93 protein-coding genes and 1 other RNA gene (1 of these 94 running past the window's edge) are annotated in these 115343 nt (G+C 63.4%); 34 read left to right on the top strand and 60 right to left on the bottom strand.

All coding sequences use genetic code 11. From position 1 onward, the window contains the following. The 8 genes in view from IRZ56_RS04960 to tagH are tightly spaced (at most 49 nt apart) and all read right to left on the bottom strand, a layout consistent with a single transcriptional unit that may run on beyond the window. Window positions 1–1244, bottom strand: partial view of a serine/threonine-protein kinase gene (locus IRZ56_RS04960; RefSeq protein ID WP_196143906.1) — the start only. 1744 nt of this gene lie to the left of the window's left edge; the window shows 1244 of its 2988 coding nt (coding positions 1–1244); the start codon lies at window positions 1242–1244; its stop codon lies off the left edge, out of view. 7 nt (window positions 1245–1251) lie between these two features. Continuing rightward, window positions 1252–1971: a PP2C family protein-serine/threonine phosphatase gene (locus IRZ56_RS04955; protein WP_196143905.1), complete on the bottom strand. Its 720-nt coding sequence runs from the start codon at window positions 1969–1971 to the stop codon at window positions 1252–1254. After that, on the bottom strand, window positions 1971–2630 hold the full coding sequence (gene tagF / locus IRZ56_RS04950) for a type VI secretion system-associated protein TagF (protein WP_196143904.1): 660 nt from the start codon (window positions 2628–2630) through the stop codon (window positions 1971–1973). The genes IRZ56_RS04955 and tagF overlap by 1 nt, the downstream gene beginning before the upstream one ends. Then, the gene (gene tssM, locus IRZ56_RS04945; protein ID WP_196143903.1) at window positions 2627–6133 is read right to left on the bottom strand and encodes a type VI secretion system membrane subunit TssM; all 3507 of its coding nucleotides are present in this window, start codon (window positions 6131–6133) and stop codon (window positions 2627–2629) included. Before tssM ends, tagF begins: the two co-directional genes overlap by 4 nt. Beyond that, entirely contained in the window at window positions 6130–7449 is a 1320-nt protein-coding gene (locus tag IRZ56_RS04940; RefSeq protein WP_196143902.1) for a DotU family type VI secretion system protein, read from the bottom strand. The genes tssM and IRZ56_RS04940 overlap by 4 nt, the downstream gene beginning before the upstream one ends. A 6-nt stretch (window positions 7450–7455) precedes the next feature. Then, complete coding sequence (tssK, locus tag IRZ56_RS04935) at window positions 7456–8790, bottom strand: type VI secretion system baseplate subunit TssK (protein WP_196143901.1); 1335 nt, start codon at window positions 8788–8790, stop codon at window positions 7456–7458. 15 nt (window positions 8791–8805) lie between these two features. Beyond that, window positions 8806–9303, bottom strand: a complete 498-nt coding sequence (gene tssJ / locus IRZ56_RS04930; protein ID WP_196143900.1) for a type VI secretion system lipoprotein TssJ — start codon at window positions 9301–9303, stop codon at window positions 8806–8808. A 49-nt stretch (window positions 9304–9352) separates the two neighbouring features. Next, window positions 9353–10711 carry a type VI secretion system-associated FHA domain protein TagH gene (gene tagH, locus IRZ56_RS04925; RefSeq protein ID WP_196143899.1) on the bottom strand — a complete coding sequence of 453 codons (1359 nt, stop codon included), beginning with the start codon at window positions 10709–10711 and terminating at the stop codon, window positions 9353–9355. A 395-nt stretch (window positions 10712–11106) separates the two neighbouring features. On the opposite strand from tagH, the gene tssA reads away from it, so the two are divergent. From tssA to IRZ56_RS04840, 17 genes are all read left to right on the top strand, one after another. Then, entirely contained in the window at window positions 11107–12141 is a 1035-nt protein-coding gene (gene tssA / locus IRZ56_RS04920; RefSeq protein WP_196143898.1) for a type VI secretion system protein TssA, read from the top strand. A gap of 72 nt (window positions 12142–12213) precedes the next feature. Beyond that, a complete protein-coding gene (gene tssB / locus IRZ56_RS04915) occupies window positions 12214–12729 on the top strand; it encodes a type VI secretion system contractile sheath small subunit (protein WP_196143897.1) in 516 nt (171 codons plus the stop codon). 10 nt (window positions 12730–12739) lie between these two features. Next, window positions 12740–14233 (top strand): type VI secretion system contractile sheath large subunit, encoded by a 1494-nt coding sequence (gene tssC / locus IRZ56_RS04910; RefSeq protein ID WP_196143896.1) that lies wholly within the window; start codon window positions 12740–12742, stop codon window positions 14231–14233. 86 nt (window positions 14234–14319) lie between these two features. Then, entirely contained in the window at window positions 14320–14808 is a 489-nt protein-coding gene (locus tag IRZ56_RS04905; RefSeq protein ID WP_196143895.1) for an Hcp family type VI secretion system effector, read from the top strand. A gap of 70 nt (window positions 14809–14878) precedes the next feature. Continuing rightward, window positions 14879–15319 carry a type VI secretion system amidase effector protein Tae4 gene (locus tag IRZ56_RS04900; protein WP_196143894.1) on the top strand — a complete coding sequence of 147 codons (441 nt, stop codon included), beginning with the start codon at window positions 14879–14881 and terminating at the stop codon, window positions 15317–15319. Between the two features lie 23 nt (window positions 15320–15342). Further along, entirely contained in the window at window positions 15343–15756 is a 414-nt protein-coding gene (locus tag IRZ56_RS04895) for a hypothetical protein (RefSeq protein WP_196143893.1), read from the top strand. Beyond that, complete coding sequence (gene tssE / locus IRZ56_RS04890) at window positions 15750–16265, top strand: type VI secretion system baseplate subunit TssE (protein WP_196143892.1); 516 nt, start codon at window positions 15750–15752, stop codon at window positions 16263–16265. The genes IRZ56_RS04895 and tssE overlap by 7 nt, the downstream gene beginning before the upstream one ends. Next, the gene (gene tssF, locus IRZ56_RS04885; RefSeq protein WP_196143891.1) at window positions 16262–18124 is read left to right on the top strand and encodes a type VI secretion system baseplate subunit TssF; all 1863 of its coding nucleotides are present in this window, start codon (window positions 16262–16264) and stop codon (window positions 18122–18124) included. Before tssE ends, tssF begins: the two co-directional genes overlap by 4 nt. Continuing rightward, window positions 18088–19137, top strand: coding sequence for a type VI secretion system baseplate subunit TssG (gene tssG, locus IRZ56_RS04880; protein WP_196144011.1), 1050 nt, complete (start codon window positions 18088–18090; stop codon window positions 19135–19137). Before tssF ends, tssG begins: the two co-directional genes overlap by 37 nt. Next, entirely contained in the window at window positions 19130–21805 is a 2676-nt protein-coding gene (tssH, locus tag IRZ56_RS04875; protein ID WP_196143890.1) for a type VI secretion system ATPase TssH, read from the top strand. Before tssG ends, tssH begins: the two co-directional genes overlap by 8 nt. A 23-nt stretch (window positions 21806–21828) precedes the next feature. After that, window positions 21829–23763 (top strand): type VI secretion system tip protein TssI/VgrG, encoded by a 1935-nt coding sequence (tssI, locus tag IRZ56_RS04870; protein ID WP_196143889.1) that lies wholly within the window; start codon window positions 21829–21831, stop codon window positions 23761–23763. A gap of 15 nt (window positions 23764–23778) precedes the next feature. Continuing rightward, a complete protein-coding gene (locus IRZ56_RS04865; RefSeq protein WP_196143888.1) occupies window positions 23779–24213 on the top strand; it encodes a DcrB-related protein in 435 nt (144 codons plus the stop codon). Window positions 24214–24226: 13 nt separating this feature from the next. After that, on the top strand, window positions 24227–28600 hold the full coding sequence (locus IRZ56_RS04860; RefSeq protein ID WP_196143887.1) for an RHS repeat-associated core domain-containing protein: 4374 nt from the start codon (window positions 24227–24229) through the stop codon (window positions 28598–28600). Beyond that, the gene (locus IRZ56_RS04855) at window positions 28597–29739 is read left to right on the top strand and encodes an ankyrin repeat domain-containing protein (protein WP_196143886.1); all 1143 of its coding nucleotides are present in this window, start codon (window positions 28597–28599) and stop codon (window positions 29737–29739) included. The genes IRZ56_RS04860 and IRZ56_RS04855 overlap by 4 nt, the downstream gene beginning before the upstream one ends. Window positions 29740–29799: 60 nt before the next feature. Continuing rightward, window positions 29800–30150 carry a hypothetical protein gene (locus IRZ56_RS04850; protein WP_196143885.1) on the top strand — a complete coding sequence of 117 codons (351 nt, stop codon included), beginning with the start codon at window positions 29800–29802 and terminating at the stop codon, window positions 30148–30150. Window positions 30151–30617: 467 nt separating this feature from the next. Beyond that, the gene (locus IRZ56_RS04845) at window positions 30618–32003 is read left to right on the top strand and encodes a flavin-containing monooxygenase (protein ID WP_196143884.1); all 1386 of its coding nucleotides are present in this window, start codon (window positions 30618–30620) and stop codon (window positions 32001–32003) included. 224 nt (window positions 32004–32227) lie between these two features. Beyond that, window positions 32228–33892 (top strand): FMN-binding glutamate synthase family protein, encoded by a 1665-nt coding sequence (locus IRZ56_RS04840; RefSeq protein WP_196143883.1) that lies wholly within the window; start codon window positions 32228–32230, stop codon window positions 33890–33892. 144 nt (window positions 33893–34036) lie between these two features. Here IRZ56_RS04840 and IRZ56_RS04835 read toward each other — a convergent pair whose 3' ends face one another. After that, window positions 34037–35344: an OprD family porin gene (locus tag IRZ56_RS04835; protein ID WP_196143882.1), complete on the bottom strand. Its 1308-nt coding sequence runs from the start codon at window positions 35342–35344 to the stop codon at window positions 34037–34039. 512 nt (window positions 35345–35856) lie between these two features. On the opposite strand from IRZ56_RS04835, the gene IRZ56_RS04830 reads away from it, so the two are divergent. Further along, window positions 35857–37947: a TonB-dependent receptor gene (locus tag IRZ56_RS04830; protein WP_196143881.1), complete on the top strand. Its 2091-nt coding sequence runs from the start codon at window positions 35857–35859 to the stop codon at window positions 37945–37947. 529 nt (window positions 37948–38476) lie between these two features. Here IRZ56_RS04830 and IRZ56_RS04825 read toward each other — a convergent pair. The 8 genes from IRZ56_RS04825 to IRZ56_RS04790 all read right to left on the bottom strand — a co-directional run bounded on the left by IRZ56_RS04825 (window position 38477) and on the right by IRZ56_RS04790 (window position 48094). Beyond that, a complete protein-coding gene (locus IRZ56_RS04825; protein WP_196143880.1) occupies window positions 38477–39466 on the bottom strand; it encodes a sulfate/molybdate ABC transporter ATP-binding protein in 990 nt (329 codons plus the stop codon). A 3-nt stretch (window positions 39467–39469) separates the two neighbouring features. Further along, window positions 39470–40342, bottom strand: coding sequence for a sulfate ABC transporter permease subunit CysW (gene cysW, locus IRZ56_RS04820; RefSeq protein ID WP_196143879.1), 873 nt, complete (start codon window positions 40340–40342; stop codon window positions 39470–39472). A 14-nt stretch (window positions 40343–40356) separates the two neighbouring features. Continuing rightward, on the bottom strand, window positions 40357–41175 hold the full coding sequence (gene cysT, locus IRZ56_RS04815; RefSeq protein WP_196143878.1) for a sulfate ABC transporter permease subunit CysT: 819 nt from the start codon (window positions 41173–41175) through the stop codon (window positions 40357–40359). A 187-nt stretch (window positions 41176–41362) separates the two neighbouring features. After that, the gene (locus IRZ56_RS04810) at window positions 41363–42370 is read right to left on the bottom strand and encodes a sulfate ABC transporter substrate-binding protein (protein WP_196143877.1); all 1008 of its coding nucleotides are present in this window, start codon (window positions 42368–42370) and stop codon (window positions 41363–41365) included. 48 nt (window positions 42371–42418) lie between these two features. Beyond that, entirely contained in the window at window positions 42419–42601 is a 183-nt protein-coding gene (gene oscA, locus IRZ56_RS04805; RefSeq protein WP_070092048.1) for a sulfur starvation response protein OscA, read from the bottom strand. Between the two features lie 293 nt (window positions 42602–42894). Next, window positions 42895–45945, bottom strand: coding sequence for an efflux RND transporter permease subunit (locus IRZ56_RS04800; protein ID WP_196143876.1), 3051 nt, complete (start codon window positions 45943–45945; stop codon window positions 42895–42897). Then, window positions 45942–47009: an efflux RND transporter periplasmic adaptor subunit gene (locus tag IRZ56_RS04795; protein ID WP_196143875.1), complete on the bottom strand. Its 1068-nt coding sequence runs from the start codon at window positions 47007–47009 to the stop codon at window positions 45942–45944. The genes IRZ56_RS04800 and IRZ56_RS04795 overlap by 4 nt, the downstream gene beginning before the upstream one ends. Beyond that, window positions 47006–48094, bottom strand: coding sequence for an efflux RND transporter periplasmic adaptor subunit (locus IRZ56_RS04790; RefSeq protein WP_196143874.1), 1089 nt, complete (start codon window positions 48092–48094; stop codon window positions 47006–47008). Before IRZ56_RS04790 ends, IRZ56_RS04795 begins: the two co-directional genes overlap by 4 nt. A 147-nt stretch (window positions 48095–48241) precedes the next feature. On the opposite strand from IRZ56_RS04790, the gene IRZ56_RS04785 reads away from it, so the two are divergent. Then, window positions 48242–49402 (top strand): AAA family ATPase, encoded by a 1161-nt coding sequence (locus tag IRZ56_RS04785; RefSeq protein WP_196143873.1) that lies wholly within the window; start codon window positions 48242–48244, stop codon window positions 49400–49402. 80 nt (window positions 49403–49482) lie between these two features. On the opposite strand, the gene IRZ56_RS04780 is transcribed toward IRZ56_RS04785, so the two are convergent. From IRZ56_RS04780 to IRZ56_RS04750, 7 genes are all read right to left on the bottom strand, one after another. Further along, window positions 49483–50376 (bottom strand): ABC transporter permease subunit, encoded by an 894-nt coding sequence (locus IRZ56_RS04780; protein WP_196143872.1) that lies wholly within the window; start codon window positions 50374–50376, stop codon window positions 49483–49485. Then, the gene (locus IRZ56_RS04775) at window positions 50373–51293 is read right to left on the bottom strand and encodes an ABC transporter permease subunit (RefSeq protein ID WP_196143871.1); all 921 of its coding nucleotides are present in this window, start codon (window positions 51291–51293) and stop codon (window positions 50373–50375) included. The genes IRZ56_RS04780 and IRZ56_RS04775 overlap by 4 nt, the downstream gene beginning before the upstream one ends. Then, window positions 51290–52432, bottom strand: coding sequence for an ABC transporter ATP-binding protein (locus IRZ56_RS04770; RefSeq protein ID WP_196143870.1), 1143 nt, complete (start codon window positions 52430–52432; stop codon window positions 51290–51292). Before IRZ56_RS04770 ends, IRZ56_RS04775 begins: the two co-directional genes overlap by 4 nt. A 72-nt stretch (window positions 52433–52504) precedes the next feature. Beyond that, window positions 52505–53599, bottom strand: a complete 1095-nt coding sequence (locus tag IRZ56_RS04765) for a polyamine ABC transporter substrate-binding protein (protein ID WP_196143869.1) — start codon at window positions 53597–53599, stop codon at window positions 52505–52507. A gap of 162 nt (window positions 53600–53761) precedes the next feature. Then, entirely contained in the window at window positions 53762–54859 is a 1098-nt protein-coding gene (locus IRZ56_RS04760) for a polyamine ABC transporter substrate-binding protein (RefSeq protein ID WP_196143868.1), read from the bottom strand. Between the two features lie 169 nt (window positions 54860–55028). Then, window positions 55029–56390: an aspartate aminotransferase family protein gene (locus tag IRZ56_RS04755; protein WP_196143867.1), complete on the bottom strand. Its 1362-nt coding sequence runs from the start codon at window positions 56388–56390 to the stop codon at window positions 55029–55031. A 48-nt stretch (window positions 56391–56438) separates the two neighbouring features. Then, window positions 56439–57797 (bottom strand): glutamine synthetase family protein, encoded by a 1359-nt coding sequence (locus IRZ56_RS04750; RefSeq protein ID WP_084856531.1) that lies wholly within the window; start codon window positions 57795–57797, stop codon window positions 56439–56441. Between the two features lie 667 nt (window positions 57798–58464). On the opposite strand from IRZ56_RS04750, the gene IRZ56_RS04745 reads away from it, so the two are divergent. After that, entirely contained in the window at window positions 58465–59841 is a 1377-nt protein-coding gene (locus tag IRZ56_RS04745; RefSeq protein ID WP_196143866.1) for a glutamine synthetase family protein, read from the top strand. 149 nt (window positions 59842–59990) lie between these two features. Here IRZ56_RS04745 and argA read toward each other — a convergent pair whose 3' ends face one another. Then, window positions 59991–61289: an amino-acid N-acetyltransferase gene (argA, locus tag IRZ56_RS04740; RefSeq protein WP_196143865.1), complete on the bottom strand. Its 1299-nt coding sequence runs from the start codon at window positions 61287–61289 to the stop codon at window positions 59991–59993. Between the two features lie 127 nt (window positions 61290–61416). Next, window positions 61417–62559: an acetylornithine deacetylase gene (gene argE / locus IRZ56_RS04735; RefSeq protein ID WP_196143864.1), complete on the bottom strand. Its 1143-nt coding sequence runs from the start codon at window positions 62557–62559 to the stop codon at window positions 61417–61419. Window positions 62560–62781: 222 nt separating this feature from the next. Here argE and IRZ56_RS04730 point away from each other — a divergent pair, with 222 nt between their 5' ends. Continuing rightward, window positions 62782–64161: an inorganic triphosphatase gene (locus IRZ56_RS04730; RefSeq protein ID WP_196143863.1), complete on the top strand. Its 1380-nt coding sequence runs from the start codon at window positions 62782–62784 to the stop codon at window positions 64159–64161. 90 nt (window positions 64162–64251) lie between these two features. Here the strand turns inward: IRZ56_RS04730 and IRZ56_RS04725 are convergent, their stop codons facing one another. Continuing rightward, complete coding sequence (locus IRZ56_RS04725) at window positions 64252–64719, bottom strand: Lrp/AsnC family transcriptional regulator (RefSeq protein ID WP_196143862.1); 468 nt, start codon at window positions 64717–64719, stop codon at window positions 64252–64254. Between the two features lie 303 nt (window positions 64720–65022). Between IRZ56_RS04725 and IRZ56_RS04720 the strand changes: the two genes are divergently transcribed. Both IRZ56_RS04720 and IRZ56_RS04715 read left to right on the top strand, forming a co-directional pair. Continuing rightward, on the top strand, window positions 65023–66705 hold the full coding sequence (locus tag IRZ56_RS04720; RefSeq protein WP_196143861.1) for a GspE/PulE family protein: 1683 nt from the start codon (window positions 65023–65025) through the stop codon (window positions 66703–66705). Window positions 66706–66796: 91 nt separating this feature from the next. Then, complete coding sequence (locus IRZ56_RS04715) at window positions 66797–67117, top strand: DUF2388 domain-containing protein (protein ID WP_196143860.1); 321 nt, start codon at window positions 66797–66799, stop codon at window positions 67115–67117. Window positions 67118–67274: 157 nt separating this feature from the next. Here IRZ56_RS04715 and gcvP read toward each other — a convergent pair whose 3' ends face one another. From gcvP to IRZ56_RS04665, 10 genes are all read right to left on the bottom strand, one after another. Beyond that, window positions 67275–70148, bottom strand: coding sequence for an aminomethyl-transferring glycine dehydrogenase (gcvP, locus tag IRZ56_RS04710; RefSeq protein WP_196143859.1), 2874 nt, complete (start codon window positions 70146–70148; stop codon window positions 67275–67277). Window positions 70149–70319: 171 nt separating this feature from the next. After that, window positions 70320–70703 carry a glycine cleavage system protein GcvH gene (gene gcvH, locus IRZ56_RS04705; protein WP_196143858.1) on the bottom strand — a complete coding sequence of 128 codons (384 nt, stop codon included), beginning with the start codon at window positions 70701–70703 and terminating at the stop codon, window positions 70320–70322. A 48-nt stretch (window positions 70704–70751) separates the two neighbouring features. After that, window positions 70752–71834, bottom strand: coding sequence for a glycine cleavage system aminomethyltransferase GcvT (gcvT, locus tag IRZ56_RS04700; protein WP_196143857.1), 1083 nt, complete (start codon window positions 71832–71834; stop codon window positions 70752–70754). Between the two features lie 125 nt (window positions 71835–71959). Continuing rightward, complete coding sequence (locus IRZ56_RS04695) at window positions 71960–73612, bottom strand: ABC transporter permease (RefSeq protein ID WP_419183248.1); 1653 nt, start codon at window positions 73610–73612, stop codon at window positions 71960–71962. A 102-nt stretch (window positions 73613–73714) separates the two neighbouring features. Beyond that, window positions 73715–74716: an extracellular solute-binding protein gene (locus IRZ56_RS04690; protein ID WP_196143855.1), complete on the bottom strand. Its 1002-nt coding sequence runs from the start codon at window positions 74714–74716 to the stop codon at window positions 73715–73717. A gap of 183 nt (window positions 74717–74899) precedes the next feature. After that, window positions 74900–76117: a 2-octaprenyl-3-methyl-6-methoxy-1,4-benzoquinol hydroxylase gene (locus tag IRZ56_RS04685; protein WP_196144010.1), complete on the bottom strand. Its 1218-nt coding sequence runs from the start codon at window positions 76115–76117 to the stop codon at window positions 74900–74902. 9 nt (window positions 76118–76126) lie between these two features. Then, window positions 76127–76609, bottom strand: a complete 483-nt coding sequence (locus IRZ56_RS04680; RefSeq protein ID WP_196143854.1) for a DUF4442 domain-containing protein — start codon at window positions 76607–76609, stop codon at window positions 76127–76129. Then, a complete protein-coding gene (ubiH, locus tag IRZ56_RS04675; RefSeq protein WP_196143853.1) occupies window positions 76606–77805 on the bottom strand; it encodes a 2-octaprenyl-6-methoxyphenyl hydroxylase in 1200 nt (399 codons plus the stop codon). Before ubiH ends, IRZ56_RS04680 begins: the two co-directional genes overlap by 4 nt. Beyond that, entirely contained in the window at window positions 77802–79136 is a 1335-nt protein-coding gene (gene pepP, locus IRZ56_RS04670) for a Xaa-Pro aminopeptidase (RefSeq protein ID WP_196143852.1), read from the bottom strand. Before pepP ends, ubiH begins: the two co-directional genes overlap by 4 nt. A 22-nt stretch (window positions 79137–79158) precedes the next feature. Further along, window positions 79159–79713, bottom strand: a complete 555-nt coding sequence (locus IRZ56_RS04665) for a YecA family protein (RefSeq protein WP_196143851.1) — start codon at window positions 79711–79713, stop codon at window positions 79159–79161. A gap of 153 nt (window positions 79714–79866) precedes the next feature. On the opposite strand from IRZ56_RS04665, the gene IRZ56_RS04660 reads away from it, so the two are divergent. The 4 genes from IRZ56_RS04660 to IRZ56_RS04645 all read left to right on the top strand — a co-directional run bounded on the left by IRZ56_RS04660 (window position 79867) and on the right by IRZ56_RS04645 (window position 81278). Continuing rightward, window positions 79867–80076, top strand: coding sequence for a TIGR02449 family protein (locus tag IRZ56_RS04660; protein ID WP_084856565.1), 210 nt, complete (start codon window positions 79867–79869; stop codon window positions 80074–80076). Beyond that, window positions 80073–80390, top strand: a complete 318-nt coding sequence (locus tag IRZ56_RS04655) for a cell division protein ZapA (protein ID WP_043212146.1) — start codon at window positions 80073–80075, stop codon at window positions 80388–80390. The genes IRZ56_RS04660 and IRZ56_RS04655 overlap by 4 nt, the downstream gene beginning before the upstream one ends. Before the next feature lie 17 nt (window positions 80391–80407). After that, a non-coding RNA gene (gene ssrS, locus IRZ56_RS04650) (6S RNA) lies at window positions 80408–80587 on the top strand. Between the two features lie 82 nt (window positions 80588–80669). Then, window positions 80670–81278 carry a 5-formyltetrahydrofolate cyclo-ligase gene (locus tag IRZ56_RS04645; RefSeq protein ID WP_196144009.1) on the top strand — a complete coding sequence of 203 codons (609 nt, stop codon included), beginning with the start codon at window positions 80670–80672 and terminating at the stop codon, window positions 81276–81278. A gap of 18 nt (window positions 81279–81296) precedes the next feature. On the opposite strand, the gene IRZ56_RS04640 is transcribed toward IRZ56_RS04645, so the two are convergent. Continuing rightward, entirely contained in the window at window positions 81297–81443 is a 147-nt protein-coding gene (locus tag IRZ56_RS04640; RefSeq protein WP_196143850.1) for a hypothetical protein, read from the bottom strand. Between the two features lie 179 nt (window positions 81444–81622). Here IRZ56_RS04640 and IRZ56_RS04635 point away from each other — a divergent pair, with 179 nt between their 5' ends. After that, window positions 81623–82075: an EVE domain-containing protein gene (locus IRZ56_RS04635; RefSeq protein ID WP_196143849.1), complete on the top strand. Its 453-nt coding sequence runs from the start codon at window positions 81623–81625 to the stop codon at window positions 82073–82075. 86 nt (window positions 82076–82161) lie between these two features. On the opposite strand, the gene IRZ56_RS04630 is transcribed toward IRZ56_RS04635, so the two are convergent. After that, on the bottom strand, window positions 82162–82566 hold the full coding sequence (locus IRZ56_RS04630) for a flagellar basal body-associated protein FliL (RefSeq protein WP_196143848.1): 405 nt from the start codon (window positions 82564–82566) through the stop codon (window positions 82162–82164). A 157-nt stretch (window positions 82567–82723) separates the two neighbouring features. Between IRZ56_RS04630 and IRZ56_RS04625 the strand changes: the two genes are divergently transcribed. After that, window positions 82724–83701, top strand: a complete 978-nt coding sequence (locus tag IRZ56_RS04625) for an NADPH:quinone oxidoreductase family protein (RefSeq protein WP_196143847.1) — start codon at window positions 82724–82726, stop codon at window positions 83699–83701. A 62-nt stretch (window positions 83702–83763) separates the two neighbouring features. Here the strand turns inward: IRZ56_RS04625 and IRZ56_RS04620 are convergent, their stop codons facing one another. The 5 genes from IRZ56_RS04620 to trxA all read right to left on the bottom strand — a co-directional run bounded on the left by IRZ56_RS04620 (window position 83764) and on the right by trxA (window position 89247). Beyond that, window positions 83764–84414, bottom strand: a complete 651-nt coding sequence (locus tag IRZ56_RS04620) for a gamma-glutamylcyclotransferase (protein WP_196143846.1) — start codon at window positions 84412–84414, stop codon at window positions 83764–83766. Between the two features lie 276 nt (window positions 84415–84690). Next, window positions 84691–85659, bottom strand: coding sequence for a CDP-6-deoxy-delta-3,4-glucoseen reductase (locus IRZ56_RS04615; RefSeq protein ID WP_196143845.1), 969 nt, complete (start codon window positions 85657–85659; stop codon window positions 84691–84693). Continuing rightward, entirely contained in the window at window positions 85659–87125 is a 1467-nt protein-coding gene (ubiD, locus tag IRZ56_RS04610) for a 4-hydroxy-3-polyprenylbenzoate decarboxylase (protein WP_196143844.1), read from the bottom strand. Before ubiD ends, IRZ56_RS04615 begins: the two co-directional genes overlap by 1 nt. A gap of 208 nt (window positions 87126–87333) precedes the next feature. Further along, window positions 87334–88593, bottom strand: a complete 1260-nt coding sequence (rho, locus tag IRZ56_RS04605; protein WP_043212134.1) for a transcription termination factor Rho — start codon at window positions 88591–88593, stop codon at window positions 87334–87336. Between the two features lie 327 nt (window positions 88594–88920). Further along, window positions 88921–89247, bottom strand: a complete 327-nt coding sequence (trxA, locus tag IRZ56_RS04600; RefSeq protein ID WP_012274768.1) for a thioredoxin TrxA — start codon at window positions 89245–89247, stop codon at window positions 88921–88923. A gap of 247 nt (window positions 89248–89494) precedes the next feature. On the opposite strand from trxA, the gene ppx reads away from it, so the two are divergent. After that, on the top strand, window positions 89495–90997 hold the full coding sequence (gene ppx, locus IRZ56_RS04595) for an exopolyphosphatase (protein ID WP_196144008.1): 1503 nt from the start codon (window positions 89495–89497) through the stop codon (window positions 90995–90997). Between the two features lie 124 nt (window positions 90998–91121). Here ppx and ppk1 read toward each other — a convergent pair whose 3' ends face one another. After that, the gene (gene ppk1 / locus IRZ56_RS04590) at window positions 91122–93353 is read right to left on the bottom strand and encodes a polyphosphate kinase 1 (RefSeq protein WP_196143843.1); all 2232 of its coding nucleotides are present in this window, start codon (window positions 93351–93353) and stop codon (window positions 91122–91124) included. 423 nt (window positions 93354–93776) lie between these two features. On the opposite strand from ppk1, the gene IRZ56_RS04585 reads away from it, so the two are divergent. Continuing rightward, window positions 93777–94400 (top strand): DedA family protein, encoded by a 624-nt coding sequence (locus tag IRZ56_RS04585; protein WP_196143842.1) that lies wholly within the window; start codon window positions 93777–93779, stop codon window positions 94398–94400. 154 nt (window positions 94401–94554) lie between these two features. After that, window positions 94555–95223: an isoprenoid biosynthesis glyoxalase ElbB gene (elbB, locus tag IRZ56_RS04580; RefSeq protein WP_196143841.1), complete on the top strand. Its 669-nt coding sequence runs from the start codon at window positions 94555–94557 to the stop codon at window positions 95221–95223. A gap of 125 nt (window positions 95224–95348) precedes the next feature. Here the strand turns inward: elbB and IRZ56_RS04575 are convergent, their stop codons facing one another. From IRZ56_RS04575 to IRZ56_RS04540, 8 genes are all read right to left on the bottom strand, one after another. Beyond that, window positions 95349–95801, bottom strand: a complete 453-nt coding sequence (locus IRZ56_RS04575; RefSeq protein WP_196143840.1) for a YaiI/YqxD family protein — start codon at window positions 95799–95801, stop codon at window positions 95349–95351. Between the two features lie 140 nt (window positions 95802–95941). Continuing rightward, window positions 95942–97885, bottom strand: coding sequence for a cytochrome c/FTR1 family iron permease (locus IRZ56_RS04570; protein WP_196143839.1), 1944 nt, complete (start codon window positions 97883–97885; stop codon window positions 95942–95944). 197 nt (window positions 97886–98082) lie between these two features. Continuing rightward, the gene (locus IRZ56_RS04565) at window positions 98083–99504 is read right to left on the bottom strand and encodes an efflux transporter outer membrane subunit (RefSeq protein ID WP_196143838.1); all 1422 of its coding nucleotides are present in this window, start codon (window positions 99502–99504) and stop codon (window positions 98083–98085) included. Continuing rightward, a complete protein-coding gene (locus IRZ56_RS04560; protein WP_196143837.1) occupies window positions 99501–100376 on the bottom strand; it encodes an HlyD family secretion protein in 876 nt (291 codons plus the stop codon). The genes IRZ56_RS04565 and IRZ56_RS04560 overlap by 4 nt, the downstream gene beginning before the upstream one ends. Further along, window positions 100373–100585 (bottom strand): DUF1656 domain-containing protein, encoded by a 213-nt coding sequence (locus tag IRZ56_RS04555; RefSeq protein WP_196143836.1) that lies wholly within the window; start codon window positions 100583–100585, stop codon window positions 100373–100375. Before IRZ56_RS04555 ends, IRZ56_RS04560 begins: the two co-directional genes overlap by 4 nt. Then, the gene (locus tag IRZ56_RS04550) at window positions 100582–102669 is read right to left on the bottom strand and encodes an FUSC family protein (RefSeq protein ID WP_196143835.1); all 2088 of its coding nucleotides are present in this window, start codon (window positions 102667–102669) and stop codon (window positions 100582–100584) included. The genes IRZ56_RS04555 and IRZ56_RS04550 overlap by 4 nt, the downstream gene beginning before the upstream one ends. Continuing rightward, window positions 102666–103109, bottom strand: coding sequence for a MarR family winged helix-turn-helix transcriptional regulator (locus tag IRZ56_RS04545; protein WP_196143834.1), 444 nt, complete (start codon window positions 103107–103109; stop codon window positions 102666–102668). Before IRZ56_RS04545 ends, IRZ56_RS04550 begins: the two co-directional genes overlap by 4 nt. Before the next feature lie 165 nt (window positions 103110–103274). Beyond that, a complete protein-coding gene (locus IRZ56_RS04540; protein WP_196143833.1) occupies window positions 103275–104087 on the bottom strand; it encodes a tetratricopeptide repeat protein in 813 nt (270 codons plus the stop codon). A 208-nt stretch (window positions 104088–104295) separates the two neighbouring features. Here IRZ56_RS04540 and IRZ56_RS04535 point away from each other — a divergent pair, with 208 nt between their 5' ends. Further along, on the top strand, window positions 104296–104853 hold the full coding sequence (locus tag IRZ56_RS04535; protein WP_196143832.1) for a WYL domain-containing protein: 558 nt from the start codon (window positions 104296–104298) through the stop codon (window positions 104851–104853). Between the two features lie 181 nt (window positions 104854–105034). On the opposite strand, the gene IRZ56_RS04530 is transcribed toward IRZ56_RS04535, so the two are convergent. The 7 genes from IRZ56_RS04530 to IRZ56_RS04500 form a co-directional block, all read right to left on the bottom strand. Continuing rightward, window positions 105035–105898 carry an ABC transporter permease gene (locus IRZ56_RS04530; RefSeq protein ID WP_196143831.1) on the bottom strand — a complete coding sequence of 288 codons (864 nt, stop codon included), beginning with the start codon at window positions 105896–105898 and terminating at the stop codon, window positions 105035–105037. 14 nt (window positions 105899–105912) lie between these two features. Next, window positions 105913–106776: an ABC transporter ATP-binding protein gene (locus tag IRZ56_RS04525; protein ID WP_196143830.1), complete on the bottom strand. Its 864-nt coding sequence runs from the start codon at window positions 106774–106776 to the stop codon at window positions 105913–105915. A 6-nt stretch (window positions 106777–106782) separates the two neighbouring features. Then, on the bottom strand, window positions 106783–107802 hold the full coding sequence (locus IRZ56_RS04520) for an ABC transporter substrate-binding protein (RefSeq protein WP_196143829.1): 1020 nt from the start codon (window positions 107800–107802) through the stop codon (window positions 106783–106785). Window positions 107803–107820: 18 nt separating this feature from the next. Next, the gene (locus IRZ56_RS04515; protein WP_196143828.1) at window positions 107821–108720 is read right to left on the bottom strand and encodes a TauD/TfdA dioxygenase family protein; all 900 of its coding nucleotides are present in this window, start codon (window positions 108718–108720) and stop codon (window positions 107821–107823) included. 274 nt (window positions 108721–108994) lie between these two features. Further along, the gene (locus tag IRZ56_RS04510; RefSeq protein WP_196143827.1) at window positions 108995–110350 is read right to left on the bottom strand and encodes an HlyD family type I secretion periplasmic adaptor subunit; all 1356 of its coding nucleotides are present in this window, start codon (window positions 110348–110350) and stop codon (window positions 108995–108997) included. Window positions 110351–110357: 7 nt separating this feature from the next. Then, a complete protein-coding gene (locus IRZ56_RS04505) occupies window positions 110358–112514 on the bottom strand; it encodes a type I secretion system permease/ATPase (protein ID WP_196143826.1) in 2157 nt (718 codons plus the stop codon). Between the two features lie 45 nt (window positions 112515–112559). After that, a complete protein-coding gene (locus IRZ56_RS04500) occupies window positions 112560–113897 on the bottom strand; it encodes a TolC family outer membrane protein (protein WP_196143825.1) in 1338 nt (445 codons plus the stop codon). Between the two features lie 344 nt (window positions 113898–114241). Here IRZ56_RS04500 and IRZ56_RS04495 point away from each other — a divergent pair. After that, window positions 114242–115343: retention module-containing protein (locus IRZ56_RS04495; protein ID WP_196143824.1), on the top strand; the 1102-nt coding region annotated here is incomplete at its 3' end.

Below are 115343 nucleotides of genomic sequence, written 5' to 3'. Positions count from 1 at the left end.
AGGCTGTCGTGCGCCTTACCACCGGGCGCATCGAACAGACGTGCACCTGGTTTGCTGAGTACGCGCTGGAACAAGGTCTTCTTGCCGGGCATCAGCAAGGGGCGTTGATCATCGACGACTACAGCCGCAGGGGTGCCAGCCTGGGAGGCGTCCGACACAGGCTGCTGCGCCACCGGGGCATCAGGCACGGGGGCGTCACCACCGTGTAGCCACCAGTAACCCGCGCCGCCCAGGCCAACGGCTGCCGCGATAGCCACCGCGAGCAAGGCCACGGCGGGTTTCTTTTTCGGTGTGGCGACAACCGGCGCAGGGGATGGCGTCGGCTGTCGATGCGAAGGTGGCGTTTGCGGGATCTCGATGGAAACCGGGGTCAGCCCTCCGAGGTCACGTCCACCCTTGTCGGCCATGGGGCCAGGCGAAAGCGGGCGAACCAACGTACTGTCGGCATCCTGTGCCGGCAGACGATCGAGGGCGGCGAGCAGCGCCGCAGCATCGGCAAAACGCTCGCCAGGGTCCTTGGCCAGCAGCCCGCGCAGGATATCCTGATAGCGGCCATGTTCGATGGGCAGCTCCGGCAATGGCTCGGTGAGGTGGGCCAAGGCCGTGGACAGCGCATCGTTACCACTGTAGGGCAGCTTGCCGACAAGAATCTCGTAGAGCACCACACCAAGCGCGTAAAGGTCGGCACGGCCATCGATCTCCAGGCCACGGGCTTGCTCCGGGCTCATGTAGCTGGGCGTACCCACGGCAAAACCAGCCTGCGTGAACTGGGTGCGGTCATCCAATGACTTGGCGATGCCGAAGTCCGAAAGCACTGCGGTGCCATCGGCGCGGAACAGGATGTTGGCAGGCTTGACGTCGCGGTGCACCAAGCCTTGGGCATGGGCATAGCCCAGCGCCTGGGCGATCTGGCGGACGTACAGCAGCCCTTGCTCCGGTGCCAGGCCGGCGGCGATGCGCTCCTTGAGCGTGCCGCTGGGCAGGTACTCCATGGCCATGTAGTACAACTCGCCGACATTGCCGATGTCGTGGATGGTGGCGATGTGCGGGTGCGACAGCCGAGCCAGGGTGCGCCCTTCACGCAGGAACCGCTCGCAAAAGGTAGGGTCGGCAGCCAGGCTCGCAGCCATCACCTTGAGTGCTACCTTGCGCTCCAGGGAACGCTGGGTCGCCAGGTACACACTGGCCATGGCGCCCTGGCCAAGCTCGCTATCGATATCGAATCCTGGGATGTGCATGTCCATGATGTCTTCAGCTCACCTTCACGACCACGGCGGTGATGTTGTCTGGAGCGCCCCGGGTCAGGCCGAGATGCACCAGGCTGCGTACCACCTGGTAGGGATCGGCGTGGCCGAGCACATCGGCGATCTCGTGATCCTCGGCGGTCTTGTTCAGCCCATCGCTGCACAACAGGTAGGTATCGCCGCGCTGCACGTGCAACGTGACAGCCTGCAACTCGAGTTGGTCTTGAACACCGATGGCGCGGGTGACGATGTTGCCTCGCGGATGCACGCGGGCCTCGGCCTCGCTGAGCAGGCCGCTGTCCTGCAGTTCCTGGACATAGCTATGGTCGTGGGACAGGCGCTCGATACGCCCTTCGCGCAAGCGGTACAGGCGGCTGTCGCCGGCCCATAGCCCAATGGCCTGCTGGTCCCGTGCGGCCAGCACCACTACGGTGCTACCCATCATCGCCACACCGCGCCGCGTGGTCTCGTCACGGACTGCCCGGTTGACCCGATCAAGGGTATCGCGCACCACTTGAACGCATTGCTCTAGCGCCTCGACCTGTCGTATCTGTCTCAGGCTGTCGACCGCCAGGCTGCTGACATAGTCGCCGGCCGCATGCCCACCCATACCGTCAGCCACTGCCCACAAGCCATCGGCCGTCAGTTCCAGGCAGGCGTCTTCGTTGATCTTGCGCACCATGCCGACATGGCTGTAACTGGCCGCGGTGTAATGCATGGCGGTCATCAAGAGTATGCCTCGCTACCCAGGAGAAACCCGGCGAAATCCTCACTGCGGGGAAGCCCCACACAGCGCATCAGTCCGGGAGCGATACGTTCCGAACCCCTGCCCCACCACAAACTCATGCCTTCGCAGGCACATTCGGCCAGGGCCAAGGCACGCCCTTGCGGCGTAGTCGCATCCAACCGCTGCAGGCCGCCGACCGTCAGCCGGGCCGGCGCAGCCTGCGGGAGTGGCCAGGCGTCGCGAAACGGCTGCAAAGCCGCTTCGAAGTCCTCAAGCACTGCACCTGGCTCAAGCGTCGCCAATAATGCTGTTTCCACCTGCTCGAACCACTCCTCGCCTCCGGCCACTGCCGTCGCCAACGGCTGGCCAGGCTCCAGCACCTGGGCCACCGTCAATGGAAAATACCGCCCGACCCGGTCGATGCTCGGCATCAGCACCCCGACTGCCGCTTGCGGTCCACATAGCCCTGGCGCCAACGCAAAGCGCCACAACGGGCTGACCAGGTAGGCCTCGAGCCAACTGTCGCCCAAATGCTGCTGGCTGGACTGGAGCCCCGCCGCCAGCCATTGGTCCCAGGGCTGGATGAAACTCTGCGGCAAGGCGCGACTGACGAAGTCACCGCGGCTTGCCAGCTTTCCGTAAAACCCCACGTCGTTCACAGATGCTCCGGCAGGCTGAAACCGCTGACCACTCGGCTGCGGAACGGGTTGAAGGCGCTGCTGGCACGCAGCTCGTAGGAGACACTCACACCGTCCACACGCAGGCGCAAGCTGAAGCGCTCGGGTGTGCTCCCGGCCACCAGGTCGGACTGGTCGAGCAAGCGGAACCAGGCCCATGGCCCTTCGAGCGTCAGCCCGGAACGACCGGTAGGCGATGGCGGTGAAATCGACAGGCGTACCACACCGATGCTGTTCGGGTTCGGCCACTGCAAGGCCACCGGGCGGCTCGGACCATGGTCGTAGCTGACCTGTTGGCCATCCAGGTCGAGCAGGAACTGGGTAATGGATGCATCCATCGCCACCGGCTTGAGCTCGAAGCGTACGCCGGGTTGCAAGCCGCTGGTGTTGCGGAAGAATGCATCACGGATGGTCGCCGCACGCTGGAAGGTGTACAGCACGTTGGCATTGATCCCCAGCTTCTGCGCCGCACCCGGCTGCCAGCTCCAAGGCGTGCTGGACATGTTGACGTATGGCTGCAGGTACTTGCGGAAGTAGTTGTCCATCACCCCGCCAACGCCGAAGAACTGACCGAAATCTTCCAGAGTGGCATCCCGCGCACTACCAGCGACCATCGGGTAGCGACCACTGAGCGACTGGCGGTAGACCTTGACGACCTCACTGGTCCAGGCTGCGTTGAGCTGGTTGCGTACGCCACCCATGACGATATTGTTGGTCGAGCCGACCACCGAACCCACCAGACCCTGCACCACTTTGGGCTGGCGTGCGGCAGCGAGCGATACACGCTGAGCGGCGGCCTGGACCTGGTTCTTTGCCTCTCCCAGCAACGAATCGCCGCTGGCGCCCACCATGGCGCTCACCTGCACGTAGAGGGCATTGAGGTCGGTAAGCAAGCCATCGATGGCGGCCGGCTGGCCCTCGCCGGTTTCCACCAGCGCGGCGAGTTCGGCGAAGTGCGCCGTTACCGGGTCGACCTCGCGAGCCGCCAGGCTGTCGCTGCTCGGTGGCGCATCGCCAAGCAGACCGTCGAGGCGCTGGCGCAACTGGTCGACGCCAGCCTGCTCGACCTTGCCCTGGACTTTGTCGAGGGTAGTGGGCTGCTGCAGGTTGGTTTCCTTCGCCACCGCCTGGAGCAGTTTCTTCATCGGCGAAGTCGCCCCAGACAGTACGCGCAACACATCGGCGGCCTGGCCGACGCTGGTGATCGGCACGAAATCAAGGTCGGCCAGCAGCGCATCCCAATTACGGATGTAGTCCTGGTAATACAGTTGCAGGACGTCATCGGCCAAGCGCTTGGCATCCCCCGACTCACCCGGTTCGCGACCGAGCACCCAGCGCTCTTCGGCCAAGGTCGCGCTGTGAGCGACGCTGGCGGCGAGGAAGGCCTTACGGTAACCCTCGACAGTGAAGATACCCGGCAGCGTGTCGTTCAACGGTTTGCCGCTCTTGAGCCGGAACACCAATGCCGCATCACGGCCAGCCCCATCGCTGATACGGAAATCGTCGACCCCGGCCGGCAACTTCTGGCGCTTGACCCGATCGTAGACACGCTGGGCCACCGGCAGCTGCTGCAACTGGCGGCGGGTGTCGTCTATCAGGCGCTGGTCGAGGCGCGCGTTGGGCGGGCGCTTTTCGAACAGTGCCGCCAGGTGTTGCTCCAGTGACTGACGCAGGTCCGGGGCCATGTCGCGCGGCAGGTGACGCTCCCAGTCGAGGGAGATCCAGGCGGTAATGAAGTCCGGGTCGTAGTGTTCGCCATCGGCCAACATCAGGTACGCCTTCAGCCCTTCGTAGAGGTAATCGGAAGGACCGCCCGCATACAGTTGCTCTTCGATGCGGGTAACCAGCCGCGGAGCGAAAATGGCGATCAGCAGCTTGCGATACACACTGCTCGCCTCACCGTCGAGCATATCGCCCTGGTACAACCCCAGGCCCTCGGCCCAACCAGGCGGGTCGTCGGTCAGGCGGCGTACGGCATTGAGTAGCGGCAGTACATCGACCACGTTGCGCTGGGCCGGGCTCAGCTCCTGCACACTCCTGCCCAAAGGCTTGAGGCGGCTGTCGACTTCGGCGATGTACTGCTGGTTGGCCCGGTAGCTCAGCGTCCATAGCGTGCCGACCACCAGCACCAGGGCTACGCTCAGGGCCAGAGCGCCACGGGTGATCCATTTGCGCCGCTTTTCGACTTTCGGATTGTTGCCCACCAGCCCCCGCTCGACGAAGGCCACGGCGCTGAACAGTTTCTCGATGAAGTAGCTACGACCGGTGCCGTTCTGCCGTGCCAGGTGCGCACGGTCCAGGCCCATGCTCTGGGCCATGCTGCCGATCAATCGGTCGATCGGGCTGCCTTCCTGGGTACCACTGGTGAAGTACACACCTCGCAGCAGCGCGCGCTCTTCGAAGGCATTGGGTCTGAAAACGCCATCGAGGAAGGTCTTGAGGTTACCGCGCAACGCGGCGAACTGCTGGACGAAGCCGTAGACCAGATCTCGTCGCGCCGGGTCGCGCTCTTGCTGCAGACGCTCGACCAGACGCTGGTTGAGGCGTTGTTCGAGCAGGCCGAACTCGTTGATGAACTGTGCCAGCGGGCCGTCGCCCTGCTGCCCATCATCCAACGGGAAGGTCATGCCCCACACCTGCGCGCGCTCTTCCTTGCTCAGGTTGTCGAAGAACTCCATGAAACCCGGCACCAGGTCGAGCTTGGTCAGCATCAGATAGATCGGAAAACGTACGCCCAGGTGGGTGTACAGCTCTTGTATCCGTGTGCGGATCGCCACCGCATGGGCAGCACGCTCGGCATCGCTGCCCAGCAGCAGGTCCGAAAGGCTGATGGCGATGAACGCGCCGTCGATCGGGCGGCGCGGGCGTTGGGTCTTGAGCAGGTCGAGAAAGCCCAGCCAGGCCGACTTGTCGACCTGTGCGTGGCTGTCTTGGGTGGTGTAGCGTCCGGCCGTATCGAGCAACACGGCCTGGTCGGTGAACCACCAATCGCAGTTACGCGTACCACCAACCCCGCGTACGGCGCCCTCGCCCATCTGCGCGGCAAGCGGGAAATGCAGGCCTGAGTTGACCAGCGCGGTGGTCTTTCCCGAGCCGGGAGGGCCGATGATCACATACCAAGGCAACTCGTACAGGTTGCGCCGCTCATCCCCGCCCAGACGTGCCTTCTTCAGCAACACCAGGGCTTCGTCCATGCGCTTGCGCAGGGTTTCCAACTCTTCGGCGGTGGCCACGCTGGCAGGGTCCGGCGCGGTTTCGACAGCCAGGCCTTCCATCACTTTGGCCGCCTGCCGGCGAGCCTGGACGATGCGCCATACCCGATAGGCAGCCCATGCCACGAACAACAGGATGATCAGCGCCCAACGCGTTGCGGCGGGTGCCAGAACGTCAAGCAACGGGCCAACGAACCAGATGATCAGGCCCAGGGCGATCAGGCCCAGCAGCGGGATCACCCAGCGAATGACAAAATTGAAAAACGCCTTCACTCGACGCCCTCCGCCAGAACGGTGATCTCAACCCGACGATTCTTCGCCCGGCCCTGCGCGCTGTCGTTCGACGCCAGCGGCTCTGTGTCGCTCAGCCCCTGCGCAGTGAAGCGCTCGGGCTGACCGGTGCGAGCGGCGAGGATGCCCTTGACCTCTTCGGCGCGAGCCTGTGACAGCGCCCAGTTGGAAGGGAAGCGAAGGGTGGCTATGCGCTGATTGTCGCTGTGGCCCGTGACCTTCACGTTGCCCTTCACCTTTGCCACGGCCTCGGCGATGCGCAACATCAGCGGCTGGAAGTCGCTCTTGATGCTGGCGCTGGCAGAGGCGAACAGTTCATCGCCGCGGATGGTCACCACCGAGCGGTCCACTGCATCCTCGACGGCGACCCGACCAGCCCTGATGTCCTCGGCCAGAAAGCGCGCCAGGCGCGGTCGCTCAACCGGCTTTGGTTGCACGACTGGCCGGTCCATGGCCTGCACCGGAATCTCCCCCAAGGCATGGATGCCACGAAAGACCGGCTCGGCATCGGCAGCCAGCTTCAGGCGCAAGCCGAACAACACCAGCAGCAGGAGCGCCAGCGCCACCGCCAGGCCGACCCAAGGCGGTACAAACTGCGCCAGCCGGTCACGGGCCACGGTGACTCCGCGCCAATGCGGCGACAGCTCACGCTCGATATCGCCCCGCGCACTGCGAATGGTCGCGGCTGTGCGTTCGCGCAGCGCATCGAGCTGGGCGCGACCACCGTTCATGACCCGGTAGCGGCCTTCGAAACCGAGGCTGATGCACAGGTACAGCAGCTCCAGCAGGTTCAGCCGTTCACGCGGGCTCTGCAGGCAATGTTCCATGAGCTGGAACACCTTCTCGCCGCCCCACGCTTCGTTGTGCACAGTGATCAACAGGCTCTGCTTGCCCCAGTCGCTGCTGCTACCCCAGGGGGTGCTGAGCACCGCTTCGTCGAGCGCGGTGCACAATGCGTAGCGGGCCAGCAACACTTCGTTGCGTGGCACGCCACCGGCTTCGGCACGCTCCTCGAACTGGCGCAGGTAGGCCAAAAGTTGCGCACGCAGGCTGGCCGGAGCCGGATGGGCGATGGTATTGCGCAGGCGAGTGAGCAGCGCGAGCAGCGGGCCGGCCGCCTGTTCCAGCGGATTGAGGCCTTCGCCCTGGCCCGGGGCCAGGGGTTCGGCGGGCACATTCAGCGGCGCGAATGAAGGCTGGAGCGGCTCTTGAGCCGGTGTGCCCTGTTGTGGCCCGCGGCCACCGGGGCGCGGCATGAACTGAGTGCGGTCGTTGGCCAGCGGGTCGTCCGGTTGCATCGCGGCTTATCCTCGAATGGCCCAGAAGGCCAGGTTAAGGCCGGGAAACTCGCCGGCGATGTAGAAGGCGAAGCCACCGGAATGCTGCAGCTGTTTCCAATGTTCGCTACCTCGGTCGAGTTCGAAATAGGTGGAACCGGCATGGAACGGGATCTGCCGAGGGGCGACCGGCAACGGCAGCAGACCGATGCCCGGCAATTGCAGGTTGACCAAATCGCGGATGTGCTCCACCGAGCCAATCTTGCTCTGCTGTCCGAAGCGGCTGCGCAGTGTCTCGCTGGGTACGTCGGCGCGCACCACCAGCACGAAGCTGGCGCTGTCCAGCAGGCTGCGGTCGGCCAGCATGCCGACGTGGATGCCGTAAGCCTTTTCGACGATAGGAATGGCCACCGCCTTGCTGTCGATCAGCATCGACAAGGCTTCGCGCAGCGCAGCCATCACCGGCGTGAACGTCGCGGCCAGGTCATCGTGCTGGTACACCGGAAAGCTCTCCGGACGCCGGCCATACCGGGTGAAGGTGGCAAACTCACCCGCCAAGGCCACCAATTCGCTGTACAGACGCTCTGGATGCAGTGGCGAGAGCTGGTTCAGGTGCTCGATCAGCGGCTGGGCGCGGTTGACCAGCTGCAGCAGCATGAAATCGGCGATTTCCGAGGCGCCACCGTTGGCCGACGCCACCACACGCCCCGCCAAGGCCTCTGCGCGTTGGTGCAACAGCCCCAGGAGCTCGCCACGAAACCCGGACAACGCGCCGTTGCCGCTGACGTCGAGCAGTGGCGGAATGTAGCTGTCGTCCAATACCAACGCACGGTCGGCACGCTTCTCGCGGATACGCACCACACCCAATGCGGCGTAGTCGCCCAGGCCATCCTCGGCGCGCAGCAGGCGCAGGGCACGACTACCCAGAGCCAGCGGCGCACGGTTCTCGAACGGGGCGTTGTCGTCACGCACTTCGCTGATACGGCTGATATAGCGCGCACCGTCGAGCCTCTCACCCTCATCGACGGTGTCCCGTGCGCCGGCACGCTTGAGCGGCAAGCAGAGATAGACCACTGCGTCGCGAACGTCGTCGGGAACGTCCAGTGGCGCTGGTGGCAGGTCGTCGCGAGGAATATCGAACGGCGTGCCATCAGGCAACAGGCCACGGGCACTGATGATCGCCAGCTTGCCCTGGGCCAGCAGCCCCTGGTCGATCAACAGCTCCGAGAACCCCCAGGCAGCGGCGCTGAGCGGACGGCTGCGGGCATCGACGAAATTCTCAAGGTAGCGGTCGTGCTGCTGGAAGTGTTGGGTCGTGATGAACATCCCTTCCGACCAGACCACGCGATTGTTCCAAGACATGGGTTCTCCGATTGCCTAGCGGGCAGTCTCAGGTTGAGGGATGGCCACGGCGCTGCGCACGGCACGCACATCGAGGCTGATCTGATAGTCGTTGGGCGGCACCGGCAGCACACTGCGCCATTGGGCCTGGTCGATCTCGCGATAGCCGACCACCAGGCCGACCTGTCGCGTGGCGGGGCTCAACGGGCGGGTGATACGCAGCTGTTCGCCGGGCTGGAGCAGAACCTCGTCCAGGTCGACCAGGTCCGCAGCCAGCGTTGCCTGGGCCCGCTCAGCCAGGGCGAAGTAATCGGCGCGAACGAACGCAGCGCTGTTCTTCAGCTCGTAGATGCGCACTCGCACGGGGGCGGGCGTGCCAGTAGCGCCCGGGTTGAGCCCGGCCGCAGCACTGAAATAAAGGGTAATGCCCGGCGCTACTGCGGCGCCGATCGCCGCAGGTTCGACCGGCACGCCCTTGCTGCAGGCACTGAGCAGCACGATGGCCAGGGCTGCGATCAGTCTTGTTGCACTCATCCTCGTCCTCATGACGTATTGGTATTCTTCCTGTGCTCCGGGCCGTACCTCAGGAGCGTCGCAGGCGGCTGCTGTGAGCCTCGTAGGCGCGGCTGAACTCTCGGCCGAACAAGTCCTGGAAGTCGTCCTCGGCCTCCCTGGACATCTGCCCGTAGAGCTCGGTGAACTGCTGCCAGCAATGGGCCTGACGCGAGCCGCCGAACAGCTTCGCCAGGCCGGCGGCGGGTGCCAGACGCTCTTCCAGCCGTCCGGGCTCAAAACGCGACAACAGGTGCTTGATGGCGGCTTCGACGCCCGCCATCACCGCCAGCTGGTGCGCACGCAAGTCATCGAAACTGTCGCGAACCGCCTGGTCCGGAGCCATGAACGCCTGGCTGTTATGGCGTAGCAGCAACAGCAACGCTTCGTCAGCGTTGGGAGCGAATTTCAGCGGGTTGTTCTGCACCGGGGCGATGGTGGTTTGCTGCATGCGGAACTCGCCCTTCAAGCTACTGCGCGCGCGCAGCACGTCGACCAGGCCTTCGATCATCAGACGGTAGCTGCGGCCGATGGCTTCCATCTGGGCCACGACATCCGCGCCATCGATACGCAGGTGTTCGATACTGGCGCCTCGCAAGAACGCCTGCAGCAACGCATCGTTGCCTGGGGCCTGAGAGGGCCCGGGTTCCAGTGTCGCTGGCGGCACTGCGGGTTTCACGGTCGCGGGCGGCACAACGGCGGGCTCGGCGGCCAGCACCGCCTCTGGCACGGCCTGGGACACAGGCGCCGGGGTACTGTCCAACAGGTGCCAGTCGGCCGGAATCGCTCCCGGCGCAACCGGCGCCTGAGCCGGTTCAGGCGGCACTATCGGGGCAGGCGGGCGAAAATCATGCTGTTGAGCGGGGACATGGTCCGGCTGGCTGACAGGCGGGACACTGGAAGGCCCCAGGAAATCGAACAGATCAGGCAAGGTGTCATGGCTCGAGGCCCCCTGCAGGAAAGCCGCTGGCGCGCCGCAGATAGGTGCTGCAGGCATCGCAGCCTGATTGGCCATCAACGCCTCGAAACTCTGCGCTTCGGCCTGGCCAGCAATGGGTACCGACAGTCCCGAATCAATCCTCGCCTGGATTTCATAATCGCCAATTCGAATAACTTCGCCATCCATCAGCGGTTCACTGTTTCCACGACGCAAACGCACACCGGCATGCACTAACTCAACGCCATTGGTGCTGTTGTCGGTCAAGTAATAACGGCCATCCTTGAACTGTATGACACAGTGCTTCGAGGAAACCAGGCGCTCCGGATCGGGAAGTACCCAATCATTATCTGCCGCGCGACCTACAGTGATGGCACCGGTCTCCAGTAACTTCTCCGGGCATTGCCCCGGGGTAATCTTATGGTAACTGGTGATGGTCAGGCAAAGTGCCATCATGCCTCCTTGCGTATAACTGAAACTCTTATCCATTCATTTGAGTGAATGAACAAGCCCGACCCGATGGCCCGGCAAAGCCCCTTAAATACTGGGCAAAACACCGCCAACCCTAATCCGGAAGGTCGTATTAAACCTTACCGGCAATACACTTTCATATTGATCGACCAATGGTAACCATAGCTTGCCAAGTCGATCACAAGTGTCCATTCACGGCGCGTAGCTTACCTTGACATCATTTTGGAAATAAACCATAAATGCGCATCTTGAAAATCCCAAAGTGATATCACATCGATATCAGGCACATATTCAACGCTACGTTTGTGCGCTAGTTCACAAAAACAACTTTGCGCCAATGAAGCCCCGCCAAGGGCCGATATGGAGATCGAATCCTGGTGAACTCGCCGCTGCTGCTCGCTGCTGTTTCCGCAGACTTTCCCTGCGGCGACGACCTCGAATACGACCCCGATTTCCTGCAATTGGAGCGTGATGCCCAAGGCCGTCCCGAGCGCGTCATGGGCGATGCCGTACAGGCAGCCGAGCCCCCCCAGTGGCGCGACATCGAACAGGCTTGCACCACCCTGCTGCAACGCAGCAAAGACCTGCGCATCACCCATTTCCTCGTCCAGGCGAACCTGGCCTTGCACGGCTTGCCAGGCCTGGCCGCGAGCCTCGAGCTGATCCGCGACCTGCTGGGCGAATACTGGCTGCACCTGCACCCTCAACTGGATGCCGCCGACGACAACGACCCGACCGTACGCGTAAACGCCCTGGCTGGCCTTACCTGCGACACCAACATCGCCCTGCTGCGCGACACCGTGCTGGTACGCTCGCGCGCCTTCGGCCCGGTCACCCTCCGGGCGGCATTGCATGCCGCAGGTATCCAGCACTTCGCCAGCGAGCAATTGAGTGTCGAGGAGTTGGCTGCGGCCCTGCGAGATGTCGAGCCGGAACAGCTGGCGCAATGCCGTCAGGCCTTGCAGCTGGCACGCGAGGCCCTGGACACCATCGAGCACCGGGTCAACGACCAGGTCGGTTCGGCCAGTGGCGTCGACCTGTCGGCCCTCCGGCAGCCCCTGCGCCAGGCCCTGCAAGTGTTGATCGACTATGGCCCGGAGGGTACCGAACCGGCCGTTGCCGTCGACGACACCCACCCCGAAGTCAGCGCCAACGACGACCAACGGCCCGCGCCGGCTGCCCAACCGCGTGCCACCACTCGTTCCGACGAAGTGAACAGCCGCGACGACGTGCTGCAAAGCCTCGATCGCCTGCTCCAGTACTACGCTCGCCACGAACCGTCCAGCCCCCTGCCGGTGCTACTGCGCAGGGCGAAGCACCTGGTCAACGCCGATTTCGCGACCATCGTCCGTGACCTGATCCCCGATGGCTTGTCGCAATTCGAGAACCTGCGCGGCCCCGAAGGCGACTGACGCCGTTCGGGGCGCATAACACCGACGCCCGCAACAAACAGAGCCGCCGCATCGGCGACCAGGAGGAACAACGTGGCGAAAGACAGCTCCCAGAAATTTATCGCGCGCAACCGTGCGCCGCGGGTACAGATCGAATATGACGTCGAACTGTACGGCGCCGAGAAGAAGGTCCAGCTGCCCTTCGTCATGGGCGTGCTCTCCGACCTCGCCGGCAAACCCGCCGAGCCGCTGCCAGCGGTGGCCGACCGCAAATTCCTGGAGATCGATGTCGACAATTTCGACTCGCGCCTGAAGGCCATGAAGCCACGGGTGGCCTTCAATGTGCCCAACGAGCTGACCGGCGAAGGCAACCTGAGCCTGGACATCACCTTCGAGAGCATGGACGACTTCAGCCCCGCTGCCGTGGCACGCAAGGTCGACGCCCTCAACCAACTGCTCGAGGCCCGCACCCAGCTGGCCAACTTGCTGACCTACATGGACGGCAAGACCGGCGCCGAAGACATCATCCTGAAAGCCATCAAGGACCCAGCCCTGCTCCAGGCCCTGGCCAGTGCGCCTAAACCTGCCAACACCGAGCCGAGCGCCTGAGGAGACGGCCATGAACGATCCATTACGCGATACCCAGTCCCCATCGGTCGCCACGCAGGATGCGAGCGAATTCGCCAATCTGCTGCTGCAGGAATTCAAACCCAAGACCGAGCGAGCCAAGGAAGCCGTCGAGAGCGCCGTGCGTACCCTCGCCGAACAGGCCCTGGCGCAGACCAACCTGGTTTCCAACGATGCCATCGGCTCTATCGAACAGATCATTGCCGCCATCGACGCCAAGCTCACCGCCCAGGTCAACCAGATCATCCACCACGACGATTTCCAACAGCTGGAAAGCGCCTGGCGTGGCCTGCACTATCTGGTCAACAACACCGAGAGCGACGAGCAGCTGAAGATCCGCGTGCTCAACATTTCCAAGAATGACCTGCACAAGACCCTGAAGAAGTTCAAGGGCACCGCCTGGGACCAGAGCCCAGTATTCAAGAAACTCTATGAAGAGGAATACGGCCAGTTCGGCGGCGAGCCTTATGGTTGCCTGGTAGGTGATTACTACTTCGACCAATCGCCGCCCGATGTGGAGCTGCTGGGCGAGATGTCCAAGGTCTGCGCTTCCATGCACGCGCCATTCATTGCGGCCGCCTCGCCTACCGTGATGGGCATGGGTTCCTGGCAGGAGCTGTCCAACCCACGCGACCTGACCAAGATCTTCACCACCCCGGAATATGCCGGCTGGCGCTCGCTGCGCGAATCGGAAGACTCGCGCTACATCGGCCTGACCATGCCGCGCTTCCTGGCACGCTTGCCCTACGGGGCCAAGACCGACCCGGTAGAAGCCTTCGCTTTCGAAGAAGACACCGACGGCGCCGACAGCAGCAAATACACCTGGGCCAACGCCGCCTACGCCATGGCAGTGAACATCAACCGTTCGTTCAAGCACTACGGCTGGTGCTCGCGCATCCGCGGCGTGGAGTCTGGCGGTGAAGTGCAGGGCCTGCCGGCGCACACCTTCCCCACCGACGACGGTGGCGTGGACATGAAGTGCCCGACCGAAATCGCCATTTCCGACCGTCGCGAGGCGGAACTTGCGAAAAACGGTTTCATGCCGCTGCTGCACAAGAAGAACACCGACTTCGCCGCGTTCATCGGCGCCCAGTCACTGCAGAAGCCGGCCGAGTACGATGACCCGGACGCCACCGCCAACGCTAACCTGGCCGCACGCCTGCCGTACCTGTTCGCCACCTGTCGCTTCGCCCACTACCTCAAGTGCATCGTTCGCGACAAGATCGGCTCGTTCAAGGAAAAGGACGAGATGCAGCGTTGGCTGCAAGACTGGATCCTCAACTACGTCGACGGCGACCCAGCGCACTCCACCGAGACCACCAAGGCCCAGCATCCACTGGCAGCTGCCGAAGTGGTGGTCGAGGAGGTCGAAGGCAACCCGGGTTACTACAACTCGCGCTTCTACCTGCGCCCGCACTACCAGCTCGAAGGGCTGACCGTGTCGCTGCGCCTGGTGTCGAAGCTGCCTTCGGCCAAAGGGGCCTGACCATCGCGGAGCAGCCCCCTCCCAGGGTGGGGCTGCCCCTGCGATTAGCACCGAACCGCTAACCGACGCGAAATCCCGAGGACATCATGGCTGTAGATATTTTCATCAAGATCGGCGACATCAAGGGCGAGTCCCAGGACAAGGCCCACAAGGACGAAATCGACGTGCTCAACTGGAGCTGGGGCATGTCCCAGTCCGGCAACATGCACATGGGCAGCGGCGGCGGCTCCGGCAAGGTCAACATCCAGGACCTGTCCATCACCAAGTACATCGACAAGTCCAGCCCCAACCTGATGGCCCACTGCTCCAGCGGCAAGCACATCGACAAGGTCAAGCTGACGGTGCGCAAGGCCGGTGGCGAGAGCCAGGTCGAATACCTGATCATCAACCTCGAGGAGGTGATCATCAGTTCGCTGAGCACCGGTGGCTCGGGCAGCGATGACCGCCTGACCGAAAACGTGACACTGAACTTCGCCAAGGTCACCGTCGACTATCAGCCGCAGAAAGCCGACGGCACCAAGGAAGGCGGCCCGATCAAGTACGGCTGGAACATTCGCTCCAACGTCAAGATCTGACCGACCGCGCCCGCGCTGCTTTGGCTGGCGCGGGCGCCCTTCCCTCACCTCACCCGCTTACGGTGAACCCATGGCCAAGCCCTCTTTCATCAACCTGTGGAATGCCTACCCGACCGACTCCTCGCCTTGCGATGGCGGCTGGGATAACCAGTGCGCCATTCGCATGAGCATCGCGCTCAATGGCGAACATACCATCAAGGTGAACGCAGGCACCTACAGCGAACCGCGCTGTGCCCATGGCCATGCCCGGGGGGCGGAGTCGCTGGCCAACTGGCTGTGGAAGCACCATCTCGGCGCGCCGCTGCAACTGAGCGGCAGCGCGAGCGATCGCCTCAAGCTGAGCGAGAAGCGCGGCATCATTTTCTTCAAGGACTGCTTCGCCCGTGCCGGGCAAGCATTCGACAACCGCACCGGCGATCATATCGACCTGTGGGATAGAGGCCGGGTCACCGGCTATTTCGCCGATCAGGCACATCGTTCCAAGGCCGTCTGGTTCTGGGAGCTGAAATGAAACCTGCATGCAGAACCCTGCCGATGCTCCTGCTCGCATTCGCCTTGAATGCGTGTGCCCAGACGCCCGCTACCTCGCCGGGTGCAGCGCCTGAGGTCACCCTTGCCGGGCATACCCTTGCGCTGGTGGATCACGAAGGCCGCTGCGCGCTGCGCAAGGCCGATGCTTCGTTGCTGCAACTGGAGATGCCCTGGCCCTGCCAGCTCAGCCCGGAGCGAGACGGCGGCAAGCCACGCGTTGAGCACTTCAATGGTGCGCAGATCATCATTGTCAGCCATGTGCAGCCAGACCCGTCGCAACCTGGCCGTTGCCATAGCCAGTACCAGGCTGTTCGCCAGATCGGCACGCGCCTGGAACCCTCCATCCTGGCCCGTGGCGCCAGTTGCTCGAACGGCCCAGTGGATCAGAAAAACTTCGTGGGGCTGTTCGAGTGGTAGCCGAGATCGCCGCCCGCGACCGCCTGCAGCCTTCGCTGCTGGATCGCCTGACCGACGATGACCCGGGCAACCCGCAGGAAGCCCCGGACAAACGCGTGCTCAGCCTGCATCAGCTCAAGGCTTCGGTATTGCGCGACCTGGCCTGGCTGCTCAATACCACCTCGCTGCTCGACACCGGTAGCACGCTGAATACCGCTGCCGGCGCGTCGGTCGTCAATTACGGCCTGCCCGCCCTGGCCGGCAACAGCGCCTCGAACATCGACCTCATGGCGTTGGAGCGCATCATTCACCAGGCCATCGCCACCTACGAGCCGCGCATCCTTGCCCACACGCTGAAGGTTCGCGCCCAGGCTGCGCCCGGCGAAATGAACGCCAACGCCCTGAGCTTCGAGATCGAAGGTGACCTGTGGGCCCAGCCGGCCGCCTTGCCCCTGCTGCTGCAGACCGAAGTGGACCTGGAGTCCGGCCATGTGCGCGTGGCTCCCGCCGAGCGTCGGAGGCGCGTATGAACCCGCGCCTGCTCGAACTGTACAACCAGGAGCTGCAGCACATCCGCGAAAGCGCGGCGGAGTTCGCCAAGGAATATCCAAAGATCGCCGGGCGCCTGACACTCTCGGGAATCGACTGTGCCGATCCTTACGTCGAGCGTCTGCTGGAAGGTTTTGCGTATCTCACCGCGCGAGTCCAGCTCAAGCTCGACGCCGAATATCCGACCTTCACCAACAACCTGCTGGAAATCGCCTACCCGCACTATCTGGCACCGACCCCGTCGATGACCGTGGTCCAGTTGCAGACCGACCCCGACGAGGGCTCGCTCGCTACCGGTTTCCAACTGCCCAGGGACAGCGTGCTACGCGCCAATCTGGGCCGCAACTCGCAGACACCGTGCGAATTCCGCACCACCCAAGACGTGACCCTGTGGCCCCTGCAGGTCACCCGCGCGGAATACTTCGGCAACCCTGGCGCGGTGCTCGGACGCCTGGCCGCCAGCGAGCCGAAAGCGCGCGCCGGCCTGCGCCTGACGCTACGCAGCGGCGCCGAAGTGCCCTTTTCCAGCTTGCCGCTGACGCACCTGCCGCTTTATCTCAATGGCGCCGATGAAACCCCGTTCCGCCTCTACGAACAGTTGCTGGGCAGTGCCTGCGCCGTGTTCGTGCGCCAACCGGGAGCCGACTGGGTGGAGCGTATCGCGGTCGAGCAGGCGCTGCTCCCGTGCGGGTTCGACGACTGCGAAGCAGCGCTGCCAGTGGTGCCACAGGCGTTCCAAGGCTATCGCCTGCTACAGGAATACTTCGCTCTGCCGCAGCGCTTCCTGTTCGTCGACTTCGCTGGCCTGGAGCGGGCGGTAAAGCGATGCAACGGCCAGGAGCTGGAGCTGCTGGTGCTGTTCGAGCGCTTCGACCCGTCACTGGAAAGCAGCGTCGGTGCGGCACAGTTCGTGCCCTTCTGCACGCCGGCGATCAATTTGTTTCCACGTCGGGTCGACCGTATCCACCTCACCGATCGTGTCAACGAACACCACGTGATCGCCGATCGCACCCGTCCCACCGACTTCGAGATCCATTCGCTGCAGCAGGTCACCGGCCACGGTACCGGGCCCGACCAGGCATTCCTGCCGTTCTATGCGGTACGCGATCCGTCGCGCTATGGTCGCGACCAGGCCTACTACATCGTGCGTCGCGAACCGCGCGTGCTGTCGAGCGAGCAACGGCGCAACGGCACGCGCTCGAGCTACATGGGCAGCGAGACGTTCGTCAGCCTGGTCGACGGCCAGCAGGCCCCCTACAGCCATGATCTGCGCCAGCTGGGTATCAGCGCTTTGTGCAGCAACCGCGACCTGCCGCTGTTCATGAACGTCGGTGACGGGCGCAGCGACTTCAGCCTGGCCGACAGCGCCCCGGTAGGTGCCGTACGCTGTCTGGTCAGCCCCAGCCGCCCCAAGCCCAGCCATGCCCACGACAACCGCGCCTGGCGCCTGATCAGCCAATTGTCGCTGAACTACCTGTCGCTGGCCGAGCAAGGCCAAGGCGCCGCTGCCTTGCGCGAGCTGCTGCGCCTGTATGGTGACAACCAGGACAGTGCCCTGCATCTGCAGATCGATGGCCTGCGCGAGGTCAGCAGCAAACCCTGCACCCGCCGCCTTCCGATGCCGGGGCCAATCGTCTTCGGCCGCGGCCTGGAGATCACCTTGGAATTCGACGAGAATGCGTTCCGTGGTACCGGAGTGTTCCTGCTGGGGGCGGTGTTCGAGCGTTTCCTGACGCGCTACGTATCGATCAACAGTTTCACCGAAACCGTGCTCCGCACCAGCGACCGTGGCGAGATCATGCGCTGGAAGGCCAAGCCCGGGCGCAGGCCAACCCTGTGAAAACGCTAGAGGCCATGCAGGCCGAGCCTTGGGCGTTCGACTTCTTCCAGGCGCTGCGTCGTCTCGAAACGGAAAACCCCGAGCTGCCGCGCTTCGGACACTCGCTGCGCCTGGCCGACGAACCGGTGCGCCTGGGCCAGCGCCTGGATTGCGGCTTCGCCCCCGCCACACTCGCCTCGGTGACACCAGCAGCAGAAGGCCCGGCGCGCCTGGAGCAGTTCTTCTTCGGCCTGGGTGGCCCCAACGGCCCACTGCCGCTGCACCTGACCGAATACATGCGCGAACGCCTGCGCAACCATGCCGACCCGACCAGCAAGCGCTTCCTCGATATCTTCCACCACCGCCTGCTGAGCTTGTTCTACCGCGCGTGGGCCGAAGCTCGCCCAACCGTCAGCCATGACCGCCCTAGCGATGACTACTGGGCCGCGCGCCTGGCCGCGCTAAGTGGCCGAGGTCAACCGGCGCTGCAGGGGCAGGGGCCATTGCCCGATACCGCCAAGTTGCACTGGTCCGGCCACCTGGCGGCGCAGACCCGCTATCCGGACGGGCTGTGCAGCATCCTGGCGAGCTACTTCGGCGTGCCGGTGAAGCTGGAGGAGTATGTCGGCCAATGGCTGGAACTGCCCGAACGCAGCCAACTTGGCGTACGCGCCCATCGCCTGGGCGTAGACCTGTGCCTGGGCCGCTACGTCTGGGACCGCCAGCACAAGTTCCGCTTGTGCCTCGGCCCGCTCACCCTCGACCAGTACCACGCGCTGCTCCCCGGTGGGCACGCGTTCGTCGAGCTGGCCGCATGGATCTGCGAATACCTGGGCCAGGAGCTGGACTGGGAGCTCAACCTCATCCTGGCGCAGGGCCAAGTGCCCGCGCTGCAACTCAATGCTGGCCAACGCCTGGGGTTCGATACCTGGCTCGGCCGCCCATCGCACGATGCAAGCGACCTGAAGCTTGCTCGGTACTACGCCGAGCAGTCGGTCACATCACCAGTCACAAGGAGTCAGGAACATGGGTGAAATCAGCCGCGCCGCGCTATTTGGCAAACTCAACAGCGTCGCCTACAAGGCCATCGAGGCTGCCACTGTCTTCTGCAAACTGCGTGGCAACCCATACGTGGAGCTGGCGCATTGGCTGCATCAATTGCTGCAACTGCAGGACTGCGACCTGCACCGCATCATCCCTCAGTTCAATGTGGAGCCCGCACGCCTGGCCCGCGACCTGACCGATGCACTGGACCGCCTACCGCGCGGCTCGACCTCGATCACCGACCTGTCTTCGCAGGTCGAAGAAGCCGTGGAGCGCGGCTGGGTGTATGGCAGCCTGATGTTCGGCGAAAGCCAGGTGCGTACCGGTTACCTGCTGGTGGGTATCCTCAAGACGCCAAGCTTACGCAACGCCCTGCTGGGCCTGTCGGGCGAGTTCGGCAAGCTCAAGATCGAGGCACTGAGCGAACGCTTCGACGAATACGTCGGCGATTCACCGGAGAACAGCCTGGCCGCCAGCGACGGTTTCAGCGCCGGTGCTCCGGGTGAAGCCAGCGCTGCCGTGGCGCCGGCAGCGATGGGCAAGCAGGAGGCGCTCAAGCGCTTCACCGTCGATCTTACCGAGCAGGCCCGCAGCGGCAAGCTCGATCCTATCGTCGGCCGTGACGAAGAAATTCGGCAGTTGGTCGATATCCTCATGCGTCGTCGGCAGAACAACCCGATCCTCACTGGCGAAGCTGGGGTGGGCAAGACCGCCGTGGTCGAAGGCTTTGCCCTGCGCATCGTTGCCGGCGACGTACCACCGGCACTGAAAGACGTCGAGCTACGCAGCCTGGACGTCGGCCTGCTGCAGGCGGGCGCGAGCATGAAGGGCGAGTTCGAACAGCGCCTGCGCCAGGTGATCGAAGACGTGCAGGCCTCGACCAAACCGATCATCCTGTTCATCGACGAAGCCCACACCCTGGTTGGGGCGGGTGGCGCCGCCGGCACCGGCGATGCCGCCAACCTGCTCAAGCCGGCATTGGCACGCGGCAGCCTGCGGACCGTGGCGGCAACCACCTGGGCCGAGTACAAGAAGCACATCGAGAAAGATCCCGCCCTGACCCGCCGCTTCCAGGTGGTGCAGGTGGACGAACCGAGTGAAGCCAAGGCCTTGCTGATGATGCGCGGCGTGGCCTCGACCATGGAGAAGCACCATCAGGTGCAGATCCTCGATGAGGCGCTCGAAGCCGCGGTCAAGCTCTCCCACCGCTATATTCCGGCGCGCCAGTTGCCAGACAAGTCGGTGAGCCTGCTGGACACCGCCTGTGCACGCGTAGCCATCAGCCTGCACGCCGTGCCAGCCGAGGTGGATGACAGCCGCCGGCGCATCGAGGCGCTGGAAGTCGAATTGCAGATCATCGCCCGTGAAGCGGCCATCGGTGTAGTCACCGAACAGCGTCGAGCCCAGGCCGACGCCCTGCTGACCGAGGAGCGCGAACGGTTGGTCCAGCTGGAAGGCCGTTGGGCCGAAGAGAAAGCCTTGGTGGACGAGCTGCTGGCCACCCGCGCGCAACTGCGCGAGCAAGTGGGCGTGGTCGACCAGGACGTGGACGCGCAAGGCAGCCACGAACTGCGTGAGCACCTCATCGACCTGCAACAGCGCCTCACCGCCCTGCAAGGCGAAAGTCCGCTCATCCTGCCAACGGTGGACTATCAGGCCGTGGCCTCGGTGGTTGCGGACTGGACCGGCATCCCGGTCGGGCGCATGGCACGCAACGAGATCGAGACCGTGCTCAACCTCGACTCGCACCTGGCCAAACGCATCATCGGCCAGGACCATGCACTGAAGATGATCGCCAAGCGCATCCAGACCTCCCGTGCAGGCCTGGACAACCCGAACAAACCCATCGGCGTGTTCATGCTCGCCGGCACCTCCGGGGTGGGCAAGACCGAGACTGCACTGGCTCTCGCCGAGGCCATGTACGGCGGCGAGCAGAACCTGATCACCATCAACATGAGTGAATTCCAGGAAGCCCACACCGTCTCCACGCTCAAGGGTGCGCCACCTGGCTATGTCGGTTATGGCGAGGGCGGCGTGCTGACCGAGGCGGTGCGTCGCCGCCCCTACAGCGTGGTGCTGCTGGACGAGGTGGAAAAAGCCCACCCCGACGTTCACGAGATTTTCTTCCAGGTGTTCGACAAAGGCGTGATGGAGGACGGCGAAGGGCGTCAGATCGACTTCCGCAACACTCTGATCCTGCTCACCACCAACGCCGGTACCGAGCTGATCGCGGGCCTCTGTAAAGACGCCAATGCCCTGCCCGATCCCGAGTCGGTGGCGACCTCGCTGCGCAAGCCGTTGCTGGAGATCTTCCCGCCGGCGTTGCTCGGGCGATTGGTGACCATCCCCTACTACCCGCTCAGCGATGTCATGCTCAAGGCCATCACCCGTCTGCAACTGGAGCGCATCCGCAAACGCGTGGAAGGCACGCACAAGGTGGGCTTCGCCTACGACGACGGGGTGGTCGACCTTATCGTCTCACGCTGCACCGAAACCGAAAGCGGTGGCCGCATGATCGACGCCATCCTGACCAACGGCCTGCTGCCGGACATGAGCCGTGAGTTCCTCACCCGCATGCTCGAAGGCAAGCCGCTGGCCAGCGTCAGTATCAGCCGCCGCGACAATGACCTGCATTATGACTTCGGCGCTGCCAGCTGACGGCGGCCCCTACAGGATCACCCATGCTGTTCACGCAACTCACGCGCCTGGCGCAGATCAACAGCCCCCTGGGGCCGGACGTGCTGATCCTCAGCGAGATGGGCGGCAGCGAGGAGCTTGGCCGCCTGTTCGACTATGAACTGCAACTGATCAGCGACGACCCAGCCATCGACCTCAACCAGTTGCTTGGCAAGCCGATGAGCCTGTCATTGCAGGTGAACGTCGCCAGCTATCGGTATTTCCATGGCATCGTTGCGCGTTGCAGCCAATCGGTCGACCGGGGCCAGTTCGCCAGCTACCGGGTGACGCTGCGTCCGTGGCTATGGCTACTGACGCGCACGAGCGATTGTCGGATTTTCCAGCACCTGAGTGCCCCCCAGATCATCAAGCAGGTATTTCGCGACCTGGGCTTCTCCGACTTCGAAGATGCCTTGAGCCGTACCTACCGGGAGCGTGAGTACTGCGTGCAGTACCGCGAGACCAGCTTCGACTTCGTCAGCCGACTGATGGAAGAAGAAGGCATCTACTATTTCTTCCGTCACGAACAGGACCGCCACGTGCTGGTGTTGGCCGATGCCTACGGCGCGCACCAGAAGTCGCCTGGCTATGAATCGGTGCCGTTCTATCCGCCGGACGGCCAGCACCGCGAACGCGACCACATCAACGACTGGTACCTGGCGCAGGAAGTCCAACCCGGCTCCCTGGAGCTCAACGACTACGATTTCCAACGCCCCAGCGCCCGCATCGACGTGCGTTCGGCCATGCCGCGCCCCCACCAGGCCGGTGACTATCCGCTGTATGACTACCCGGGCGCCTATGAACAGGCGCAGGACGGCGAACACTATGCCCGCACGCGCCTGGAGTCACTGCAAAGCCTGCACGAGCGAATCGAACTGAAGGGCAACGCCAGAGGCCTGGGCAGCGGACACCTGTTCGACCTCACCGGCTTCACCCGCCAGGACCAGAACCGCGAATACCTGATCGTTGCCGCTCGCTACTACGTGGTCCAGGAGCGTCTGGAGAGTGGCGCAGGCAATGGCTCGGCGCAGTTCGAGAGCAACCTGAGCTGCATCGACGCACAGCAGGCCTACCGCCCGGTGGCCAGCTCCCTGAGGCCGATCGTCAAGGGCCCGCAGACCGCCGTGGTGGTGGGCCCAGCCGGCGAGGAGATATGGACCGACCAATACGGCCGGGTCAAGGTACATTTCCATTGGGACCGCCATGACCAGTCCAACGAGAACAGCTCTTGCTGGATTCGCGTTTCCCAGGCGACGGCGGGCAAGAACTGGGGCTCGATCCAGGTGCCACGCATCGGCCAGGAAGTGATCGTCAGCTTCCTCGAGGGCGACCCCGACCGCCCGATCATTACCGGACGGGTATACAACGCCGAGCAGGCCGTACCCTACGACCTGCCCGCCGGTGCCACCCAAAGCGGCATGAAGAGCCGCTCCAGCAAAGGCGGCAGCCCGGCCAACTTCAACGAGATCCGCATGGAGGACAAGAAAGGTGCCGAACAGTTGTACCTGCATGCGGAGCGCAACATGGATACCGTGGTCGAGCAGAACGAGACCTTGTCGGTTGGAGCCAATCGTACCCAGACCGTCGGCATGCTCGAGACCATCACCATCGGCCAGGACCGCATCCGCGCCGTGCGCCGCGACGACATGCTGCTGGTAGGTGCGAGCAAGACCGACAGCGTCAGCACCAGCTACCTGATCGAGGCTGGCGAAAACCTGCGCCTGGTCTGCGGCAAGAGCGTGATCGAGCTCAACGCCAGCGGTCAGATCAACCTCAGTTGCGTGCAGTTCAGTTTCCACGCCAGCAAGGATGCAGAAATCAACACCGACGGCACCCTGGACTTGAATGTCGGCAGCGGCGCGCAGACCGCGCCCAACGATCAGGGCGTGAAATCGGCCATCGATGGCTCGGTGAAGGCGATCTTCTCCGACGGAAAGTAACGAGATACCTATCCCATGAACTACCGCGTCAACGAGTTTCGTTTTGCCCTGCCCGATGCGACGGTGCAAGACACGAGCATCAACATCCTGCGCTTCGAGGCGCTGGGCACCTCGCTGATCGTCAGCCGCAGTGTGCTCGCCGAAGACGAGACGTTGCAGAGCAATTTCGATGGCCAACTGCAGCGTCTGCAACAACAGGTCAAGGACCTACGTTTCCAACCGGCACGGGCCGTGCGCGTCGGTGCAGCCCAGGACATCGATGCCATCGAGCTGAGCAGCCAGTTCAACAAGGGCCAGGACAAGGTCTACCAGTATCAGTTGGCCCTGGTACTGCCCGGCACGCGCAAGATGTTCGCGCTGAGCTACGTCAAACCGCAACCGCTGGGTGATGCCGAGGCTGCGCACTGGACGCTGCTCAAGCAATCGCTCGACTTCGACAATCTCGGCTGACAACACACTATTTATGTCCGATGCACTCTGGGCCGCCCGCGAAGGCGACGCACTCATGCACACCTCGATGCTCGCCGATATCGTCGGCGGCGTGCTCGAGGTAGCCGCCAACGTCGCCATCGGCGCTCTAGCCACTGCAGCGGTGGCCGCGGCCCTGGGCATCACCGTGGTTACCGGGGGCCTGGGCTGCTTCGTGCTGGGCGCGGTGGTCGGCCTGGTGGTCGGCGTGGTCATGGCCAAGACCGGAGCGGATACGGGGCTCAGTCGATTATGCGAGGGCATCGGCAATGCGCTGTTCCCACCGACGGTGCAGGCGAACATCGCCACCGGCTCCAAGGATACCCGCACCAACGGTAAACCTTCTGCTCGCGCCGCCGGGGTAGTGCTCGCCCCTCCAGCGCCAATGGAGGGCGGCGCCGAAGGCACGCCGACCGAAGAGCCAGAAGAAACCTTCCTGGACATGGCCAAGGGTTTCTTCTCGCAAATGTGGCGCCCTACCGTCGCCACCCCGGCACCGAATACCGCTCCGGCGGACGATGACAAGGTCATCTGCAGCAAGCACCCACCGATGCCACCTCAATTCCTCGCCGAAGGCTCCAGCAAGGTGATGATCAACGGCCACCCCGCGTGCCGAAGTGGCGACCGCAGCACGTGCGACGCTGTGATTGTCGATGCTGGATTGATTTCGGACAACGTGCGCATCGGGGGCGAGCCGATCGTCGTACGTGAGATCCGCAGCGGCAAGACGCCAGGGATCGGGTTGGCTATCACGGCGCTGATGATGCTACGGGGACGGGGCGGCAAATTCACCAGCAAATTCGGCTGCATGCTGTTGGGTGGGATTACCAATCTGGTGACCGCTCAGGTCACCAGCGCCCTGACATCGGCCCTGGTAGGGTCACCCAACCCTGTGCATACGCCCACCGGGGCAAAGATCCTCAATGGCCCCGAAGATCTGGATTTCGATATTCCCGCACTGATCCCGTTGCACTGGCAGCGTTACTACAACAGCCATAGCGAGCGCCGGGATGGTCTACTAGGCCAGGGCTGGAGTGTCGAGTACGAAGTGTACATCGATATCCAGACACACCCCGAAGGTGGTGAGCGCCTGCTGTTCATCGATGAGCAGGCACGCTGCATCGACATGGGGAACATTCCTCCCGGCGAAGCAGCGTACAGCGCTGGTGAAGGGTTAAGTGTGCGCCGAGATCGCAATGGCGAAGTGCTTATAGAGGATCGTGATGGCCGTTATCGCCTGTTCCAACCGACGCCCGAGTCTCCGGAGCGCCTGCGCTTAGGGCAGGTGGGGGACCGCAACGATAACCGCGTGTACCTCGATTACGACGACCTGGGGCGTCTGCACGGATTGCGTGACACTTTCGGTCTGGTAGACCTGGAGCTGCACTACAGCGCACGGTGGCCAACGCGACTCGCTCATGTCGAACGACGCTACGCAGATGGCAGCAGCGAGCGGCTCGTCAGCTATGGTTACGACGATGCTGGCTCACTGGCCGAAGTCCGCGCAGCGAATGACCAGACGACAAGACATTTTGTCTATGATGCCGAACGGCACATGGTCGAACATCGATTGCCGACCGGCCTACGCTGCTTTTATGAATGGACCCGCAGTGAGGATGGCTGGCGCGTGGCTCGCTATTGGAGCGACGCGGGCGACGAATATCGCTTCGACTATGACATTGCAGCAGGCCAGACCCGCGTCACTGATGGCCTAGGAAGAGTCAGCACGCGTCGGTGGAACAGCCAGTACCAAGTCACCCGCTTCACCGATGCACTGGGCTTGACCTGGCACTTCGATTGGAACGATGAACGCCAGTTGCTTAATGCCACCGACCCGGCGGATGGACAATGGCACTTCGACTATGACGAATCCGGCAATCTGATGCAGGTCCGCGACCCTCTGGGTCGCAGCGAGTCGACCCAATGGCTGGAGCACTGGGCGCTGCCTAGGCAACGGACCGACCGCGCCGGCAATACCTGGCATTACCGCTACGACCAGCGCGGCAACTGCATTTGCCGCACCGACCCACTCGGCCACAGCACGCACATACGCTATGACGGACAGGGTCGCGCCACCGAAATCACCGACGCCAATGGCAAGACCAGGCAACTGAGATGGAACGACCTGGGACGCCTCACCATGCTGATCGACTGCTCGGGGTACCCGTCCCGCCTGGAGTATGATCACCGAGGCCATCTGGTCTGCTCGATCGATGCCCTAGGTGAGCGAACCGAGTACCGACGCGATATCCAGGGTCGCCTGCTGGAAGTGGTCTACCCCGACGGACGACGCGAACAGCTGGAATACGATGGAGCTGGCCTGCTTCTGCGCCATACCGACCCCGGCGGTCACAGCCAGCGCTACCAATATGACCGACGAGGCCTGTTGCTCCGCCATGTGGACGCCTTGGGGCGGGCTGTCGAACATCGCTACGACCCTTACGGTCGATTGCTTGTGCTGCTCAATGAGAACGGTGAGCACTACCGTTTCGACTGGGATGCAGGCGACCGGCTGGTCCAGCGTCACGACTTGGATGGCAGCTCCCGACGCTATCAATACGATGCCCTCGATGGGCTACTGCAGCTGGATCAACTGCCAGCGCCCCATGGCGATGGCCTGGCACTGGTGCCCGAACATCCGCCTGCAGCCATCAGCCATCGGTACGAACGTGACGCCGGAGGCCGACTGCTCGCGAAGATTACCAGCGATGGACGCACCGATTACCGGTACGACAAGCGCGACCTTCTGCTCCAAGCCTGCTTCACCGATGCCCAAGGCAATCGTGACCCGCTCACGTTCACTTACGACGCCCTGGGTAGAATCGTCACCGAGAGCAGCTCTGCAGGTACGTTGCAGCATGAGTACGATGAATTGGGTAATCGTTTGCGCACGGTGCTACCCGATGGTCGGGTCCTGAATCAGCTTTACTATGGCAGCGGCCACCTTCACCAAATCAATCTTGACGGTACGCTGATCAGCGATTTCGAACGCGACCGCCTGCACCGTGAAGTCCACAGGACCCAGGGCACCCTGGAAACCCGTAGCGAATATGACCGTAACGGCCGGCTGCGCGCACGTTCGAGCAGGGTACGCGGCGCCGCAATACACATGCCCGCCCCCGTGCAACAACGTTTCGAGTATGACCTGCAGGACAGTCTTCAAAGTCGCCTCGACCAGATGCCTGGGACACAACTGCAACAGTGGCTGCTACACGACGCCACTCAACGGGTGGTGGCGTGCCAGTCGTCCGATGGCAACGACGAGCGCTTTGCCTATGACCCGGCAGGCAACCTGCTCGATGGCATGTCAGGCGGCCTGGTACGCCATAATCGTGTGCTGACCTATCAAGACAAACGTTATCGCTACGATGCCTTTGGCCGGCTGGTCGAAAAGCGCAGCGCACGACGAGGCGTACAACAACTGCGCTATGACGCCGAACAACGTCTGGTCGAGGTGCGGAGCCGGCAAGGCGGCCATGAGCGTGTGGTACGCATGCGCTATGACCCGCTGGGGCGGCGGGTGGAAAAAAGTCAATACGATGCGTACGGCCGATTGCTCATGCAAACCCTGTTCAGCTGGGACGGCTACCGGCTGCTAGGAGAGCAACGACATGGCTTGGAAAGCGTATACCTGTATATGGGCGATAGTTTTGAACCGCTGGCCCGAATTGATGGCAACGGCGCGCATCAACAGGTGCGCTATTTCCACAACGACCTCAGCGGCCTACCTGCGCGCCTCACGGCCAGCACTGGCGAGGTGATCTGGAAAGCGCGCTATCAGGTGTGGGGCAACACCGTGGAGGAAGTTCGGGAAGCGCCCATGGTCGAGGAGCAGAACCTGCGTTTCCAAGGCCAGTATCTGGATCGGGAAACAGGTCTGCACTACAACCTGTTCCGCTATTTCGACCCGGATATCGGACGCTTCACCCAACCCGACCCGATCGGCCTGGCGGGCGGCTTGAATCTCTATCGCTACGCCCCAAACCCCGCCACCTGGATCGACCCTCATGGCCTGGCAGTGTGCAGGTTGAGCAAGGAGGACCGTGACAATATGGGCCCTAAGCCCGCCGGCATGGTCAATCCACACCGCCATCATGTGGTACGTGAGTCGGCGCCAGGTAATTGGAAACCGGAAAACCGGGCCTACATCCTTGGTGCGCAAAAAATCATGAAAGACTTTGGCATCGACATCAACACCGACCCGCGCAACTTCACGTGGGCAAGGAATGGTGGTCGAACCCATACCGTCGCCGCTGCCAAGGAAGTATTCACTCGTTTGAACGAGGTGAAACACCTCGGTCTGAAAGAAGTCGAACGCGTGCTTGCAGAGCTGCGCCAGGAATTCACACAGGAACTAGTCGGCCGATGAACGATTCACAAGCCCGTTATGCAGCGCACGAAGCACTGCTCAACCAACTCTACAAATCCGTGGAAGCAGGGGCGCTCGAGGATGTCCGCCAGGTCGCCGATGCTCATCCCGAACTGCTGTCGCTGACACGCTTCGGCAACCCCGACGCCGAAGGTTTGCTGCATATAGCCGCTCGCTTTGGCCAGGATGCAGTATGCGCCTTGCTAATCGAGCGAGGTCTGGAACTGGACTGTCCAGCCCGTCGACATGGACGCGCAACCCCTCTGGAGCTCGCTGCCGGCGGTGGTCATGCCAGCACCTGCCAGTATCTGCTCGATGTCGGTGCTCAGGTAGAAGGGCAACCCGACAGCATTTGTGGGCCGCTGCTGGCTGCAACGATTGCAGGTCACCCTGCAATCGTCGAACTGCTGCTGCGCCACGGTGCTGCCGTCAACCGGCTGCATCGCGTGGGCAACTACAGCGCCGTGGATGCCGCCCTTGCCTGGAAACATGAGCAAATCGCCGGGCTGCTGCGGGCCCATGGCGGCAAGAGCATCCATGACATCCGCAACGACGAAGTGCCCGAAGGTGGTAACTCAATCCTCAACTTCGTGCACGACACTGTAGGTCGTGTCCTGCCACAGGTTTTCAGCCCAAGCGCCGAAGACCCTCGCGCCAGCCTGCATATCAGCCTTGTAGACGGCAAGAACGAGTTCAAGTTGCTGTTCACGGTCGGCCTGTTCCAGGCTGCGCCAATGACGGAATTGTTCATCTGCCTTCCCGGGGACTGGGCACTACCTCACATCGATGGAGACCCGAACGATCCGTGGCGCTTCCCGGTACGGGTACTGTCACGTTTATCCCACCGGACCTTCGGGCAAGGGCCGTTGCTCGAGGGGGCATTGATTCTGCGTGAAGACGACGCATTCTCCGATCTGCCATGGCCGGCACAGGTAGATGCACTGCTGGTGGTAGACAAATCCTGGAGTCAAAGCGACAGCGATGACGCTATTCCAGAGAGCGAGAAGGTCCACTTGTTGACCCTGGCACCGGTGAAGTTCACTCGCAAAGGCGCTCCAACGGGTGAGGCGCTGGTAACGCTCGTCGAACGCAAGCGCAAGGCCAGCTGGAAAGCCCTGGCTCTGAGCGCTCCGGATTGAGACGGCGCGCTCGCCCGGAAAAATGACTCACGTCACCGATTTCAAGTACAAGGACCAATGATGAACTTCACCTTTCGCACCAGTACCACGCAGAAGGCGCATTGGGAGGCGTGCGAGAAGCGCCATGTTCCCTATATCGAGATCAGTGACGTCAATGAGCGCTACCAGAACATCTTCTACGACGTGACCAATCTTCCAGGCGATCTGGAACAGATTTCCGAAGACGTGAAGAAGCTCTACAGCGCCTACATCGAGTTCTGCCTGATTCCCCGCAGCGACGTTGAATACCTGTTCGACCAGTATTATTTCTTCAACCTGGCCGTGAAATCCGAGCATGCCCAGGGCCTGGCCCAGCAGTTGTTCGTCTATTTGTGCGAAAAAATCGGTATCCCGTCGAACCCGCCCTCCTAGGCAAATGGATGTACGCCAAACCACCCAATCCGGGTGATCGCGGTGTTCTATGCAGCAGGCCGAGGACACGCTCTACCCACGGCCCTACGAAGACAAACCTTGAAATGCTTTCCATCGATGCGCTATAGCTAAAAAGGCATCCATAAAGAAAAGAGGCATTACAAGCCCCCATGCACGAGATCACACGTATCTATCGGTCCCATGGCCCGCTTGCCGGTTTGCTCGGCAAGGCCACCGGGCCCTTCCCTGCCGTTGTCCGCTCCACCCTCGGCTGTTCTCCACTTTCGACACTGTTCCACACTTTGTCGATCCCGCCTCGGGACATGCTGCTGGCGCACAAACGCAAGCGTCCCGTGCCTCCGCCTTCCTGCTGACACCTGAAGCCTTCGCCCATCCACAGCCCTAGGCCCATTGCCGTTCGGGGTTGGGGAGGTCTTGCCTTTGATTTGTGTTAACAGGACATCTTCATGACTATTCGTGTCGCCATCATCGGCGCCGGCCCGTCTGGCCTGGCGCAACTGCGTGCTTTCCAATCCGCCCATGCCAAGGGCGAGCCCATGCCCGACATCGTCTGTTTCGAGAAACAGGCCGACTGGGGCGGCATGTGGAACTACACCTGGCGTACCGGGCTGGACGAGCATGGCGAGCCGGTTCACGGCAGCATGTATCGCTACCTCTGGTCGAACGGGCCGAAGGAGTGCCTGGAGTTCGCCGACTACAGCTTCGACGAGCATTTCGGCCGGCCCATTTCGTCCTACCCGCCTCGCGAGGTGCTCTGGGACTACATCCAGGGACGGGTGAAGAAAGCCGATGTGCGCCAGTACATCCGCTTCAACACCGTGGTCAAGGCGGTGCGCTTCGATGCTGAGCGCCGCACCTTCACCGTCACCGCCCACGACTATGCCGCCGGCCAGGGCATCGAGCAGGAATTCGATTATGTGGTCGTGGCCAGCGGGCATTTCTCGACGCCGAACGTGCCGTCGTTCCCGGGCTTCGAGCGTTTTTCCGGGCGCATCCTGCATGCCCATGACTTCCGCGATGCGCTGGAATTCGCCGGCAAGGACGTGCTGATCGTCGGCAGCAGCTACTCGGCCGAGGACATCGGCTCGCAGTGCTACAAGTACGGCGCACGTTCGATCACCAGCGCCTACCGCACCCAGCCCATGGGCTACCAATGGCCAAAAGGCTGGGAAGAGCGCCCGCAACTGCAACGCGTCGAGGGTGATGTGGCGCACTTCGCCGACGGTTCCAGCAAGCGAGTGGACGCGATCATCCTGTGCACCGGCTACCAGCACCACTTCCCGTTCCTGCCCGACGAGCTGACCTTGCGGACCAGCAATCGCCTGTGGCCGCTGGGCCTCTACCAGGGCGTAGTGTGGGAGGCCAACCCGCAGCTGATGTACCTGGGCATGCAGGACCTTTGGTACAGCTTCAACCTGTTCGACGCCCAGGCCTGGTTCGCCCGCGACGTGATGCTCGGCCGCATTCGCCTGCCCGACCAGGCCGGCATGCAAGCCGACAGCGCGCGCTGGCGCGCCGAAGAGGAGGCCTTGGAAACCACTGCATCGATGTATGAATTCCAGGGCCGGCATATCCAGCACCTGATCAGCCAGACCGACTACCCGAGCTTCGACATCGATGCCGTCAACCGTATCTTCCTCAAATGGAAGAACGACAAGAAGCACGACATCATGGGCTACCGCGACCGCTCCTACCGTTCGGTGATGACCGGCACCGCCGCCGTGCCCCATCACACGCGCTGGCTGCAGGCGCTGGACGACTCACTGGAGGAATACCTGCGCGAGACCGCCGAGCCGGGTGACGTGCGCGCTCTCAGGCAGGACAAGGGCTGAACCCAACCCGACTGTTGCAGGGCAACGAGGTACCGCGCTTCATTGCCCCTGCAACACCTTGAGCGCAGCCTCGGCCAGGAGCCCCTAACGGTTTTTTGTTCGGGGTGGTTCTTCATAAAGCGGTCTGCTTCACAGCCAGGTAACAGTCTTTTACCGAAACCCCTGGTTTTCCCCGCGTGGCCTTTGCCTATCCTAGATCGGGTCATCCCGTCAGCGATGGATCCATGAAACACGCATTCTCCACCCGTTACGCCTGCCTGGCCGCCTGCCTGCTGTTCACGTTCGCCAGCTTCCCATTTCTTGCCCGGCACGTCTGGGTCTGGCCATTCACGCTGGTGACCGCCCTGCTCAGCCTGGTCGGTCTCAACGACATGCGCCAGAGCCACCACGCAGTGCGGCGCAATTACCCGATCCTGGGCCATATTCGCTACCTGATCGAGACCATCCGCCCAGAGATCCGCCAGTACCTGATCGAGGGCGATGACGACAAGCTGCCCTTCTCCCGCTCCCAGCGCTCGCTGGTGTATGCCCGGGCCAAGAATGAAAGCGCCGAAAAGGCCTTCGGTACGCTCAACGATGCCTACAAGCCTGGCTTCGAATTCATCAGCCACTCGATGCTACCGGTGGCAACGCCGGACCCGGCCTCGTTTCGCATCGCCATCGGCGGGCCGCAGTGCCAGCTGCCGTATTCGGCATCGATTTTCAACATCTCGGCGATGAGCTTCGGCGCCCTCAGCGCCAACGCCATCGAGGCCTTGAACAAGGGCGCACGCCTGGGCCGGTTCGCCCATGACACCGGCGAGGGCAGCATCAGCCCTTACCACCGCGAGCATGGCGCAGATCTGATCTGGGAGATCGGCAGCGGCTACTTCGGCTGCCGTACCGAAGAGGGGCGCTTCGACCCGGCGCGCTTCGCCGAGCAGGCGCGCGATCCGCAGGTGAAGATGATCGAGATCAAGCTCAGTCAGGGCGCCAAACCGGGCCATGGCGGCATCTTGCCGGGGCACAAGGTCAGCCCGGAAATCGCCGCCACCCGAGGCGTTCGAGTCGGAGAGGATTGCATTTCGCCTGCCGCTCACAGCGCCTTCCGCACCCCGGTTGAGCTGTTGCAGTTCGTGGGTCGCCTGCGCGAACTGTCCGGCGGCAAGCCGGTGGGCTTCAAATTCTGTCTGGGCCATCCCTGGGAATTCATGGGTATCGCCAAGGCCATGCTGGCCACCGGTATCACCCCGGATTTCATCGTGGTCGATGGCAAGGAGGGCGGCACGGGCGCAGCGCCCAGAGAGTTCAGCGACAACATGGGCGTGCCGATGCGCGAAGGGCTGATGTTCGTGCACAACACCCTGGTGGGCCTGAACCTGCGCGACCGCATTCGCATCGGTGCGGCGGGCAAGATCGTCAGTGCCTTTGACATCGCCAGCGTGCTGGCCATCGGCGCGGACTGGGTCAATTCGGCCCGCGGCTTCATGTTCGCCATCGGCTGCATCCAGTCGCAGAGCTGCCACACCAACAAGTGCCCGACCGGGGTTGCCACCCAGGACCCACTGCGCCAGCGCGCACTGGTGGTGCCGGAGAAGGCCGAGCGGGTCGCGAGCTTTCATCGCAACACCTTGCATGCGCTGGCCGAGATGCTTGCGGCGGCGGGCCTCGAGCATCCGTCGGAGCTCAAGCCCAAGCACCTGGCGCGACGTATCAGCCCCAGCCAGATCAGCCTGTTTTCGGAGCTGCATCAGTTTCTCAAGCCCGGCGAGTTGCTCAGCGGCTCGATCGAGAGCGAGTTCTATGGGCGGATGTGGCGGATGGCGCGCAGTGACAGTTTTGCGCCGCAAACGGTAGAGGCGATGCCGATGGCGGCGGTGATACGCCGTAAGGAAACGACTCCAGCATAAGGAGCGCTGCGCGTCCCAATCGTGGGGCAAGCCCGCTCTCACAAGTACTGCGCAGCTCTCAGGTTCGGCGCTGCTGTCCCGCGATTGGGAACTTGAAAAGAAAAGCCCCGGACGAACCGGGGCTTTCGAGAGACGCGATCAGGATCAGAAGATGCTGATCGGGTACTCGACGAATACGCGTACTTCGTTGCCGTCGTCGTTGTAGCCGTTCTGGCGGACTGCGGTATTGGTGCGTACGAAGGAGCTACGCAGCTTGACCGACAGGTCCTTGGCCGGGCCTTCTTGGACGACGTAACGGATCTGGTTGAAGATCTCGCGTTCCTTGCCCTCACCGAAGCCCTGCGGGTTGGCCGCGTTGCGGGTGTTGATGTTGTCACCCACTACATAGGCGACCTTGTAGGTCAGGCCTGGGATACCGAAGGCACCGAAGTCCAGACCGTAGCCCAACTGCCAGGAGCGTTCGTCCTCGGCGTTGAAGTCGGACCAGTAGGAGTTGGCCAGGTAGATGGTCGAACCACCGTCGCCCACGCCACCACGGTTCTGGTACCAGCCGTAGTTGTAGCCGGTGTCACCGGTGCTGCGCTGGTGCGCCAAGGTGATCGAGTGCGGGCCGAAGGCGTAGGTGGCTGCCAGGCTCCAGATGGTGTTGGAGTCGCCGTTCAGGCCGGCGGCACGCACGTACTTGTTGTCGATGTCCGACTTGTAGCCGTTGAAGTCCAGGGTCAGGGACTGGTCGGCCGCGATCGGGAAGACGTAGTTCAGGCCCAGGTAGTGCTTCTTCATGACATCTTCGTTGTCGGCGGTGTACAGCGCCGCGGTGAAGTTGTCGGTGAACTTGTAGCTACCGCCGAACACGTTGATCGACTTCAGGCCACCGCTGTCACGGCCCTCGGCGCTCTTGCGCGCTTCCTGGGTGAAGCGACCGGCGTTCAGCTCCAGGCCTTTGATCTCCTTGGAGGTAATCAGGGTGCCGGTGAAGCTCTCTGGCAGCAGGCGGGCGTCGTCGTATTGCAGCACGGGCAGGGCCGGCATCTGGTCACCGTACTTGAGCACGGTGTTGGAAACACGGAACTTCACTGCCGCGCCGCCACGGGCGAGGTTGTGCGGGGAGTTGGCCGGTGCAGTGTCGCTCGGCTTGAAGAAGTCGACACCAGCACCACCGTTGTGGCCCTTGCCGCCGTCCAGGCGGATGGCGTACAGGCCGAAGGCATCGACGCCCACGCCCACGGTGCCCTGGGTGAAGCCGGAATTGAAGGTGCCGATGAAGGCCTGGCCCCACTCGATCTGGTCGTCGGTGCTATGCTTCTTGTCGCGGTTGATGTAAGCGTTGCGCAGAAGGACGTTAGCGTGGCTGTCCTCGATAAAGCCCTTGCTTTCGGCCTGCTCGTTGGCCTGGGCCTGGGTCGCGGCGATCATCGCCAGTGCGACCAGGCTGATCCTGGTTTTCAACATCTTGTTTTCCTTATTTCTTAATCAAAAACGCTCTGCACTATGACGCCAGGAACCAACGCCCCTTCGTAGGTTCGACGCTATGCGGATCCAGACTGAAAGGCCCGCCATGGTCGGGAGCGGGCCTTGTTCAGAAGCATGGCCAAGTCATGGCCAGCAGGCGTTGGACGAATCCTAGCCGCCCCTGCTTCGGAATGTCAAAAAGTCGTGAAATGCAGGTCGTTATAACCAAATTCTCTGGTTCATCCAGGGTATTTTCAGACATATCCCGGCCAGCTTGAGAAATTTCCTCTAGTAGATCGGCTTTCCGGTGAAACAGGCTCCCTTGCTGCGGTCTGCATGCCCACTTGGCGCTTATTCATCCGAGAAATGGCGGCCCAGAGCGACGGCAACGGTGTTTTTTACAAACTGAAACATATGTAAAGACAAGCGCTGACAAATATCTGTGCAATCGCTAATAACTCCCATTAACATCCGCATCCTTTTTTCACCTACCTTAGTTTGCGGATGTACCCATGCCTGTTCCTTGTCGTCTCTCACGCTTGACCCTGGGCCTGTCGCTGATTTGCAGCGCGGGCCTGGCCAGCGCTGCCACCACTTTCTTGCCAGAACTGTCGGTCACCGCCGACAGCGAACGGGAAGAGGACAATCCACGGGTACGCGAAGTCAGTACCGCCACACGCACCTCGACCCCGGTACGCTACGTGCCCCAGGCGATCGACACGGTGAAGGCCCGCAACAGCCTGGACTACGGCCACTACAGCCTGGGCAAGGCGCTCGAAGGCATCCCCAACGTCAGCAGCGGCGCCGACACCCGCTTCGACAGCCTGCGCATCCGCGGCTTCGACGCCAGCAACGACTTCTACCTGGACGGTGTGCGCGACGACAGCCAGTACACCCGCGACCTGCATAACATCGAACGGGTCGAGGTGCTCAAGGGCCCCGCTGCGGTGCTCTATGGCCGTGGCAGCCAGGGCGGTATCGTCAACCGGGTGAGCAAGGCGCCGGAGCATGGCCGCCGCTCCAGCGTCGAAGCCCAGGCCGGCAGCGAAGACCTGCGTAGCCTGTACGCCGACCTTAACGCCGACCCGACCGACACCATCAGCCTGCGCCTGAACCTGGGTAATCAGGACAACAACAGTTTCCGCGACGGCATCGACGGCAGCCGCCAGCTGTTCGCACCGTCCATGAGCTGGCAACTGACCCCTGAGCTGAACTGGTTGGTGCAATACGAGTACAGCCGCTATAACCGCACACCTGACCGGGGCATCCCAGGTAACCCGCTGACCGGCCGGCCCGCCGATGTCAGCCGCCATACCACCTACGGCGATACCCAGCGCGACTACATCGACGACCGCGCACAGACCCTGCGCTCGCGGCTGAACTATGAGCTCAACGATCAATGGCAGCTGCGCCACACGCTGAGCCTGTTCACCCTGGAAAGCGACTTCGACAACACCTACCAGACCGCCTATAACCCCGCCACCGGCCTGGTCAGCCGCCAGCGCTGGCAGCAGGATCTGAGCACCCGCAACCTGTTCAACACCGTGGAGCTGGAAGGCCGCGTGCAAACCTACGGGCTCGAGCACACGTTGCTGGTCGGCCTGGAGATAGGTGAGCAGCGACGCAATTCGCTGTTGCACTCGGGTGGCAGCAGCGTGCCCTCGGTGCCGCTGTCCGGTGCGACACGCGCGCATCAGCACAACGGCGCGATGAAGGTTTCCAGCGACAACCACACCGAAGTGCAGAGCGCCGGCCTGTACCTGCAGGACCAGATCCGCCTGAACGATCAATGGCAACTGCTCGCCGGCGTGCGCTTCGACCGCTTCGAAGTCCAGACCACCAGCAAGCTGAAGAACCTCACCGAAAAGCAGGAGAGCACCAGCACCAGCCCTCGCCTGGGCGTGGTCTATTCACCCTGGCGCGACCATTCCTTCTATGCCTCCTGGAGCAAGACCTTCTCGCCGGTGGGCGGCGGGCTGATCGGCATAACACCTGGTGCGCCCGGCAACGGCAACGATGCAGGCCCGGAGCTGACCCGGCAGAAGGAGATCGGGGTCAAGAGCGACTGGCTGGACGAGCGCCTGAGCACCACCCTGGCCATCTATGAACTGGAACTGTACAACCGGCGTACCCGCGACCCGAACAACCCGGACCTGATCCAGCTCAGCGGCCTGCAGCGTTCGCGCGGTATCGAGCTGACCGCCATGGGCAACCTCGTCGGCAACTGGTATGTACGCGGTGGCATCGGCTTGCAGGATGCGATCATCGCCAAGGACAACAACGGCCAGCAAGGCAACCGCATCAACGATGTGGCCAAGCGCAACGCCAGCCTGTTCGTTACCTGGAAGCCCGAGCTTGGCTGGTACGCCGAGACCGGCCTGACCCTGGTGGGCGAACGCTATGCCGACAACCAGAACACCGTCCTGCTGCCAGGGTATGGCCGCTGGGATGCCCTGGCCGGCTACCGCACCCGTGACTGGGACGTGCGGGCGGCCCTGAGCAACATCACCGACAAGACCTACTACAGTTCGGCGACCAGTGCCGGGCAGATCCAGTTCGGTGATCCACGCAGCCTGGTGGTGACCGGGACCTACGCGTTCTAATGATGACCTTTGGGGGCGCTGCGCGCCCCATCGCGGGGCAAGCCCGCTCCCAGGGAGGTGCGTTGTTCTCTGCGCGACAGCGCAGCCCGAAGGGCTGGGTGGTCTCCTACAGGATCACGTAGGCCCCAAGATTGGTGGAGGCCTGCGGGCTTATCCCGCGATGGGGCCTCGCTTTCTCAATGCCAAACCGCGATCAAGGCCTCGAGCTCGGCCTCGCTGAGCAGCCCCTGTGGATATCGCCCACCCAACAGCCGCCTCGGATCGTCCACCTCAGCCCGAGTGTTTCCATGCTGCCTCAACCATTGCGCCAGGCGCCGGAACGACTCGTGATCCATCGTCGGACGAGAAACAGCTGCATTGTTCATGTCCACATGCTCTCCTGGGGCCGGTGAGCGCCTAAGGTACTGGGCTTTTGTTACAGAAAGGCATCGCCCTATCTCTCTGAAATCCATGAAAAAACGAAATAAAAAAAGGCCACCCCCTGCCAAGGAAAGTGGCCCTGAAACGCTTGCCTGCGGTCGGTCGCGGCTTAGATATTCGGCACCTTCTGCCAGACCTTCGGGCGGAAGAACAACGTCTCCCCGCGCGCCAGCCCGCTCAGGCTGTCGTGGTCCTTCACCACCTCCGCTTCGATCAACTCGCTCTGGCCCGGCACCTTCAAGGTAACGCGCGTGGTCGCGCCAAGCGGCCGGATGTCGCGCACCTCAGCGGCCTGGTGACCCTCGGTCTCGTGCCGCGACAGCGACACCTCGTGGGGGCGGAACAGCACATGCTGGCCTTCGCTCAGGCTCAGGCGGTTGGAATCGCCCAGGAAGTGGTAGACGAAATCGTTGGCCGGATTTTCATACACCTCGCCCGGCGAGCCGATCTGCTCGATCACACCCTTGTTCATCACCACGATGCGGTCGGCCACTTCCATGGCCTCCTCTTGGTCATGGGTCACGAACACCGAGGTGAGGTTGATGTCCTCATGCAGGCGCGCCAGCCAACGGCGCAGTTCCTTGCGCACCTTGGCATCCAGGGCACCGAACGGCTCGTCGAGCAGCAGCACCTTCGGCTCCACTGCCAGGGCGCGGGCCAAGGCGATACGCTGGCGCTGGCCACCGGAGAGCTGTTCGGGGTAGCGGTCGGCAAGCCAGTCGAGCTGAACCATGTTCAACAGCTCATGGACCTTCTCGGCGATGCGGCTCTCGCTCGGGCGCTCGCCCTTGGGCTTCATGCGCAGGCCGAAGGCGACGTTGTCGAACACGCTCATGTGGCGGAACAAGGCATAGTGCTGGAACACGAACCCAACGTTGCGATCACGCACATCGTGGCCGGACACATCCTCGCCGTGGAATACGATGCTGCCCTGGTCCGGCGTCTCGAGGCCGGCGATGATCCGCAGCAGGGTGGTCTTGCCGCAGCCGGAAGGCCCGAGCAGAGCCACCAACTCGCCGCTGTTGATATCCAGGTTGATGTTGTCCAGGGCCTGGAAGGCGTTGAAGCGCTTACTGACGTTACGAACTTCGATCGACATGAATTATTCCTCCGCTGCGCCGTGGCGCAGGCGGTTAATACGGTTCTCGCTCCACTGCTTGAGCAGCAGGATGAAGAGCGCCAGGATCAGCAGCAGGCTGGCCACGCTGAAGGCCGCGACATGGTTGTACTCGTTGTAGAGGATCTCCACGTGCAACGGCAGGGTGTTGGTAACGCCGCGAATATGCCCGGACACCACCGACACCGCGCCGAACTCGCCCATCGCCCGCGCGGTGCACAGCACCACGCCGTAGATCAGGCCCCACTTGATGTTCGGCAGGGTCACATGCCAGAACATCTGCCAGCCATTGGCGCCCAGCAGTCGTGCGGCTTCCTCTTCCTGGGTGCCCTGCTCCTGCATCAGCGGGATCAATTCGCGAGCGACGAAGGGCACGGTGACGAAGATGGTCGCCAGGACGATGCCCGGCAGGGCGAAGACGATCTGGATATCGTGGTCCTGCAGCCACGGGCCGAACAGGCCCTGGGCGCCGAACATCAGCACATAGACCAAGCCGGCGATCACCGGCGAGACCGAGAACGGCAGGTCGATCAGGGTGACCAGGATGCTCTTGCCACGGAAGTTGTACTTGCTCACGCACCAGGCCGCGCTGACGCCGAACACCAGGTTCAGCGGCACCGAGATGGCCACGGCGAGCAAGGTGAGCTTCAGGGCCGAAAGGGCGTCAGGCTCGAAGATCGCCTCGAAGAAGGTGCCGAAGCCGTTCTTCAACGCCTGGGACACCACGATGAACAGCGGCAGCAGCAGGAACAGCACGAACACCAGCCAGGCCAGGCCGATCAATAGGCGACGCGAGGTGGCGCTGCCCCTGCGGGCAGCGTTGGCCGCAGCGGCGGCGCCAAGGGATGAACTGGACATCTACCGGGCCTCCTTCAAGGGGTTTCGATACGGCGCTGCAGCAGGTTGATCAGCAGCAGCAGGATGAAGGAAACCACCAGCATCAGCACGCCGATGGCAGTGGCGCCGGTGTAGTCGTACTGGTCCAGCTTGACCATGATCAAGAGCGGCAGGATCTCGGTCTTCATCGGCATGTTGCCGGCGATGAAGATCACCGAACCGTACTCGCCCACGCCACGGGCAAACGCCAGGGCGAAGCCGGTCAGCCAAGCCGGCAGCAGCGCCGGCGCCAGCACGTGGCGGAACACCTGCAACGGCTTGGCGCCCAGGCAGGCCGCGGCCTCTTCGACTTCCCGCGGGATATCGGCCAGTACCGGCTGCACCGTGCGCACCACGAACGGCAGCGTGACGAAGGTCAGCGCCAGGGTGATGCCCAGCGGGGTGTAGGCGATCTTGAAGCCCAGGTCGGTGGCGAACTGCCCCACCCAGCCGGCCGGTGCGTACAGCGCCGTCAGGGCAATACCCGCCACAGCCGTGGGCAGGGCGAACGGCAGGTCGATCATCGCATCGATGACCTTGCGTCCCGGGAAGTCGTAGCGCACCAACACCCAGGCCAGCAGGGTGCCGATCACACCATTGATGAGCGCGGCGAACAGCGCGGTGCCGAAGCTCAGCTTCAACGCCGCGAGTACTCGCGGTGCGCTGACCACGGCCCAGAACTGGTCCCAGGTCAGCTGCGCGGCGTGTACGAACATGGCAGCCAGCGGTATGAGCACAATCAGGCTGAGGTACACCAAGGTGTAGCCCAGTGTCAGCCCGAAGCCGGGTATGACGGGGGAAATACGACGTGACATAAAGGTCCCTGGTTGAACGCACGAAGCCCGCGCGCGCGCGCGGGGTGGGGCTGGTTTCTTAATCGTGGGGCTGCTTTGCAGCCCATCGCTGGCAAGCCAGCTCCCACTGGCCTGAGAGCCGCGCTATTCGTGTGGGAGCCGGCTTGCCGGCGATGGGCCGCAAAGCGGCCCCGCTTTTCCTTGGCGATCACTGTGCCTGATAGATCTGGTCGAAGACACCGCCGTCGTTGAAGAACTTGGGTTGTGCAGTCTTCCAGCCACCGAAGTCCTTGTCGATGGTCACCAGCTCCAGTTTCGGGAATTGCTTGCCGAACTCGGCCGCAACTTTCTCGTCACGCGGACGGTAGAAGTTCTCGGCGGCGATCTTCTGGCCCGCCGGGCTGTACAGGTGCTTCAAGTACTCGGTGGCGATGTCGATGTTGCCCTTCTTCTCGGCGTTCTTGTCCACCACCGCCACCGGCGGCTCGGCGAGGATCGACAGGGAGGGCACGACGATCTCGAACTTGTCGCTGCCGCCGTCTTCCTTCAATGCCAGGAAGGCCTCGTTCTCCCAGGCCAACAGTACATCGCCCTGGCCATTGTTGACGAAGGTGATGGTCGAGCCCCGGGCACCGGTATCGAGCACCGGCACATGCTTGAACAGCGCCTGCACGTATTCCTTGGCCTTGTCCTCGCTGCCGCCGGTCTTCAGGCCATAGGCCCAGGCCGCCAGGAAGTTCCAGCGTGCACCGCCGGAGGTCTTGGGGTTTGGAGTGATGACGGAGACATCCGGCTTGATCAAGTCGCCCCAGTCTTTGATGCCCTTGGGGTTGCCCTTGCGCACCAGGAACACGATGGTCGAGGTGTAGGGGGTGCTGGCATCCGGCAGGCGGCTTTGCCAGTCGGCAGGCAGGCTCTTGCCGAGCTTGGCCACCTCGTCGATGTCACCCGCCAGGGCCAGGGTCACCACATCGGCACGCAGGCCATCGATCACTGCCCGCGCCTGCTTGCCCGAGCCCCCGTGGGACTGCTGGATCTTCACCTTGTCGTCTGGGTGCGTGGCCTGCCAGTGCTTGATGAACTCGGCGTTGTACTGCTGGTAAAGCTCGCGGGTCGGGTCGTAGGACACGTTCAACAGTTCGTAGTCCTTGGCGATCGCGGAACCGGCAAAAACGGCACTGGCCAGGGCGGCAAGCGCATAACGGCGGATGGACATGGTGAAGCTCCCGATTGGCATTTTTTCTAGTTTGTAGGTGATGCGCGATCAGCCGGACTTGTTGCCGGGCTGCTGCAGGCGGAACTTCTCCTTGCGCTCGATCTGCACGACCTGGGCGTTGTGCACGGTGATCTCTACCGCGCCGAAGCGCAGGTCACGCAGGGCGCTCTGGATCTCACGCAGAATGGTGGCTTCGTCCTGGCCGTCGATGCTACGCACGGATGCACTCATGCTCGTTCTCCTTGTCAATGAAGTGCCGGGCAGAGGAAGGGGATTGCGCCTGGCTTGAGGGCAATCTTAGAGAGCGGCATTTATTCTGAAAAATACTGTTTAAGAATTTTTATATAACTATTTTAAAATTCTACGCCGCCCCTTCTGTAGGAGCGGCCTTGTGCCGCGATGGGGCGCGAAGCGGCCCTGAATCCAGCTTGCGCAAGATGCCTGATGAACCGCATTGCTTGATTCAAGGGCCGCTTCGCGCCCCATCGCGGCACAAGGCCGCTCCTACAGGGCGCGTGTTTTGGTCAGGCTTCTTCCGGCTCGCGGATCTTGTACCAGGCCACGTACAGCGCCGGCAGGAACAGCAGCGTCAGCAGCGTTGCACTGATGATGCCGCCGATCATGGCGTAGGCCATCGGCCCCCAGAACACTTCCCGGGCGATCGGGATCATGCCCAGGCTGGCGGCGGCGGCGGTGAGCAGGATCGGCCGACGCCGGTGGTTGGTGGCCTCCACCACCGCATCCCAGGGCGAAAGGCCCTGTTCGCGGAACTCGTCGATCTGGGTGACCAGGATCACCGAGTTGCGGATGATGATGCCGGCCAGGGCGAGGATGCCGAGGATCGCCACGAAGCCCATGGGCGTACCGGTCGGCACCAGGGCCAGGACCACACCGATCAGTCCCAGCGGCGCCACGCTGACCACCAGGAACAGCTTCTGCACGCTGTGCAGCTGGATCATCAGGAACGTCGCCATCAGGAACAGCATCAAGGGGATCACCTTAGCGATCGGCCCTTGGGCCTTGCTGCTCTCCTCCACCGTGCCGCCGGTGGCCACTTCATAGCCGACCGGCAGTTGGCTGGCGAACTCGTCGATCTTTGGCTTGAGCTGGGCGACTAGGTCGGTGGGCTGGATGTCGCCGTTGACCGAGGCCTTGATGGTGATGGTCGGCTTGCGATCGCGACGCCACACCAACGGCTGCTCCAGTTCATAGCGCACCGTGGCGAACGCCAGCAACGGGATCGATGTGCCGTTGGGGGTGAGGATCTGCAGGTTCTGCAAGGTGTCGGGCGAGCCACGCTCGCTGTCTTCGGCACGCGCAACCACATTGACCAGATAGATGTTGTCGTTGACCTGGGTGACCGGCACACCGGTGACGATGCTGTTCATCACGTTGGCCACATCCTCGGACGACAGCCCCAGCTGGCGCGCCTTGTCCTGGGCGATCTCGACCCGCAGCACTTTGCCGGGCTCGTTCCAGTCGTAGATCATCTCGCCGATATGCTCGTTGGCATCGAGCAGGGTCGCAAGCTCGATGGCATGCCGGCGCACCTGGTCGATGTCCTTGCCGCTGACCCGGTACTGGATCGGCCGGCCTACCGGCGGGCCCATTTCCAGCGACTGGACGTTGGTGCCGATGCCGACGAAGTCCTTGCGCAAGCGCTCCTGCAGGCGCGCCATGAGCTCACCACGTTCCTCGAAGCCCTTGCTGACGATCACGAACTGTGCGTAGTAGGGATTTTGCAACTGTTGGTCCAGAGGCAGGTAGAAGCGGATCGCGCCCTGGCCGATGTAGGTGCTCCAGCGCTCGATGGTCGGGTCACCCTTGAGCGTCGCCTCGAAGCGGTCGACCACCTTGCGGGTTTCCTCGATCGAGGCATTCTGCGGCAGGTTGAGGTCAACGAGGATCTCCGGGCGGTCCGAGGATGGGAAGAACTGGTTCTGCACGAAGCGCATGCAGACCACCGACAGCACGAATAACACGATGGTGCCGATCACGGTCAGCCAGCGGTTGCGCATGCACCACAACAGGCCGTGCTCGAACGCCCGGCCCACGCGCCCGGGCTCGGCTTCATGGGCCTTGAGTTTGTTGCTGTTGAGGATATGCACGCCCAGCACCGGGGCGAAGAACACCGCCACCACCCAGGACACCAACAACGCCACCGCGATCACTGCGAACAAGGTATAGGTGTATTCGCCAGCGGAACTGGCGTTGAGCCCGATCGGCACGAAGCCGGCCACGGTCACCAGGGTCCCGGTCAGCATAGGGAAGGCGGTCGAGGTATAGGCGAAGGTCGCTGCCTGCTCCTTGCTTTCGCCCATCTCCAGGCGCGTGACCATCACTTCCACGGTGATCATCGCGTCATCCACCAGCAGGCCCAGGGCGATGATCAACGCACCGAGGGAGATCCGCTGCATGGTGATACCGCTGTACTCCATGAACACGAAGACCATGGCCAGCACCAGCGGAATGGAGCAGGCCACCACCAGGCCCGCGCGCACGCCAAGGCTGACGAAACTCACCGCCAGCACGATCACCACCGCCTCGAACAGGGCACTGGTGAAGCCGCCGACCGCCTGCTTGACCACCACCGCCTGGTCCGACACGGTATGCACGCCGATCCCCACCGGCAAGTCGTTGATCACGCGGTCCATGCGCGCCTTGAGCCGCTGGCCGAACACCTGGATATTACCGCCAGCCTTCATGCCGATGGCCAGGCCGATCGCGTCCTGCCCGTTGTAGCGGAACATCGGCGACGGCGGGTCGACATAACCGCGCTCGATGTCGGCGATATCGGCCAAACGGAAGAAACGATCGTTGATCCGCAGGTTGACGGTCTCCAGGTCCTTTTCCGAGGAGAACTGCCCGGTTGTACGCACGGAGATGCGCTCGGGGCCGGCTTCGATGACCCCGGCCGGCGTCACGGCGTTCTGCGATTGCAGGGCCTGCATGACCTGGCGCTGATCGATCCCCAGCGCCGCCAGCTTGCGGGTCGAGAAGTTCAGGTAGAGCACTTCGTCCTGGGTGCCGACCATCTCGATCTTGCCAATGTTGGGCACATCACGGACTTCGGCCCGAGCCTGCTCCACGTAGTCGCGCAACTGGCGCATGGTCAGGCCGTCGGCGGTAAAGGCATAGATCGAGCCGAACACGTCGCCGAACTCGTCGTTGAAGCCCGGCCCCTGGATACCCGACGGAAACTGGCCGCGGATGTCCTGGATCTTCTTGCGCACCTGGTACCAGATCTGTGGGATGTCCTTGCCCTTGGTGGTATCCCGCAAGTTGACATAGACCGTGGATTCGCCCGGGCGGGTATAGCTCTTGGTGTAGTCGAGGGAGTCGAGCTCCTCGAGCTTCTTCTCGATGCGGTCGGTGACCTGGTACAGCATTTCGTCCTGGGTGGCGCCGGGCCAGCGGGTCTGGATGACCATGGTCTTGATGGTGAAGGACGGGTCTTCTTCTCGCCCGAGGTTGAAGTACGAGAAGATCCCCATCAGCAGCCCGACGAACATCAGGTACCAGACGAAGGATTGATGCCTGAGTGCCCATTCGGACAGGTTGAAGCTTCCTTTCATTGCGCGTCCTCGTCGAATGCGACCTTCTGCCCTGGCTTGAGGCTGTTGACGCCAGCGGTGACCACACGCTCGCCCGGTTGCACGCCAGAAGCCAGGACGATGCTGCTGGCGGTGCGCTCGATCAGGGTGACGTCACGGGTCGCCACGGTCTTCTGTTGCGGGTCGATCACCCATACCTGAGGCTTGCCGGCGCCTTCGAACAGGGCACTGAGCGGCAGCTCGCTGCGCGGCGACACGGCGGAGGTCAACGTCACGCTGATCGCCGTGCCCAGATGGAAGGCATCCGGGGTGCTGGCCAGCGTCAGCCGCGCACGCCGGGTGCGGGTAGTGGCATCGGCCTGGGGCTCGAGCTCGCGCAGGGTGGCGGTGGTGTTGATGGCAGGGTCCAGTTGCGAGGCGACGGTGAAGGTCAATGCCTTGCTGAGCTGCTCGGCGAGGGTGATCGGCAGGTCGATCACCGCTTCCTTGACGTCCGGCCGCGCCAGGGTGACCACGGCCTGGCCGGCGCTGACCGTCTGCCCGGCCTCGGCCTGCCAGGCGGTGACCACGGCGGCGTGGTCGGTGCGCAAGGTGCTGTAGTCGAGCTGGTCGCGGGCCTGGCCGACCGCCGAGCGGGCCTGTTCCAGAGCAGCACCGGTGGTCTTCAGGTCGGTCTGGGCGATGTCCAGCTGAGCCTGGGCACCCACGCCCCGGTCATAGAGTTGCTGTTGCCGACGCGCGTTGGCCTGGGCGTTGATCCACTGCGCCTCGACCTTGGCCAGATCGCCTTCGGCGGCACGCAGCTGGTTCTGCTGGTCGGTCGGGTCGAGGGTGGCCAAGGTGTCGCCGGGCTGCACCTGGGCACCTACATCGACCCAGCGACGCGCGATGCGCCCCGATACCCGAAAGCCCAGGGTGCTCTCGAAGCGTGCCTGGATGCTGCCGGCGAACCGGCCCAGCTGTGAGTGCACCTGCGGCTCGACCACCACGGACAGTACCGGGCGCACCGGCACGGGGGCTTCTTCATCACCGCTGCACGCAGCCAGCGTAACACCGGCGCACAGCACCAGCAGCAAGCGTTTCATGGTGCGGCTCCTCCATCCTTGGCATCGACTTTCTCCACCTGCATACCCGGATGCAGCAACTGGCCGCCACTGACGACGACGGTTTCGCCACTCTTGAGGCCCTCGGCGACGACGATCTTGCCCGTGAGATAACGCGAAACCTGGACCTTGCGCAGGTCGACCTTGTCGCCCTCGCCCACCACCCATACCGCCGGCTCGTGCAACGCCTTGGTCAAGGCCGACCAGGGCAGTTCGATGCTCGGCCGGCCCTGGGCGTTGGCCGTTGCCGTCACCGGCGAGCCCAACTGCATGCCCGGCGGCACGTTGCGCAAGGCCACCTTGACCTGCACCGTGCCGCTCTGGGCGGACACCGTCGGGGTGATTTCACGCACACGGCCTTCGGCCTTGACCTGGGGGTTGTCCAGCAGGCTCACCGTCACGCCTTCGTCGCTGGGAGGTGCCACCAACAGAGACTCGTAGACATTGAACACCGCATCACGGTCGCCATCACGGGCCAGGCTGAAGATCGGCATGGTCGCCTGCACCACCTGGCCGACTTCGGCCTGGCGCGCGGTGATCACCCCATCGGCTTCGGACACCAGGGCCGTATAGCTCAGTTGCTCGCGGGCATTGGCCAGCTGCGCCTGGGCGGCCTTGAGCGCACTCTGGCTGCTGCGCAGGGCCGCTTCGGCGGAGTCGTACTCGCTCTGGCTGGTATAGCCCTTGGGCAGCAGCTTCTGCTGGCGGACGAAGGCGGCACTGGCCTGTGTCACCCGGGCCTGCTCGGCGAACACCTCGGCCTTGGCCGAGTCGACAGTGTTCTGCAGGTCCTTGGGGTCCAGGCGCGCCAACACCTGGTTGGCCTTGACGTGGTCACCCACATCGACGCTGCGGGAGATGATCTTGCCGCCCACGCGGAACGACAGGTCGGTCTGGACCCGCGCCTGCACATCACCGGTGAGGGTCACCCGGGCGGCGAAATCGGTGGGTTGTACCTGCAGCACGCCGACCCTGGGCAACTCGGCGGTGGATTCTTCCTTGCCACAGCCTGACAGCATGGACAGCAGCCCCAGGCAAACGACCATCAGCGGACGCGTTACCGTCATGCAGTCTCCTTGCTCGTGCCAAATGGATTTGAGGGACGCCAGTGAAGCGTAGATCAGGCTTTCACAACTGGCACTGATGTGGATCCATCAAAACATTCATCGACGGGATCGGGGATACTGGCCACTCTCCGGAAGCAGGAAACTCGCATGCTCACTACCCTGGCCATTGCCAACTACCGCTCGATCAACCAGTTGATCATGCCCCTGGGGCGGTTGAACGTGATCACCGGTGCCAATGGCAGCGGCAAGTCCAACCTCTACAAGGCGTTACGCCTGCTGGCGGAGACCGCGCGCGGCGGCGTGGTCAATGCGCTGGCAGCCGAGGGCGGGCTGGACTCGACCTTCTGGGCAGGCCCTGAAAAGATCAGCCGACGCATGCTCAAGGGCGAGGTCCCCGTGGAAGGTGGGCCACGCCAGCATGTGCGCCGTCTGAAAATGGGCTTCGCCGACCAGGATTTCGGCTATGCCATCGGCTTCGGGCTGCCAGAACCAAGTCGCTCGAAGTTCGCCCTCGATCCCCAGATCAAGCACGAAGCGATCTGGGCAGGAGCCCTATGCCGCCCAGCCAGCCTGCTGGTGGAGCGCAGCGGCGCGATGTGCCGCGCTCGCGAAGGACGCCAATGGCAGGTCATGAGCCAGCACATGACCGAATTCGACAGCCTGTTCGATCAGGTGGGCAGCCTGCAGGGCTCGCCTGAAGTCCTGCTCTTGCGCGAGCGGATCCGCAGCTGGCGATTCTACGACCATTTTCGTACCGACGCGGATGCCCCTGCCCGTCACTCACGCCTGGGCACCCGCACCCCGGTGTTGCATCACGACGGGAGAGACCTGGCCGCAGCGTTGCAAACCATCAAGGAAATTGGCGATTTCGACGCACTGCAAACGGCGATCAACGATGCCTTCCCCGGTTCGAAAATCGACATCGATGCCACCCCCGGCGGTCTGTTCAGCCTGCGCTTTCACCAGGCCGGGCTGCTGCGCCCGCTGAGCGCCGCGGAACTGTCCGACGGTACCCTGCGCTACCTGTTGCTGGTGGCCGCGCTGCTCACACCGCGCCCGCCCAGCATGATGGTGCTGAACGAGCCGGAAACCAGTCTGCACCCGGACCTTTTGCCCGCCCTGGCACGCCTGATCCGGCAAGCGGCACAGCATTGCCAGGTATGGGTGGTGTCGCATGCCCCGCGGTTGGTGGCGGCGCTTGAGGAAGACGAGGCGTGCAATTCGATTCGCCTGGAGAAAGAACTGGGGCAGACAGCGATGGTCGGGCAAGGAATGCTCGATGAGCCGGCCTGGTACTGGCCGGATTGAATCATCGCGGGGCAAGCAGACGCTGTAGCTGTGAAGCGGGCTTGCCCCGCGAAAGGGCCGCAACGCGGCCCCAGGGTGAATCAGGCGGACGCCGCGACCTGGGTCGGGCGCTGGACCTGGGAGGACTGGACATTCGCCATGGCCCCTTCCTCGATCGCCTGCTGGATCGCGCGGCGGCGGCGCTCTTCGGCGCGGCGGCTGAAGTACCAGATCAGGAAGGTCATCAGCGACACCGACAGCAGGATCAGGCTGGCCACGGCGTTGATCTCCGGCTTCACGCCCAAACGCACGGCGGAGAACACCTCCATCGGCAAGGTGGTCGAGCCCGGGCCGGACACGAAGCTGGCCAGCACCAGGTCGTCCAGCGACAGGGCGAAGGACATCATGCCGCCCGCCGCCAGCGACGGCGCGATCATCGGGATGGTGATCAGGAAGAACACCTTCCACGGCTTGGCGCCCAGGTCCATGGCAGCCTCTTCGATGGACAGGTCCAGCTCACGCAGGCGCGCCGACACCACCACCGCCACATAGGCGGCACAGAAGGTGGTATGGGCGATCCAGATGGTGACGATGCCGCGCTCCTGCGGCCAGCCGATCATCTGCGCCATGGCCACGAACAGCAGCAGCAGCGACAGACCGGTGATCACCTCAGGCATCACCAGCGGCGCGGTGACCAGGCCACCGAACAGCGTGCGGCCCTTGAAGCGGGTCACCCGGGTCAGCACGAAGGCCGCCAGGGTGCCCAGCGCCACGGCAGCGACCGCGGTATAGCAGGCGATCTCCAGCGAGCGCATCACCGAACCCATCAGCTGGGCGTTGTCGAGCAGACCGACGTACCACTTCACCGACCAGCCGCCCCATACCGTCACCAGCTTCGAGGCGTTGAACGAATAGATCACCAGGATCAGCATCGGCAGGTAGATGAACAGCAAGCCGAGCACCAGCATCAGCTTGGAGAAACTGAAGCGCTTCATGCCCTGCCCTCCATTTCTTTCGCCTGGCTGCGGTTGAACAGCAGGATGGGTACGATCAGGATCGCCAGCATCACCACTGCCAGGGCGGATGCCACCGGCCAGTCACGGTTGTTGAAGAATTCCTGCCACAGCACCTTGCCGATCATCAGGGTTTCCGGGCCGCCGAGCAGTTCCGGGATCACGAACTCACCCACCACCGGGATGAACACCAGCATGCAGCCAGCGATGATGCCGTTCTTCGACAGTGGCACGGTGATCTTCCAGAAGCTGTTGAACGTACTCGAGCCCAGGTCGCTGGCCGCCTCGAGCAGGCTCGGGTCGTGCTTGACCAGGTTGGCGTACAGCGGAAGGATCATGAACGGCAGGTACGAATAGACCACGCCGATGTAGACCGCCAGGTTGGTATTGAGGATCTGCAGGGGCTGGTCGATCAGGCCGGTCCACAACAGGAAGCCATTGAGCAGGCCGTTGTTGCTGAGGATCCCCATCCATGCGTAGACGCGGATCAGGATCGCGGTCCAGGTCGGCATCATGATCAGCAGCAGCAGGACGGTTTGCGTCTCCTTGCGTGCATTGGCGATGGCATAGGCCATCGGGTAGCCGATCAGCAGGCACAGCAGGGTACTGAAGAAAGCCATCTTCAGCGAGCCGAGGTAAGCCGAGATGTACAGCTCGTCCTCGGTCAACAGGCCGTAGTTGGCCATGTTGAGTACCAGCTGGAGCTTGTCCTCGACGTAGCTGTAGATTTCCGTGTAGGGCGGGATCGCCACGTCGGCTTCGGCGAAGCTGATCTTCAGCACGATGAAGAACGGCAGCATGAAGAACAGGAACAGCCAGATGAACGGGACGCCGATCACCAGATGGCGGCCCTCCGGCTTCACCTTGTTGAATGCTCGCTTGAGCTTGCGGATGTTCATGAGCGCAGTACCACGCCGCTGTCGTCTTCCCACCACACGTACACGTCGTCGCCCCAGGTCGGGCGAGTGCCCTGGCGCTCGGCGTTGGCGACGAACGACTGCACGACCTTGCCGCTGGGCAACTCGACGTAGAACACCGAATGGCCGCCCAGGTACGCGATGTCGTGGACCTTGCCGCGCGACCAGTTGTGCTCGAAGTCTGGCTGCTGGGTCGTGACCAGCATTTTTTCAGGGCGCAGTGCGTAGGTGATGTGCTTGTCCTCGACCGAGGTCGAAACACCATGGCCGACGTAGATCTTGCGCTCGAGCTCGGGCGAGGCGATCAGCGCATGGCCTTCGGCGTCATCGATCACCTCTGCCTCGAACAGGTTGACGTTGCCGATGAACTCGCACACCAAGCGGCTGGTCGGGGTCTCGTAGATGTCTACCGGCGAGCCGATCTGGGCGATCCAGCCCAGGTGCATGATGGCGATGCGCTGGGCCATGGTCATGGCTTCTTCCTGGTCGTGGGTCACCATCACGCAGGTCACGCCCACGCGCTCGATGATCTCCACCAGTTCCAGTTGCATCTGCGAACGCAGCTTCTTGTCCAGGGCACCCATCGGCTCATCGAGCAGCAGCAGCTTGGGGCGCTTGGCCAGGGAGCGAGCCAGGGCCACGCGCTGACGCTGGCCGCCAGAGAGCTGGTGCGGCTTGCGCTTGGCGTACTGGGTCATGTGCACCAGCTTGAGCATCTCGGCCACGCGGGCCTCGATCTCGGCCTTGGGCATCTTGTCCTGCTGCAGGCCGAAGGCGATGTTCTGCGCCACGGTCATGTGCGGGAACAGCGCATAGGACTGGAACATCATGTTGATCGGCCGCTCGTAGGGCGGCATGTCGGTGATGTCGACGCCATCGAGGAAGATCCGCCCTTCGGTCGGGCGCTCGAAGCCAGCCAGCATGCGCAGCAAGGTCGATTTGCCGGAACCGGAGCCACCGAGCAAGGCGAAGATCTCACCTTTGCGGATTTCCAGGGACACATCGTCCACGGCTACCGTTTCGTCGAATTTTTTCGTGACCCGGTCGATCTTGACCAGCACCTGCTTGGGTTGCTGGCCACCCTCGAGGGCTTTTTTATAGGCACCGGAGGCAACTGCCATGAGTGAAACTCCCAACAAGATTTTTATGCCCGCACGCCTGGCTTTCGCAGCCGGCGTGGCGGGTCTGGATAGTTACTTGCCCGACTTGACCTTGGTCCAGCTGCGGGTCATCAGACGTTGCACCTTGGGTGGCAACTCGGCATTGACGAACATCTTGTCCAGCACTTCCTGCGGTGGGTAAACCGCGGCGTCGGTCCTCACGGCCTGGTCCATCAGGTCACCAGCCTTGGGGTTCGGGTTGGCATAACCGACATAATCGCTGACCTGGGCGATGACCTCAGGTTTCAGCAGATAGTTGATGAAGGCGTGGGCCTCCTTGACGTTGTTGGCGTCCTTGGGGATCGCCAGCACGTCGAACCAGAGGTTGCCGCCTTCCTTGGGAATGGCGTAGGCCAGCTTCACGCCCTTGCCGGCTTCTTCGGCACGGGCCTTGGCCTGGAACACATCGCCCGAGAAACCTGCCGCGACGCAGATGTCGCCGTTGGCCAGGTCGGTGATGTACTTGGACGAGTGGAAGTAGGTCACGTACGGGCGTACCGCCAGCAGCTTCTGCTCGGCCTTGGCATAATCCTTGGGGTTGCTGCTGTTGGGGTCCAGGCCCATGTAGTTGAGCACCGCCGGCAGCATTTCGTCGGCCGAGTCGAGGAAGGCCACACCACACTTGGAGAGCTTCTTCATGTTCTCAGGCTCGAACAGCACGGCCCAGGAGTCGATGGTGTCGGTGCCCAACGCGGCCTTGACCTTCTCGACGTTGTAGCCGATGCCATTGGTACCCCACAGATAGGGCACGGCGTACTGGTTGCCCGGATCGTTCTTCTCGAGGCGCTTCATCAGCGCAGGATCCAGGTTGGAATAATTGGGCAGCAGGCTGCGGTCGAGCTTCTGGAAAGCGCCCGCCTTGATCTGCTTGCCGAGGAAATGGTTGGACGGCACCACCACGTCATAGCCGGTGCGTCCGGCCAGCAGCTTGCCTTCCAGGGTTTCGTTGGAATCGAAGACGTCGTACTTGGCCTCGATACCGGTTTCCTTGTGGAAATCGGCAAGGGTCGTCGGCCCGATGTAGTCCGACCAGTTATAGATATGCACCGTCGGCGCTGCTTGGACGCCGAATGCCAGCGTCAGACCCGCTCCAGCCATCATGGCCTTGCGAAATAAGGAAATAGACAAGTGGGTGGTCCTCACGATCAGTGCCTCCAGGTGCCGGCGTGACGCCGCCGTACACGCAAAACCGGCGCGCAACTTACCTTCGCTGCATCGATGCCGCAAACTAATTTGCCTTGCAGGCCTTCTGGGCCGGGAAACCCCGGCCCAGAAGGCTTCGAGACGGGCTTACTTGCCCGACTTGATCTTGGTCCAGCTGCGGGTGATCAAGCGCTGCGCGCTGGCTTCAGGTGCAGCGATCGCATACAGCTGCTTCTTCACTTCAGCAGGCGGATAGATGCTCGGGTCGCTGGTGATTTCCTTGTCCACGTACTGGGTGGCGGCCTTGTTGCCGTTCGGGAAGCGCACGGCGTTGGTGATCTCGGCCATGATTTCCGGCTGCATCAGGAAGTCCATGAACTTGTACGCGGCATCCTTGTGCTCGGCATCTTTAGGGATGGCGACCATGTCGTAGAACGTACCGGCACCTTCTTTCGGAATGATGTAGTCCACTTTGACCTTGTCGCCGGCTTCGTGAGCGCGGGCCTTGGACTGCTCCAGGTCGCCCGAGTAACCGACGGCCACGCAGATGTTGCCGTTGGCCATGTCGCCGATGTACTTGGACGAGTGGAAGTAGGTGATCGAAGGACGAATGCTCAGGAACAGCTCCTCGGCCTTCTTCAGGTCGTCTTTCTTGGTGCTGTTGCTCGGTAAGCCCAGGTAGTGCAGCGCAGCCGGAATCATCTCGGTCGGCGCGTCGAGGAAGCTCACGCCACAGCTTTTGAGCTTGGCGATGTTCTCGGGCTTGAACACCACATCCCAGGAATCGATCTTGTCCACGCCCAGCGCAGCCTTGACCTTCTCCGGGTTGTAGCCGATGCCGATGGAGCCCCACATGTATGGGAAGGCATGCTTGTTGCCCGGGTCGCTGGCATCGCCCACGGCCTTGAGCAGGTCTTCGTCCAGGTTCTTCCAGTTCGGCAACTTGGAACGGTCCAGTTCCTCGTAGACGCCTGCCTTGATCTGCTTGGCCAGGAAGTTGTTGGACGGCACGACCACGTCATAACCCGACTTGCCCGCCAGCAACTTGGCTTCCAAGGTTTCGTTGCTGTCGAACACGTCGTACTTGACCTTGATGCCGCTTTGTTTCTCGAACTTGGCGATGGTGTCCGGCGCGATATAGTCCGACCAGTTATAGACGTTCAATACCTTGTCTTCAGCCTGAACAGCGGTTGCCATGGCACCCAACAGGGCCGTGGCCAGCAACGTCTTGCCCATTTTCTTCATGCGAAATGCTCCAGAATTTATTATCAAGCCATCTGTTCAGCAGCCAAGATCCCACGGTACAGCGCTGGGCGACTGAAACAGTCGCTAGTCTGGCAAGTTACAAGGCGCTGTTTCAAGGAAAGCAGGGCCTTGTAACCGCTTAATGTCACGCTGCCAGCCTAGCAGACCGTTACTTGATCGCCTCATAAGTCAAATCCAGGCACTTGCGTGCCTTTTCCACCAGCTCGTCAATCTCTTCACGGCTGATTACCAAGGGCGGTGCGATGATCATGGTGTCGCCCACCGCACGCATCACCAGGCCGTTTTCGAAGCAATGTTGGCGGCAGATCATGCCAACGCCCTTGCCCTCGAAGCGGCTGCGGGTGGCCTTGTCCTTGACCAGCTCGATCGCGCCGAGCAGGCCCAGGCCGCGGACCTCGCCCACCAGCGGGTGGTCCAGAAGCTCGCGCAAACGCATTTGCAAATAAGGTGCCGTGCCTGCCTTGGCACGCTCGATGATCTTCTCATCACGCAGGATGCGCAGGTTTTCCAGGCCCACGGCAGCCGCGACCGGGTGGCCGGAGTAGGTGAAGCCGTGGTTGAAGTCCCCGCCCTCGGCGAGCACCTTGGCCACTTCGTCACGAACGATCACACCGCCCATGGGGATGTAACCGGAGGTCAGGCCCTTGGCGATGGTCATCAGGTCGGGTTCGAGGCCGTAGTAGTCGGAGCCGAACCATTCGCCGGTGCGGCCGAAACCACAGATCACTTCATCGGCGACGAACAGGATGTCGTACTTGGCGAGGATCTCCTTGACCTTGGGCCAGTAGGTTTCAGGCGGGATGATCACCCCACCGGCCCCCTGGATCGGCTCGGCGATGAAGGCGGCGACGTTGTCCTCGCCGACTTCCAGGATCTTCTTCTCCAACTGCTCGGCGGCCCAGACGCCGAATTCGTCCGGGGTCATGTCGCCCCCCTCGCCGAACCAGTAAGGCTGCGGGATATGCACGATGCCAGGGATCGGCAGGCCGCCCTGCTCGTGCATGCCGCTCATGCCGCCCAGGCTTGCGCCGGCGACGGTGGAGCCGTGGTAGCCGTTGATACGGCCGATGAGGGTCTGCTTGCCGGGCTTGCCCTTGAGCGCCCAGTAATGGCGGACCATGCGCAGCACGGTGTCGTTGCCTTCGGAGCCGGAGCCGGTGAAGAACACATGGGTCATGCCCTTGGGCGCCACGTCGGTGATCGCCTTGGCCAGCTCCAGCGCTGGCGGGTGGGCGGTCTGGAAGAACAGGTTGTAGTACGGCAGCTCGCGCATCTGTTTTTCCGCCGCCTGCACCAGCTCCTCGCGACCATAGCCGACCGCTACGCACCAAAGGCCCGCCATGCCGTCGAGGATCTTGTGCCCCTCGCTGTCCCACAAATGCACGCCCTGGGCCTTGGTGATGATGCGCGGCCCTTTTTCCTTCAGCTGCTTGTAATCGCTGAAAGGTGCAAGGTGGTGCTCACCGCTCAAGGTTTGCCATTCACGGGTTTGCGGGTTGTTGACGCTCATGGGCTTCTCCGTTATCCGACAGCCGCGCTCCAGCGGCCCCAGGGTTGATCAGACGGCAAACAGCAGGAACTCACGTTCCCAGGAGCTGATTACCCGTTTGAAGTTCTCGTGTTCGGCACGCTTGGTGGCGACGTAGCCGGTGATGAATTTCTTGCCCAGGTACTGGTCCAGGGCACGGCAGTTCTCCATGCGTTCCAGGGCATCCTCGATGGTCAGCGGCAGACGCAGGTTGCGGCGCTCATAGCCGCGGCCCTGGACCGGCGCGCTGGCACCGATCCCCTCGACCATGCCGATGTAGCCGCACAAGAGGCTCGCAGCGATGGCCAGGTAGGGGTTGGCATCAGCGCCTGGCAGGCGGTTCTCCACACGGCGGTTCTGTGGGCCGGCATCCGGCACGCGCAGGCCTACGGTGCGGTTCTCCTCGCCCCACTCGACGTTCACCGGTGCCGAGGTGTCCGGCAGGAAACGGCGGAACGAGTTGACGTTGGGGGCGAACAGCGGCAACGCCTCGGGGATGAACTTCTGCAACCCACCGATGTGGTGCAGGAACAGCTCGCTCATGCTGCCGTCATCGTTGGAAAAGATGTTCTTGCCGGTGGCCACGTCGATCACGCTCTGGTGCAGGTGCATGGCGCTGCCCGGCTCGCCGGTCATGGGCTTGGCCATGAAGGTGGCGGCCACGTTGTGCTTGAGCGCCGCCTCGCGCATGGTGCGCTTGAACACCAGGATCTGGTCGGCCAGGTGCAAGGCGCTGCCGTGACGGAAGTTAATCTCCATCTGCGCCGTGCCGTCCTCGTGGATCAATGTGTCCAGGTCCAGCTGCTGCAGTTCGCACCAGTCGTAGACGTCTTCGAACAGCGGGTCGAATTCGTTGGCGGCCTCGATGGAGAATGACTGGCGACCGGTTTCCGGGCGGCCGGAGCGGCCTACCGGCGGCTGCAACGGAAAGTCCGGGTCTTCGCTGCGCTTGGTCAGGTAGAACTCCATTTCCGGCGCGACGATCGGCTGCCAGCCTTTGTCGGCATACAGCTTGAGGACCTTCTTGAGCACGTTGCGCGGCGACAGCTCGACCGGGTTGCCCTTCTTGTCATAGGTGTCGTGGATCACCTGGGCGGTCGGCTCGATGGCCCAAGGCACGAGAAACACCGCGTTCTCGTCGGGGCGGCAGATCATGTCGATATCGGCCGGGTCGAGCAATTCGTAATAGATGTCGTCGTCGACATAGTCGCCGGTCACCGTCTGCAGCAGCACGCTCTCGGGCAGACGCATGCCTTTTTCGGCGATGAACTTGTTGGTCGGCGAAATCTTGCCGCGGGTGATGCCGGTCAGGTCGCTGATCAGGCATTCCACTTCGGTGATCTTGTGCTCTTTCAACCAATCGGTGAGCTGGTCGAGGTTGTTACTCATAAATACCTCAGGAGGTAATGTGGCCCGGCTGATGAAGGTCGGGCGCCGCTGACGCCTGGCGTCGATCAAGGCGGGCGCTGCCTGGCTGCAAGTGCCTGGACAGACCCGCGCCTTGATTCTGGATGCAGTGCTTGGCTAAAGCAAAAGCGCATGCACGGGACGGCAGCGGATACACTCGAAACAAGCGTGTCCGTGAAGCGAATGAAGGGCAGAAAAGCGAAAAGTCGTGCAGGAAACTGCTACGAAAGGAGGATGATCCGAGCCAGCCGTCAATTATTGCGAGCAGCGCACGCGCAACGGCTCCAAGGCGGGCCATGCCCTCGCGACGAATGCTGGGGGGACCTGACAGCGCGGCGCAGGCAGCACTTTCAGGTCGCGGCAAGCGGACCATATGACCCTCGTATTATTGTGTTCTGGGTTGTGGCCGAGCTTAGCCTTGTTCATTTTTTTACACAACACCTCCGTAAAAAATAAAACACGCTCAGCGCGAGATAGCCCTTTGCGCCCAAAATAGCGGATAATGATTCGCCCCCAGATGCAGCATTTCTGCCGTCGCTGTGCCATTTAGGGGCATCATGGGGTTGGCTTGACTTCGCCAGGTCTTTCGGATTGACTGGGCTTGCAAGCCCCCCTTGATTGATATTTTTAACAACAAAGGTGTTGCATCATGTCGGTACCCCCGCGTGCCGTTCAGCTTAACGAAGCGAACGCGTTCCTTAAGGAACATCCTGAGGTTCTCTACGTTGACCTTCTGATTGCAGATATGAATGGTGTGGTGCGCGGCAAGCGCATCGAGCGCACCAGCCTCCACAAGGTTTACGAGAAAGGCATCAACTTGCCCGCCTCCCTCTTCGCCCTGGATATCAACGGTTCCACCGTCGAAAGCACCGGGCTCGGCCTGGACATCGGCGATGCCGACCGCATCTGCTACCCGATTCCTGGCACCCTCTCCAACGAACCCTGGCAGAAGCGCCCTACCGCACAGTTGCTGATGACCATGCACGAGCTGGAAGGCGAGCCGTTCTTCGCCGACCCACGCGAGGTCCTGCGCCAGGTGGTAAGCAAGTTCACCGAGATGGGCCTGACCATCTGCGCGGCGTTCGAGCTGGAGTTCTACCTGATCGACCAGGAAAACGTGAACGGCCGTCCGCAGCCGCCCCGTTCGCCGATTTCCGGCAAGCGCCCACAGTCGACCCAGGTGTACCTGATCGACGACCTGGACGAATACGCCGACTGCCTGCAGGACATCCTCGAAGGCGCCAAGGAGCAAGGCATCCCTGCCGACGCCATCGTCAAGGAAAGTGCCCCGGCGCAGTTCGAGGTCAACCTGCACCATGTCGCCGACCCGCTCAAGGCCTGTGACTATGCGGTGCTGCTCAAGCGCCTGATCAAGAACATCGCCTACGACCATGAAATGGACACCACTTTCATGGCCAAGCCCTACCCGGGCCAGGCTGGCAACGGCCTGCATGTGCATATCTCCGTGCTGGACAAAGATGGCAACAACATCTTCACCAGCGAGGATCCCGAGCAGAACGCCGCGCTACGTCACGCTGTCGGCGGTGTGCTCGAGACCCTGCCCGCGTCCATGGCTTTCCTCTGCCCGAACGTCAACTCGTACCGCCGCTTCGGTGCGCAGTTCTATGTGCCGAACGCACCGAGCTGGGGCCTGGACAACCGCACCGTGGCCCTGCGCGTGCCTACCGGCTCGCCGGATGCCGTGCGCATCGAGCACCGCGTGGCCGGTGCCGACGCCAACCCGTACCTGATGATGGCTGCCGTGCTGGCCGGCGTGCACCATGGTCTGACCAACAAGGTCGAGCCGGGCGAGCCGATCGAAGGCAACTCGTACGAACAACTGGAGCAGAGCCTGCCGAACAACCTGCGCGATGCACTGCGCGAGCTGGACGACAGCGAGATCCTGAACAAGTACATCGATCCGAAGTACATCGACATCTTCGTCGCGTGCAAGGAGAGCGAGCTGGAGGAGTTCGAGCATTCGATCTCCGACCTCGAGTACAACTGGTACCTGCACACCGTGTAATGAAAACGCCGCCCTCAGGGGCGGCGTTTTTCATTGAATCACGGGTTGCCTGTACCGGCCCTATCGCCGGCAAGCCGGCTCCCACTTATCCCGCGCCGCACCTGTGGGAGCCGGCTTGCCGGCGATAGGGCCGTTGCAGGTAACGACTATTACAACGGTTTCTCGAAAATCTTCGAATTACGCTGGTAGTTGTACAGCGAAGCCCTTGCCGCCGGTAGGCGCTCAACGCCGCTGGGGGCAAAGCCGCGTTCGCGGAACCAGTGCGCGGTACGGGTCGTCAGCACGAACAGGGTATTGAGCCCCTGCTGCCGCGCCCGGCTCTCGATACGTTCGAGCAACTCGTCGCCGCGGCCACCATGGCGATACTCCGGGTTCACCGCCAGGCAAGCCAGCTCCCCCGCCTCCGAATCGGCGATCGGGTACAGCGCTGCGCAGGCGATGATCATGCCTTCGCGCTCGACCACGCTGAACTGTTCGATCTCACGCTCCAGCACCTCGCGCGAACGCCGCACCAGGATGCCCTGCTCTTCCAGCGGGCTGATCAGCTCCAGCAAGCCGCCGACATCGTCGATGGTCGCCTCGCGCACGACCTCGAACTGCTCCTGGGACACCAGCGTGCCGCCACCCTCGCGGGTGAACAGCTCGGTCAGCAACGCGCCGTCCTCGGCATAGCTGACGATATGGCTACGCGCCACGCCGCCCTTGCAGGCCTCGGCGGCGGCATCGAGCAGCTCGGCCTGGTAGTCGCTGCCCAAGCGCAGCAGGTGCGGTGCAACCTGCTGCGGCCGCAGTTCGCGCACCAGCTTGCCGTTTTCATCCAAAAGGCCCGGTGCGGCGCCGAACAGCAGCAGCTTGTCGGCCCCCAGCTCGATGGCAGCGCGGGTAGCCACGTCTTCGCAGGCCAGGTTGAAGATTTCGCCAGTGGGCGAGTAGCCCAAGGGCGAAAGCAACACGATTGAGCGCTCGTCCAACAGGCGGTTGATCCCCTTGCGGTCGATACGCCGCACCTCGCCGGTGTGGTGGTAGTCAACGCCTTCGAGCACGCCGATCGGGCGAGCGGTCACCAAGTTGCCGGACGCCACCCGCAGCCGCGAGCCTTGCATCGGCGAAGCGGCGATGTCCATGGACAACCGCGCCTCGATGGCCAGGCGCAAGGCACCGACGGCATCGATCACGCAATCGAGGGTCGCCGCATCGGTGATGCGCATGCCGCGATGATAGTGCGGCGTCAATCCGCGGGCGGCCAGGCGGCTTTCGATCTGCGGGCGCGAGCCATGCACCAGCACCAGCCGCACACCCAGGCTGTGCAACAGCACCAGGTCATGGACGATGTTGCCGAAATTGGGGTGGTCCACGCCATCGCCGGGGAGCATGACCACGAAGGTGCAATCGCGATGGGCATTGATATAGGGGGACGCATGGCGTAGCCAGTTGACGTATTCGGGCATGACAGGGCCTGTGGATAAGTGAACGGAGAACGGCGAAACAAACGGCGGCGTTCAAAATCATCGTCGGAACAGGCTTGCGGTCACGCGCGGTCTCCTCTAGGCAAGGACGAATCAGGTCGAAGAACGTTTAGCTCAGGCAATAGTGCCGGATCAGGTCACGCAATAGACGCACGGTAGGCTCGATTCGTGACATTTCAAGGTATTCGCCCGGTTGGTGCGCACAGGCAATGTCGCCTGGGCCGAGCACGATGGTCTGGCAACCCAGTTGCTGAAGATAAGGCGCTTCGGTGCCAAAGGCCACCGCTTCGGCACGATGCCCGGTAAGCCGCTCGGCCAGGTGCACCAGCTCGGTATCGGCCGGCTGCTCGAAGGGCGGTACCTCCGGGAACAGCGGCGCGTAGTCGATGCGCACTTCCAGGCGCTCGGCCAGCGGTACCAGCTTCTCACGGATGGCCGCACGCAACTGCTCGACGTCCATGCCCGGCAAGGGGCGCAGGTCGAACTCCAGGGCGCACTGGCCGCAGATACGGTTGGGGTTGTCGCCACCATGGATGCAACCGAAGTTCAAGGTCGGGGTCGGCACGCTGAACTGCGGGTTGCGGTAGGCCTGTTGCCATTGCTGGCGCAAACCCATCAGTTCGCCCATCACCGCGTGCATGGCCTCCAGGGCACTGTGCCCAAGCCTGGGGTCCGACGAATGGCCGCTGCGTCCGAGGATGTCGATGCGGTCCATGAGGATGCCTTTATGCATGCGAATCGGTCGCAACCCGGTGGGCTCGCCGATCACCGCCGCGCGGCCGAGGGGCTGGCCAGCCTCGGCCAAGGCGCGGGCACCGGACATGGAGCTTTCTTCGTCACAGGTAGCGAGGATCAGCAGCGGCTGCTTGAAGTCGTGAGCCAGAAGCGGCAAGACCGCCTCGATGACCAGCGCGAAAAAGCCTTTCATGTCGCAACTGCCAAGGCCCACCCAACGGCCGTCGATCTCGGTCAGCTTGAGTGGGTCGCTGGACCACAATTGCTCATCATAGGGCACGGTGTCGCTATGGCCGGCCAGGACCAGCCCGCCAGGGCCGCTGCCTCGGCTGGCCAGCAGGTTGAACTTGCCAGGAGTCACCTGGCGAATTTCGCAGGCAAAGCCCAAGTCGCCCAACCAGCCGGCCAGCAGTTCGATGACCTGGCGGTTGGACTGGTCCAGCGCAGGTTGGGTGCAACTGACCGAGGGCGCAGCGATCAGGGCGGCGAATTGGTCTTTCAGCGACGGCAACGGCATGCGCGTACTCCTCGGAGGCGTTGCCCATCATAGCAATGCCGTCCCCGCTTGCGGCAAGCAATGCTGGGGCCTTCTCGCTGCACAGGGCCGCTCCGACAAAGGCCGGCACTGGGCGCAGGCGCGGCCTCGTGTCGCGAAAGGGGTGTGAAGCGCCCCCAAATGCAACAGTCCACAAGCGACTCCTGTAGACTGCACCCAAAGATGCCCTCCTTCGAGCCTGCGATGCACAAAGAAACCGAACTCAAGCTCCGCGCCAGCCGCGAGACCCTGGCCGCCCTGCGCGAGCACCCCCTGCTGAAAAAGCGCAACAAGTCCGGTTGGCAGACCCGCGAACTGCTCAACCAGTACTTCGACACCCCGGAGCGTGAACTCTCCGCCGCCCACGTCGCCCTGCGCCTGCGCCGCGATGGCGAGCAGGTCATCCAGACCCTCAAGTGCCGCGGCCAGAGCGTGGCCGGCCTGTCCGAGCGCAACGAGTACGAATGGCACCTGGACAAGGTCAAGCTCGACCTGAAGAAGCTCGACGACACCTGCTGGCCGGCCCAGCTGGCCGGGCTGGACAAAAAGACCATCAAGCCGCTGTTCACCACCGACTTCACCCGCGAATATGCCGAAATCGCCTGGGGCCGTGGCAAGGCCAAGGTGGTGATCGAAGCCGCCCTGGACCAAGGCTTCGTGATTGCCGGCAAGCGCAAGGAAGCAATCTGCGAACTGGAACTGGAGCTGCGCGAAGGCGCGCCCGAGGCGCTGCTTGAACTCGCCGCCGAGCTGGCCACCAGCCTGCCCCTGATGCCGTGCGACATCAGCAAGGCCGAGCGTGGCTATCGCCTGCTCGAGCCCGACAGCTATGACCTGAGCCTGCCGACCACCGTGCTGGAAGCCGAAACCGCACTGGACGACGCCTTCGCCGCCCTTGCTTGGCAGTTGCTGGGCAGCAGCCAGCGCCTGGCCGAGCAGTACCGCCACAATGGCCACTGGAGCCTGTTGCAGGGTTGGGTGCAGTGCCTGGCAGAACTGCGCGCTCTAGTCAGCACCCTGGGCCAGGCTGCACCTCGGGCCACCACCCGTGAGCTGCGCAGCCGCCTGGACGCGCTGCTGGAAGACTGGCGCCCGCTGGTGCAGGCCGGTAATGACGATGAAGACGTCCGCCGCGTCGCCCCCGAGCAGTTCGCCGAAGAGCTGGAAGACACCCGCTGGGGCCAGTTCTCCCTGGAAACCTCGCGCTGGCTGCTGGCCCGCGCTTGGACCGAGGAGCGTAAAGGCCGTGGCGAACGCCAGGGCAAGGCGCACCTGGCCAGCTGGCTGATGCACCTGCTCGGCGAGGAAGCTCGTGCATTGCAATTGCCGCTGTACAAGCAGCGCCCCGAAGACCTGGCCGAACAGCTACCGCGCATCGAGCGCCTGCAGGCCTGGCTGCACCATGCCCGCCAGGTGCTGGACGTACCGCAACTCGACCGTCTCTATGGCGAGCTGAACAAACTGCACCAACTGGCCGAACAACCGTTGTCCGACGAGTTGTTGGAGGCCCGCATCGAACAGGCCCGCGCGGTGGACCAGAACCGCGCCTGGAAGTACCTGCTCAAATCTGCGTCCACGCGCTGATCCAGCGCGCAATGGGGCTGCTTTGCAGCCCTTTCGCGGCGCAAGGCCGCTCCTACAGGGGCGGCGACATGCGGAGGACGCGAGAGGTGCCTAGGCCAAGGGCAAGCTGGTCGTGGACTTGATCTCGGACAAGGCCACGATCGAATTGACCTCTTGGATCCCCGGCACATTCGACAGCTTCTCGAAGAAGAATCGCTCGTAGGCTTCGATGTCCGACGTGACGATGCGCAGCAGGAAGTCCACCGAGCCCATCAGCACATAGCATTCGAGTACCTCCGGAAAGCCGCGGATCGCCTCGGTGAACTCGGTGAAATTCGAGCGACCGTGGGCATTGAGCTTGACCTCAGCGAAGATCTGCGTGTTCAGGCCGACTTTCTTGCGGTCGAGCAACGTCACCTGGCTGCGGATCACGCCTTCATCTTTCAAACGCTGAATGCGCCGCCAGCAGGGCGATTGCGACAGCCCGACACGTTCGGCGATCTGCGCGCTGGACAACGAAGCGTCTTCTTGCAGTAACGCCAGGATGCGCCGGTCATAGGCGTCCAGTTCACCTTGCATTAATAAGTCCTTTAACTATGAAAATTTGAATTTCTCGATTCGAAAACCAAGGGAATCGGAGGAATCATAGCGGAGAATTATCCCAGTACCGCGTGTTCAGTCTGTTCGCGCTGCACAGTTTTGCGAGAGCCCGCTCCCACAGAGGTCAGCGCTTGCCACCGGTTCTTTGCTCCACAGCGCAGCCCGAAGGACGGGGTGGTCTCTCACAGGATCGCGCAAGATCCCGAAACCCTTTGCCCCGCCTGCACCTTGTCATGCCGGCTAGCCTTACCAGCACCGACCCATCTGGCAAGGAAGCCAAGTATGCACACCGACGATACCCACGCCCTCGACCTGGGCCGGCTGCTCGATGCCCTGCTGCTCGACCAGCGCCTGGATGCCGGCGATACCCTGCGCGTCCTCGAGCAGGCCAGCGGCCAGCCAAGCATCCACCCGCTGGAACGCATCGCCGGCCTGGCCCTCGAGGATCGTCAGCGCCCAGGCCGGCGCCTGGACCTGGACACCCTTTGCCAATGGCTCGCCAGCAAGGCCAAGCAACCCTTCTTGCGCATCGACCCGCTGCAGGTCGACGTGCAGAAGGTCAGCGGGTTGATGTCCCCGGCCTTCGCCCAGCGCCACGGCATATTGGCCGTGGCTGCGGACGACAACAGCGTCACGGTGGCCAGCGCCCAGCCCTACCAGTGCGAATGGGAAGCGGACCTTACTCGCAGCCTGGGCAAGCCGGTCCGGCGGGTACTGGCAAGCCCGGTGCAGATCCGCCAGCTGGCCCAGACCTTCTTTCGCCTGGCCCATTCGGTCCAGGGCGCCCAGTACCAGCAGCCTACCGCCTTGGGGGAGCTGGAGCAGTTGCTGGAGCTGGGTCAGCGCCATACCGACGCCAGCGCCGATGATGCGCATATCGTGCACATCGTCGACTGGGTGCTGCAGTACGCCATCGAGCAGCGGGCCAGCGATATCCACCTCGAACCGCGCCGCGAACAGGGGCAACTGCGTTATCGCATCGACGGCCTGCTGCACGGTGTCTATGCCTTTCCCGCAGGCGTCACCCTGGCCCTGGTCAGCCGCCTGAAACATCTGGGACGCATGGACGTAGCAGAAAAACGCCGCCCCCAGGACGGCCGCCTGAAAAGCCGCCTACCCGGTGGTGGCGAAGTGGAGCTGCGCCTGTCCACCCTGCCCACGCCCTTCGGCGAGAAACTCGTGCTGCGCCTGTTCGACCCGCAACAGCTGCACCAGGACTTCGACCGGCTGGGCCTGGAAGGCGAGCAACTGCGGCAATGGCAAGCCCTGCTCGGCCATCGCCAGGGCATCCTCCTGGTCACAGGCCCCACCGGGTCAGGCAAGACCAGTACGCTCTACGCCAGCCTTCGGCAACTGGCCACACCCCAGGTCAACCTGTGCACCATCGAAGACCCCATCGAACGCCTGGAGCCGGCGTTCAACCAATTGCAGGTCCAGCCGGGCCTGGACCTGGGTTTTGCCAACGGCGTCCGGGCCCTGCTGCGCCAGGACCCGGACATCATCATGGTGGGCGAGATCCGTGACCGCGAAACCGCACAGGTCGCCGTCCAGGCCGCATTGACCGGGCACCTGGTACTTTCCACGCTGCACACCGACGACGCCTGCAGCGCGATCACCCGGCTGCAAGAACTGGGCGTGGCCGACTACCTGATCAAGGCTACGCTGCTCGGCGTCATGGCTCAGCGCCTGGTGCGCACGCTGTGTGCCGACTGCCGGGGCGCTGCGGCCCACGAAACCCTGCCCTGCCGCACCTGCCGGGGCACCGGATACCACGGTCGCACGGGCCTGTTCGAGCTGTTGACGCCCAGTGCACAGCTGCGCGCCAGCATCGGCCCGGGCAGCGACTTGGCGACCTTGCGCCAACAGGCTGTTGCCGAAGGGCTGCAGGATCTGCGTCGGTGCGGCGAAGCGAAAGTCGAGGCCGGCACAACCAGCCTGGCGGAGGTGCTACGCGTCTGCTCTTGAGGAAAAAACCCTTGTATTCAGGGAACTTGCGTCACCTGGGCAAGATCAAAGCGGCCATCCCACAACCCTCACCATTCGAGGTGAATGCATCATGCGTCTCAAAACCGCCATCGCAGCCGCTGCCCTGCTCTCGCTGCCCCTCGGCTCCGCCATGGCCGACGATGAAACCTTTTGGCGCAACGTCATTTCTTCCGGCGCGACCACCGCATCGAGCTACCTGACCTCTGCCGACCACAAGATGGTCCTGGCTGCCCAGGACGATGCCGGCAGCTTCGTCGCCAGCGAAGGCGCCATCCGCGGGCCTTACCTGGAAGCGGCGATTCGCAAGGTGCGCGCCGACAATCCAGGCATGAAGGCGAGCGACATGGACCTGGCCAACGCGATCCTGGCCAAGAACGCCGTCGTCGAGTAACCCCATCGCGGTCGCGCTGAGCACAAGCGGCTAGCGCAGCCGCCCCCTGTGGGAGCGGGCTTGTCCCGCGATTGGGCCGGGCCCGATATCATCGTCGCCTGGCAAGGGCTTCGCCCTTGATCGCGGGACCAGCCCGCTCCCACAAGGGCCTGCAAAATCAGCGATACGCATCCACCGGCACACACGCGCAAAACAGGTTCCTGTCTCCATACACGTTGTCGACCCGGTTCACCGCCGGCCAGTACTTGTGCTGCCGGACGTGGGCACTGGGGGCGACCGCCTGCTCCAGGCTGTATGGTCGCGTCCATGGCGCCAATACGTCAGCCAAGGTATGCGGCGCATGCTTCAGCGGGTTGTCATCTGCCGGCCAGCTGCCCTCCTGTACCTGGTCTATTTCCGCACGAATCGCCAGCATCGCCTCGACGAAGCGGTCCAGCTCGGCCTTGGACTCGCTCTCCGTCGGCTCGACCATCAGCGTTCCCGGCACCGGGAACGACATGGTCGGTGCATGGAAGCCGTAGTCCATCAGACGCTTGGCGACATCCTCCTCGGTGATGCCGGTCAAGGCCTTGAGTGGGCGCAGGTCGAGGATGCATTCATGGGCCACGCGTTCGTTGCGCCCACGGTAGAGCACCGGGAAGACCCCTTCGAGCTGGCGGGCCAGGTAGTTGGCCGACAAGATCGCCACCTCGCTGGCGTCGGCCAGTTGGGGCCCCATCATGGCGATGTACATCCAGCTGATCGGCAGGATGCTGGCACTGCCCCACGGGGCTGCGCTGACGGCACTGTTGTTCGGGTCGAGCCCCGGCACCGGCACCACGGGGTGGCTGGCAACGAACGGCTTGAGGTGCGCACGCACGCCGATCGGCCCCATGCCCGGGCCGCCACCGCCGTGGGGGATGCAGAACGTCTTGTGCAGGTTCATGTGCGAAACATCGGCACCGATGTCCGCCGGCCGCGCGAGGCCGACCTGGGCATTGAGGTTAGCGCCGTCCATGTACACCTGGCCACCATGCTGGTGGATCACTTCGCAGATCTCGCGGATACCTTCCTCGTACACGCCGTGGGTCGACGGGTAGGTGATCATCAGGCATGACAGCCGTGTGCCGGCTTGACGGGCCTTGGCCTTGAGGTCGTCGAGGTCGACGTTGCCAGCGTCGTCGCATTCGACGATCACCACCTCCATGCCGGCCATCTGCGCCGAGGCCGGGTTGGTGCCATGGGCGGAGGAAGGAATCAGGCACAAGGTCCGCTGCGGTTCATGGCGGCTGTGGTGATAACGGGTGATCGCCATCAGGCCAGCATATTCGCCCTGGGCACCGGAGTTGGGCTGCATGCAGATCGCATCGAAGCCGGTTATGGCGCACAACCAGCTTTCCAGCTCGTCGATCATGGCTTTGTAGCCCTGGGCCTGAGCCGCCGGGACGAAGGGGTGCAACAGGGCGAAGCCAGGCCAGGTGATAGGGATCATCTCACTGGTGGCGTTGAGCTTCATGGTGCAGGAGCCCAGCGGGATCATCGACTGGTTCAGCGCCAGGTCCTTGTTCTCCAGCTGTTTGAGATAGCGCAGCATCTCGGTTTCGCTGTGGTGCAGGTTGAACACCGGGTGGGTGAGGAACGGCGTGCGCCGTACCAAGGCGCCGGGAATACCTTCGGGCAAGGCCTGGCCATCCAGCGCGGCGATGCTCAGACCATGGTCGACCCCCAGGAAAATATCGAACAGGCGCAGCACCGTCGCCTCGCTGCAGGTCTCGTCCAGGCTCACGCCCAGGTGTCCACGCCCGAGGATCCGCAGGTTGATGCGCGCATTCTCGGCACTCTCGATGATCGCCGCCTGGGCACCCCCGACATCGAGGGTCAAGGTATCGAAGAAATGCTGGTTCAGACGCTTGATGCCCTTGGCCTCCAGGCCTGCAGCCAGGATGAAGGTCAGCCGGTGCACCCGCTGGGCGATGCGCCGCAGCCCCTCCGGGCCGTGATAGACGGCATAGAAGCCGGCGATATTGGCCAGCAGTACCTGGGCCGTGCAGATGTTCGAGTTGGCCTTCTCGCGGCGAATGTGCTGCTCGCGGGTCTGCAAGGCCATGCGCAGGGCTGTGTTGCCTCGGGCATCGCGCGACACACCGATGATGCGCCCGGGCATGGCCCGCTTGTATTCGTCGCGGCAGGCAAAGTAGGCGGCATGGGGGCCGCCATAGCCCATGGGCACGCCAAAGCGTTGAGTCGAGCCCAGCACCACATCGGCACCCAGCTCGCCGGGCGGCGTGAGCACGACCAGGCTTAGGATATCCGCAGCTACGCAGGCCAGGGCATGCTGGCCATGCAACTGGTCGATCAGCGGGCGCAGGTCGCGCACCTCGCCATGGGTATCCGGGTATTGCAGCAGGGCACCGAACACCTGGTGCTTGCCCAGGTTATCCACCGAGTCGACGACCAGTTCGAAGCCGAAGCCTTCGGCGCGCGTGCGCAGCACCGAGAGCGTCTGTGGGTGGCAGTGCTCGTCGGCGAAGAAGACGTTGCTCTTGTTCTTGGCCACCCGCTTGGCCAGCGCCATGGCCTCGGCTGCCGCGGTGGCCTCGTCGAGCAGCGAGGCATTGGCCAGAGCCAGGCCGGTGAGGTCGATGACCATCTGCTGGAAGTTCAGCAGCGCCTCCAGGCGCCCTTGGGCGATTTCTGGCTGATAGGGCGTGTAGGCGGTATACCAGCCTGGGTTCTCCAGCACGTTGCGCAGGATGACGGTTGGCGTGACGGTGGCGTGATAGCCCATGCCAATCAGGCTGGTCCAGACCTGGTTCTGCTCGGCGTAGCCGGCCAGCTTGGCCAGGGCGGCCTGTTCGTCCAGCGCAGGCGGCAGGTCGAGGGGCCGCCCGAGGCGAATGCCGGGTGGCACGGTCTGCTCGATCAGCTCCATACGGCTGGCGACGCCCAAGGCGTCGAGCATGGCCTTCTGCTCCGAGGCATCAGGCCCCAGGTGACGATGCAGGAAGGGGTTTAGCTCTTGCAGTTGACTCAGCGATGGCGACTGGGACATGGCGACGATCTCTTCCTGGACCCGTTCTCTTGGAAACTTACAAGTCTAGGAAGGGATTGCCGATGCTGCGGGATTTTTGGGGTGCTTTGTGCCCTATCGCGGAACAAGCTCCACAGGACCTATGGGAGCGGGCTTGTTCCGCGATGGGCTGCACAGCAGCCCCGGAGCGACTTACTCGCCGATGGCAGCCTTGTAGCCGGCAGCATCCAGCAGCTTGTCCAGCTCGGCCTTGTCGCTTGGCTTGAGCTTGAAGATCCAGGACTCGTAAGGCTCCTCGTTGAGCAGTTCCGGGTTGTCGGCCAGTTCTTCGTTGACCGCGATGACTTCACCGCCCACCGGGGCATAGATATCCGAAGCGGCCTTGACCGATTCGACCACGCCCGCGGCGTCGCCTGCAGCGAACACCTTGCCGACTTCGGCCAGTTCGACGAACACCACGTCACCCAGGGCTTGCTGGGCATGGTCGCTGATACCTACGGTCACGGTGCCGTCGGCTTCCAGGCGAGCCCACTCGTGGCTCTCGGCAAAACGCAGGTCGTCGGGGATTTGGCTCATTGTCTTGTCTTCCTCGTTAGGGTCAGCGGTCGGCCCGCCGTTGGGTATTCAGATCAGGATCTTGCCATGGCGCACGAAGGTCGGCTTGACCACCCGCACCGGGTACCACTTGCCACGAATCTCCACTTCGGCACGGTCGCCCGTGGCCATGGGTACGCGTGCCAAGGCAATGGACTTGCTCAGCGTAGGCGAGAAACTACCACTGGTGATCTCTCCTTCGCCAATTCCGGCTACCCGCACCACCTGGTGGGCACGCAGCACGCCACGTTCCTCCAGCACCAGGCCGACCAGTTTTTCCTGCACGCCCTGCTCGATTTCCGCCAGCAGGCCGGCCCGGCCGATGAAGTCGCGCTCGGCCGGTTCCCAGGCGATGCTCCAGCCCAGGTTGGAGGTCAGGGGAGTGTGGGTTTCGTCGATATCCTGGCCGTAGAGGTTCATGCCGGCTTCCAGGCGCAGGGTGTCGCGCGCCCCCAGGCCGCTGGGCGCGATGCCCGCTCCGACCAGGTCGTTGAAAAAGGCTGGGGCCTGAAGCCCCGGGAAGATGATTTCCAGGCCGTCCTCGCCGGTATAACCGGTGCGGGCGATGAACCACTCACCTTCGGCCACCCCTTCGAACGGGCGCAGTTCGCGAATCAGCGCGGCGCGCGGCGCGCTGAGCAGCTGGGCGACTTTTTCGCGAGCGTGGGGGCCCTGGATAGCGAGAATGGCGAGCTCCGAACGCTCGACGAAGTTGACTGCGAAGCCCACACTCTGCGCCTGAAGCCACGCCAGGACCTTGTCGCGGGTGGCGGCGTTGGCCACCAGGCGATAGCCCCCTTCGGTGCGGTAGGCGATCAGGTCGTCGATGACCCCGCCCTCGGCATTGAGCAGCGGGCTGTACAACGCCTTGCCGAGGCTGTCCAGGCGGGCCACGTCGTTGGCCAGCAGGCGCTGCAGCCAAGCCGTGGCCGCATCGCCGGCGACGTCGATCACTGTCATGTGGGATACATCGAAGACGCCGCAGTCACTGCGCACCTGGTGGTGCTCTTCGACTTGCGAGCCATAGTGCAGGGGCATGTCCCAGCCACCGAAATCGACCATCTTGGCGCCGAGCGCCAGGTGCAGGTCATACAGAGGCGTACGCTGTCCCATGGGTTTCTCCTTCCGGGCGTGGCGAGGCCGCGGCGGTCAGTGACGTTTAAGTCATCACCTGATCTTGTAGGACCCGTCGCAGCGAATGCCGCGCATTGTAGCCGCAAGGACGAGCCCTGGCACCCTCAGTGGCGATGGCCGGGGCGACGGGCCGAACGCCGGATCAAACCGATGACCGGCAACAGCCCGACCAGCACCAGCGTCAGCGCAGGCAGCGAGGCCCGCGCCCATTCCCCCTCGCTGGTCATCTCGAACACCCTCACGGCCAAGGTATCCCAGCCGAACGGTCGCATCAGCAGCGTGGCCGGCATCTCCTTGAGCACGTCGACGAACACCAGCAGGGCGGCGCTCAACGCACCGGGGACGAGCAAAGGCAGATACACCTTGAAAAACAATCTCACACCGCCCACACCCAGGCTGCGCGAGGCCTCCGGCAGCGACGGCCGGATACGCTCAAGGCTACTTTCCAGCGGGCCATAGGCCACAGCCATGAAGCGCACCAAGTAGGCCAGCAGCAAGGCCGACAGGCTGCCCAGCAGCAAAGGCTTGCCGGCGCCTCCGAGCCATTGAGAAAGCGGCACCACCAGTTGGTTGTCCAGGTAACTGAAAGCCAGCATGATCGACACCGCCAGTACCGAGCCAGGCAACGCATACCCCAGGTTGGCCAGGCTCACGCCGGCACGAATGCCCCCGGTCGGCGCGTGGCGCCGGGCGAAGGCCAGCATCAGCGCCACGCAGACCGTGACCAAGGCGGCCATGCCGCCCAGGTACAGGGTGTGCAGAACCAGCCCGACATAGCGCTCGTCCAGGTCATGCCGACCACGCTGCCAGAACCACATCAGCAGCTGCAAAACAGGGATGACGAAGGCGCAGGCGAACACCAGCAAGCACCAGCTGGTGGCCGCCGCGGCCTTGGCCCCACGCAGGTGGTAGAGCGCCTGCCCCCGCGGGCGCTCGCTGCCGCTGCGCGAGGCACCGCGGGCGCGACGCTCGCCGTACAACACCAGCATCACCACCAGCAACAACAGGCTGGCCAGCTGGGCGGCACTGGAAAGGCTGAAGAATCCGTACCAGGTCTTGTAGATGGCCGTGGTGAAGGTGTCGAAATTGAACACCGCCACCGCGCCGAAATCCGCCAGGGTCTCCATCAGCGCCAGGGCGATGCCCGCACCGATGGCCGGCCGGGCCATGGGCAACGCCACCCGCCAGAACGCCTGCAGCGGCGACAGGCCCAGCACCCGCGCCGCTTCCATCAGGCCCTTGCCCTGGGCCAGGAAGGCGCTGCGCGCCAGCAGGTAGACGTAGGGATAGAACACCAGCACCAGGACCGTGATCACCCCGCCGGTGGAGCGCACCCGCGGCAGGCGCATGGGCCCGAACACTTCGCGCAGGGCCGTTTGCACCGGGCCCGCGAAGTCCAGCAGGCCGACGAAGACGAATGCCAACACATAGGCGGGAATGGCGAAGGGCAACATCAGCGCCCAGTCCAGCCAGCGCCGGCCCGGGAACTCGCACAGGCTGGTGAGCCAGGCCAGGCTTACGCCCAACACAGTCACACCGGCACCGACGCCCAGCACCAGCGTGAGCGTATTGCCCAGCAAACGGCTCATCTGGGTGTCGAGCAGGTGCGACCAGATCTGCATGTCGATCGACTGCCATGACAACAGCAGAACGCTCAGCGGCAACAGCACCAGGGCGGCGACCAGGGAAACCGGGAAGTACCAGCGGCGTTGGGGGGCGTGGGACAAAACTGAAGTCTCGATACGTGGCGACCGCATCGCGGAACAAGCCCGCTCCCACAGGGGGTTACACCAGACCCTGTGGGAGCGGGCTTGCCCCGCGATTGGGCTTCGATGGCCCTGAAGGATAAAGCCTGGCGCTTAGTTCCAGCCAGCCCGGTCCATCAACCGGATGGCCTCGGCCTGGCGCTTGCCGGCCACTTCCACCGGGATGCTGTCCGCCTTGAAGGTCCCCCAGGCCGCCACTTCGTCCGATGGCTTGACCTTCGGGTTGGCCGGGAATTCCTGGTTGATATCGGCGAACAGCTTTTGCGCTTCGTCGCCGGTCATCCACTCCACCAGCTTCCTGGCGGCTTCCGGGTGAGGCGCATGCTTGGTCAGGCCAATACCCGAGAGGTTCACGTGCACGCCACGGTCGCCCTGGTTGGGCCAGAACAGCTTGACCGGCAGGCTGGGCTTTTCCTTGTGCAGGCGGCCGTAGTAGTAGGTGTTGACGATGCCCACGTCGCACTGGCCGGCCTCGATGGCCTGGAGCACGGCAGTGTCGTCGGAGAACACATCGGTGGACAGGTTGTTGACCCAGCCCTTGATGATTGCCTCGGTCTTGGCCTCGCCGTGGGTCTCGATCAGGGTGGCGGTCAGCGACTGGTTGTAGACCTTCTTCGCCGTGCGCAGGCACAGGCGGCCTTCCCACTGCTTGTCGGCCAGGGCTTCGTAGGTGGACAACTCCTCGGGTTTGACCCGGTCGGTGGAGTAGGCGATGGTCCGCGCGCGCAGGCTCAGGCCGGTCCAGTCATGGGAAGAGGCACGGTACTGCGGGGGGATGTTGTTGTCGATGACGTCCGACTTGATCGGTTGCAGGATGCCCATCTGCTCGGCCTGCCAGAGGTTGCCGGCATCGACGGTGAGCAGCAGGTCGGCGACGCCGTTCTCGCCCTCGGCCTTGATGCGCTGCATCAACGGGGCTTCCTTGTCGGTGATGAACTTGATCTTCACGCCGGTCTTGGCGGTGTAGGCGTCGAACACCGGCTTGATCAGCTCATCGATACGCGAGGAGTACACCACCACTTCGTCCGCCGCCTGGGCGGTGCCGCCGAACAGGGTCAGGGCCAGGGCGGCCAGTAGAGGCTTGCGTGGCAACATCGGGTATTCCTCGCTGAGTTGAGAGGTGCAAATGGTAGTGAATCCCATTTTGCCTCTCACCTACGCAGACGTTACCGAATGTTGCTAAAGATATTGCTTCGCAGCCCAATCGCGGGACAAGCCCGCTCCCACAGGGCCCTTTGTGCACTTCTGTGGGAGCGGGCTTGTCCCGCGATTGGGCCCTCAGGCCTTCGCCAGCTCAGGCAAATCCCCGGAAAGCCCCAGCGCCTGGCGCACGAACAGCGCCTTGGCTTCTGGCATCTGCTCCACCAGCTTCAACCCGCTGTTACGCAACCAGCGCAACGGCAACGGGTTGGCCTGGAACAACCGCTCGAACCCTTCCATCGCCGCCATCAGCGCCAGGTTGTGTGGCATGCGCCGACGTTCGAAGCGGCTCAGCACCTTCACGTCCGCCAGCCGCTCGCCCCGCTCGCAGGCCCGCTCCAGCTCCTCGGCCAGCACCGCAGCATCCAGGAAGCCCAGGTTGACGCCCTGCCCGGCCAGCGGATGGATGGTGTGGGCGGCATCGCCGATCAGCGCCAGCCCTTCGTCGACATAACGCTTGGCATGGCGCTGGCGCAGGGGCACGCACACCCGCGGGTCGGCCCCCAGCACCTCGCCCAGGCGCCCTTCGAACGCGCGGCCCAGCGCCTCGCAGAAGGCCACGTCATCCAGCGCCATGACCTGCTCGGCCTGCTCCGGCGTGGTCGACCAGACGATCGAACACCTGCTCTGCCCGTCCCCGCGATCCAGCGGCAGGAACGCCAACGGCCCTTCATCGGTGAAGCGCTGCCAGGCCGTCGTCTGGTGCGCCTGGCTGCAGCGCACGCTGGTAACGATGGCATGGTGCAGGTAATCCCACTCACGGGTTTCGCAGCCGGTCAGCTTGCGCACCGCGGAATTGGCGCCGTCGGCAGCCACCACCAGCGGTGCGCGCAGGCGTCGGCCATCGGCTAGGGTCAGCAGCCACTCGTCGCCGGAACGGCGCATTTGTTCCAGCCGGGCATTGGGCAGCAGCCCTACGTCGCTGTCGTGCAGGCGCTCCAAGAGGCCGTCCTGCACCACCCGGTTCTCGACGATATGGCCGAGTACCTGGGCATGCACGCTGGCCGCCGAGAAGTGGATCTGCCCGGTGCCGCTGCCATCCCAGACGTGCATGTCCGTATACGGCGAGACACGCCGGCCGGCGATGCCTTCCCAGGCTCCCAGGCGCTCGAGGATACGCTGGCTGGCTGCCGACAAGGCGCTGACCCGTGGCTCGAAAGGCGCCTGGGGGTCGAAGGGTTTGACCGACAGCGGGCCGCCATCGAGCAGGAGGATTTCCAGGCCGCTGTGGTGCAACGCCAGGGCCAGGGCGCTACCGACCATACCGGCACCGACAATCAACAGATCTGCGCGCATTTCCATGCCTTACGCCTGCCTCGCTTGCGGCTTGAGCCGCACATAAAGGGTTTTATCGACCCGCGCCACCAGCTCGCCGGCGCCGTCGCGGATATCGACCTGCAAACGGGGCAGGTATTTCTTGCCGCCAGCGGTCTGTTGGCGGATCTCGTCCAGCAAGGCGTCATCGACGTGGAACTCGGCGAATACCGCGCCCTTGCCCGGCGCGATGAAGTCGATGCTGGCAGCCTTGTCCCAGACGATGTAGTCACGCCCGAGCCGCTCGATCAGCAGCAACATGTAGAACGGGTCGACCATCGAGTACAGGCTGCCGCCGAACTGGGTGCCGACATAGTTACGGTTCCAGCGGGTCAGGTTCATGCGCACCTTGATGCTGCGCATATCCGGGCTGATGTGCTGCACCCGGATGCCCGCGCCCAGGTAAGGGGGATAAAGGTTCAGCACCCAGCGCAGCAGGCGCGCCCTGCGGGCCAGTCGACGTGGGTTGCTCATGCCCGCCCCCGCGGATTAGGGCGGGTGCCCAGGCCCATGGCCTGGCGGGCGAACCAGCGCTTGGCCGGCGGCAGCAGGTCGAGCCCCAGCAGGCCGATGTTGCGACCGGCGGCCAGCAGTGGCTGGCTGCTACCGAACAGTCGGGTGACCTGGTCGGAGAAACCGATGGTCAGGGCCTGGTCCAGCCGTTGGCGCTGGTGGTAGGCCTGCAGCGTGGCCAGGTCGCCGGGCTGCTGCGGGCCGGCCAGCAAGGCATCGGCCAAAGACTGCACGTCACGCAGGGACAGGTTGAACCCCTGCCCGGCGATCGGGTGCAGGCTATGGGCGGCGTTGCCCAGCACCACTAGGTTTGGGCGTACCTGTTCCTCGGCCTCGACCAGCGCAAGCGGGTACAGATGCCGCGCCCCCACCTGGCGCAGGGCGCCCAGGCGGTAGCCGAAGGCCGCCTGCAGCTCGTGCAGGAAGCTGCGCTCGTCGATGTCCGCCAGCCGCTGGGCATCCATCCCCTGGCGGGTCCAGACCAGTGCGCAGCGGTTTTCCGGCAAGGGCAGCAGCGCCATCGGACCTTGCTCGGTGAAGCGTTCGAAGGCCTGCCCACGATGCGCCTCACCCGGCGTGATGTTGGCGATCAGCGCGCTCTGTTCGTAGGGGGTACGGCGAACATGGATCCCCAACTGTTCGCGCAGGCCAGAGCGGCCACCGTCGGCCAACACCGCCAGGTCGCACTCCAGGCTGGTGTCGTCGTCCAATTGCAGACGATAGCCACCGGCGACAGCTTGCAAGCTCTTGACCTCGGCCGGGCAGCGCCAGCTCACCACTTCGGTATCCAGGCCCTGCCATAGGCATTGGCCGAGCCAGGCGTTCTCCACCACGTAGCCGAGGGCCGGTACCCCTTCCTCGATGGCGTCCAGGCGGGTAGCGCCGAAGCGGCCACGGTCGGACACCTGGATCTGGCTGATGGGCTCGGCGCGGCGGCTGATGACCTGCCACAGGCCCAGCTGTTCGTAGATCTGCCGGGTGCCGTAGGACAGCGCAGAGGAGCGGGCATCGTAGCTGGGCTGGAAGCTGTCGCCCGGTGCGAACGGTTCGATTAGGAGGATCTTCCAACCGCGTGCCTTGGCGCCTGCCTGCAGGGCCAGGGCCAGGCTGGCGCCGACCAGGCCGCCGCCGATGATCGCCAGGTTGACCCGACTCATGCCACGCCCCTGCGGGCCGCGGCCATCAGCGCCTCGATCTCGGCGACCGTGCGCGGCACACCGCTGGTCAGGATTTCACAGCCTTGCCTGGTCACCACCACGTCGTCCTCGATCCGTACGCCGATGCCGCGCCATTTCTTCGCGACGTTCTGGTTGTCGGCGGCAATGTAGATGCCCGGCTCGACTGTCAGCGCCATGCCCGGCTCGAGCACGCGCCACTGGCCGCCGACCTTGTACTCCCCCACATCGTGCACGTCCATGCCCAGCCAATGGCCGGCGCGATGCATGTAGAACGCACGGTGGGCCTCGCTGTCGATCAGCGCCTGCACCTCGCCCTTGAGCAGCCCCAGTTCCACCAGCCCTTCGGTGATGACCCGCACGGTCGCCTCATGGGCGTGGTTCCAATGCTTGCCCGGGGCGATCTCGGCGAAGGCGGCCGCCTGGGCCTTGAGCACCAGCTCGTAGATGGCCTTCTGCTCCGGCGAGAAACGCCCGCTGACCGGGAAGGTGCGGGTGATGTCGCTGGCGTAGCAGTCGATCTCGCAGCCTGCATCGATCAGCACCAGGTCGCCATCCTTGAGCGGCGCATCGTTCTGCTGGTAATGCAGGATGCAGGCGTTGCGACCCGCCGCGACGATCGAGCCGTAGGCCGGCATCTTCGCCCCGCCCTTGCGGAATTCGTAGTCGAGCTCGGCTTCCAGGCTGAATTCGTGCAGCCCCGCCCGGCAGGCCTGCATGGCCCGCACGTGGGCGCGCGCGGAAATATCCGCCGCGGTGCGCATCACCTTCACTTCCGCCGCCGATTTATACAGACGCATGTCGTGCAGCAGATGATCCAGGGCAACGAATTCGTTCGGTGGCTGGGCACCCAGGCGCGCCTTGGAGCGGATCACGTTGATCCACTCCATCAGGCGGCGGTCGAATTCCGGGTTGCTGCCCATGGCGGTGTAGACCCGGTCGCGGCCTTCGATCAGGCCGGGGAGGATCTCGTCGATATCGGTGATGGGAAAGGCGTCGTCCGCGCCAAAGTCGCGGATCGCGCCTTCCTGGCCGGCACGCAGGCCGTCCCACAGTTCGCGCTCGGGGTTGCGCTCACGGCAGAACAGCACGTACTCGCCATGTTCGCGGCCCGGGATCAGGGCGATCACCGCCTCGGGCTCGGGGAAGCCGCTGAGGTACTGGAAATCGCTGTCCTGGCGATACACGTGCTCGACGTCGCGGTTGCGGATGGCAACTGCGGCGGCGGGCAGGATGGCGATGCTGTTGGGGACCATCTGGGCCATCAGCGCCTTGCGCCGACGGGCATACTCAGCCTTCGGAATACGGCTCATGGGCACGAAAACCCCCGGAATATCAGTGCAGCGATGGCTTGGGCGCGGGCGCGGCCGGCTTGGCCAGCTCCGTGTACAGCAGCAGGGGCGCGACGCGCAGGTACTCCATGACTTCCATGTAGTCGCTCTCACCGTCCTCGGACTCTTCCAGCGCTTCCTGGACCTGCGAAATGGCCACCAGGTCCTGGAGTACCTCCTGCGCATCGGTGGACAAGTCCTTGCCGCCGGCGTTCAGGCCAAAGCCAGTGATGAAGCCTTGGCACCACTGGCCCAGCGCGGTGGCGCGCTCGGCGAGCGGGGCTTCGTCGCTGGGCAGCAGCAGGACGATGGCGACGTCCTCGCCGGTGAGCTCGGCCTTGACCATTTCCTGCAGGCCGATGAGTGCGGCGCGCACGTTGTCTTCAGGCTCGTTTTCCAGCGCGCCGGCGGCATCGGCCAGCCAGGCGTCGGCGTCGAAACCTGCGCCGGCGCAGCTGCGGCCGATCAGCAGGCCGTGCAGTTCGGCTGGGGAAACAGGGTGGCCGTTGCTGGCGAGCAGCGAGGCGAAGGCGGTGTAGGGCGATTGGGTATTGGGCATGGGCAGCTAGGCGCCAAGCGGCGCAATGACTAGAATGAAGACCTTGTATCCTAGCACCGGCAGGCGCGCCAAGACCATCAGCACTGGCCGTACCGCCCCCGGAACAGGCATGATCGCCGGGCAGTCAACGAGGGAGCGAATCGAGTGCAACCCATGCCAGAGAACGACCTGCAGGCACTGATGAGCCGATTCGAATCGCTCATCGAGCGTGTCGAGCAACTAAAACGCCAAAATGCACTCCTAGTAGCTCAGGAAAAATCCTGGCGCGAGGAGCGCGCCCACCTCATCGAAAAGAACGAGATCGCAAGGCGCAAGGTCGAGTCGATGATTTTACGCCTCAAGGCCCTGGAGCAAGACTCATGAGTTCAAGCAATAGCGTCACCGTCCAGATCCTCGACAAGGAATACTCGATCATCTGCCCGCCGGAAGAACGCAACAACCTGGTCAGCGCCGCGCGCTACCTGGATGGCAAGATGCGCGAGATCCGCAGCAGCGGCAAGGTGATCGGTGCCGACCGTATCGCGGTCATGGCTGCGCTGAACATCACCCACGAACTGCTGCACCGTCAGGAGCGCCCGGACGTTGCCGCCAGCGGCACCACCCGCGAGCAGGTACGCGACCTGCTGGAACGGGTCGACCAGGCGCTGTCCGACGACGCGGATACCAAAATCGGCTGAGATTGGTATACTGGCGCCACTCCCTGGGGGATGCGCCAGTCGGTTATGTCCCTGAGCCGATACGCACAACCACGGGGGTTGCACGCTGGGGCCGGTGTGCATGTCCGCCCGACGGAAAGCCTTAACGCCCCCTGCAATCTCCACCTTGAACTTTCGGGTTCAAGGGCTACACCGATAGCGGTTCCATCGGGGAGCCTGAATTCTTGCTTGCCCGCCACCCTCGGCGGGCAATTTCGTCTGGCCGCCATGGCGGCCGGTACACCTGGGAACGCACGTGCCATGACCGACACCGCGCAGCTCACCCGCCCTCAACTGCGCCGCCTGCTTCGCAATGCCCGCCGCGCACTGACACCTGCCCAGCAACGCCAGGCCTCTCTTGGCCTCTACCGCCAGCTGGCCCAGCACCCGTTGTTCCGTCGCGCCCGGCACATCGCCCTGTACCTGCCCAACGACGGCGAGATCGACCCACGCCTGTTGCTGCGCGAGGCCCAGCGACGCGGCAAGCGCACCTACCTGCCGGTGCTGCATGCCTGGCCGCGCACGCGCATGGTCTTCCAGCGTTTCGAGCGAGGCGAAAAGCTACGGCCCAACCGCTTCCGTATTCCCGAACCACTGGTCGAGCGCAAGCGCCAACGGCCGATCTGGTCGCTGGACCTGATCCTGCTGCCGTTGGTCGGCTTCGATGAAGTCGGTGGGCGCCTAGGCATGGGGGGCGGTTTCTATGACCGCAGCCTGGCGTACCAGGCACGTCGCAAGGCGTGGAAGAAACCGCTGCTGCTGGGGCTGGCCCATGAATGCCAGAAGGTAGAGCGCCTGGCCCAGGCCAGTTGGGATGTACCGCTCAAGGGGACGGTCTCGGACCGTGGCTGGTACTTGGCACCGGCTTGACCGGTGCCCGCGAAAGAATCAGCGCTGCTGGGTCGGCTCGAACGGCATCTGGTAGGCAGCGTCAGCCTTGCGCTCCCAGAAACTCTGCGCATAACCCGTGGTGACGACACCCAGGCCGAAAATGAAGACCAGGATCCAGAGCAAGTCCGGTTTGCGTTGGTTCATGGATGAATGCCCCCCTAAGGCAAACAGTCAGGCTCGGCAACCTTCTTGGTGCTGCCGGAGCGTCGAGCTTTAAAATCGGCGCATTTTCCGACAACCTGAGGCGACACGCAAACCTTGACGTCAACCGACTGTCGGTTTCATGCAACAGGTTATTTCAAATATTTTCAGGAGCCGTTTCCATGGCCTATTGGCTGATGAAATCCGAGCCCGACGAGCTCTCCATCGACGCCCTGGCACACCTCGGCCAAGCGCGCTGGGACGGGGTTCGCAACTACCAGGCGCGCAATTTCCTGCGCGCTATGAGCGTAGGCGATGAGTTCTTCTTCTATCACTCCAGTTGCCCTCAACCGGGAATCGCCGGTATCGCCCGTATCAGCACAGCAGCCTACCCTGACCCGACCGCCCTGGATCCCGATAGCCACTACTTCGACGCCAAGGCCAACGCCGAGAAAAACCCTTGGAGCGCGGTCGATGTCACCCATGTGAAGACGTTCCACCAGGTGCTGGGGCTTGGGCTGCTCAAGCAGCAAGCCGCGCTAGCCGAACTGCCGCTGGTGCAAAAAGGCAGCCGGTTGTCGGTGATGCCGGTGACCGCCGAGCAATGGGCGGCGATTGTTGCGCTGGCGCGCTGAGCCTGGCGTGAATGGCGTGGCGCGTTTTCGATCGAGCGCCGCCCGCGCGGCACTCGCTCTCATGGGCAACCAATCGTTAACGCCATTCACTGCACGATCAGGTTATTGAACAGCAGGTCTTCGACGATCGGCTTGCCTTCCTCGGTTTCCATCACCTGCTGCACCTGCTTGAGCGCCTCCTGACGCAGCTTTTCCTTGGCTTCGACATTGCTCATGTTTTCCAGCCCTTGCTGAGTGAACAGTGCCACCAGTTGGTTGCGGATCAGCGGCTCGTGGTGCTTGACCGCGGCAGCCGCGGCGTCGCCGGTCACGCGCAGGGCCACGTCGGCCTTGTACACGCGCAGCTTGGGGCCGCCATCGAGGGCGTAGTTGCCAACGAAAGGTGGGCTCAGGTTGATGTAGGAAACCTTCTGCTCCCCTTCCTTGCCTTCTTCAGCCATCGCCACGGCCGGCAACAGCAGGGCCAGCACCATCAAGATCCACGCTTTCACGAATTCGCTCCTCAATACAGTTGGCGCCAGCTTACCCAGCACACCGATCAAACCCAAGCCCAGGCTTATGCCACCCCATCAAGGTGGACCATGCTCGTTGACCTGGCCTACGCCCCTCCTACACTTATCGGCCAACGCACGCAAAGGAATAGCCCCGATGAAAGCAGTGTTGTGCAAGACCCTCGGCCCGGCACGCGACCTGGTGCTCGATGAGGTGGCGAGCCCGGCGCCCAAGCGCAACGAGATCTTGCTGGATGTGCACGCCGCGGGCGTCAACTTCCCCGATACCTTGATCATCGAAGGCAAGTACCAGTTCCAACCGCCCCTGCCTTTCTCGCCAGGCTGCGAGGCAGCCGGTGTGGTCGCAGCCGTCGGGGAGAAGGCCGGCGGTTTCAAGGTCGGTGACCGGGTCATGGCCCTGACCGGCTGGGGAGCCTTCGCCGAGCAGGTGGCCGTGCCCTTCTACAACGTGCTACCGATGCCCGCCACCCTGGACTTCACCACCGCTGCGGCCTTCGGCATGACCTACGGCACTTCCATGCATGCGCTGGCCCAACGTGGCCAGCTCAAGGCAGGCGAGACCCTGTTGGTACTGGGCGCATCCGGAGGCGTTGGCCTGGCTGCCGTGGAAATCGGCAAGGCCATGGGCGCCCGGGTGATCGCCGCCGCCAGCAGCGGCGAAAAACTCGCGGTGGCCAAGGCAGCGGGAGCCGATGAGCTGATCGATTACGGCCAGGCCAGCTTGCGGGACGAGATCAAGCGCCTGACCGGCGGCCAGGGCGTGGATGTGGTCTACGACCCGGTGGGCGGTGAGCTGTTCGAGCAGGCGGTGCGCGGCCTGGCCTGGAACGGGCGGTTGCTGGTGGTGGGTTTTGCCAGCGGGACCATCCCGCAGTTGCCGGTGAACCTGGCATTGCTCAAGGGCGCTGCGGTGGTGGGGGTGTTCTGGGGCGCCTTCGCCCAGCGCCAGCCCGAGGACAATGCGGCCAATTTTCGCCAGCTGTTTGCCTGGCATGCCGAGGGCAAGCTCAAGCCGCTGGTATCGCAGACGTATCCGTTGGCCGAAGCCGGGGTGGCCATCGAGCGGTTGGCGCAGCGCCAGGCGGTGGGCAAATTGGTGGTGGTGGCTCGCTAGGCCTGGGGCTGCTGTGCAGCCCCTGTGGGAGCGGGCTTGCCCCGCGATTGGGCCAAACCTGCCTACACCTCACGCAGGCCATGGCACCGGCGGAACCGCGCCTCCAGGTTGCGATCGGGCATTTGGTGGCTGCGCAAGGCGTTCAGGGTCTGCTCGACGTAGTCCCGCGTCGTCCCGTAACGGCCCTTGGCACTGGCCAGGATCTGGCTGAGCAAGGTGTCCGGCAGATTCCCGGCATAGCACGGCAGGTGACGCTCCAACACGAAGCCCAGCGCCTGGACCTTGCTGCCATCACTCAGCCGGCAACTGAGCCAATGCGGCCGGTAGGCGGGGTAAGGCATCTCTCGCTGCCACAGGGCCATCAACGAATCGTCCAGGTTGCTTTCATCCAGACGGTAGGCAAAGCCGCTGCACGAGCCGCCTCGGTCCAACCCGAAGACCAAGCCAGGACATTCCGGTGTGCCACGGTGCTCGTGGGACCACAAATACAGGCCTCGGTGATAACCATGAACGCGGGCCCGCTGACGCTCGACCGAATTGCACTCCGGCCGCCAGATCAATGACCCATAGGCGAACAACCAGACCGGCCCGCCCTCATGACGCGACATGGTCAGTTTCATTGAATGGTGCAATTGATCGCGGGTCAGTTGCTGCCCAAAATCCAGCGAAGGAGGGTAAGTTATTTGCCAGGACGAACTTTCAAGTGTCGACATGATGCTGCCGCCATGATTCCCCGTAAACTTCCGAAGGCCATCACTGTATCGCAATGGCGCTTCGCTGCACTTACCGTACGGCAGAAAGCACTGTGCGTTCAAGCCCTTTGCACGGCCTGCGCCCCGCACTTGATTGCCATGGAATCAATATAGACAGGTATTGTTCCGTGAACGGAGAATGTTATTAACGGCGCCAGCAATAATAAGCGCCTTATCATCCTTTCAGGCAACTCGAGTTATAAAGAACGGCACACCGTTGCAGTGTGCCGTGTACTTTCAGCCCCGGGGGGCGTAGGCAAACACATCGGCGCGCATGCGATGCGCGTCCATGCCCGCCTCGACCAGCGCGTCCAGGGTGGCATAGACCATGTTCGGCGAGCCGCTGGCATAGACATGCACTTGGTTCAGGTCGGCGATGTCTTCACAGACCGCCTCGTGCAGCAACCCGCAGCGCCCTTCCCAGCTGCACAGGTCGCTCACTACCTTATGCAAGAACAGATTAGGCAGGCGCTGCCATTCGGCCCAATGCTCGATCTGGTAGAAATCCTCGGGCCGACGCACCCCCCAATAGAGGTGCACCGGGTGCTTGAACCCTTGGGCACGGCAGTGCTCGACCAGGCTGTGCATCTGGCCCATGCCGGTACCCGCGGCGATCAGCACCAGCGGCCCGTCCGGCAGCTCGGCCAAATGGGTGTCGCCGAACGGCATTTCGATGCGCGCGACACCGTCGCGCCGCAATTGGGCCAACAGCTGCAAGGCGCTGTTTTCCCGCGCCAGCACGTGCAGTTCCAGGTCTCGCCCGCCATGAGGCGCCGAGGCCAGGGAGAAGGCGGCCTTGTCGGCGCCGTCGCGCTCGATCATCAGGTATTGCCCGGCATGGTAGCGGGGCGGCTTGCCAGCAGGTGCACGCAGGCGCACGCGCCAGACATCGCCACCGACCTCCACGCATTCGCTCACGGTGCAGGCCAGCTTGCGCACCGGCAGCTCGCCCCGGGCCAGTACGCCGTCCCAGAGCAGCACGCAGTCTTCCAGTGGCTCGGCAATGCAGGTGAACAGCTCGCCATGGTCGCGCACTTCACCTTCCTGGCGCACCCGCCCTTCCACCAGCAAGGCGGCACAGACGTGGCAATTGCCGTTGCGGCAGCTGTTCGGGCAGTCGTAGCCCAGGCGCCGCGCGGCGTCCAGAATTCTCTCCCCGGGCTCGATCGCCAATACCGCCCCGGACGGCTGCAAGGTTACCTGCATCAATCTATTCCCAACTGATCCCACAGCTCATCGATACGGCGGGTGACGGCCTCGTCCTTGACGATGGCACGCCCCCATTCGCGTGTAGTCTCGCCCGGCCACTTGTGGGTGGCATCCAGGCCCATCTTCGACCCCAGGCCCGATACCGGTGACGCGAAGTCCAGGTAGTCGATCGGCGTGTTGTCGATCATCACCGTATCACGCTTGGGGTCCATGCGCGTGGTGATGGCCCAGATCACGTCGTTCCAGTCGCGGGCGTTGATGTCGTCGTCGGTGACGATAACGAATTTGGTATACATGAACTGTCGCAGGAACGACCAGACACCCAGCATCACGCGCTTGGCGTGGCCTGGGTACTGCTTTTTCATGGTCACCACCGCCATTCGGTACGAGCACCCTTCAGGCGGCAGGTAGAAGTCGACGATTTCCGGGAACTGCTTCTGCAGGATCGGCACGAACACTTCGTTCAGCGCCACACCTAGAATCGCCGGCTCATCCGGTGGACGACCGGTGTAGGTGCTGTGGTAGATCGGCTTCTGGCGGTGAGTGATGCGCTCGACGGTGAACACCGGGAAGCTGTCCACTTCGTTGTAATAGCCGGTGTGGTCGCCATAAGGGCCTTCCGGGGCCATTTCGCCCGGGTGGATCACGCCTTCGAGAATGATCTCGGCGGTAGCAGGCACCTGCAGGTCGCTGCCCCGACACTTGACCAGTTCAGTGCGGTTGCCGCGCAGAAGGCCGGCGAAGGCATATTCGGACAGGGTGTCAGGCACCGGCGTCACGGCGCCGAGGATGGTCGCCGGGTCCGCGCCCAGGGCCACGGCCACGGGGAACGGTTGGCCGGGGTGCTTTTCGCACCATTCACGGTAGTCCAGCGCACCGCCGCGGTGGCTCAGCCAGCGCATGATCACCTTGTTGCGGCCGATCAGCTGCTGGCGGTAAATGCCCAGGTTCTGGCGGTCCTTGTTGGGGCCGCGGGTGACGGTCAGACCCCAGGTGATCAGCGGCGCTACGTCCCCCGGCCAGCAATGCTGGATAGGCAGCTGGGTGAGGTCGACGTCTTCGCCTTCGACCACCATTTCCTGGCATACCGCGTCCTTGACCACTTTAGGCGCCATGGACACGACCTTCTTGAAGATCGGCAACTTGGACCAGGCGTCTTTCAAGCCCTTCGGCGGCTCTGGCTCCTTGAGGAAGGCCAGCAGCTTGCCGATTTCGCGCAACTCATCGACCGATTCGGCCCCCATGCCCATGGCCACGCGCTCCGGCGTGCCGAACAGGTTGCCCAGCACCGCCATGTCGAAGCCGGTGGGCTTTTCGAACAGCAGTGCCGGGCCCTTGGCGCGCAGCGTGCGGTCGCAGACTTCGGTCATTTCCAGGACAGGGGAGATCGGAACCTGGATGCGCTTGAGTTCACCGCGCTGTTCCAGGCCACGGATGAAGTCGCGCAAGTCGCGATACTGCATGCATGTGCCTCGTGGTTGGCCGTATCGGTCGGGGGTGCTGAGTGTAGCGCCGTTCGGCGTTTTGTTGGGGGCGAAAATGAATCGGGGCCGCTTCGCGCCCCATCGCGGGACAAAGCCCGCTCCTACAGGATCGGCGTGATCCCCGTAGGAGCGGCCTCGCGCCGCGATGGGCTGCGAAGCAGCCCCAATCAATTCCAGCTTGAAACGCTTACTTGCGCTTCATCGACAGGAAGAACTCGTCGTTGGTCTTGGTCTGCTTGAGCTTGTCGACCAGGAATTCGATGGCAGCGACTTCGTCCATCGGGTGCAGCAGCTTGCGCAGAATCCACATGCGCTGCAGTTCGTCGTCGGCGGTCAGCAGCTCTTCGCGACGGGTACCGGACTTGTTGATGTTGATGGCCGGGAACACGCGTTTCTCGGCAATGCGACGGTCCAGCGGCAGCTCCATGTTGCCGGTACCCTTGAACTCTTCGTAGATCACTTCGTCCATCTTCGAGCCGGTTTCGACCAGCGCGGTGGCGATGATGGTCAGCGAACCACCTTCCTCGATGTTACGAGCAGCACCGAAGAAGCGCTTTGGCTTTTCCAGGGCGTGGGCGTCGACACCACCGGTCAGCACCTTGCCGGAGCTCGGGATCACGGTGTTGTAGGCACGGGCCAGACGGGTGATGGAGTCGAGCAGGATGACCACGTCCTTCTTGTGCTCGACCAGGCGCTTGGCCTTCTCGATGACCATCTCGGCAACCTGCACGTGGCGGGTCGGCGGCTCGTCGAAGGTGGAGGCGACCACTTCACCGCGCACGGTGCGCTGCATCTCGGTCACTTCTTCCGGGCGCTCGTCGATCAGCAGGACGATCAGGTGGCACTCGGGGTTGTTACGGGTGATGTTGGCCGCGATGTTCTGCAGCATGATGGTCTTGCCCGCTTTCGGCGGAGCGACGATCAAGCCACGCTGGCCTTTGCCGATCGGAGCGCACAGGTCGATGACACGACCGGTGAGGTCTTCGGTGGAACCGTTGCCGGCCTCCATCTTCAGACGTTCGTTCGGGAACAGCGGCGTCAGGTTCTCGAACAGGATCTTGTTCTTCGCGTTTTCCGGACGGTCGAAGTTGATGGTGTCGACCTTCAGCAGGGCGAAGTAACGCTCCCCTTCCTTCGGCGGGCGGATCTTGCCGACGATGGTGTCGCCGGTGCGCAGGTTGAAGCGACGGATCTGGCTGGGCGAGACGTAGATGTCGTCAGGGCCGGCCAGATAGGACGCATCTGCCGAACGCAGGAAACCGAAACCATCCTGGAGAATTTCCAGCACGCCGTCACCCGAGATCTCTTCGCCGCTTTTCGCGTGCTTCTTCAACAGGGCGAAAATCACGTCCTGCTTGCGCGAACGGGCCATGTTTTCGATGCCCATCTGTTCGGCCATTTCCAGCAGATCGGTAATCGGCTTTTGCTTGAGTTCTGTCAGGTTCATAAGGGGAGTGACGTAATCATGTAAGAAGGGAGAAATTAAGCGTTGGCTTAATGAGGCCGCGCCGCAAGATGGCGACAGGATCGCGTACTGATTCGAATTAGGGATGCTTCGGCGACGGCGTGCAGAGGGCACTGGAGAAGCAGTGCGAGGCCGAATGTAACACTTGCTTTTTTCGACGTCTAGTGGTTTTGGCTGGGTAAATTGTGCCCCGTGAACGCGGTTTTACCCATGAAGGCGGCAGTGGGTTTAACGATGAATACACGGGCGAACCCGCTCCCACAGGCCCTTCGGGCCAAAAAAAGCCCCGCATTCGCGGGGCCTTTCACATCACAGGTGGGCGTCGAGGAACGCAGCCAGCTGGGATTTGGACAGGGCGCCGACCTTGGTCGCCTCGACGTTGCCGTTCTTGAACAGCATCAGCGTCGGGATGCCGCGCACGCCGTGCTTGGCAGGGGTTTCCTGGTTTTCGTCGATGTTCAGCTTGGCGACGGTCAGTTTGCCTTCGTAGGTGGCAGCGATGTCGTCCAGGACCGGAGCGATCATCTTGCATGGGCCGCACCATTCAGCCCAGTAGTCGACCAGCACCGGGCCTTGAGCCTGCAGTACATCGGCTTCGAAGCTGGCGTCGGTGACGTGTTTGATTTTGTCGCTCATGGAAATCTCCAAGGTCGTAAGCAATAAAAAACGTTGCCCATCATAGCCTCACCCACGTCCTACAGGAAGTCGCTGGCGATTGAGGGTAACTATAGTTGTGCAAGACGCCACGTATCGAAGCAGACATATACCTGTCATGGCACTGCGTGGCACCTTGCCCTGCATCAAGAACCAACATTGTAATGCGTTGGCGCGAGCCATGGATCATGGCAGGATTGCTGGGTTATCGACCGAGAACATCGAGATCATGCCGCATACCACCGCGAAGAACCTGTCTCTGATCGCCGCCATCGACCTTGGCTCCAACAGTTTCCACATGGTCGTGGCCAAGGCCCACCTCAGCGAAATCCGCATTCTCGAGCGGCTCGGGGAAAAAGTGCAGCTGGCCGCCGGCATCAACGAAGAACGCCAGCTCAGCGAAGAAGCCATGCAACGGGGCTTGGACTGCCTCAAGCGCTTCGCCCAACTGATCAACGGCATGCCTGCGGGCGCCGTGCGCATCGTCGGCACCAACGCCCTGCGCGAAGCCCGCAACCGCAATGAATTCATCCAGCGCGCCGAAGCCATCCTCGGCCACCCGGTCGAGGTGATTTCCGGCCGCGAGGAAGCGCGCCTGATCTACCTGGGCGTCTCCCATACCCTGGCCGACACACCCGGCAAGCGCCTGGTCGCCGATATCGGCGGCGGCAGCACCGAGTTCATCATCGGCCAACGCTTCGAGCCGCTGCTGCGTGAAAGCCTGCAGATGGGCTGCGTCAGCTTCACGCAGCGCTATTTCCGTGATGGCAAGATCACCCCGGCGCGCTATGCCCAGGCCTACACCGCCGCGCGCCTGGAACTGATGAGCATCGAGAACGCCCTGCACCGCCTGACCTGGGACGAGGCCATTGGTTCCTCGGGCACCATCCGCGCCATCGGCGCTGCCATCAAGGCCAACGGCATGGGCAGCGGCGAGGTGAACGCCGACGGCCTGGCCGCGCTCAAGCGCAAGCTGTTCAAACTGGGCGAGACCGACAAGATCGACTTCGAGGGCGTCAAGCCGGACCGCCGCGCCATCTTCCCGGCGGGCTTGGCCATTCTGGAGGCCATCTTCGACGCCCTGGAACTGCAACGCATGGACCACTGCGACGGCGCCCTGCGCGAAGGCGTGCTGTACGATCTGCTGGGCCGCCACCACCACGAAGACGTGCGCGAGCGCACGTTGAACTCGCTGATGGAGCGCTACCACGTGGACAACGGCCAGGCGGCACGGGTCGAGCGCAAGGCATTGCATGCCTTCGACCAAGTGGCCAAGGCATGGAACCTCGAGGAAGGAAACTGGCGCGATCTACTGAGCTGGGCAGCCAAGGTTCACGAGATTGGCCTGGATATCGCTCACTACCATTACCACAAGCATGGCGCCTACCTGATCGAGCACTCCGACCTGGCCGGCTTCTCCCGGGAAGACCAGCAAATGCTGGCGCTGCTGGTGCGCGGCCACCGCCGCAATATCCCCAAGGACAAGTTCGCCGAATTCGGTGACGAAGGCATCCAGTTGATCCGCCTGTGCGTACTGCTGCGCTTCGCCATCCTGTTCCACCACATCCGCGGTACCCAGCAGATGCCGAAAGTGGAGCTGCATGCCGGCGACGAGAGCCTGGAAGTCGTGTTCCCCGAGGGCTGGCTGGAAGAAAACCAGCTGACCCAGGCCGACTTCGCCAACGAGGCGCAGTGGTTGGCGCGGGTCGGTTTCGTGCTTAGCGTGCGTTAGGTTCGAACTCGGCGTAGACGTTGCCAGGGGTGCTTCGCCCCCGTTTCGCGGCGCAAGGCCGCTCCTACAGAGAGCGCAATACCCTGTAGGAACGGCCTTGTGCCACGAAGAAAGGGCCGCATGTCTAGCGTACGTTGAGCACCGGGTTGCTCAGGCGCTCGAGCAAGGCCGCCTGGACATTGCGCGGGTTCTGGTTGCCCGTCGGCGTGCTGCGCACGTAGCGCCCGTCCGGCTGCAGGATCCATGCATGGGTGTTGTCGGTGAGGTAGCCTTCGAGCTCCTTCTTCACCCGCAGGATCAGCTTCTTGCCCTCCACCGGGAAGCAGGTCTCGACACGCTTGTCGAGGTTGCGCTCCATCCAGTCGGCACTGGACAGGAACATCTGCTCCTCGCCGCCATTGAGGAAATAGAACACCCGTGTGTGCTCCAGGAAGCGGCCGATGATCGAGCGCACCTGGATATTGTGCGAAACCCCCGGGATGCCTGGGCGTAGGCAGCACATGCCACGCACCACCAGATCAATGCGCACACCGGCCTGGCTGGCCTTGTACAACGCACGGATCACCTTGGCGTCGGTCAGCGAGTTGAACTTGGCGATGATGTGCGCCGGCTTGCCCTCGACCGCGAACTGGGTTTCCCGCGCGATCATGTCGAGCATGCCCTTCTTCAGCGTGAAGGGTGCATGGAGCAGCTTCTTCATGCGCAGGGTCTTACCCATGCCGATCAGCTGGCTGAACAGCTTGCCGACGTCCTCGCACAGGGCATCGTCGGAGGTCAGCAGGCTGTAGTCGGTATACAGGCGGGCGTTGCCGGCGTGATAGTTGCCGGTGCCCAGGTGGGCATAGCGCACGATCTCGCCCTGTTCGCGGCGCAGGATCAACATCATCTTGGCGTGAGTCTTGAAGCCGACCACGCCATAGATCACCACCGCGCCGGCGGCTTGCAGACGGCTGGCCATCTGCAGGTTGGACTCTTCGTCGAAACGCGCGCGCAGCTCGATCACCGCCGTGACTTCCTTGCCGTTTCGCGCGGCATCCACCAACGCATCGACGATCTCGGAGTTGGCGCCACTGCGGTACAGGGTCTGGCGCACCGCGAGCACGTGCGGATCCTTGGCGGCCTGACGCAGCAGGTCGACCACCGGAGTGAAGGATTCGAAGGGGTGCATCAGCAGCACATCCTGCTTGCCGACCACGCTGAAGATGTTTTCGGCGTTTTGCAGAATCTTCGGAATGGCCGGGGTGAACGGCGTGTACTGCAGCTCCGGATGGCTGTCCAGCCCGGTGATGCTGAACAGACGGGTCAGGTTGACCGGGCCATTGACTTGGTACAGCTCGCTTTCGCTCAGGCTGAACTGCTTGAGCAGGTAATCGGACAGGTGTTTCGGGCAATTGTCGGCCACTTCCAGGCGCACGCCATCTCCGTAGCGACGCGAGAACAACTCGCCGCGCAGGGCACGAGCCAAGTCTTCGACATCCTCGGAGTCCAGCGCCAAGTCCGCGTTGCGGGTCAGGCGGAACTGGTAGCAACCCTTGACCTTCATGCCCTGGAACAGATCATCGGCGTGAGCGTGGATCATCGACGACAGGAAGACGAAGTTGTCGCCGCTGCCGCCGACTTCCTCCGGCACGCGGATGACCCGCGGCAACAGGCGTGGGGCCGGGATGATGGCCAGGCCCGAATCGCGGCCGAAGGCATCGACACCCTCGAGCTCGACGATGAAGTTCAGGCTCTTGTTGACCAGCAGTGGGAACGGGTGGGTCGGGTCGAGGCCGATCGGGGTGATGATCGGCGCGATCTCGTCGCGGAAGAAACGGCGCACCCAGGTCTTGAGCTTGGTGTTCCAGTGGCGACGGCGGATGAAGCGGATCTGGTGCTTTTCCAGCTCCGGCAGCAACACGTCGTTGAGGATCGCATACTGGCGCTCCACCTCGCTGTGCACCAGCTCGCTGATGCGCGCCAGGGCCTGGTGCGGCTGCAGGCCGTCGGCTCCGGCCTGTTCGCGGGCGAAGGTGATCTGCTTCTTCAGGCCCGCCACGCGGATCTCGAAGAACTCGTCCAGGTTGCTGGAGAAGATCAGCAGGAATTTCAAGCGCTCGAGCAGCGGGTAGGACTCGTCCAGCGCCTGCTCCAGCACACGGATATTGAACTGCAGCTGCGAAAGCTCGCGATGAATGTACAGGCTGCTGTCGTCCAGGCTCGGAATAGTGACCGCCGGAGCCGGTGCAGGCGCTGGAGCTGCGGCTTCGGCTACAGGTTGCGCAGCCTCCGGCAGGTCCGGTGGGGTCTGCACCATTTCTTCGGGAACCGCCTGGGCATCCTTGATCGCGACAGGTGTTAGCACTTCGTTATTCATCTGACGTTCCTGGAGGGCGTTACGGCCCTCTCGATAATTGAGCGGCACGCGCGGTGAAATGAGTCAGGATGCCATCGGTGTTCGCCGGTTTGAAGTCCATTGCGGCGCGAAAAGGCCGCTTTGTCATTTTTGCGGTCCCGCCAAGCGGAAACTTGGACCGACCGTCGCGGCGCAAGGAGGCGACCCGGGACGAAAAGGCAGCGAGGCAAGCTCACGATAAGGCTCCTGAACCCGCACGGGCGGGCTGGCGCGACAGTTATAAGCAGCCATTATGACGCCTGGATGACAGCCAAAGGCACCTTGTGACTGACGGCCGAAGCCATTGTCAGGGTAGGAAATGTTCACGCCGAGACACATTTCGACACTTTCCCGATTGCGCGCGAAGGGGTAGGCTTCGCGTTCATTTCGCTAGCACCCCAGAAAATGCTTCAACAATTCCTGCAGGATTTCGGCTATTTTGCCCTTTTTCTCGGCACGTTTTTTGAAGGCGAGACCATCCTGGTTCTTGCGGGCTTCCTTGCGTTCCGCGGTTACATGGACATCAATCTGGTGGTGCTCACGGCGTTCTTCGGCAGCTATGCCGGTGACCAGCTGTGGTACTTCATGGGCCGCCGCCACGGCCGCGCGATCCTGGCACGCAAGCCGCGCTGGCAGGCGATGGGCGACCGGGCCTTGGACCATATCAGGCGCCATCCGGACATCTGGGTGCTGAGCTTTCGCTTCGTCTACGGCCTGCGCACGGTAATGCCGGTTGCCATCGGCCTGTCCGGCTACCCGCCACGCCGCTACCTGCTGCTCAACGGCATCGGTGCGGCAGTCTGGGCCTTGGCCCTGGGCGCGGCGGCCTACCATTTCGGCGCCATCCTCGAAGGCATGCTGGGCAACGTCAAGAAGTACGAGCTCTGGGTACTCGGCGGTCTGTTGCTGCTGGGTGGCCTGCTCTGGCTTCGCCGGCGCTTCCGCACCCTGCGTGCCGAGCGCAAGGCGGCGGCAGCGGGCCAAGCCTCGGAGGCGGTTTCCCAGGAGCAGGGCACAGACCGGCACTAGTGCACTCGCGCCATCCCATGCGCTGTTCGGATAATGAACATGCCCCCGCCGCTGCACTCCAAATAGACAGGATTTCGGTCTCTGCGCGGGAAACCCTGTGACGAGTTCTGCCAAACTAGAGGACAGTTAGCGCCTCGACACTGGAGTAATGAGCATGCAAAAAAAAGTTGCGGTGATTCTGTCTGGCTGCGGCGTCTACGATGGCGCCGAAATCCATGAAAGCGTGATCACCCTGCTGCGCCTGGACCAGCGCGGCGCCCAGGTGCAGTGCTTCGCGCCGAACATCGCGCAGATGCACGTGATCGACCACCTGACCGGCCAGGAAATGCCGGAGTCGCGCAACGTGCTGGTAGAGTCGGCGCGCATCGCCCGCGGTGACATCAAGGATATCCGCGAGGCCAAGGTCGAAGAATTCGACGCCTTGATCGTCCCAGGCGGCTTCGGCGCGGCGAAGAACCTCTCGAACTTTGCCGTTGAAGGCACCAACTGCACGGTAAACCCGGACGTCCTGGCCCTGGCCGAAGCCTTTGCCGAAGCCGGCAAGCCGGTTGGTCTGATGTGCATTTCCCCGGCTTTGGCGGCGAAGATCTATGGACCGGGCGTGGTCTGCACCATCGGTAGCGATGCCGATACCAGCGCAGCGGTGGTGAAGATGGGCGGCACGCACGAGGAATGCGATGTGCATGACATCGTCGAGGATACCCAGCGCAAGCTGGTGACCACACCGGCCTACATGCTCGCCCAGTCGATCAGCGAGGCGGCCGGCGGCATCTACAAACTGGTGGACCGGGTGCTGGAGCTGACGCATGAGGGTGAGCAGTAATTCACCTCATGCTGTAGCGCGCCCTCACCATCGCGGGGCAAGCCCGCTCCTACAGGTCTTCCGTAGAGATCGCCCATGCCCTGTGGGAGCGGGCTTGTCCCGCGATGGGCTGCAAGGCAGCCCATTCAACCTTTGGATAACCGGGTCAGTATCCGGTCCAGCGCATTGGCGAACGCCTGTTTCTCCCGCTCGCCATAAGGCGCCTGCCCTCCCCCGACTTGCCCTTGCTCGCGTAGCTCGGTGAACAGGTTGCGCACAGCCAGCCGTTCGCCCATGTTGCGCTCGTCGAATTCACGCCCTCGTGGGTCCAGCGCTGCTACACCTTTCTTGATCAGCCGATCGGCCAGCGGCACGTCGCTGCAGATCACCAGCTCGCCCGGCACGGCGTTTTCCACCAGGTAATCATCGGCCGCGTCCATGCCGCTAGGGACCACGATCAGCCGCACACAGGCGAACGCGGGCTTGATCTGGGCCTGGCCAGCCACCAGGACGACCTCGAACTTGCGCTTGAGGGCGAATTTGACGATCAGGTCCTTGGCCGCCTTGGGGCAGGCGTCGGCATCGATCCATACACGCATGGGGAAGTATTCCTTGGCAATCGGTGGAGGGCTTCACCCTGCAATCGCGGCACAAGTCCGCTCCGGCAAAGGAGAGCGGCCTTGAATCACGACTGGGCGGCGAAACAACCCCAGGGGCTGAAAGTGCCCATTGTACGGTTTCAGCTCGCCGCAGGCCGGCGCTTTTCGGCCAGGCGGCTACGCCCGTACAGCACAACGATAGCCAGCAATGCCACCACCTGCGCGCCCAGCGAGTAGGCGTCGGCATGGATGCCCAGCCAATCGAACTCGAAGAACGGCACTGGCCGGGTTCCCAGCACGCCGGCTTCCTGCAGCGCCTTGACGCCATGCCCGGCGAACACCACCGACAGCGCACACAGCAGCGCCGCGTTGATGCTGAAGAACAGCGCCAGCGGCAACTTGGCCGAGCCGCGTAGGATCACCCAGGCCAGGCCCACCAGCAGCACCAACGCCGTGGCGCCACCGGCCAGTACGGCATTGTGGCCAGCAGGGCCTGCCTGCAGCCACAGGGTTTCGTAGAACAGGATCACCTCGAACAACTCGCGGTACACCGAGAAGAACGCCAGCACGGCAAAGCCGAAGCGCCCGCCACCGCTGACCAGGCTGCTCTTGATGTAGTCCTGCCAGGCTGCGGCATGGCGCCGGTCATGCATCCACACGCCAAGCCACAGCACCATCACGGCGGCGAACAGTGCCGTGCAACCTTCCAGCAGTTCGCGCTGGGCGCCGCCGACGTCGATCACATAGGCCGCCAGGGCCCAGGTGGCAAAGCCTGCGACCAACGCCAGGGCCCAGCCGATATTGACGCTGCGCACGGCCGACTGCTGGCCGGTATTGCGCAGGAAGGCCAAGATCGCGGCCAGCACCAGGATCGCCTCGAGCCCTTCGCGCAGAAGGATCAGCAGGCCAGACACGAAGCTCAGCGACCAGCTCAGCCCATCGCTGCCCAACAACTTCGCCGCGCCCTCGAGCTTGCCCTTGGCCTCGGCCAGGCGTTGTTCGGCCTGGGCGACCGGCAGGCCGTCTTGCAGGGCCTGGCGGTAGGCCATCAGGGCTTTTTCGGTGTCCTTGCGGGCTTGGGTATCGATGTTGTCCAGGGAGCTTTCGACCAGTTCGAAGCCTTCCAGGTAAGCGGCTACCGACAGGTCATAGGCTTGGTCATGATCGCCATTGCGGTAGGCGGCGAGGCTCTTGTCCAAGGTACTGGCGGTGTACTCGAGCAACTGCGCCGGGCCCCGCTGGACCTGCGGCGGTTGGGCCCGCTGGGCGCGGAAGGCGGCCACGGCCTCGGCACCTTCGCTGGCCGCGACCTCGGCGGGCGTCTGGCGTGCCAGGTCGGCCAGGTTCCAGGCCTTGTCCGCCTTGGCGGCCTTCGGGTCGGCGGTCAGGCTTGCCACGTAGGCCGCCACATCCCAGCGCTGACGCTCGTCGAGCTGATCGGCGAACGACGGCATCTCGGTGCCGTCGATGCCCAGCGCCAGGGTGTTGTAAAGGTCGAACAGGCTCAACTGGTCGAGCCGCTCGACACTGCGCAGGTTGGCAGGCGGTGGCTCCAGCCCGAGCCCGGCAGGGCCGTCGCCAGCACCGCTGTCGCCATGGCAGATCGCGCAGTTCTGCGCATATAACGCGGCACCGCGGGCCGGGTCGGGGGTGATGATCGGTGCCTGGCTGACCTCATAGGCGACGGCCAGGCGTGCACCCAACTGGCGAGCCTGCCTGGCGACCAGCGCGCCGTCCTGACGCTGATCGATGGCTTGGCGCAGTGCCGCGACGCCTTGCTCCAGCCCTGGGCGTTCGGCATTTTCCGGCAGGCCTTTGAGCAAGTCGGCCAGCACGGTGCTGAACTCTTGCTGCTCGCGGTATTCGCCCTCGTCCACCACCTTGCCGTCGTGCACGGTCGGCGGGTAGTCGGCACCGATGTAGTCGAGCAGGTGCAAGGCCTTGGCGGCCTCGGCGGGGGATTCAGCGAGTGCCGAGGTGCTGCACAGGGCCAACACTGGCGCCAGCAACAAGGCAAGCAGCCAGGCGAACAGACGGAAACGGGAAGTCATGGCCAGTCTCGAAGGAAATGCGAAAGAGAACATTGTTCACTTCCACTCCTTTTCGCTCAAGGCTCGCGGGCGGATTTCATGAAAAATCTTGTGACAAATCTTCGAGTGGTCGGCGAGGGCTTTGCCCTCGATTCGCGGCACAAGGCCGCTCCTACAGAGAGAATGCGTTGGTCGGTATCGTGGCGACGAGCAGGGTCCTGTGGGAGCGGGCTTGTCCCGCGATTGGGGCATCAGGGTTTGGCGGGACTGTCTTTCCAGCCGCCACCCAGCGCCAGGAATACACCGATCTGCCCCATGGCCACTTGGCTATTGGCCGCCGCCAGCTGCGCACGGACATCGGTATAGGCCCGGGTAGCCTGCAGGTCGGCCAGGAACGACTCGCGTCCGGCCTGGTAGCGCAGGTGGGTCTGCTCGGCCGACTCCTTTGCCGAGCGCTCGGCGTCGGCCAGGGCGTCGCGGCGGTCCAGCAAGGCGCTGTACTGGGCCAGGCGGGTCTGGGTCTCGCGGATGGCATTGAGCACCACGCCATCGAAGTGGGCCAGCGCCGCCTGGGTGGAGGCTTCGGCCTCGCGGATACGGGCACGGGTGCCGTTGGTGGGGATGTTCCAGCTGATCTGCGGGCCGAAGCCCCAACGGTTGGTCGAAGGATCACCCAGGTTCTCGAGGATACCGATGGTGCCGACCTGGGCACCGATGCTGATATCCGGGTACAACGCGCCCGTGGCCACGCCGATGGTGGCAGTGGCGGCGGCGAGCTGGCGTTCGGCCTGGCGTACGTCCGGGCGACGCTTGAGCAACGCGGCGCCGTCACCCACCGGGATCAGCTGGCCGATATGCGGCAATTCGGCACATTCTGCCGTACCGGCAGGCAATTGCTCGACCGGTTTGGCCAGCAGCGCCGCCAGGGTATACAGGCCCGCTTCGCGCTCGGCCTTGAAGCGCGGGAGCTCGGCGCGCAGGGATTTGAACTGGGTCTGCGAGCGGGTGACCTGGGTTTCGTCGCCGCGCCCGGCATCGCGCAGGCGCTGGTTCAATTGCACGCTCTGCTCCTGCAGGTCGAGGGACTGGCGGGCAATGTGATATTCCTCGTTGGCCGAGCACACCTGGGTGTATGCCTTGACCACGTCCGCCACCAAGGTGATGCGCGCGGTGTCAGCTGCGGCCTGCACCGCATCGGCATTGGCCTTGGCCGCCTCGGTGCCGCGTTTGAAGGTGCCCCACAGGTCGAACTGGTAGGAGGCACTGATAATGGCCTCGCCGATGTTGGCCACAGGTACTTTCTCCGGCAGCAGGAACGCCTCGCCAGACTCCTGCAGGCGCTGCGCGCCGAGCTTGACGCCACCCTCGAAGCCACCCTGGGCCTCGGCCACCTCGACCTGCGCACGGGCCTTGGCGATATTGGCCGCCGCCACGCGCAGCTCGGTGTTGGCAGCCAGGGCCTGGCGCACCAGGTCGTTCAGGCGCGGGTCCTGGTACAGCTGCCACCAGTTCTCCGGTACCGGCGCCGAAACCACGCTGCCTGGGTCCTGGCGCAGTGGGCCGTTGAGGTCGCTGCGCTGCACGGCAGCATCCTTGGGCACTTGGTAGTCCGGGCCGACCAGGGCGCACGCCCCCAGGGACAGCGCCAAGCCAGCCACCATCAGGTATTTCATGGCCGTTGGCCCTCGACGATCGACACCGTGGCGGTACGCCCGGCGATCATGCGAAAGTTCTCGGGCACCTCGTCGAAGGCGATGCGTACCGGGATGCGCTGGGCCAGGCGTACCCAGCTGAACGCCGGGTTGACGTTGGGCAGCAGGTTGGCGCCGCTGCTGCGGTCACGGTCCTCGATGCCGGCAGCCATGCTTTGCACGTGGCCGCGCAGCCGGGTGTTGTCGCCCATCACGCGGATATCCACGGCATCGCCGATGTGGATACCGCCGAGCTTGGTCTCTTCAAAGTAGCCATCGACGTGGTAGGAGGCGCTGTCGACCACCGACAGCACCGGCCGGCCGGCGGTGACGAATTCATGGGCACGGGGCGCGCGGTCGTTGAGGTAGCCGTCGACGGGGCTGCGCACCACCGAGCGGTCGAGGTTGAGCTGGGCAGTGTCCACCGCCACCTGGGCCTCGTTGACCGCCGAGCGGGCGCGGGCTTCGCGGGACTGGCTCTCCTCCAGCTGCTCGGCCGCCACCAGGTTGCCCAGCTTCCGGTTGCGTCGCGCCTCACGGGAGGCCTGGGCCAGGGTCTCCTCACGTTCGGCCAGGGTCGCCCTGGCCTGGCGCAAGGCCAGGGTGAAGCGGTCCTGGTCGATGGTGAACAGCACATCGCCGCGCTTGATCATCTGGTTGTCGCGCACCTCTACCTTCTGGATCAGCCCGGAGACGTCCGGGGCGATCTGGATCACGTCGGCACGGATGTGCCCGTCACGGGTCCAGGGCGCGAACAGGTAATACACGACCATCTGCCAGACCAGCACGGCTGCGAAGGTCACCACCAGCAATGTCAGGACCACACGGCCCAGGGTCAACAACGGTTTTTTCATGGCACCATCAGGTTTCGGCAAAAGTGATCCACCGCGCCAAGCAGCACGGCGTAAAGGGCAACGTTGAACAGCGCCCGGTGCCAGACCAGGCGGTAGAACTGCATGCGCACCAACACGGCGTGCACGCCCAGGAACAACAGATAGGTGAAGACCATCATCACCAAGAGCGTGGGCAGGAACACCCCGCTGATATCCAGATCACCGATCACAAGGGCGCTCCATCGATGCCGGGGGGCAGTTGCGGTTGGTCGGCAGGCTCGAGCATCACTTCGATGCCAGGCAACAGGGCCAGGCGCAGGCCGCTCAGGGCATGTAGCAGGTGCACGCGGGCATCGCCACGCTCATGCTGGGAATCCAGGGCCAGGGCCTGGCGGGCGCGCTCCATGTTGCGCAGCAGCGCCGACGGAGCGTGCAGACGCTCATTGGCGCGCAGGCAGGCGGCGTAGTGAGCGCCCACTTCCTCGACCACGGTCTGCAGGCGCTCACGAGCCTGTTCTCCCACCCGCGGCATGTAGGCCAGCAAATCCAGCAGGTTGAGCCCAACGCGCAGGTCGCGCAGCGCCACGCCGCTGTCCTGGCCGGTCTGGGACAGACGCGGCAGGTGCTGCATCAAGCGGTCGAGCATTTGCACACCCACGTGGCGGTGCTCGGCCAGCGTCGCCGGCTGGGTCATTTCGACGATGTCGCGCCAGCTGAAGCGGGTCAGGCGCTTGGCCGCCAGCTCCACGCCAAACGGGCGCAGCAGCAGGGTCCAGATGAAGGCGAACAGCAAGCCGACCGGGCCGGCCATGTTGGCATTGATGAAGGTCAGGAAGTCCGCGTCGTAGGCACCCTGGATGCTGATGAAGGTAGCGGTGTTAACGATGGTCAGCAGCGTGCCCAGGTAGAACCGCGGCTGCACGGTGAGCGTGCCGACGCAGATGAACGGTACGGCGAAGGCCAGCACCAGCATCGGAAAGTCGTGCAGGTTGGGCAGTACCAGAAACAGATAGACGCTGGAGAAGATCACCGACATCAGTGTCCAGAAGAAGAACCGGTAGATCTGCGGTGCCGGGTCGTCCATGGCAGCGAAGAAGCTGCAGGCCACCGCAGCGAGGATCACCGCGCTGCCGCCGTCGTTCCAGCCAAGCAGGATCCACAGGCCACTGGCGACGATGATCGCGGTGACGGTGGAAAACACCGAGTACAGCATCAGGCCACGGTCGAAGAAGGGCGTCAGGCGGCCCAGGCGCCAGTGCCGATACACCGCACGCCAGGGCGTGGCGTCATCCTTGCGCAGGGCGTGCTGCAAGGTGCAGCAGTCCTGCCACAGGTCGACCCATTCGGTCAGGCGGTACAAGGCGTTGGAGAGCAGCAGCGCGTGACGCTGGTCTAGCGCCGCCGCACCGGGTTGCAAGTGCTCGAGCTGCTCGTGCAGGGCGCTCCAGCGCGCCAGCGAGGCATCTTCGGCCGTGCCCTCGAGCCAGCCACGGGCCGCCTCCAGCAGCGGCTGGATCTGCGCGAACTGGGCCGGGGCGCGGCCTTCCAGGGCGACCAAGGCATCGTCCAGGGCGTCGATCACCGGCAGCAGGTGGATCATCCGCCCGCGCAGCTCGCGGGCGTTCTTCACGGTATGGGGCCCTGCGCCTTCATGCCCAAGCTGGCCGATCATCATTTCCAGGCTGTTGAAGGTGGCGACCATCGTGGCCCGCATGCCGCCAACCTTGTCGGCGGCCACATCACGGGCCAGGTAGGTGTCGCTGTAGCGGATCGCTTCGTTGAACCAGCTGTTGGTCGAGCCCAGCACCACCGGGGCCAGGCGACGGGGCCAGAAGATCGCGCCGACCACCGCCGCACAGACGATGCCCAGACAAATCTCCTGGGCGCGGGAAGACGCTACGTCGAACACCGCCAAGGGGTTGTCCACCACGGCCAGGGCGATCATCGGCAAAGTGTAGCCAGCCAGCATCAACACGTAGTTGTTGGCCGTGCGCAGGTTCAGCGAGAGGAACAGCAAAGTGCCCGTCCATAGGGCGATGGCCACGGCCAATAGAGCCGGCGACTGCACCAGGGGCGGGACCAGCAGCACTGCGCCGCCTGCCCCGAGCAGCGTGCCGAGGGCACGGTACAAGGCCTTGGAGCTGGTAGGGCCGACGAAAGGACTGGAGACGATGTACACCGTCGCCATGGCCCAGTAAGGGCGCGGTAGCTGCATGAGCAAGGCGATGTACAAAGCGATCATGGACGCGGCGAAGGTCCGCACGCCGTAGAACCAATCGCGGGCCGGCGGCACCGAGCTGAAGAAACCGTTCATGCCGGGTTCACCTGACCGGCTGTTTCGAAGGCCTGGATGACGCGCAGGGTCGCCTCCAGGTCCGCCTGGTCGATACCCTGCAAGACTTCCCGGCGCAGGCGTACCAGTTCACCTTCGATGGATTCGGCGAGCGCGCGGCCATCGACGGTCAGGCTCAAGGCCTTGGCGCGGCGGTCCAGGGGGTCTTCACTGCGGCACACCAGGCCGGCCTTGCACAGCTGGTCGAGCAGGCGCACCAACGACGGGCTCTCCAGGCCCGCGGCCTGGGCCACCGCCACCTGGTGCACACCATCGCCCAGACGCACGATCATCAGCAGCGGTACGGCGCAGGCCTCGGAAATGCCGTAGCCGGTCAGCGCCGCCTGGCAGATGCGTCGCCAATGGCGGGCAGCCACGACCATGCCGCTGCTGATTTTCATGTGCAGTGCATCAAGTGTCATGTGAGGAACCGAGGACATTCATAGTTTGCTAACTATCAATATTACGCCCTGCCCTCCCCCTGTCGTCAACCGGGGGCGACGGATTGCCTGGATGAATTGTTGTTCATACAGAGGCAGCGCAGCCCGGAAGGTTGGATGATCAACCACAAGGTACGCGGCCTGGCTTCAGCCTTGGACCTGGTCTTCCAGTTTCATGGTCAGCGCCAGGGCACTGCCCATTTCGATCGCCTGGTCGCGCCAGCTCAAGTAACGGGCGCCGTCACGGCGGCTGTAGTGCACCGCCAGTTCCTCTGCAGCCTGCATCACGCCCGCTGCGGCCGCCAGCTCCAGCCAGTACAACGCAGCCTTGGCATCGACTTGCACATGCACCCCATGCAGCAACCGATAGCCCACTTCGAAGCGGCAACGGGGCTCGCCCTGTTCGGCGCCACGCAGGAACCACTGGCAGGCTTCGGTCAGGTCGACCTGCCAATGCAAGGTCGGGTCGCACACCTCTTCTTCATAGAGATCGCCCAAGGCCGCCGCGGCATGGCACATGCCCCGCTCGAAGGCGTGCCGATAGCATTCGGCGGCCTGGCTGTAGGACACCTTCACGCCTTTACCGAAATAATGCTGCTGGCCCAGGTTGAACCAGGCCATGGCGTCGCCTTGCATGGCCGCCATGCGCAGCAGGTGCCCGGCCAGCAGCGTATCGGCGCGCCAGTATTTGCCGTTGAGCCAGATCCAGCCCAGGTCATTGAGCGCTGCCACGCTGCCTTCCAGTGCCTGGCCCCGCAGGTCGCGGTAGACCTCCAAAGGGTCGCTCGACTCGTCCAGGCGGGAGACCAGCCTGGCGCGCTCGCCCGGCAGTGTCGGCTGGCTGGGCAGGCCGATACCGACGAATTGCCGATGCCGCAAGGCATGGCGTGCCGGGGCTGGCGTGACCCGTTCGGGTAGAAGGCGCGCAAGCAGCGAATGGATATTGCTGGCAGCAGACATGTTCATCCTCATTGAACGATCCACAGCTCCGACCGCGACTGTGCAAGCCAGAGATTCTGCGCAACGGCACGTCAAAACCTGTCGCGAACGAATCGAAACCAGGCAACCAAACGTCGGTTCCTTGATCTGAGCAGAGCAATGGCTAATTGCCATGCATCCATGACAGCCGCCATGCTATTGCAGCAACCCTAGACAAGGACGTTTCGTTTTGCCGTTCGCCACCACCCGCGCCACCCTCAGCCGACAATGGGCGCTGCTGCGCCAACTGCCCAGCCGCTCCCCGGGGATCACCAGTGCCGAGCTGGTCTGGCGCCTGCGTGATGTGGGCTTCAGTGTCAGCAAACGCACGATCGAGCGGGACCTCAACGAGCTGTCGCTGATCTTCCCGCTGGAGCGCAACGACAAGAGCATCCCGTACGGCTGGCATTGGTCGGCCAGCGCCGTGGGTGAACTGCGGGGTAATTTCGACCTGCACGGTTACTTGCGCAGCAATGCGCTACAGCCGGTGCAGGAGGCAGGCATCACGCTGCAGGCCTGGATCAGCGATGAACTGGCTCGGCAGTTGCGCGAGGCTCCGCTGACCCGCGACATGCAGCTCACCGCACTGGACCATGGCCACCGCCTGCGGGCCACGGTCAGCGATGGCGGGCCGCTGCGTTGGTGGCTGTTGAGCCAAGGGGGTGGGCTGGTGGTGGAGCGGCCGCTGGCGTTGCGCGAGGAGATTGCGCAGACGCTGAACAGTGCAGCGGCGTTGTACAAAGAGTAGGCACCGGTGTAGGCCCTATCGCGGGACAAGCCCGCCCACCAGGCCTGCGCTGTTTTCAGAGACACCGCTGTACCTGTGGGAGCTGGCTTGCCAGCGATAGGAACGGGGCAAGCAACTCAAGACAGTTGGCTCCCACACATTGCGCCGCGAAAGGGCGCGAAGCCGCCCCTGACCAACGTACCTAACGCTGCATTCCCCAGCGCCGCACGGTCACCCGCTCCAGGCTGTTGAACACCAGCCCTTCGACCAGCAAGCCGATGACGATCACCACGGCCAACCCGGCGAATACCTTGTCGGTGTACAGCTCGTTGCGGTTCTGGAAGATGTACCAGCCCAATCCGCCCTTGCCGCTGCTGGCACCGAACACCAGTTCGGCGGCGATCAATGTGCGCCAGGCAAAGGCCCAGCCGATCTTGAGCCCCGAGAGGATCGATGGCAGCGCCGCTGGCACCAGGATATGCAGCACCAGGCGCAAGCCGCGCAGACCATAGTTGCGCCCGGCCATGCGCAGGGTCTGCGAAACGCCGAGGAACCCGGCATAGGTGTTGAGCGCCAGCGCCCAGAGCACCGAATGCACCAGGACGAAGATCAGGCTGTTGTCCCCCAGGCCAAACCACAACAGCGCCAGGGGTAGCAGCGCAATCGCCGGCAGCGGGTTGAACATCGAGGTCAGGGTGCCGAGCAGGTCACGGCCGAACTGGGTCGATACTGCCAGGCTGGTCAAGCCAAAAGCCAGGACAATCCCCAGCACATAGCCCTTGAGCAGCACCACCAGCGAAACGCCCACCTTGGCCGGCAACTCCCCGCTGAGTAGGCCGTCCCACAGCGCCGTGGTCGTCTGCAGGAAGCTGGGCAGCAGCAAATCATTGCCCTGATAGCGGGCAATACCTTCCCAGATCGCCGCCAATACCAGCAGGATCACAGCCTTGCGCAACCAGCCTTGTTGCCAGAGGCGTTGGGCCAGGGGCAGCCGCCGTTCCAGCGTCACATCCGGCAGTGGCGCCAGCTGCACTTCGTATTCCTGGCGTGCAGGTAGGGTCGTCATGGCACAGGCTCCTGTCAGTAGGCGATGCGGATATCGTTGAAACCAAGCTCCGCTGCGGCCTGCGCCTCTGGAGCCTGGTCGAACAGTAGGCGGTGGATCCGCCGCGCGCTGGCCTGGAAGTCGACACCGCCCAGGCTGCCGAAGCTGTACTGGTGGCTGTGCACTTCCGCGCGCACCCGCCCCGGATGGGGCGAAAGCAGCAGGATGCGGTTGCCGACCACCAATGCTTCCTCGATGGAGTGGGTAACGAACAGCAATGTGAAGCGCACCTCTTCCCACAGGTGCAGCAGCTCTTCCTGCATCTTGCGACGGGTCAGGGCGTCGAGCGCGGCGAAAGGCTCGTCCATCAGTAGGATCTTCGGCTGGGTGGCCAGTGCCCGGGCAATGGCCACCCGTGCCTTCATGCCGCCGGACAACGTGTGCGGGTAGGCATCTGCAAAGTTGGCCAGGCCTACCTTGTCCAGGTAATGCAGCGCCCGCTCCTCGGCCTCGGCGCGCTTGATCTGGCCGCCCACCAGCAGCGGGAACATGACGTTCTGCTTCACCGTTTTCCACGGTGGCAGCTGGTCGAACTCCTGAAACACGACGATACGGTCGGGCCCAGGGCCCTTGACCGGCTGCTCCTGGAGCAGGATCTGCCCTTCCCTGGGCTCGATGAACCCGGCCACGGCCTTGAGCAGCGTGGACTTGCCACAACCGGAAGGCCCCAGCAGGACGAAGCGGTCGGCATGATCGATTTCGAAGCTGACCTGGTGAGTGGCCCGCACCACACGCTGGGCGGTGCGGTATTCAAGGCTCAGGTCGTTCACCTGTAGCAGCGCGGGTGTGGCGACATAGCTCAAGTTGCTGGCCGCGTGGCCTGGCAGTGGGGCGGTCATCGTCGATCAGCTCCCTTGCAGCGGGCGTTCGTCCTGGAAGAAGTAATCCTTCCACGACTCGGGCTTGTGCTTGATGGCGCCGACCCGGTAGAGGAACTCGGCCAGCTTGTAGGTGTTCTTCGGCGTGACGGTGAACTCGTATTGCGGGTTGTCGATCAGCTTGATCAGCGTGTCGCGGTCGATCTTGGCCTTGGTCACGCGAATGTAGGTATCGGCAGCGGCGGCCTTGTCTTTCTGGGCGAACTCGGCGGCTTCGGCCAGCGCGTCGACGAAGGCCTTGTAGGTCTTGGGGTTGTCCTTGCGGAACTGCTCGGTGGCGAACAGCAAGGTCGGTGAGTTCGGCCCGAGCAGGTCGTAGCTGTTGAGCACCACGTGGACGTTCTTGTTGGCTAGCACCTGGTCCTGGAACGGCGGGTTGGAAAAGTGCCCGTTGAGCTCGGTGCCGCCGGCCAGCAAGGCTGCGGTGGCGTCCGGATGCGGCACGGCCAGGGTGTACTTGTCCAGGCGGGCGTATTCCTTGTCGCCCCACTGCTGGGCCGCGGCGTACTGCAGGAAGCGCGACTGCACCGAGACGCCGACCGCCGGTACGGCGATGCGGTCGCTGGCGCCAAGGTCGGCGATGGTTTTCACGTTCGGGTTGCTGCTGACCAGGTAGTACGGGAAATTGCCCAGCGAGGCCACTGCCTTGACGTTCTGCCGACCCTTGGTGCGGTCCCATACGGTCAACAGGGGGCCGACACCTGCACCAGCGATGTCCACCGAACCGGATAACAGCGCGTCATTGATCGCCGCACCGCCGGAGAGCTGCGCCCAGTCGACCTGGATGTCGATGCCCTGCGCCTTGCCATGCTTCTCGATCAACTGCTGGTCGCGAACCACGTTGAGCAGCAGGTAGACGATGCCGAACTGTTCGGCGATACGGATCTTGCCTTCGGCCTGGGCCGCAGCCGGGGCCGCCAGGCTACCGACGACCAGGGTGACGCCCAAGCCAATGCTTGTTGCCAGGCGGCTGATGGATTTGCGCATGATGACTGTCCTCGGTCGTCAGAAAGGGGCATCGCCCTGGATGGTGGTGCGGTACAGCTTGCGCCGCAAATGCGCGGGGCAACCGGCGGCCAGGTGGATCAACGAGCGGTTGTCCCAGAACACCAGGTCGTGGGGCTGCCAATGGTGGCGGTAGATGTTCGGTTCGAGCACGCTCAAGGCGTAGAGCTGCTGCAGCACGTCGCGGCTTTCGTCATCTGGCAGACCGACGATGCGGGTGGTGAAGCCTTCGCTGACGAACAGCGCCTTACGGCCGTTTTCCGGGTGGGTGCGCACCACCGGGTGGATGACTTCCTTGACCTCGGCCAATTGCGCGGCGGTCAACGTTGGCCGCCAGTTGCCCTCGAACTTGGTCTCGGCGTAACGGGCGGTGTAGGAATGAGCGGCGCTACGACCTTCGACCACCTTGCGCAATGCTTCGGGCACCGCGTCCCAGGCCTTGTGCATGTCGGCGAACAAGGTGTCTCCACCTTCGCTGGGCAGCTCTTGGGCATGCAGCATGGAGCCGAGGCTGGGCAGCGCTTTGTAGGAGAGGTCCGAATGCCAGAACTTGCCAGCATCGCCCAGGCCAATGTTGCGACCGTCTTCGATGATGTTGGAAACGATCAGGATTTCGGGGTGCCCTTCGAGCAAGAACTGCTTGAGCACATGGATCTGCAGCTCACCGAAGCGGCGGCTGAAGGCGATGTGCTGGTCGGGAGTGATGTGTTGGTCGCGAAACACCAGGACGTGATGATCGAGGTGGGCACGGTGGATCCGGGTGAAATCCGCGGCATTGACTGGCCGGCTCAGGTCGAGGCCAACGATCTCGGCGCCGACGGCACCGGGGAACGGGCGGATATCGAAGATTTGCGGCTGGGCGCTGTCGATGGACGACAGGGCGTTCGAGGCGGCTGACATTGTTCACTCCCACGCAGTGCGCGACTCAAGGGCGCGCGACGATCAGAAACGCACGGGGTCATTTCCCGTGTGGGTTCAAGTCGTGCGGCGCGCCGATTGGTCGGCAGGTACGCAGTGGGGAGGACTATAAAGTCATAAGAAAGATAATTTAAATATCTTTAAGGAATAAATATATGCGAGGTCTACGCCTAATGCCGGTCGGCTAAACGTTTGGGGCCGCTACGCGCCCCATCGCGGCACAAGGCCGCTCCTACAGGAAGCGGCCCTCAGGGGGTCAGCGCTCTCGCAAGGCTTCCGACTGAGCCTTGATGATCGGCTTGAGCAGGTAGCTCATGATGGTTTTTTTGCCGGTCATGATGTCCACGGTGGCGACCATCCCAGGAATGATCAGCAGCGGCTTTTCATCGGTGCCCAGGTGGCTGCGGTCGGTACGCAGCTTGATTAGGTAGTAGGTGGTCTTCTTGTCTTCGTCGGTGATGGTGTCGGCACCGATCTGTTCCAGCTTGGCCTTGAGCCCGCCGTAGATGGTGTAGTCGTAGGCGGTGAACTTGACCGTGGCTTCTTGCCCGGGGTGCAGGAAGGCGATGTCCTTGGGCAGGATCTTCGCCTCGATGACCAGGCTGTCGTCGAGCGGCACAATCTCGACGATATCGCTGCCCGGCTGGATCACGCCACCGATGGTATTGACCAGCAATTGCTTGACGATGCCGCGCACCGGCGAGGTGACCAGGGTGCGGTTGACCCGGTCGTCCAGTGCTTTGCTGGTGGCGGTGGCCTTGTTCAGCTCTGTACGCGCCTCGTTGAGCTGGGTGAGGGCCTCGCTGCGGAACTTGCCGCGGGTTTCCTCAATCTTGCTCTGGACCTCCCTGATCGCCGCCTCGGCGCGCGGGATGGCCAGGGCGGTGGCATCCAGCTGGCCACGATTCTCCACCTCGGCCCGGCGAAGACGCAGGATCTCGACTTGGGAAATCGCACCCTGGGCGACCAGCGGCTCGGACATGGAGATTTCCTGGCGCAGCAGGCGCAGGCTGTTGGCGTACTGGGCACGCTTGGAATTGAATTCGCGCAGTTCCTGCTCGCGCTGCACCAACTGTTGTTGCAGGCCGCCGATTTCGTCCTGCAGTTGCTGGCGACGGCTCAAGTACAGCGACTCTTCATTGGCGGCCTGGCTCGGAGCGGCCTTGCGCAGCGCTTCGTCGATCTTCAACGGACGGTCCTCGACCTCGGCACTCAGGCGTTCGACGCGAAGGGCCATGGCCAGGCGGTCAGCCTCGGTTTCGCCGACGTTGGAGGCGAAGCGGGTTTCGTCCAGGCGCAGCAGCGGCTGGCCGACTTCCACCACCTCCCCTTCCTTGGCGAAGATTTCAGCAACGATGCCGCCTTCCAGGTTCTGGATCTTCTGCACCTTGGACGAGGGGATGGCCTTGCCTTCGCCACGGGTGACCTCGTCGATGTGGGCGAAGCTGGCCCAGACGATCAGGAACACGAAGAAGGCGATCACCCCCCAGATGGTCAGGCGCACGACACGTGGCGCATCCTCGATCAGGGCCTTGTTGACCTCGGGCAGGGGCCCGCTGAGCGATTCCGAACCTTTGAAATAGCGGCGCAGGTTGTCCGTGAAACGCCCCATATCCAGCTTATGCAACACTGATCTGCCCCTTCTTCAGCGCATCCATGACCGCGGCCTTCGGGCCATCGGCGACAATCTGCCCTCGGTCGATGACCACCAGGCGATCGACCAGCGACAACAGCGAGGCACGGTGAGTGACCAGCAGCACGGTCTTGTTCTCGATCACCGCCTGCAACCGCTGCTTGAGGCGCTCTTCGCCGGTGTTGTCCATGGCGCTGGTGGGCTCGTCGAGCAGCAGGATCTGCGGGTTGAGCAGCAGCGCACGACCCAGGGCGACGTTCTGCCGCTGGCCGCCGGAGAGGTTTTGGCCACGCTCGCCGACCTGCAGCTCGTAGCCGTCCGGGTGCAGGCGGGCGAACTCGTGCACACCCGCAAGCTCCGCTGCCTGCAGCACCAGCTGGTCCTCGATGTAGCGGGCGCCACTGACCAGATTGTCGCGCAGGGTACCGGCCAGCAGCTGGATGTCTTGGGGCACGTAGCCGATGTTGTGACGCAACTCGCTGACATCCACCTGGCGGATGTCCACGCCATCGACCAGCAACGAACCGTTGTCGGCCTGGTAGAGGCCGACGATCAGCTTGGCCAGCGAGCTCTTGCCCGAGCCGCTACGGCCGATGATGCCAATCTTTTCGCCTGGGCGAATGTTCAGGTTGATGCCCTTGAGGGCCTGGTTTTGCTGGTTCGGGTAAGTGAAGTCGACCCCTCGGAACTCGATGGCGCCTTGCAGGGTGCGGCGGCTCATGGGCCGTTCCTCGAAATTGCGCTCCTGGGGCAGCTCCATCATTTGGTCGGTGGCGGTCATGGTCACCTTGGCCTGCTGGTAGCGCGCCAGCAGGCCATTGAGCTGGCTGAGCGGGCCGAGGGCGCGGCCGCTGAGCATGTAGCAGGCTACCAGCCCACCCATGGTGAGCTGGCCGTCGATGATCAGGTAGACGCCGACGCAGATCATCGCCACGCCTGCCAGCTGCTGGACCAGCGAGGTGATGTTCATCGCCAGACTCGACAGCATCTTGACCCGCAGCTCCAGGCGGCTGAGGGTGCCGAGGGTTTGCTCCCACATGTACTGGCGTTCGCTTTCGGCGTTGTTGACCTTCACCGCATCGAGCCCGGCCAGGGTTTCGATCAGGCTGGACTGGCGCTCGGCGGCAAGCGCCATGGTCCGCTCCATGGTGGCCATCAGCGGTTTCTGCAGGGCGTAGCCAATGCCCAGGGCCAGCGGGAAGGCAATGATCGGTATCCATACCAGATGCCCACCGATGATGGCGATGACGATCAGGATGAGCACGGTGAACGGCAGGTCGATCAGGCTGGTCAGGGTCAGCGAGGCGAGAAAATCGCGCAACCCCTGGAACTCATGGATGTTCTGGGCAAAGCTGCCGACCCTGGCGGGACGGTACTTCATGGCCATGCCGACGATGCGCTCGAACAGGGTCGCCGAGATGATCAAGTCGGTCTTCTTGCCGGCAAGGTCCAGGCAGAGGCTGCGCAGGCCCTTGAGGATCAGGTCGAAGATATAGGCCCCGGTGATGCCGATCGCCAGTACCCAGAGGGTCGAAGTAGCCTGGTTGGGCACCACCCGGTCGTAGACGTTCATCACGAACAGCGGCGCGGCCAGGGCGATGAGGTTGATCACCAGGCTCGCGGCAATGGCATCGATGTACAACCAGCGGCTGCGCATCAGGGTATCGCGGAACCAGGAGCGCGCACGCGGGATCAGGTTGCCGTGGTTGACGTCGAACTTGTGCTGCGGCTGGGCGAAGAACACCAGGCCGCTGTAGTCCTCCAGCAGCGCCTCGCGGCTGATGTGCACTTCGCCACCGTCGCTCTCGCTGAGCAGCAGGCGTGCCGTGTCGTGGTTCTCCCAACCGAGCAAGACGGCGCTGCGGCCTTCCTTGAGCAACAGCATGGCCGGCATCGCGATGCTGGGGATGTGCTCGAGCTTGCGCTGCAGCAAGCGCCCCTGCAGACCGGCCCGGGCGGCCGCGCGGGGCAGCAGCTCGGGGCTCAGGCGCTGGGCAGGCAACGGCAGGCCGGTGGTCAGCATGGCCCGACTGGCGGGCTTTTGATGCAGGACACACAGGGTCAGCAGACTGTCCAGCAAAGGGTCGTCATGCTGACTGCGTGGATCGTGGCTGAGTTGGACTCGACGGACTTCGGATTCCACGCGGCGCTCTCTTCATCCTTGGTTTAGATGGGGCGGGTGCGCCTTTCAGTTCATGCCTGGAAGGCTCACCTTGGGTTTCAGGTCGTTCTGCACTACGGTCGCCATGGGAGCTACGACACCCTGGCTCTTGAGCAGCTGACCAATGGTCGTCTTGATTCGATACTGAGTAAACAATTGTAGATTCATTACTTCTACGAGACGACGCTGGGCGGTGAAGGTTTCATTTTCACTGTCGAGCAGGTCGAGCAAGGTGCGCTCGCCGAGGCTGAACTGCTGCTGGTAGGCACTGCGCACGCGGTTACTGTGGTCGACGTATTGCCGGGCGATCGGCAACTGGGCATTGGCGTTGTCCAGAGCATTCCATGCCAGGCCCAGTTCTTCATTGAGCTGACGCAAGGCATTGTTACGAATGTCCAGCGCCTGGTTGGCCAGGTACGACTTGGACTGCAGGTCGGCCTTGTTACTGCCACCGGCATACAGGTTGAAGTTCATGCGCAGCATGGCCTGCCACTCATTGTTGTGACCATGGGCACCGTCCAGGTTGTTATCGGCCGTGCGGCCGAGTTCTGCATCGAAGCGCGGGTAGAAGCTGGACTTGGCCGCCTCGTACTGTTTCTCCGCAGCCGCGATATCCGATTCGGCCGAGCGCAGTACCGGGCTGCTCTCGATCATCTGCAAGCGTGCTTCTTCGAGGTTGGCCGGCAGCAGGTCGATGAACGGCGCGGGCTTGCTGAGCTCATCCGGCATCTGGCCCACCACGCTCAGGTAGTTGGTGTTGGCATCGGCCAGGTTGGTCTGCTCGGTGATCAGGTTGTTGCGTGCCTGGGCCAGGCGCGCCTCGGCCTGGTCGAGGTCGGCCATGCGACCGACACCGCGGCTTGTACGCAGCTGAATCTGGTCGAGGATGCGTTCGTGGTTGCGCAGGTTGTCCTCGGCCAGGCGCACCATCTCGCGACGCGCCAATACATCCAGGTACACCTGGGCGACCGTCAACGCGGTGCGCTCGGAGGTTCCCATCAACGAGTAGGCCCGGGCATTGACGGTGGCTTGTTGACGCCCGACCTCGCTGGAGGTGGCGAAACCGTCAAAAACCATTTGCCGAAGACGCACGGCGGACTCGCCACGGTTCAGCGTCTCCCATCGATTGCCGGTACTCGGGCTGTCAGTCCCCTCCCGACCATAACCGGCCGTCAGGTCGACCCGCGGCAAATAGCCGCCCTGCGCGGCGCGCAGTTGATAGTCCGCAGCCACCCGAGCGTTGACCCCGGCCTGGATTTCCGGGTGCACCTCGAGTGCCTTCTGCATGGCTTCAGGCAGGGTTTGTGCTTGGGCGAAAGTGGCGGCAAAAGCGAGAGGAATAGCGGTGAACAGTGACGCACGCATTTTTACTGATTCCCGAGGGAGCTGTTGTCCCAAATCACAGCCGTAGCTGTTCCAACCTTGGAAAATGGCGACCTGATGGACCGTAATACGGACTTCCGAAGGGGTACTGGATGTACGAAGGAAGGATGGCTGCCGGTTAAATATCAATGTGACATTACTTGGACGATTGTTTAGGATGACAACCAGAAGGTCAATACTTTGGCATAAAGTTAATAGCCAGAAATTATAGACGTAAATTTGACGAATTAACGCGTCAAAACTTTTTTGAAATATTCCATCGGCAGGCCGCACACGTACACCGGCTGGGCATGGAAGCCATCTGAACGGGAAACCGGGAGAGTCCAATGAGCAGTGTTGTTGCCATCGTCAAAAGCATTGTTGGCCAAGTCGTCGCAGAATCCCCTGAAGGCATCCGCCGTGTGCTGGTCGAAGGCGACCGCCTGTTCGTCGGCGAGCAGGTGCTGACCGGCCCGGGTGGCGCCGTCACTCTGGAGCTGGCCGATGGCCGCCTGCTCGACTTGGGCCGCGACTCCCAGTGGAGCGCCGACGCGCCCGACAGCACTGCCGACCTGAGCCAGGCAACCGCCCAGGCGGCGCCTTCCGTGGAAGAACTGCAGCAGGCCATCGCCGCGGGCCTCGACCCGAGTACCGAACTCGAGGCACCGGCAGCCGGCCCGGCTTCAGCGGGTGGCAATGGCGCCTTGGGGGGCGGCCATAGCTTCGTGATGCTCGAGGAAACCGCGGGCGCCGTGGACCCGACCATCGGCTTCTCGACCGACCCTCTGGGCTTTGCAGTCGCGCAGGCCAATGAGGAGATCGGCGGACTCGACCCCAACGGCACGATGGCCAACAACGTCCCCGTGGCCACCGGCCTGACCCTGACCGCCACTCCTTCGATCACCGAAGCGGGTGGCGTGATCGTCTATACCGCCACCGTGGGCCAGCCGCCATTGACCAACCTGACCGTGACCCTGTCCAACGGCGCGGTCATCGTGATTCCGGCTGGCCAAACCAGCGGCAGCGTCAATGTCACCATCGCGCCGAATGACACGGTGTATGTCGACGGCGGCGAGATCTCCGCCTCCATCACCGGCACCAGCGGTGGCAATGGCCTGGTCGTCACCCCGGACACGCGCCCGGCGGTAACCGAAGTCACCGATACCATCGATAACACCACAGCCACGCTGACCGCGACGCCGAGCGTGAGCGAAGGCGGTGTGATCACCTATACCGTAACCCTGAGCAACCCCGCCCAGACGCCGGTGACTGTCACCCTGTCCAACGGCCAGACCATCACCATCAAGGCCGGCGAAACCACGGGCACCGTGGACTTCCAGACCCCGGCCAATGACGTGTACAACAATGGCAGCACCGTTAGCACCACCATTACCGGTGCCACCGGCGGCAACTTCGAACAGCTGACGCCGAATCCGGCGCCTGCCGAAA

The sequence above is a fragment of the Pseudomonas guariconensis genome (genome assembly GCF_015680235.1).
GTDB classification, from domain to species: domain Bacteria; phylum Pseudomonadota; class Gammaproteobacteria; order Pseudomonadales; family Pseudomonadaceae; genus Aquipseudomonas; species Aquipseudomonas guariconensis_A.
This window is presented reverse-complemented; position numbering and strand designations above follow the sequence as displayed.

What these genes read in the sequence shown, in the direction of transcription:
- ppx (WP_196144008.1), top strand. Translation starts at nt 89,495, where the DNA reads ATGCCGCATACCACCGCGAAGAACCTGTCTCTGATCGCCGCCATCGAC.
- IRZ56_RS04655 (WP_043212146.1), top strand. Translation starts at nt 80,073, where the DNA reads ATGAGTTCAAGCAATAGCGTCACCGTCCAGATCCTCGACAAGGAATAC.
- IRZ56_RS04680 (WP_196143854.1), bottom strand. Translation starts at nt 76,609, where the DNA reads ATGAGCAACCCACGTCGACTGGCCCGCAGGGCGCGCCTGCTGCGCTGG.
- tssH (WP_196143890.1), top strand. Translation starts at nt 19,130, where the DNA reads ATGGGTGAAATCAGCCGCGCCGCGCTATTTGGCAAACTCAACAGCGTC.
- IRZ56_RS04795 (WP_196143875.1), bottom strand. Translation starts at nt 47,009, where the DNA reads ATGAAACGCTTGCTGCTGGTGCTGTGCGCCGGTGTTACGCTGGCTGCG.
- argA (WP_196143865.1), bottom strand. Translation starts at nt 61,289, where the DNA reads ATGCCCGAATACGTCAACTGGCTACGCCATGCGTCCCCCTATATCAAT.
- IRZ56_RS04770 (WP_196143870.1), bottom strand. Translation starts at nt 52,432, where the DNA reads ATGGCAGTTGCCTCCGGTGCCTATAAAAAAGCCCTCGAGGGTGGCCAG.
- IRZ56_RS04585 (WP_196143842.1), top strand. Translation starts at nt 93,777, where the DNA reads ATGCTTCAACAATTCCTGCAGGATTTCGGCTATTTTGCCCTTTTTCTC.
- tssK (WP_196143901.1), bottom strand. Translation starts at nt 8,790, where the DNA reads ATGTCTTGGAACAATCGCGTGGTCTGGTCGGAAGGGATGTTCATCACG.
- IRZ56_RS04750 (WP_084856531.1), bottom strand. Translation starts at nt 57,797, where the DNA reads ATGAGTAACAACCTCGACCAGCTCACCGATTGGTTGAAAGAGCACAAG.
- cysT (WP_196143878.1), bottom strand. Translation starts at nt 41,175, where the DNA reads ATGTCACGTCGTATTTCCCCCGTCATACCCGGCTTCGGGCTGACACTG.
- IRZ56_RS04695 (WP_419183248.1), bottom strand. Translation starts at nt 73,612, where the DNA reads ATGCGGTCGCCACGTATCGAGACTTCAGTTTTGTCCCACGCCCCCCAA.
- IRZ56_RS04940 (WP_196143902.1), bottom strand. Translation starts at nt 7,449, where the DNA reads ATGCAACCGGACGACCCGCTGGCCAACGACCGCACTCAGTTCATGCCG.
- gcvH (WP_196143858.1), bottom strand. Translation starts at nt 70,703, where the DNA reads ATGAGCCAAATCCCCGACGACCTGCGTTTTGCCGAGAGCCACGAGTGG.
- argE (WP_196143864.1), bottom strand. Translation starts at nt 62,559, where the DNA reads ATGCCGTTGCCGTCGCTGAAAGACCAATTCGCCGCCCTGATCGCTGCG.
- tssI (WP_196143889.1), top strand. Translation starts at nt 21,829, where the DNA reads ATGCTGTTCACGCAACTCACGCGCCTGGCGCAGATCAACAGCCCCCTG.
- IRZ56_RS04900 (WP_196143894.1), top strand. Translation starts at nt 14,879, where the DNA reads ATGGCCAAGCCCTCTTTCATCAACCTGTGGAATGCCTACCCGACCGAC.
- IRZ56_RS04835 (WP_196143882.1), bottom strand. Translation starts at nt 35,344, where the DNA reads ATGTTGAAAACCAGGATCAGCCTGGTCGCACTGGCGATGATCGCCGCG.
- IRZ56_RS04785 (WP_196143873.1), top strand. Translation starts at nt 48,242, where the DNA reads ATGCTCACTACCCTGGCCATTGCCAACTACCGCTCGATCAACCAGTTG.
- tssC (WP_196143896.1), top strand. Translation starts at nt 12,740, where the DNA reads ATGAACGATCCATTACGCGATACCCAGTCCCCATCGGTCGCCACGCAG.
- IRZ56_RS04850 (WP_196143885.1), top strand. Translation starts at nt 29,800, where the DNA reads ATGAACTTCACCTTTCGCACCAGTACCACGCAGAAGGCGCATTGGGAG.
- IRZ56_RS04725 (WP_196143862.1), bottom strand. Translation starts at nt 64,719, where the DNA reads ATGCAAGGTGAACTGGACGCCTATGACCGGCGCATCCTGGCGTTACTG.
- IRZ56_RS04855 (WP_196143886.1), top strand. Translation starts at nt 28,597, where the DNA reads ATGAACGATTCACAAGCCCGTTATGCAGCGCACGAAGCACTGCTCAAC.
- IRZ56_RS04810 (WP_196143877.1), bottom strand. Translation starts at nt 42,370, where the DNA reads ATGTCCATCCGCCGTTATGCGCTTGCCGCCCTGGCCAGTGCCGTTTTT.
- IRZ56_RS04645 (WP_196144009.1), top strand. Translation starts at nt 80,670, where the DNA reads ATGACCGACACCGCGCAGCTCACCCGCCCTCAACTGCGCCGCCTGCTT.
- IRZ56_RS04525 (WP_196143830.1), bottom strand. Translation starts at nt 106,776, where the DNA reads ATGACCGCCCCACTGCCAGGCCACGCGGCCAGCAACTTGAGCTATGTC.
- IRZ56_RS04715 (WP_196143860.1), top strand. Translation starts at nt 66,797, where the DNA reads ATGCGTCTCAAAACCGCCATCGCAGCCGCTGCCCTGCTCTCGCTGCCC.
- IRZ56_RS04830 (WP_196143881.1), top strand. Translation starts at nt 35,857, where the DNA reads ATGCCTGTTCCTTGTCGTCTCTCACGCTTGACCCTGGGCCTGTCGCTG.
- IRZ56_RS04620 (WP_196143846.1), bottom strand. Translation starts at nt 84,414, where the DNA reads ATGTCGACACTTGAAAGTTCGTCCTGGCAAATAACTTACCCTCCTTCG.
- gcvT (WP_196143857.1), bottom strand. Translation starts at nt 71,834, where the DNA reads ATGGGACAGCGTACGCCTCTGTATGACCTGCACCTGGCGCTCGGCGCC.
- IRZ56_RS04635 (WP_196143849.1), top strand. Translation starts at nt 81,623, where the DNA reads ATGGCCTATTGGCTGATGAAATCCGAGCCCGACGAGCTCTCCATCGAC.
- IRZ56_RS04540 (WP_196143833.1), bottom strand. Translation starts at nt 104,087, where the DNA reads ATGTCTGCTGCCAGCAATATCCATTCGCTGCTTGCGCGCCTTCTACCC.
- ppk1 (WP_196143843.1), bottom strand. Translation starts at nt 93,353, where the DNA reads ATGAATAACGAAGTGCTAACACCTGTCGCGATCAAGGATGCCCAGGCG.
- IRZ56_RS04730 (WP_196143863.1), top strand. Translation starts at nt 62,782, where the DNA reads ATGCACAAAGAAACCGAACTCAAGCTCCGCGCCAGCCGCGAGACCCTG.
- IRZ56_RS04760 (WP_196143868.1), bottom strand. Translation starts at nt 54,859, where the DNA reads ATGAAGAAAATGGGCAAGACGTTGCTGGCCACGGCCCTGTTGGGTGCC.
- IRZ56_RS04515 (WP_196143828.1), bottom strand. Translation starts at nt 108,720, where the DNA reads ATGTCAGCCGCCTCGAACGCCCTGTCGTCCATCGACAGCGCCCAGCCG.
- ubiD (WP_196143844.1), bottom strand. Translation starts at nt 87,125, where the DNA reads ATGCAGTATCGCGACTTGCGCGACTTCATCCGTGGCCTGGAACAGCGC.
- IRZ56_RS04660 (WP_084856565.1), top strand. Translation starts at nt 79,867, where the DNA reads ATGCCAGAGAACGACCTGCAGGCACTGATGAGCCGATTCGAATCGCTC.
- IRZ56_RS04545 (WP_196143834.1), bottom strand. Translation starts at nt 103,109, where the DNA reads ATGACACTTGATGCACTGCACATGAAAATCAGCAGCGGCATGGTCGTG.
- ubiH (WP_196143853.1), bottom strand. Translation starts at nt 77,805, where the DNA reads ATGAGTCGGGTCAACCTGGCGATCATCGGCGGCGGCCTGGTCGGCGCC.
- IRZ56_RS04865 (WP_196143888.1), top strand. Translation starts at nt 23,779, where the DNA reads ATGAACTACCGCGTCAACGAGTTTCGTTTTGCCCTGCCCGATGCGACG.
- IRZ56_RS04895 (WP_196143893.1), top strand. Translation starts at nt 15,343, where the DNA reads ATGCTCCTGCTCGCATTCGCCTTGAATGCGTGTGCCCAGACGCCCGCT.
- IRZ56_RS04665 (WP_196143851.1), bottom strand. Translation starts at nt 79,713, where the DNA reads ATGCCCAATACCCAATCGCCCTACACCGCCTTCGCCTCGCTGCTCGCC.
- oscA (WP_070092048.1), bottom strand. Translation starts at nt 42,601, where the DNA reads ATGAGTGCATCCGTGCGTAGCATCGACGGCCAGGACGAAGCCACCATT.
- IRZ56_RS04845 (WP_196143884.1), top strand. Translation starts at nt 30,618, where the DNA reads ATGACTATTCGTGTCGCCATCATCGGCGCCGGCCCGTCTGGCCTGGCG.
- IRZ56_RS04685 (WP_196144010.1), bottom strand. Translation starts at nt 76,117, where the DNA reads ATGCGCGCAGATCTGTTGATTGTCGGTGCCGGTATGGTCGGTAGCGCC.
- IRZ56_RS04690 (WP_196143855.1), bottom strand. Translation starts at nt 74,716, where the DNA reads ATGTTGCCACGCAAGCCTCTACTGGCCGCCCTGGCCCTGACCCTGTTC.
- IRZ56_RS04565 (WP_196143838.1), bottom strand. Translation starts at nt 99,504, where the DNA reads ATGAAATACCTGATGGTGGCTGGCTTGGCGCTGTCCCTGGGGGCGTGC.
- IRZ56_RS04625 (WP_196143847.1), top strand. Translation starts at nt 82,724, where the DNA reads ATGAAAGCAGTGTTGTGCAAGACCCTCGGCCCGGCACGCGACCTGGTG.
- IRZ56_RS04860 (WP_196143887.1), top strand. Translation starts at nt 24,227, where the DNA reads ATGTCCGATGCACTCTGGGCCGCCCGCGAAGGCGACGCACTCATGCAC.
- IRZ56_RS04560 (WP_196143837.1), bottom strand. Translation starts at nt 100,376, where the DNA reads ATGAAAAAACCGTTGTTGACCCTGGGCCGTGTGGTCCTGACATTGCTG.
- cysW (WP_196143879.1), bottom strand. Translation starts at nt 40,342, where the DNA reads ATGTCCAGTTCATCCCTTGGCGCCGCCGCTGCGGCCAACGCTGCCCGC.
- IRZ56_RS04640 (WP_196143850.1), bottom strand. Translation starts at nt 81,443, where the DNA reads ATGAACCAACGCAAACCGGACTTGCTCTGGATCCTGGTCTTCATTTTC.
- IRZ56_RS04955 (WP_196143905.1), bottom strand. Translation starts at nt 1,971, where the DNA reads ATGACCGCCATGCATTACACCGCGGCCAGTTACAGCCATGTCGGCATG.
- IRZ56_RS04550 (WP_196143835.1), bottom strand. Translation starts at nt 102,669, where the DNA reads ATGAACGGTTTCTTCAGCTCGGTGCCGCCGGCCCGCGATTGGTTCTAC.
- IRZ56_RS04775 (WP_196143871.1), bottom strand. Translation starts at nt 51,293, where the DNA reads ATGAACATCCGCAAGCTCAAGCGAGCATTCAACAAGGTGAAGCCGGAG.
- tssJ (WP_196143900.1), bottom strand. Translation starts at nt 9,303, where the DNA reads ATGAGTGCAACAAGACTGATCGCAGCCCTGGCCATCGTGCTGCTCAGT.
- IRZ56_RS04755 (WP_196143867.1), bottom strand. Translation starts at nt 56,390, where the DNA reads ATGAGCGTCAACAACCCGCAAACCCGTGAATGGCAAACCTTGAGCGGT.
- IRZ56_RS04615 (WP_196143845.1), bottom strand. Translation starts at nt 85,659, where the DNA reads ATGCAGGTAACCTTGCAGCCGTCCGGGGCGGTATTGGCGATCGAGCCC.
- IRZ56_RS04520 (WP_196143829.1), bottom strand. Translation starts at nt 107,802, where the DNA reads ATGCGCAAATCCATCAGCCGCCTGGCAACAAGCATTGGCTTGGGCGTC.
- IRZ56_RS04800 (WP_196143876.1), bottom strand. Translation starts at nt 45,945, where the DNA reads ATGAAAGGAAGCTTCAACCTGTCCGAATGGGCACTCAGGCATCAATCC.
- elbB (WP_196143841.1), top strand. Translation starts at nt 94,555, where the DNA reads ATGCAAAAAAAAGTTGCGGTGATTCTGTCTGGCTGCGGCGTCTACGAT.
- IRZ56_RS04575 (WP_196143840.1), bottom strand. Translation starts at nt 95,801, where the DNA reads ATGCGTGTATGGATCGATGCCGACGCCTGCCCCAAGGCGGCCAAGGAC.
- IRZ56_RS04510 (WP_196143827.1), bottom strand. Translation starts at nt 110,350, where the DNA reads ATGGGGCGTTTCACGGACAACCTGCGCCGCTATTTCAAAGGTTCGGAA.
- pepP (WP_196143852.1), bottom strand. Translation starts at nt 79,136, where the DNA reads ATGAGCCGTATTCCGAAGGCTGAGTATGCCCGTCGGCGCAAGGCGCTG.
- IRZ56_RS04825 (WP_196143880.1), bottom strand. Translation starts at nt 39,466, where the DNA reads ATGTCGATCGAAGTTCGTAACGTCAGTAAGCGCTTCAACGCCTTCCAG.
- IRZ56_RS04720 (WP_196143861.1), top strand. Translation starts at nt 65,023, where the DNA reads ATGCACACCGACGATACCCACGCCCTCGACCTGGGCCGGCTGCTCGAT.
- IRZ56_RS04780 (WP_196143872.1), bottom strand. Translation starts at nt 50,376, where the DNA reads ATGAAGCGCTTCAGTTTCTCCAAGCTGATGCTGGTGCTCGGCTTGCTG.
- IRZ56_RS04840 (WP_196143883.1), top strand. Translation starts at nt 32,228, where the DNA reads ATGAAACACGCATTCTCCACCCGTTACGCCTGCCTGGCCGCCTGCCTG.
- gcvP (WP_196143859.1), bottom strand. Translation starts at nt 70,148, where the DNA reads ATGTCCCAGTCGCCATCGCTGAGTCAACTGCAAGAGCTAAACCCCTTC.
- tssF (WP_196143891.1), top strand. Translation starts at nt 16,262, where the DNA reads ATGAACCCGCGCCTGCTCGAACTGTACAACCAGGAGCTGCAGCACATC.
- IRZ56_RS04570 (WP_196143839.1), bottom strand. Translation starts at nt 97,885, where the DNA reads ATGTTCTCTTTCGCATTTCCTTCGAGACTGGCCATGACTTCCCGTTTC.
- rho (WP_043212134.1), bottom strand. Translation starts at nt 88,593, where the DNA reads ATGAACCTGACAGAACTCAAGCAAAAGCCGATTACCGATCTGCTGGAA.
- IRZ56_RS04790 (WP_196143874.1), bottom strand. Translation starts at nt 48,094, where the DNA reads ATGACGGTAACGCGTCCGCTGATGGTCGTTTGCCTGGGGCTGCTGTCC.
- IRZ56_RS04530 (WP_196143831.1), bottom strand. Translation starts at nt 105,898, where the DNA reads ATGACGACCCTACCTGCACGCCAGGAATACGAAGTGCAGCTGGCGCCA.
- IRZ56_RS04500 (WP_196143825.1), bottom strand. Translation starts at nt 113,897, where the DNA reads ATGCGTGCGTCACTGTTCACCGCTATTCCTCTCGCTTTTGCCGCCACT.
- tagH (WP_196143899.1), bottom strand. Translation starts at nt 10,711, where the DNA reads ATGGCACTTTGCCTGACCATCACCAGTTACCATAAGATTACCCCGGGG.
- trxA (WP_012274768.1), bottom strand. Translation starts at nt 89,247, where the DNA reads ATGAGCGACAAAATCAAACACGTCACCGACGCCAGCTTCGAAGCCGAT.
- IRZ56_RS04905 (WP_196143895.1), top strand. Translation starts at nt 14,320, where the DNA reads ATGGCTGTAGATATTTTCATCAAGATCGGCGACATCAAGGGCGAGTCC.
- IRZ56_RS04745 (WP_196143866.1), top strand. Translation starts at nt 58,465, where the DNA reads ATGTCGGTACCCCCGCGTGCCGTTCAGCTTAACGAAGCGAACGCGTTC.